Raw genomic sequence first — 80,958 nt, 5'->3', positions numbered from 1 at the left:
CGTAAGGGCCGTGATGATTTGACGTCATCCCCACCTTCCTCGCGGTTTGCACCGGCAGTCTCGCTAGAGTCCTCAGCTTTACCTGCTAGCAACTAACGATAAGGGTTGCGCTCGTTATAGGACTTAACCTGACACCTCACGGCACGAGCTGACGACAACCATGCAGCACCTTGTAAAGTGTCCGAAGAAAAAGGTATCTCTACCCCTGTCACTCTACATTTAAGCCCTGGTAAGGTTCCTCGCGTATCATCGAATTAAACCACATGCTCCACCGCTTGTGCGGGCCCCCGTCAATTCCTTTGAGTTTCAATCTTGCGATCGTACTCCCCAGGTGGGACACTTATCACTTTCGCTTAGTCACTGAGCCTAAACCCAACAACTAGTGTCCATCGTTTACGGCGTGGACTACCAGGGTATCTAATCCTGTTCGCTCCCCACGCTTTCGTCCATGAGCGTCAGTATATACGTAGTAGACTGCCTTCGCAATCGGTATTCTAAGTAATATCTATGCATTTCACCGCTACACTACTTATTCTATCTACTTCCGTATAACTCAAGTCAACCAGTATCAAAGGCAGTTCCATAGTTAAGCTATGGGATTTCACCTCTGACTTAATTGACCGCCTGCGGACCCTTTAAACCCAATGATTCCGGATAACGCTTGCACCCTCCGTATTACCGCGGCTGCTGGCACGGAGTTAGCCGGTGCTTATTCTTACGGTACCGTCAAATAACTACACGTAGCTACGTTTCTTCCCGTATAAAAGCAGTTTACAACCCATAGGGCAGTCTTCCTGCACGCGGCATGGCTGGTTCAGAGTTGCCTCCATTGACCAATATTCCTCACTGCTGCCTCCCGTAGGAGTCTGGTCCGTGTCTCAGTACCAGTGTGGGGGATAATCCTCTCAGACCCCCCTACCTATCGTTGCCATGGTAAGCCGTTACCTTACCATCTAGCTAATAGGACGCATAGTCATCTTGTACCGATAAATCTTTAATAAAAAAGTGATGCCACTTCTCTATACCATGGAGTATTAATCTTCATTTCTAAAGGCTATCCTCCTGTACAAGGCAGATTCTATACGCGTTACGCACCCGTTCGCCGGTCGCCATCTTCCCGAAAGAAATGCTGCCCCTCGACTTGCATGTGTTAAGCCTGCCGCTAGCGTTCATCCTGAGCCAGGATCAAACTCTTCATTGTATAATCTTTAATATTATAAATGTTAAGTTCCAAAAGAATTTACGAAAATCTAATCTCTTAAACTTTCTGTGGTAATTCTACTCTTTAATTACGCTGTCAATTTCAATATTTTTCAATGAACTTGGCTCGTCGCTAATAACAAACTTAAATTTGTATCTTTAACTAAACCTTTTGTAGAAATACTAGAATCGAACTAGTGGCATATCGCCTTCCAAAATTTCTCTATCTATATCGCTCCCTAAAAGCGGATGCAAATATATAAACTATTTTTATTCTGACAAAAACTTTTTTAAGTTTTTTTCTCGTTTATACTACCGCACTATTTTAATGAACTCAGTCCCTAAAAAAACAGGATTGCAAAGATACTTACTTTATGAACTACTATGCAAGAAAATGCTAAACTTTTTTTATTCTTTTTCTATACCCTATTCCTATGAACTGTCGCTAACTTCTATGCATACCGCTTTTCCGTTTGCGGGTGCAAATATAGAACCCTTTTCCTTATCAACAATGAGTTTTTTTACCTTTTTTAAAACCTTTTTTGTAACTGTTTATATATAAAGATGTTGACTGTTGGCTATTTGTAATGAAATAATGATGTAATGATGTAATGATGTAATGAGGAAATGAGGAAATGAGGAAATGTAGGAATGATTAATAATTATAACTATTTCTAACAACTGCTTACTGATAATTGTTCTCTGATTACCATCATGAGATAACCACGTCGCTATCACTCCTCGTTATCACGGTTTGTTTGATTACTGAAAACTAGAAATTGCTCATCGATAATTGTTAAATGAATTCTTGGCTCTTGGCTGTTGGCTATTTGCAATGAGATAATGTAGTAATGTAGCAATGTAGTAATAACTAATTATTGTTGCTTCTCGATTCTTGGATGTTGGCTTACTTCTGTAACTGGATTTTCTCTGCTATAGTATAAGAAATTGATTTATAGAAATCGTCAGTTATTATGACACTATTACCGTATTTAATTTTTCATACAGTTATTGCCAGCATTAAAATCAAGTAGTTTGGTGTAAATCTAAGGCGGTATTGATTATTTTTGTCTCTGTGGGTTTATTCTTATTTTTTAATCTAGACAGTATTAGCTCTACCGATTTTTTGCCTATTTCTTCTGCATGCTGATTGATTGTAGAGAGTTTGGGGTACGAATACTCAGATAATATTCCTTGACTAAAACTAATGATAGACACATCTTTTGGGATGTTTAAAGATAACGTTCTTGCTAAATTTAAAGCTATAATTCCAGCTAATTCATCTAATGCAAAAATGGCGTCTACTTTTTCAGTTTTTAAAAACTGAAAAAAAACTTCTTCAAATTCTTTTTCATCTTCAAACTCGAGTATTGTTACATTTGATGAGGCTTCTTGTACTCCTTTTCTTCTCAATCTTCCTACGCTCAAATTTTTTATCAAAGAAACAGCTACAATATTTTTTTTACCCAAATTTGTTAGGTAGGTTATTGTTTTTTTTGCTGAATCAAAATCATTGATAATTACTCTATCAGATGCTACTTTATCTGAATACCTATCAAATAAAACAAATGGAATTTCTTTGGCATGCAAATCGGTAATGTGTTCGTAATCGTTTACTTTTTCTGTTTCTTCAGAAGGTGCTAATAATATTCCGTCTACACTTCCATTTGAAAAGAATGAAATTCCTTCTCTTTCAGAATCTAGTGTTTCGTTTGATATAGAAATAATTATTTTATAGTTATTTTTTTTTGCTTCTTGCTCAATTCCTGAGAGAATTTTTGTGTAAAAATGGTTGAATATATTAGGTATGATAACGCCTAATGTTTGGGTAGATCTAGTACGTAAATTAACAGCTACGTTATTAGGACGATAATTGTATTTTTTTGCAAGTGCTAATATTTTTTCTTTTGTTTCCTCACTTATTTCAAAGCTATCATTCAATGCTTTTGAAACTGTAGATATAGATACTCCTAATTCTTTAGCTAGTTGTTTTAACGTTACCATTTTAAAATTTTAGTTTTTCATTTTTATCCCAAATACCCCAGTATGCTCCTACATCTCCTTCGGAACTTACTTTCCAAGATTCATCGAATGATGAAAAGTAGAACATTTTTATATCTTCTTCTTTCGACCATCTTTGAATATTGATAAAATATTTTAGCGCATTTTCATAAGATGGATATGCTCCATATAAATTACTCCCTTGGGTGGGCCACCCTGTTTCTGTAACAATTACTTCTTTACCATTTCCTGCTTCTTTTGCTCTTCTATACATATCTTTGATATATAATAATGAGTAATCTTGGTCACAGCCTTCCCAAAAAGGGTAACAATTGGCTAAAATAACATCGCAAGCTTCCGTTATTTTTGGCCTGTCAACGAACTCATAATAGGCATCGACATACCCCACAGGAACATCAGTAATCACTTTTTTTACATCGTAGATATATTGTAAAAGTTCATCTTCTGTTAAATCTCCTCTATACATTACTTCATTTCCTACTGCAGCTACATCGATAAGATTGTTCTTATACAAGTCTAACAATCCGTCTATTTCCTCCTTATTCTTCTTTTTGTCATCTCCTAACCACGCTCCTACTAAAGTTTTTAATCCGTATTCTTTAGCTATCTTCGGAATCAGCTCATTACCTTCTGTACAAGAAAAAGAACGAATCCATCGGGTATATGGTTTAATTACTTCAATTCTATGACGGATTTGTTTTTCTGTTAATTTATCTCCTGGTTTCTGGCCTTCAATATAAGGACTAAAACACAAACCATGAATACCTAACTGCAAAAAATCTCTAAACGTTTTTTGTAAGCCCTTAACAGACTTATCTGTAAAGTCTAGTTCGGCTAATGCTAAAAATTTTTCCTTTCTTTTGGACATATTACTTTGTTTTTCTTGCTTCTAACTCTTTTCTAATTTCATTTGCTCTTGTTTCATCAATACTATAGCTCTTCATAACATACATGGCTACTAAGGTTCCAAGAATAGGTAGTCCTGAAAAAAACATACGTAATCCCTCAACCGCTCCTTCTGGTTGTATTTCGGCACCCGATGAAAAACCAACTATTGACATAATGGTTCCGCTTAAACCTCCTGCTATGGCGAACCCGAATTTTACCATCCACCAATAAATGGCTCCGAATACTCCCTCTCTTCTTTTACCATGCTCTAATTCATCTAAGTCAATAACATCTGCTGTCATAGACATCATGAGTGTAAATAAACTTCCGATTCCAAAAGAAAAAAATGGCAATGCAAATAAAAACATATACGGTTTGCCTGGAATGAATAGAAACCAGAGAAGTATGTATCCTACTATCGATATTCCTTGAGATACTAGAAAAGCTTTTTTCTTGCCTATTATTTTTGACATTTTTGTAACTATAGGAATTACTAAAAAAGTGGTTGCCAAGGCACCAATACTACCGAATAAAGTAGGCCAAATTCCTGCTGCTCCTGCATCTCCGCTGAACAGATAATATACAATAATGAAAAATGTAAAACTGGCAACTGTATTAAATGCATTGAAAATTAAAAAGGTAGCAATACATAGTTTTCTAAATGGTTTTGACGTAAATGCTTCTTTAAATCCTTTGATAATCTCTTTTAAACTTCCTCCTATATTTTCAAAAGTTAAAGGAGAATAGTTTTTATCTAAGGTAGATTCTCCCTTGATAAAAATTGCCGGCACCATCGCAAATAACATACAAATAACTCCAACCCATATTGCTAATTCTCTTACTGCTACATCTGCCGACTCAAACCAATTATTATCGTACATAATCACCCAAAACCATGGTGCTATTACCCATGCCCATTGTCCTATCCATTGAGCTACTGCCATAATATTGGTACGTTCATGAAAATCGTCGCTCATTTCATAGCCCATGGCTACATAGGGGACACTGAAAATGGTTAATCCTAGATAAAAGATAATAGACCAAAATAAAAAGTATGCAAAGTTATAATCGATTGAATTTTCTCTATGTAACTGCCACATAATTATGAAAGAAATTCCCATAAGTATCGCACCAAGAAACACATATTGTCTACGTCTTCCCCACTTCGATTTTGTATTATCTGATATAAACCCCATTATCGGATCGGTAATAGAGTCAAAAACTCTTGGTGCGAGCGATACGATTCCCCACATCCATCCTGGAAACCCTAGGTCTTGTACCAATACCACTATAAATATGCTTATAGCCGCTGGAAACATTTGATTTGCTAACATTCCCACTCCGAAGGCTATTTTAATTGAATATGGTACTTTATTATTTGACATACGGTATTTTTTAATGGATTATGATGGTTTGTATTGCTTGTGCATCTATTGTTAGTTCTACTTTTTCTTGTTTTAGTTTTAATGTAAAGTTCTTGGCTTGTTTTTCTTGATTAAAAACGACAACTGCAATGGTATTATCTGGGTTTTTTGCTGCTGTAACCATTAAGCTTTTATCTGGATTCTTGATTTCTATACGTTTTGCATTGGGGCGTATGTACTTGCTAAAATGTGCTAAAGTGTAGTATATGGGTGTAAAATACACTTCGTCTGTTTCTGGTTTTACAATTACCGGTGCTACACACCAGTTTTTAACCCAGTTAGGGCCTCCTTGTGTATCTAAAACCATGTTCCAATCTACCCAACCGTCTACCCAATTGTTTAAACAGCCTATAATATCTCTAGCATAACGATATACTGGTACGTATTTAGGATGCCAACTTTTTTGGTGTTCTGGTGCCCAGTCCCATCCCCAATCGGTAGCTTCTTTACTCCAGTACCACGCATCATCTTGCCACTTTGGTACCTCGGCATCTACACAGGCTTCTGTTTGTATTAAATACTTATCGGGGGCTTTGTTATGTGCATATTGCAAGGCTTCAGGAAAATAATTAACTGTACTTTCGTACCAGTGAATTGCTGTACCTGCATAGTATTTTGAGGTTGCTTGATTTTTATACATTTCATCTACCCATTCTTTTAAGCCTTCTCTGTTTTGGTCATATCCTAATATATGCACATTTTTAAAGCCTTCTGTTTCTAGCTTAGGTCCTAAATGCTGTTGTACGAAATTGGTCATTTCTTGGGGTGAAAAAAGCATACTTTCCCAATTATTTCCATTTCCATGTGGTTCGTTGACCACGGTTACTGCCCATATATCGATTCCTTCTTTTTGATAGGCTTCTAAATATTTAGAAAAAAACAAGGCATAACTCTCATAATACTTTGGCAGTAGCTTTCCTCCTACATACGCATTGTTATCTTTCATCCATGGCGGAGCAGTCCATGGAGATGCTATGATTTTAAACCCTTCATTAGAAATTACCATAGCATCTTTTATCATGGGTACTAAATCTTCTGTATCTTCTTCTATACTAAAGTGCTCTAGCTCAACATCATTTGCTACCGGAGCGTATGTATAGTTGTTTAATGAAAAATCGCACGAACTTATATGTGTTCTAGTTAATGAATAATTAGCTCCATCACTTCCAAAGTATGCCTGTAAGATTTTATCTCTGTTTTTTTTGCTCAGTTTGTTTAAAAGATAGGCTGAGGATTCTGTAAAAGAGCCCCCAAATCCGGTAATAGTTTGGTATTCTTTTTCAGGTATCACTGTTATTTCTACAGCATCTTTTGCTGTATTAAAATCTAAAACTCTGGTAAGTTTATTTCCTTTAGCAGAAGTTTCATAAACTTCTACTTCTAGTTTATTTTCTTTCTTACATGAGTTTAGCATGATAACGAGTATTATACAACCTATTTTTTTTAACATCTTTTAGTATTCTTCCTTTGTGTCGGTGTAAAATTTTGTAACTACCTCAAACACTTTTTTCTTATTTCTATCAATATCAACAATACCCCAGTATTCTTCATTAGGAGTTCCGTCGTAAGGTACACCGCTACTGTTGGGTGCCCAACCTCCAATATCTTGAGTGTCTAAGCTTCCAGCTTTCCACCATCCGTCGGTAAATGAAAATAAGGCTACTCCTGCACAAATTGTTGAATTTTCAAACACATCGTTTAATATGTTTCTAGTCGCATCGGCTTGTGCTTTTTGGTTTTCTCCTTGAATGTATCCTTGTTTTTCAATGGTCATATAACTATCGGCACCTGCTTCTGATAAGTACATAGGTTTGTTACTTATTTTCTTCCATTCTTCAAAAATACTTGCTGGTTTATCCCAACGGTATACATTCATTCCCCATACATCAATATTTGGCACCATTGCTAGAGTTGTTGCGTTGGGTAATTCTCCATGTGCTGTTGCAACGGGATGGTTACTATCGTACTTGTGAATTGTATCTACAGCTTCTTTTAATGCAGAGTACCAATTGTTTATGTTGTTACCAAACCATTCGGGATGGTAATTGTATTCGTTTCCTAATTCCCACATCAGAATAGCTTTATGATGGCGATACTTTTTTATGTACTGTAGATAGCTTCCTGATTTTATATCGTAAACACCTCCTTGGTCGTAACCAAAGCCTATAATTACTTTTAATTGATTTTTTGCTAGAAAGTCTAAAACTTCAACTTCTTTTATGGGTTCATACACTCGTATGGTATTGATGCCTGCCTCTTTCATTAGCAGGACGTCTTCTTTTAAGTTTGAAAAACTTCTTTTGTTAGAACTTCCTTTAGGAACTGGATGATAACAAACTCCTTTGATTGTATAAGGTTTCAAATTGACTAAGATTTGTCTTTCTGAAACGCTTATCGTATTCTCTTTAGTTTTTTGACAACCTAAAAGTATTATTGTTAATAAAAGTGTGTATGTTAAAACAGCTAATCTCATGTTAATGATTTACTAAAGAAGGCAATACCGAGTTTATTAAGGCTTGCTTATCTCCATTAAATGTTTTTGTAATTTTATTTCCATCCCTACGGAGTCCTTCAAACTTATGTTCGTCTACCAAGTGCCAAAGGGCATATTTTGCTTTTCCATCAACTGTAAACAGTCCAAAATGATTTTCAGAGCCTGCCGGATTTTGAGCATTTTTCCATGGTTCGTCAAAGGCTTCAAAGTAAAAGCATGATAATTGCTCCTTTTCAGTCCAATCACGCATGTGTTTGTAATACATTCCTTGTTTTAATTCGTCGGTTGCATTCGCTCCTTTAGGTCCGTAAAATTCATTAGATGTACTTGCCCAGCCTGTTTCACCAATATGAATTGGTTTGTGTATTCCTAAACGCTCCATGTAGTTCTTTACACCCTGATACTGCGATTGTGCGTACGCTAGCGATCGTTGCATGGCTTTTTCTATATCTTCTAAATTCGAAAGTGTATGCTCGTTGTGCTCACCTTTCCAAAATTTAGGATTGTAATGCGTATCGTGCATTGGGTAGGTGTGCATTGAAATATAATCTACAGCGGCGATTAATTTGTTTAAATCATCGGTATGGTATTCGTTACTTCCCCCACCCCATGATGCAAAATTATCGCTAGTGGTAATCCATAAATCTTTATTTAGTTTTCCTTCTTTTTTCAAGTTTTGAAGGTGATTTACCCACTTTAAGATTATATTAGGTTGTACATAGTATTCGGTTGCCCATTTTACCATGGCTTCATTACCCACTGCTACTATTTTTACGATGTTTGGATATAAATTAGCCAACCTAACGGCTTCTTTAATTTCCACTTCGTTTCTTTCACTTTCCTTATGGTGATCTAAAGGCAACTCTGTCCATGCATTTTTACAATCTATCCATGCGCCTAGCATTACATACATTTCAAAATTTTTGTCTTCTTTTTGAAGCTCATTTATTGCTTTTAAAAGGTTTTCTGAATGATCTAAGTGAACATTGTAGGTTCTTACAATTCTGATTCCCATGGCACTGAGAATCTTCATGTCTGTTTTTAACTCTTCAATCGTTGGTTGTATGTCTCTAGTTTTGTTGCGATAACCTCCATAACAAATAGCGGGATAGTTGGAGTTTCCTAATATATCTTTAGCAGTCACGTTGTTCGTATTTATAGTTGAAACACTTTTCTTTTCTTTTACTTCTCCACAAGAAATCAAGAAAACCAGTATCCATAAAATGTTTAAGCCTGATTTCATATAATTCTATTTTAACTTATCTTCTTTTATGAAAACATGTAACTTAGCTATGTTAGCTGTTCTATTAAAAATTTCTTCACTTATTTCTTTAGTAAGTTCTAATCCTTTAAGTGTTTCCTTATTTCCGTTACTGTAATGAACTTCTATACTTTCAGCTTCTGAAATGGTATAGATAACGGGTACTTGACAATAGGTAAAGAATAGTGTGTTTTCGGGTAAATTGAGTTTTACTTCTTCTCCCTTTACGGAAACATAGTGTATGTTTTTAGATTCTGAAATAAACTCATTTCTTCTTAGCAAGCAAGGGTTAAAATATAATTTCCCTTCAGACACAAAGACTCCTAATTCTCCAAAACGACTTAAAACATCTTCTTTTACCTGTCCTGTCATTCCAGGTTGCTGTGCTCCTTTTCCTGCTGGTGTGTGCGAATAAGGGTCGGTTGGAAAAGCTCCGTATAATGTTGGTGGCTTATGAACACCTATTCCTTCATTTATTTCGTAATAGTGCTCTAATAACCTACCTACTGTTTCTGCACTTTCTTTCGCTTCAATTGCTTTTAAACAGCATTCTTGAACTGCTAATTGCAGCTTCGAAACCATGTGCCAATAAATTGAGCCTAAACCTTCATAACCATAAAATGTTCCTGAGCGACCTGTAAAAGCCTTATGGTTAAATACTTCTTCAAAGATTTGAAGTATTTCACTTTTTTCATTTTCAGAAATATTGATAGACAGATTGTCAATAGCAAGAGCTAAATCGTCTGCATTTTTAAAATTTCCGTTAAAATGATATCCTCCTAGTACATCTTTTTCTACAATAGAAGTACCATCTATATCTACGAGCGATTGTACTATTTTTGATGCTTCTACGGCTTGTTTCGGTATAGAATTTTTTTCTACAAAGCCTTTAAGTTCTTTATTTGGATACAGTAAATAACTGTATTGGTCTTCTCTAAAAAGCTTACTTTCTTTCATTGCATCTAATACACGTAGTACTTCTGACGAATTTAGATAGCCCGAACTCAACACTGCTACTTGTCCTTCCAACATCTCATCTAAATAAGAAATGGCTATTTCTTTATCGTTCGTAAGCGTCATTAAATTATATGCATGATACAAACTATCTGAGCGCTTATTCGCCTCTATCGAATGTTCTAGATAGGCTAAAGAAGTGCTTACAAAGTCTTTTAATGATTGAATTGATAGTGCTTCTTTTCTTCCTGAAAACGAATGTTGATAAATGTGTAATCGGTAGTTGCTTGCCGACTGACCTAAGTCATCTAATACTTGCTTTCTTTGCGCATTGGTAAAACTACCTGAAAGTAATTCTTTATGATTTTCTAAGGCTTCTAAAACATCACTGTAGAATGTCATTAACTCTTTAGAAATTTCAACCTTTGTTACTTCTGAATGGGCAAATACCTCATTAAAAAAGCTTAAAAAACGTCTTAAATAGTATAAGGTTACCATAGAAACCCCGTTACCAACTAAGGCATTATTAGCATCGTTCCATTCGGGTCTTTGGGTATTCATCCAAATACCTCCTTCTGGAATAAAGTTGGCTATTTTAGCAAGGGTTGTTGCCAAAATCTTCTCAATAAAATTTACTTTGATAATAAATCTATTCTCATCTCTTAAAAGTGCTCCGTCTGAACCTAGTTCATCACGTTCTTGTCTAATTCTGGCATCGGCACTTTCATCGAATACGATGGTATCTTTAGGGTTTTTCAACAACTCTTCATATGCCTTTATTTTATAAGGCACATTTGCATATACAAATAGTTCTTTATTAAAGAAACTTTCTAGTTTTTTAGGTTCGAATTTTTCTGTAAATTCTAAGAACTTTAATAGGTATATGATTTGGTGGTCTCCCCAATAACCAATATAACTCCAAGGGTTATCTGGCTCAATGGTTTCCCAATCGAAACCATCTTTGGTTACTCTGTAAGGGTTGTATCCGTCGAAAGTTGTTGCATTTAAAAATTTATGCAGCATACTTTCTATAAAAGCAGGATATGAGTGGGCTAGCGCCTCCCAATTTTGAAAAATATCTCTCCAGTTCCCTTCATAATCTAGTTTTTTAGAACCGTCTTCATTTCGTGTATTTATAGAAAATTTATTCCAAGGGCGACTTGGGTCTCCATGACGACGACTGAACTTTAAAGGCATATACTCTAAACACAAGCGTCTAAAGTTTTTATCGTCTGTTTCATAGGCTAATTCTTGTAATGTGAATAACGAAAACTGCGGTGTTAGTTTTTCTAAGACTGCTTCATTATTTCTTGCTACTTTTTTATTTGCCTTGTTTATATATGTGGTAAAATCTCGTTTTTCAATGGTATAATTATCGTCAAAAATACCTCCTCTCATAATATTGAACAGGGTATTTGAAAAATGACGTATATCTCTTAATCTGTCTGCAGAGTATTGTATACCGTCTGCAGATGCGTTTAGTTTTACTAATTGTTGTGTACCGAAATGAACATCGGCAATTACTTTTTCTAATAAGTTCTCTTTCTTTTGAATGTCTTCTGATAGCTTTATTACTTGTGAGTGGTTTTTGTTTACATCTGCTATGAGGTACCACTCTTTAGAGTTTTGTGAGGCTATATTTATATTCGCACTGATAAAATAAGCTCCTTTTTCTGCCTTTACATCAGTTTCTTCTGTTAGGTCTAGATTTCTTCTAAAGTTTTTTAACTGTTTAGAAGATAATAAATAGGTGGGGTTTTCGATACCAAGTGACCAAACAACGTTGGCTTTTAGTGCTTCACTTGGTTCTGCTTTATCAACAATAATGGCACTCAGTGCAAAAATACCTACGCCTGATTTTTTATGTAATTCACTGCGTTTATAGGCATCGACTAAATTACTACTTGCATTTTGTAGGTTGCTTCCAACGCCATAGGGTAAAATATTTTGAATTCCATCTAATATGGTGATGTTTACTAAATCGGTTCCAGTATGAACAATTTTACTTTTTCTTACAAAACCGTAGGTATCACTCGAACTCCATTGGTAGCTATAGGTAAGTTCTAAATCGTGATTAATTTCTTCAAACAATACTTTATTTCCGTAACTATTTTTATACAAATTACGGGTAATGTTGTATTTACCTTCAAATCGTTCTGAAAAGGGTTCCCATACGGTTACTTGGCCTGCTTTTCGAACTTGAAATATGGTTTTGCTTCCAGTGATATCGGCACTTTCAACTATTTTATCATCTGTGTAATATGGAAATAAAGAGTACTCTGCATTTTGGCGTCCTGCAGTTAATCCTCCATTACTAGAAATGAACATCCAATGATTAGAAGCACTTACAATGCTCATAAAAAATGGTCTCATTTCATCTACATTCGATATTTTATAATACAATTCTCCCTCTATATGGACTTGTGTTCCCTTTACTTCTTTGCTTGTAGAAGAAGTTTTTTCATTTTCGATATATATTCTTTCTGTGCTATTCATTAGTAAAATTAAAACAGTTTTTTTACTGATTTCTAGTAAAAATTCAGATTATTTATAGAAGGGTAAGAAAAAGAGGTGAATTAATTCAAACATAGTTGTCATAAATTAATCACCCCTTTATAATTAATTTTTATTGATATACTTTTACGTAATCTATTTCCATTGTTGCTTCTGTAAATCCAGCATCAATAGTACCTCCTAAAGTGCCTCCCATGGCAACATTTAAGATTAAAAAGAAATCTTGATTAAAAGGTAAATCGGCATTATTATCTAACTCATAATACAATTCATCGTCTAAGTACATTTTAACAGATTCCTCTGTCCACTCTAGGGTATACAAGTGAAACTCTGAGCTGGCATTTGTTATGGTTGTTGTTTTTCCATAGTCTGCCTTAATATTGTTTGTTGTGTCGTACCAATGACTTGTTGCCAAAACGGTGTTTTTATCGTCTCCTTTTTGCTCCATGATGTCTATTTCACCACAATTAGGCCAACCAACTGTCGAAAAGTTTGCTCCTAACATCCATATCGCTGGCCAAGTACCTTGCGCCTCTGGAAGTTTGGCTCTTACTTCAACTCTACCGTAAGTAAACTCATACAAGCCTTCAGATTTTATTCTTGCTGAAGTATACCCACCACTACCATCTGCTTTTGCAGTAATAATTAGGTTTCCTCCTTCAACTTTTACATTTTCGGCATTATCAGTATAGGTTTGTGCTTCATTATTACCCCAACCTCCTGCACCTAGATCGTAGGTCCAGTTAGCAGCATTAGGCGCACCATCTGTATTAAAATCATCTTCCCATACTAAATCATTGTAGGTATAGTTAGGACCTTTCACTGGTTTTGAAGAGGTAAATTTATGATACCAAGCAAAGCCTCCTCCTTTTTCTATGATTCTTACAATGAGTTCATCGTTCGTTACAGAAATAATGTCATACTTGCTAGTACCTACATACCAACCCATAAAACCTCCGTCAGAAATTTCAAAACTAGTGCCTCGATAAGGATTATCGTTATAACTACCTTCAGTAGCAGCTTTTGATGTTGATGGTCCAAAAGAAACGTCTTTTACTCCAAACATGGTCGTTGCCACCGATTCATCATGACATTGGTCTCCTGCCACTCCTAAAACTCCTGCATAGGTACCTGGTATAAAAGCAGGACCTTGCGTTTGCTCAAAAGTGATTCCATCTTCTGTTCTGGTAAAAACAAATTCGTTATCATACATACAACTTTTCTCTTCGTCCCATGCTTTTATGTTATTCCACCAAGCTTCATAAGCAAACTCACCATTGCCATAATCATCGGTAACAGGACCGAGACCTACATGCAAGTCTTTATTTGCTTGCCAATACCATTTTTTACTGTCTCCTGCTATCGTACCTGCAAGGAAATCTAAAGCCTCATCATCAGAAAAAGAGCTAAAAACTTCAACTTCAACAGTTTTACTCGATTCCACTCCAGCAGCACCAATCGCTCTAACAACAGCTGTGTATTTATGAACTCCTGTTTTGGAGTAAACATGAGATACACTTCCCGAAGGCAAGCTTTCTTTACCTCCATCTCCAAAATTAATAGTATAGCTCAATGCATTTTCAGCCGATACTGAAAACATTACTACTCCACTACCATCTCCATAAGGATTTGCATCATCTTGTCCAACTATTCCAACTTGTACATTGACGTTAGTAGGAGCTATTATTTCTCCAAACTCATAGTCATTACTTTGGCACTGATTGAACAGAAACACCAAAGACAATGCTAGTATCGTTAATGTTATTTTATTTTTTATGTTCTTCATGGTCGTATTTTAAAATTGTGAAATATCATCTATGTATATCGTATAATCTGCAGAACCATCACCTTGTGTTCCGTTATCCATGATTAAAACCAAATTGTAGAAATCTATAGAAGTGCTGATTCCAGAAAAATCGAATGTTAACTCTTCCCATGCATTGGCAGTGGTAGTTGTTGCTGTAACTTCTGCAGATGCAGTTACGTCTGGCCAAGGCACATCGTCTTCAAATTTTAATAGTAAATTTAATCCTGCTCTAGGTGACCATATTTTTAGTTTTACCTTAGTTTGTCCTACAAAAGAGAATGGTTCCGGAACCGTAATTTTTGAACCTGCCCAAGGTTGCCCTGCTCCTTTTACCATTTTTGCCACCATTTCTGATGTATTACCATTTGTATCTGGGTTGGCAATTACAGAAATATCACCTCCATCAAAACTACTTAACGTAAACTCAGGTTCAAAGTCGAACATTGGACTAGTTGTGATGTCATCTACATAAATAGTATAGTTTTCTGTGCCATCTCCTTGAGTACCATTATCCATAATAAGTACTAGGTTGTAAAAGTCAATCGAACTACTGATTCCTGTAAAATCAAATGTTAACTCTTCCCATGCGTTGGCAGTGGTAGTTGTTGCTGTAACTTCAGCAGAAGCGGTTACATCTGGCCAAGGCACATCATCTTCAAATTTCATGAGTACGTTTAACCCTGCTCTTGGTGACCATACTTTCGCTTTTACAGTTGTTCCATTTGCAAAAGAGAATGGTTGGGTAATCGTAATCTTCGATCCTGCCCAAGGTTGTCCTGCTCCTTTTACCATTTTTGCAACCATTGTTGAGTTATTTCCATTGGTATCAGGATTGGCAACTACAGAGATATCGCCTCCATCAAAACTACTTAAAGAATACGGAGTTTCAAAATGTATAGGAGTTACGCTATTTGCCACGGCTGATTGTTTCCAGAAATAAATGTTATCAATAAATACGGTACCTGTTGCCCAAGGAATTCCTACAAATTTTAACTGGAAGATTTCATTTACGGTTAATCCTTGACTCACATAATCGGCAATAGGAATGTCTATACTCACCCAATTATCTTTTGTTAAATCACGGGTTACAGGTTTTTCTGTTGCAACAGGATCAGCACTATCTGTAATATTAATTAATGAAGTCTCTAATTGATCTACATCCGTTGTCCATACGTCTAGGTGTAAGTACTCCATAGAAGAGACATCTTGTCTACTTCCAAATTGAATTCCTTGGTAACTTAAATTCACGTATTGTAGCATTTTATCGCCATTTAAGTCATACTCTGCCCAAGAACTTCCTTGACTACCTTGATTCCAATTTGGAAATGTGTCTGTACCTGCAACATTGATGTAGGCACTAGAGTAAATTGAGATTACATCTGCTGCATTTCTCGATGGAGGTGCTGGAGCAGATTCTATTGGAGCCAATATTTCGGTAACCTCAAAAGTTTGCGTGTATTCTGTTGTTTGCGCAGCAGCACCTTTGGCTACGATTTTCACCTCGTAAACACCTGCTGTTGCATATTGGTAAGAAATAGGATCTCCTATGTTACCAGTTGCTACAGGTTGTGTTACACCTTCTTCTCCAGAATAAAACTCATACATGGTGGCGAAATCAGCTGTCGCAGTTATATTAACTTGTTTAGAAACCGCTTCATCGTTTCCAATAGTAACTTCTAAATTTTCTGGTGCTTTGAATGAAACTACCAATTCTTGAGTAGCTTCCGTCTTATCTCCTTTGATATTATAGGCTACTATTCTTACTTGATACGTTCCTTCTGCATAGACGTGTTCTGCACTCTCGCCTGCTTTCAATTCTGCAGGAGCACCCGTATCATCTCCAAAATAAACATTGAAACTGTTAGCACCTTCTGCAGATGGTGTTATCGTTACTAGCCCTGTATTGTCTTGAGTCACACCGTATGCGGCTACTACATTTCTAGGGGCTTCTATAGAATCTAGAAAATCGAAATTATCTTCATCTGTACAAGCACCAAAAATGAATAAAACAATAAGTGCCTTATAAATTATATTATATACTTTCATATTACTTATTTTTAATATCCTTCATTTTGTGACCAGTTACCTTGAGAGAATTGAATTTCTTCAATTGGTACTGGAAATAGTTCATTTTTACCTGTAGTGAAACCAGGAATCACTACTCCTCTTCCTGTTCTAACTAAATCGAAAAATCGATGTCCTTCTCCTACCAATTCTAACCTTCTTTCAGTTAAAATAGCATCCGTCAGCGCGGCTCCTGTAGAAGACACGTCGTGATCTTCGTCTCCAAAAGCACGTCTTCTAACTCTATTAATATAATCTAATGCTCTTGAATCGCTAATACCACCTCTATTCAAAGCTTCAGCTGCCATTAACAAGACATCCGCAAAACGAATAGATCTATAATTGTTAGGATTGGTTAAATTGGCATCACCTGTATTCAAATCTCCTTTTCTGGCAATGTATTTTCTATTGAAAAATCCTGTGTGCTCGTATCCTTCTGCGTACGTTGCTCCTGTATCATTTGCCCATGCAACGATATCTAAAATTGCAATATCTCTTCGTAAATCATCTTCATCAAATGCATCGTATGTTTCTTGTGTAGGTACATTGAAACTAAATCCAGATTCAAACAAAGGACCTGAATAATTTCTGATTCCATTGAATCCAACCGCTACATTACCTTCACTACATTGCAAACAATCAAAGCCAGCTCCTTCTACGTCGGTATATTGCACTTCAAAAACAGATTCTATCCCGTTTTCCCCTTCGTGTTCAAAAATGATAGAATAATCATCTACCAAATCATACGGCCCGTTGTTAATAAGATCTTCCAATACATTTGCCGCCTGTGTAAACTTGTCTTGATACAAATAAGCTTTACCCAATAGAGCTTGTGCAGCACCTTTCGTGGCTCTACCCAACTGTGGCGCTGTGTAGGAAAGATTGTTAACAGCAAACATTAAATCTTCCTCTATGGTCTTGTACACCTCTGACACTGGAGAGCGAGGTATTATTTTTTCGTCTCCACGAACAAAGCGCTCATCTCCTTTTAAAGGGATAGCACCAAACCATTTTACCAATTCAAAATGATAATAAGCTCTTAAGAATCGTGCTTCTGCAATAATTACATTTTTACCTTCAAAATCTGTTTTATCTTTGAACTCTAAAATGTAATTTGCTCTGTTTACCCCTGCAAACATCCAGTTCCAAATATCTCGTAAGTTACTATTTACTGGATTATGAATCATGTCGTCTACTTGTTGAAACCCGAGTACATCGGTAGCACTCTCACCCCCACACAACGTATTATCTGAAGCTATTTCACCTAGCATTGCATTCACATAGGTAGCTTGCAATAAATCGTACGCTCCAATCAATGCGTTGTAATATTCTTGTTCTGAATTAAAGTAAGTTTCAGAATCAATGTTATATTCTTCAACCTCATCTAAAAACTCATCAGAACAACTGTAAAATCCGATACTTACTAATAATAGCGTAAATACTGATGTTATTATTTTTTTATATTCTTTCATGTTCTCTTATTTTAAAATGCAACATTTAACCCAAGTAAATACTGACGTGATACAGGGTATATTCCGTAATCTATACCTAAACCTATAGGATTTACTGTACCATCTGGATTTCGTGTACCACCTGTTGCAGCTGGGTCAAAACCTTTGTAGTTGGTTAAGGTAAAAGCATTGTTTACCGTGGTATATAATCGTACTTTTGATATTTTTAGTTTTTCTAATACCTCTGATGGTAAAGTATATCCTATTTGAATATTTTGCAGTCTTAAGAAAGAAGCATCTTCTACAAAGAAACTAGAGAACAACCTGTTATTAGTGGCTCCTGTAGTTACTCTTGGAACTGTATTACTAGTTCCAGGACCTGTCCATCTATCCAAATTATAGGCCAATTTATTTACATTAGGTTGGTCTCTCTCATAATTACGAACCATGTCTTTATTTAATTCCGAATACATGTAACTCGAAAAGTCCCAGTTCTTATAGTTAAAACTCAAATTTAATCCCATAATGAATTCAGCTTGGGGATTACCTATTTTAGTTCTATCGTCAAAGTTAATAACTCCATCTCCATTCACGTCAACATACTTGATATCTCCTGGTACAGCTTCGTTTCCTAACAAACCTGTTTGGGATGGTGAATTGTTTACCTCCTCTACGGTTTGGAAGATACCATCAGTTTGTAATCCATAAAAATATCCAATTGGTTCCCCTACTTTCATCCTAGAAGGAGCTAATTGGCCTACACCAAAAGCACCGCCTTCTAAAATTATACCTCCATTAATTTTTGTTACTTCTCCATTAATCTTGGTCAGATTGTAGTTAATAGCGTAATTAAAATCATCACCAACGCTGTTGTTGAACTTCAATCCTAATTCAAAACCTTTCACTCTAGACGTCCCTGCATTAATTATAGGGTTTCCAGAACCTGGTGCGTAAGTTCCTACAATACCAGAAACGGGTATACCTGAAATTAACAAATCATTTCTGTCTTCTATAAAATAATCTGCAACCAATTCTAATTTGTTGTCCAAAAATTTTGCATCTAGACCGATATCTAATTTTTCTGCTCTTTCCCAACGTGCGTCAGGATTGGGCAATCTACCTATTGCTACTCCATTAACGATTGAATTATCAAAAACATAAGTTCCTTCTCCATTTAACTCTGCTCGATATAAGTTGTCTCCAACGAAATTACCCAAAAATCCGTAACTGGCTCTTAGTTTTAAAAAGTCAACAAATCCATTATCACTCATAAATTCTTCATCAGAAATCTTCCATCCTGCTGTTACAGAAGGGAAATAATCTACTCTATTATCTGCATTAAAATCTGATGCAGCATCTCTACGAATCATGGCCGAGATTAGGTATTTACTTTTATAGTCATACTCTACTCTACCAAAATAAGACAATAAACGATTGTCAAAACGATAAGAGTCATTTGTACGTGCATTTAAAATTCCAGTAGTTAAACTGATATCTGCAAAATCCCATGAGTTGTTGGGTACATCATAACCTGTTGCGTAAAGCCCCTCTCCAATTTGTTTTTGAACACTCGTACCTAGGGTAAGGGAAAGATTATGGGTTTCATCAAACGTATTTTTATAGTTAATAAATGTTTCCCATGTATAATTGCTAAAGTTTTGTCTAGACTGATTTACCTCGCTTCTGTCTCGATTAAAAACCTTTCCAGGACCGTAGTTAACTACAGGAAAAAAACCTTTGAATCTATTATTAAATGTTTTATATCCAAGTCTTGATGTTACTTTCAAATTTTCTGATGGAATGAAATCCAAACTTAAACTTCCTTCTAAACCAGTACCAAGATCTGAATTGTAAGTATCCTTAATTTGAGATAAAGGATTGATTACTTCATTCCCTAGGAAACCAGATAAATCCTCTTGCTCTAGCGAAAAAGTTGGAGCATAGTTTAAAGCATTGAATAATACAGAACCTAAACCATTTTCATTAATAGATTTTCTATCAGTTGTAAAGTAATTCGTAGTCGAAGTTATCTTAAATTTATCACTCAAATCTACCCCTAATGTTAACCTAACATTGTTTCTTTCATAGGTTGATTTCTCTGGAGCAATAATACCGTCTTGCGATAGGTGTGAAGCTCCTAAGAAATAGGTAATATTTTCTGATCCACCAGAAATTCCTAAGTTATGGTTAATCATAAAAGCAGATGAAAAAAGTTCATCTTGCCAATCAGTATTAGTAGTTACATCATTGATATTAGGATAAGGCAAATCCTGTCCGTTTGCGGCATAGCTTTCGTTGAGCAATAAAGCGTATTCAATAGCATTGAGATTGTCTAATTTTTTGCTTGTTTGTTGAACACCTGTAAAGACATCATACGTAACTTTGGTTTTAGTGTTCTTCTTACCTGACTTTGTTTTAATAATTACTACTCCGTTCGCTCCTTGAATACCATAAATAGCTGCTTGCGCATCTTTAAGTACTGATATAGATTCTATATCATTTGGGTTTATAGAGTTAAAATCAGCATTCGGTAAGCCATCAACTACAATTAAAGGTCCGTTCTTTCCATTAGAACTAATACCCCTAATCACAATATCAAATCCAGCACCTGGTGATCCAGATGGCGTGTTAACGGTTACTCCCGAGGTGGTTCCTTGTAATGCCAAACTTGCATCTACTGGTTTTAACTTGTCAATTGTCTTGGCACCAACTAAAGATACAGCACCTGTAACATCTTTTCTAGATTTGCTTCCATAACCAATTACCACTACTTCATCTAATTGGCTTAAACTTTCTTCTAAAACAACATTAATTACCTCACTACTTGCTTTTAGTTCTTGTGTTTTAAACCCAATAAAACTATAAACTAAAGTAGCATTTGTATCTACATTATTGAGTGTGTAATTACCGTTGAAATCTGTCTGAGTACCCTTTTCTTCACCCTTAATTAATATATTAACTCCTGGTAAAGGACTTCCTGTTGTCTTGTCTGTAACCAAACCGCTAACTGTTATGGATTGCGCTAGCATTGTAATCGGAAAAAACAACAAAATAAAGAGTTTGATTTGTCTTATCATAAATTGAGTTTTTATTTTTCATAAAATTACTACTCTTTTTTTACGAAATAATCAAATACCCCCGCTACAAATAATATACATGGTAATTATATTGCTAAGAACTCAATAAAACCTACAACTGAGAGCTTGAATAAAATGGAGTTTAATACACGGTTTTTAAGAGTTGTAGTGCTTATGTATAGGTGTATATTGCATTTTGTAGTGCTACTAGATCTCTAAAATATAGTCTATGAGGTTAACTTCATGGTCTAAATCCATTTTTTTACGCAAACGATATCGTTTTACTTCAACACTTTTAGGAGATATATTTAATAAAGGAGCAATTTCTTTAGACGATAAATTTAATCTTAAATAAGAGCATAATCTTAAATCATTAGGAGATAAGTTATCGTGTAGTTCTTTGAGTCTTTTTAAAAACTCACTATCTGCATTATTAAATGCTTCTTGGAAAAATTCCCAATCATCATTGTTTTTTAAATTCTTATCTATAAGATCTACTACAGGTTTCAACTTTTTATCATTTACAGTTTCAACCTCTTTTTTTATTGTAGTTAATAGTTCGTTCTTTTTAACTACATTCATAAGTGAACTAGCTAGTTCTTTACTCTTATCTTTAAATTCTTGTCGAAGTTTTTCATTTCTAATTCTAATAATTTCCTTCTCATTCTCTACTTGCGCCAATTTTAATTCTTTTTGGGTTTCTTCTACAATTCTTTTTTGTTGTTTTTTGTAATATCTTCTATAAATAATATGCATCATTACAGAAAATATTAGGATACTCGTAATATAAACTACAATCATTAAATTACTCAAATACCAAGGCTTTTCGATTTCAAAAGAGTATCTAGCCTCATTTACTGATAACTTCTTTCCTACCCTAGCTCTTAACAAAAAGGTGTAGTCACCAGCGGGTAAATTCTCATACGCTTTTGAATAATTTGTTGACCACTTGCTCCATTTTGAGTCTATACCTAATAATTTATATTGATACTCTGGCAACAAGTATTTATCAAATTCAGCTACATTAAATTCAAATTTGAAATTATTCTGCTTATTTCTAAAAACCTGATCTTGTTCTTTTTCTATTTTCTTTTCTTGTAATTTAATCGTATTCAAGTGTACTTTAAACTCTTTTTTAGGAAGCTTAGAAGTATCAATCACCATATATCCAGAGCTTAAACAAAGTAGATACTTTTCTTTCTCTATTTTCATTATATTTTCATAGCCAACAACATTGTTCCGTTTTGTGTATTTTAAGGGAATCTTGTAAATTTCAAATCCTTTAGAAAGTTTGGCTGGTGTAATTCTTACGATACTAGATTTGGTAAAAGCCCATAAATCTTCATTTACAACAACTAGCTTCCCCGATATAAAATCGTCTTTATAAATTGAGCTTAAAACACTATCTTTTTCAAATTGAGCCTTGTTATAATCATACTTGAAAATTCCTTTTTTTAGTGATAAGTAAAGTTTATCTTGGTACATTACCAAACTAGAATGCACGCCTTTGTTAACGGTATCTCTCTCTTCTTTAAGTACCTCCTTGAAATTTCGACTTACCTTTAGCTTATAAACACCTTTATATTCGTGATTTACAACAATTTGTTGATTATTTAAAATTTCAAATTGTCTAGATGAAATATTAAATCCTTCTATCTTATTTGAGATGCTCCACTCCTTTTTTGCTTTTTTAAGTAAGTACAAACCATCATAATTTCCTTGCAATACAAGAGAGTCGTTGATTTTTTTAAAATCCCATGCTCCTTCTATTTTAGAAATCTTTTTAGCAACTTCATCTTCAATTAAAAATGTTCCAGAATTGTGTCCACAAAAAAGAGTATTATGAATAACTTTTAAGTTCCAAACTTGTCCTTTGGTTCCTTTAATTAAAAGGAATTCATCGTTTGTGTCTAATTTTTTAAAAAACAATCCTTGATTGGTACCTAAATATAATTTACCATTGTGGATAACAGAAGTATAAATACTACCTAAATTCCCCTTAAAATCGTTGTAAATTGTAAATGGAGACTCTTCGTTTATTAAACTAATCCCATTATCTAAGCCTAACCAAATATTCTCGTCTGCATCTTCAAATAAAGAAAGTATCGTATTATTATGGAGTCCTTTTTCTCTATTTATTTGGTATGAAAAATCGCCATTTTTATCTAAAAGTATAAAACCGTTTGATATGGTTCCTAACGCATAATTTTTATTTTTTAACTGAATTGCATTATACACATTTATATTTTTATACTCAGAACTTAAAGCCGTTTTCCAAGCACTTACTTTTCCTTGTGATAAAATAAAGAATCCATTACGCTCTGTTAATATCAATGTAGCATTGTCTTTCTTAAACACATTTATTATTCTATCTTCCTTAAAAACAGGATCATCAGACACCAGCAACTCACCACCTTCATTTATTTTATAAAGTCCTTTATTGGCTTTTTGAAAGTAAATAGAATCATCGGTTTGGTATGTTTTGGTTATTAAATCGTTTGAATCTAGAATAATGAAGTCTTCAGATAGTATATCATATATATAAATTCTATTTAAAGACTGAAAAATAATTTTATTCTCAAGAGATAAAATATTCCAAAATTGCTCATCTTCAATTAATTTTTTTTCAATTTTTTTAGATAATGAGGTGTATTCAAGCTCTTCTAATTCATTCTTTTCCCAATAACCAAACTCCATATAAGAGCCTGTAAAAACCTTATCTTTTATCACCTTTACCGATCTTAGTATGGTTTCATTTGGAGAGTTATACAATTTCCAAGATGCTCCGTCAAAGGTTAAGAGCCCCTTGTTATTTGCTATGTAAATTGTTTTTTCTTTATCTTGAGAAATTGACCAGTTTTGTTTTTCTGCTTCATAAACTCTTGTAGAAAAATTAGTTACAGGAGGTAACTCTTGGGCAAAAATGTAAGAATGCCACAAAAAGCCAATATATAATATGATTTTTAATAGTAATTTCAATTGTTGTAAAAGTAGTATTGTTAACAAGGTACAAATTATACTTTTTTTATGAATGTATAAAATAAAATCTCAAAGCAACATTCAACATCAAAAATAGGGTATGAAATTGTTTTTACCAAAGTGATGCTTTTTTGTATAAATAAATACAGTAGCATTTTCATTTTGAGGTTTTATAGCTGATAAATTATAGTACTTTTACGCTATGGATTCACTTACACAAATTGTTCTTGGTGCAGCAGTTGGAGAAGCTGTTTTAGGAAAAAAAGTTGGTAACAAAGCGATGCTTTACGGTGCAATTGCTGGTACGATTCCTGATTTGGATGTTTTTATAGGCAAACTTTTTGATACTGTTACAGCACTCGAAATACACAGAGGTTTTACTCACTCTCTACTTTTCGCCATTCTTTTTGGGTGGATTTTTGGGTGGCTAATTTCTTTATATGAAAAAAGTGCCTCCGCTAAAGAATGGGCAAAGCTCTTATTTTGGGGCTTCTTAACTCATGCGCTTTTAGATGTGTATACTACTTGGGGAACTCAGTTATTTTGGCCTTTTGATACGCGATTGGCTTTCAAAAATATTTTTGTTATCGACCCTCTTTACACACTTCCGTTTTTAGTATTTCTGCTGCTAGCCCTATTTCAGCCTAAAGGATCTAAAAAAAGAAGAAAATATAATAATTTAGGACTCATCGTAAGCAGTTCTTATATGATACTAACGCTTATTGCGAAAGGTATTACGTATACAGAATTTACTCGTGCTTTGGAAGAACAAGGTATCAGTTATAAAGAAATAGAAACGAAGCCTACCCCTTTGAACACCGTTTTATGGTCGGCAAATGTAGAAACAGCAGATGCCTATTTGATAGGGTACTATTCTTTTTTTGATACCCAACCAATTGAATTTTACTCCTACACTAAGAACCACCACTTATTAGGAGAGTATGATGATGATGTTTTAGTAAATAGACTTATAAAAATAACCAAAGGCTGGTATACCATTACAGAAAAAAACGACTGTTTATATTTGAATGATTTACGCTTTGGATTGTTAAGTGTAGCACCTAATTTTCAACAATTTGCTTTCAGCTTTCAAATACAAGAAAAACAAGGAAAAACGGTGATAACTGAAGTGCCAAAAAATCGTGAAAATGCCAAACAACTACTCAAAGATCTTTGGAAAAGAATGCAAGGAAACTAATTGTTGCATTACTCTTTTTTACTTAGTTTATGAAACATTTCAGCAAAGGCTATTTCTATAAAGATAGCTACTTCCATGTTTGTTTTACCTTCTTCTAACATATCTAAAATAGTATTCAAATAGGTTTCTTTAAAATTATAAAAATCTCCATTTTCTCTATATAAATCGTTCTTTTGAAGGTTTTCTAACTGCCTTAACATATACTGATTAGCTATGTAGGCTGATTCTCTTTTCCTTAAAAACAATTGTACTTCTTTGCTCTCTTTTTTAGTAGAATTGTTATATATAGATAGTGCTTTTTTATACTTCTGTTCTACTGACCACTCTAAGGATTTTGCATCTCTATATAGGCTTTTTAATCCCTTAAATGCTAACTCATAATACGTATTTATATAATCTTGATTTTTATATAAATGATCTAAATACTCAATCGCTTTTTTCTTATACTTATTTTTAGATTTTAGTTCTGCATCTTTTAACTCTTGTTCTAATATCAAAAGCTTCTTCTCTATCACAGCTACTTTTTTAATTTCTTTAAACTTTTTGGCTTTTCCAATAATTAATACTTCTGGAGTAATTTCATTCGGATTCCCTGTAAAGGTATACTCTTTATAGGTAAAACTAAATTTTTTCTTGTTTTTTTCTATTTCATTTTTCCTTTTAGCTGAAAGGTCAAAAGCGTAGTTGTAGCCAAACGTTATAGTTATATCTTGAGTGTTTTTAAAATCATTTGCTCTGAATAACTGAATAGCACTCAAGTTAAAATTATGTTTTTCTTTATATACATAATTCCCTGTTAATCTAATGTTTGTTGCACTTGTCTTATTCTCTTTACTATTATTTTGATTATAAGAAGTACTCAAAGTGGTATTCAGTTTATCCTTTAAAAATTTTTTATTAACCGCCAATGTTGGTCCCCATGTGTAAGAATCTTCTCTTCCTATGGTGTTGTAAGTTGTATTTATAGCAGAAGTTATATTGAGTTTTCTTTGTGGTAACCCCAGTGTATAAGAAGTATTAAAATTATGAAATGTTGAACCATTTCCTATACGTACTATTCCATTTTCTGCGTTTGCCACTGTAGCCAACGAATAATTTGTGTTCAAATTTTGTCTTCTTGTTTTACTGTTTTCTAAAATATAACTTAGATTAACATTGGCATTTTGGGATAATTGCCTGTAATTGAAACGCTCTGCTTGGTTGTCTAACAAATTATCGTCATTGATAATCTCAAATTGATCTAACCTATTATTCGTAAATGTAGAAAAGTTAGAGTAGCTGCCCGTTATGTTTACTTTTTTACTCATCGCAAACGTGGCATTTACACTTCCTACGGTTCTGCTCGTATTTGTTTCTTTTTGGTTTGCTAAATCATCGCGTTGGTATCCTATATTAAATCCTAAGTTTATTTTATTATTAAATAAAATGGTGTTTCCATTTAGAGTTATGTTCTCAAAATCATTATTAAAAAAATAGGCTCCTAATGTTTGATATCCAGGGTCAATACGTTCATACCCAACCCCAAATCGATAGTTATCGAAGCTGTATTCCATTTCGGTTTTAAATGCTTTGTAATGCTCTGTTGAGGCTCTGTTATTAAACAGTAAACCTGCAACGCCACTACTATGATTCACTATTTCTGCTCTTAAATCTTGGGTTATGGCAGTTGAAGCATACTCTCCTTTAAAACGAAGCCCATCCATTACCGTTACAGCTCCAGATATACTTAACACTAAATTTTCTTTGGGCAACACCCTTTTTTCTTCTGGTACTGCGCTAATTGAGTTGATGTTGTCTTTTGCATAAAAACCTATCAACTCTAGATTATACTTTTCTTTTTTAAACCCTATTCTTGCACCATATCCCATACGTTTAAAAGCGGGTTGTGTTCTGGCATCTTCAGTATCTTCTGTAGCTTTTAGTAGTTGTCCGTACATCGCTGAAAAGGTAAGACTTCCTTTTGGGGTTAACTCTATACCTCCTCCAGTAAATTGATGTCCTGCCAAGGTATACGGAGAAAAACTCATACTCACATCTCCTAAATGAGCTTGTACCCATCGATATTTAGGATGTAAACTCAAACGATTAAAACTAAATGGTAATTGATATTCTAAGTCGCCTCCTTGATTGGAAAAACTATAGCTTATAGGTATTGAAAATTCGTAAGCACTAAAATTTAAACTTCCTTGCAAAAAGTAGGTAAAGGGGTCTCTTGCATTGTTTTGATTGGATGAATAAAATACAGCATTGGCGGCAATAGCACCACTTACTTTAAAGGGGGTTCCTCTTCCTATATTTTCAAAATCTAGCTGCTGTGCAACTATATTTGACACAAAAAATATAGCTAGACTTAGCACTATTGCTCTTAGCTTTTCTATCTTCATTATTATCATTAATATTACTTTTTCTTTTTCATCACTGTTTGGCAAAACATCCTTGAGAATCTTTCACTCTGATTTTGTATGCTCCTTTATTTAAATTATTTATTCTTGTGGTGCTTGCATTCGCAAATTGAAACCAAGTGTCATTATCTTCATTGTTCCCTGTATATTGTATCCAATCAACTCCATTGAAAATTTGTAATTCTCCATTTTTAGTTAGTTGATATAAAAAGGTTCTATTTGTTTCTCCTGTAGCACTTACGTCTATATATCCATCATTTATTGCGAAACAGTTTTGGTCTGCTATTGCCGTGATTTTGAAATCGACTTTAGTTGTTTCTTCCATTTTCACAGTACGCGATGTTAATGACGTCCATACTTGTTCTCCCATATCTCTATTAAGTGTTTGGTATTTTACTTGGTACATACCTTTATCTAATTCTTCGGGAATTGTATATGTATAATTTCCATTTGTATAGATTAAATTTTCGGTTGAAAAACTTTTATAAAAATTATATGTATTTAAATTATTTTCTCTTTCAATATAAAGTGCAATTAACATTTTTTCTTGGTTATGTAATTGTCGCTCAAAATTTAGGGTAATGCCTCCATCTGAACTATAATTACAAGTTGTTTTTTTTACTGTATGCGAAACAATTTTGGGTGGATTATCAATTAAGTAATAACTCACTATTGTAGAATAATAATCTGAATTACATGTTTCTATCATAAATTGTATTGTTTTTCCTATATAATCTCCTTGTAAAAAGTCTTGGGGTCTCTTCTGTAATATCGGTCCATCTGAAACTGGCACTGTTATTGGAATTCCCAATACAGTTGTTTGTCTAGTTGAAACATACTTCCAAGGGTCAGTTCCTAATTTATATCGCCATATATAGGTTTTATTTAAAAAACCAGATGTAGCACTTGTCAAAAAAAATTGATCTGGAGCTATATTGTTATCTGAAGATCCTGTCAAGTTAATTATGGGGTAAATATTATAACTAAAACTAACAGGAGTCATCCTTGGTGAATAGCTTTCGCTAAATGCTCCTTCAATACAATCGGAACTGAATAGTATCTCCTTTGTTGCTTTTGCATCTGTTCCTGTTCTAAAATTTACAAATACGTAACAGGTAATTTTTATCGGTCTACTATAGGCTGTAAATGGAGCAATACTGTAATTTACTTCATTATCTCCTCGATTTCTTATGGGACGATAATACAACGTTTTTTTGGTACCGTTTGCATAATGTATTTGTATATTAATATTGGAACTTGTATTATTTTTAACTCCCTTATTAATTCTATAATTCAAATTGAAAAACTCAACTCTATACTTTGCCTGAGCTAAAGTATTTATTGAGTATAGAATTATAGTCATTATTATTAGTTTCTTTACTTCTTTTTTCACACTTTATATTTTATTTCTTATTCTTTGTTTCATCTTCCTACTCTCACTAGAACGAACGTGACAGTCGAACTCCCTCCGATGGAGCAAGCGTCGCGATTGTGTTTTTATATAGTTTTATTCCTTTCATATATCTCTAAAACTGTTTAATCATCTTGGTAATTTCTCGTATTGCTATATTTCATACCTTTCCTTTGCTGAAAGAAAATCAAACTATCAATTATTATATCTTTATACTCATTTCTTGTGAATACATCTAACCAATTTACTACTACAAAGCTTACAAAATATAAGCATTTTGAATTATGAAATTTATAGTTTCTACTAATTTTTTTCCTTTTCATCGAAACCACACGAACGGATTCGGGCAGCAGCGGGGGCTATAAAATATACTCGTATTAAGCCTATTGCCCTATATTTTGTTGACATTCTTACTTCTTCATTTGTCATGATTTTTCGTTTTTTAAGAATTTATTATTACTTAATCGTTATTGGTACGGATTATAAATCCACGCTATCGGGCAGCACCACTTACTTTAAAGGGCTTCCTCTTCCTATATTTTCGAAATCTAGCTGCTGTGCAACTATATTCGACACAAAAAATATAGCTAGACTTAGCACTATTGCTCTTAGCTTTTCTATCTTCATAATACTCATTGATACTACTTTTTCTTTTTTATCACTGTTTAGCGAAACATCCTTGTGAATCTTTCACTTTTATCTTGTATGCTCCTTTATTTAAATTATTTATTCTTGTGGTGCTTGCATTCGCAAATTGAAACCAAGTGTCATTATCTTCATTGTTCCCTGTATATTGTATCCAATCAACTCCATTGAAAATTTGTAATTCTCCATTTTTAGTTAGTTGATATAAGAAAGTTCTATTCGGTTCTCCTGTAGCACTCACCTCTATATATCCATCATTTATTGCGAAACAGTTTTGGTCTGCTGAGCTTGTGATGTTGAAATTGACAGGTGTAGCAGCCGTGATGGTAAAAGGATTTGAAAACTCAAGGCTATTCCATGTACTGTCTGTTTGATCTATTCCTCCTGTACCCGTATGTGTTTGATATTTTACTCTGTAACTTCCTGCGTCTAAAGGTTTATTCCATGTATAGCTATAGACTCCCGAATTATTGGTTAACGTTGATGTAAATTCTTGATCATATATTAAATTATCATCTGTTCCATCGTATAAAGTCATTACCAATTCTTCAGATTCTATCTTTCTATCAAAATTTAAAGTCAAGGTGCCATCTGCTTTATAATTACAGCTTGTACTTTGAGTTACTACGGGTTCTTGGAGTTGAGGGGAGCAGCTAATCATTGCATAGGATCGGACTTCTGTATATTTACCTGTACAATATTTTTGCATTCTAAAATTTATTGTTTTATTAAGGTAGTCTGAAGTTTTATTTCCAAATATATCAATAGGTTCAAAAGTAATGGTATGCTTTCCTTGAAATTGAGCTGGGAAATTCGTCCATTTATCAATCGCTGTGCTTAAAAAATCATAATATTGCCAAACATACACTTCGGGTAAAAAACCATCTTGGTCTACATTTAATGTAATAACACAGGGATTTCCAGGAGGTTTTGGATTAATTTCTGTATACGGTTCAATATCCACTTTTACGGTATTGCTAAAAGTTGACACATACGTAGTTTTAGAATCACAATGGTTATAATTAACATTTACCGTATTTCCTTCATCTAAAATTACATTACCAGCAATAGTTCTTGCATATATGTTATCTGAAATAATATTGGGTAAAAAATCTATAATCGCCACTGCGTTTATTTTGCTATCTATAAGATTATTACAATGCGCTGAAGCTAAGAGAAAGCTTTGATTTGTATTGGTATTTCGCAAAAATATGCGATGGTATGAAATTTCAATTGGATCGGGGTTACAAGGCTCTGCCTGTGCCGTAGCAGAATAGGTAATTTTATATTTTTGAGAATATCCATAAAAAGATCCCAAAAACAAAATGATACATAACACTATTTTTTTTCATTCATGATCGTTTCACTCTTAATTCTTTATCGCTGGTGCAAGCGTCTGAATTGTGCTTTTATATAGTTTTATTCCTTTCATATATCTCTAAAACTGCTTAATCAACTTGGTAATTTCTCGTATTGCTATATTTCATACCTTTCCTTTGCAGAAAGAAAATCAAACTATCAATTATCATATCTTTATACTCATTTCTTGTGAATACATCTAACCAATTTACTACTACAAAGCTTACAAAATATAAGCCTCCTGGATTATGAAATTTATAGTTTCTACTCATTTTTTGCCTTTTCTTTTAATTCTTACTTATCGAAACCACACGAAAGGATTCGTGCGGCAGCGGGGCACGGATTGCAAATCCGCGCTAGCGGGAATTTACGACCACAATTTTTTTAGTTTAGACCAAATGCTATTCATATTACTTTTTTGTGCTTTAGCAATATTCCAGCCGTTATTTTTATACGTTTTTTGTAACTGCTTTAAAGTCTCTTCTGATTCTAACGTATATTCTATATACTCTTGCGCTCTTCCTAAAGGTATAACAAGCTCTGGAGCAGTAACCACTATTTTATTCCATGGCTTCCAATATTCTTTTAACTCTCCATGTGTTAGTGCATAATGTGTTAAGATTGCTTCAATAAAATACTCTTGTAGCTCTAATGGAAGAATACGTTTTTCTCCTTGTAAGAATAGCTCTATTTTGTAATATACTTTTTTAGTTTCCATATTAATTATGAACGTAAATAAACCACTATCCCAAGATTTTTCATGGTCACAAACCGCTCCTTCTTCATCATATATGGGTGTACGTAAATTATTGGCTATTTCATAATCATAAATCTGCGTACGCATATCCTCATAAACATAATTTGAAAATAGTAATGCACTTTCTTGTTTACTCTTCTTTATTCTTTCTTCATTCATTCTATATTCAACAGTGAAATCTTCTCTAGTTATATATAGAAAGACTTCATTGAAATCTCTTTCTTTTTTTCCTTGCAAATAATCACCAAAAATACTATGTAAAATAGGCCCTGTCTCAAAAACGTCTGTAACAAATACAAACTCTTGTTGATCAAAATAATATCTAACAGAATCACTGCAAACCCTTCCGTTAAAAACTATTTGACATAAAATTTCATCCCATTGTTTATCTTTTAATTCTTTTTTAATATAATCTATTAAAACCGTGTAGTTATTTTTACTTAAGCTCATCTTAAAAAGGATTATCTATTTCTCTAAATTCTTCTTGTAAACTAACTGGTGTTCCGTTTTGAGATATTTTAACACGAAACATCGTTGGTCTACCAGGTCTGTTAACATCTCCGAAAACAGGGAGTACTTCAAATTTAAACGTATCTCCAGAGTTCGCATCTTTTAAACTTTTTAAATATTCTTCCATTTTTCTCCAGGTTCCAGGATCTAATTTTTGGTTATAATTTCTATTCTGTGGAAAATAATTTATCTGCTCAACAGGTCCTCCACTTTCAGCACTAATCATATGACCTCCATCATCTGGTGGTGAACCAGTATTTCCATCTTTTATATTTTTCGCCTTTTGTTGAGAATTTTCATAACGTCTGGTTGGAACATCATATCTAACATTATTATCGGTTATTTTATGAACTCTTCCTAAGGCATCTGTTTCGAAAATAAAACGACCATTATCTACCTCATATCTAAAACCTTTCATTAAAGGTGGATCTACATCTAGTAAATAATTAATTTTTCTTGTATTTGCAGCATCTCCAGGACCACCAGTGGCTTTCATAAATAATTTACCATCTTGCTTTTTGGCAAATTCTGCCCATACTTTAGGGTTTCCGTCAATATCTTCTACAAACATAATGGCCTCTCCTACTTTTTCAATCTTCCAATTAGCTGGCACTCTACTTTTCTCTAACATTATAATAAACTCATCAAATCTAGATTGCCCCAGTACAGCTAATAAATCTGCTTTAGTTGCTTTAGACAGCTCTTTTACATAGTTTTTAAATAATGTTACAGACTCACCTGAACCTGTTGCTGTAGCTATGTTAAAATCATCTACTACACCATCTGTTTTTGCTACTTTCCAGTTATTTGTCTCTATCACTCCATTTTCATAAATTTTTACATCACCTGTAGAATGTATGATATCTCTACCTAAAGATTGACTAATTTCAATTGCAGAGTTACTATCATTACATGAAAGCAAACGGATAGTTTTCGTTGGGTCAGCATCTTTTAATTTATCTGCTAATTGAACCGCTTCAATGGTTTCCTCTACACCATTTAAAATTATAGTAAATTTCCCTGGCTCTTTAACAGAAGCGTGTATAACTATATCTAAATATTTACCTGACTTGTTAGTTATAAGTGATTTATTTAAAATTTTAATTTCTGTCTCAACTAAGTTTACAACATCATCAGATATTCTATTGAAATCTAATATTTCTCCGTTAGAAGAAACACTAAACAGCATTCTTCTTAAGCTTGAGTATATCTTTTTTATTTTTTCTGAAGGTACACCGCTTTCAACAAGGTTATCATACTTAATAGCGATATCTGCTATTTTATTTCTTAATGTTTTTATGTATGCTACTCTATCGGTCTCCTTCAGTGCTTTAATAGCTTTAGCTAACTTGGTTAAGTCTAAGTCTAGCTTTACATTTTCTAAGTTTTTAGCATTTTTAACAAAACTCCTAAAAGCATCTGTCCCTGATTCTAAAGTCTTAGTTGCACTTATTCTTAATTTTGCTAGTCCTTTTGGTATAGTTGCTACGGCAGCCGGTAGATTTGCTAATCCCCAAGCCATGTTAGCTATCTCGAGACCATCTACAAAGTCATCCCCAAAAATTTTCTTCATTTCATCTCCTTGAATGGCGATTAATGCATCTGTTGATGCGAAGAAAATTTCGGCTCCAAGAACCGCTAAAGAAGCTCCTCCCGTTCCTACCGCTGCTGCGGCTGATGCTACCACTACTACTACATCTCCTCCTACACGTAATACAGTACTTAACTGCTGTGAATCGATATAACCATCCATCCACGCTAAATAGAATGCTGGAATAGCTAATATATCTCCTTTATTATAGGTTAGTGTTTCACTTACTTTTACATCTTCTAAAAGCTCAATAAAAACATAATCAAAAGGTTTGAAAGTCCTTGCTAAAATATCCTTATTCTTACCGTCTGAATCCTTTATATTAATAGTAACACTAATTAATTTATTGGCTGTTATCGCTTCAGCTTCTAATTTGTAATCATTTAACCCATCAGTTCCATTAAAAAACGAAGCTCTTGTCATTGGCACATAATTCCCATTTATTATATCAATACCATCTACTTTAGAACTCAGGTACTTCTGCTTTTCGTCTTTATAGTCAATTAAATCATCAGGAAAAACACTTTCTGCCAATTCTCCTGCCATTATAAAGTTCTTGCCAAATAAAGTAACAAAGTTTTCAAAACGTTTATTATCGCCATCAATCGCAGCCCACCAATCGCGACTTTTAAGTACCTCCCAAATTTTAAAGAATAACTCATATTCATCCTTCTTAAATTCTTCAATAAATTCTCTCGCTTGGCTGCTTGACATATCACTAAACATAGCCGAAATTATATCTTCTTGATCTGAAGAGAACCAGAACCAGTTCCATGTTTTACCTTTAGAAATGGCATGATTAATTATGTCTATTCTATCTTGAACTTTACCTTCAGTCGCTTCTGAAATTAATTTTGAATATGTTTCTGATAATTTAAATAGATAGTCTGTTGAACCGCTAAGTGCTTCAGCACATTTAATAAATAATTCATGTTTATTATGAGATAACTTACCATAAATAAAGTCTTTATCTTCTTGGGTACTTATACCATTTAAAATTCCTACTAAAAGTTCTCCAAATGAGTTTTCTTCACTTGAAAAAGCATCTGGGTTGTCAAGTAACCAGTTAACCAGCACTATTTTATCAGTTATCTTACCCTCTTCATCTATAAGCTTAGAAAAACCTTCTATTGTTCTTTTTAAAAGTTCTTCTGCCTTATTATGAGGAGGATGCTCACCTACTGATTTAATAAATTGTAAAAACTTTTCGAAATTATTTTCTGATAAATAGGTGTAAAACTTCTGTTTATCGCTTGGAAACTTAGTGAATAGGAATGATTTAAAAATTTTATTCCAATACCCATTGCCAACAAATTCAGTATTACTTAAGTTAATGTTTTCAAATAAGTATATAACATCCTGTGATGTCCCTTTTTCTGCTATTAATGTTATTAAAGTTTGATAAGTATCATTCCATAGTTTGCTAGTATACCTTTGCTTACGTAGACTATTATGGTAATCTTTAAATAATTTGAAATTATTCTCTTGAAGAGATGTAAAATAATACTCTCTTTCTGCCACTTTTATATCCTTGTTAAAAATTTGGTTGATGTTATCTTCCGACACTAAATGAGCTGATTTAGGATCATTCATTGGGTCATCAGCTTGAAATTGGATTAATAACTTTATTAAATCAACTCTTACATCTACTGTACTACTATTATTATGCATGAATAGTAGAACCTCTAGGAAGTTTTTAAGACTATCTTTTCCAAACCAATAGAATGAAGAATCTTCAATTCTATTTAATAAATTAGCGTAAATTTTATTATTGTTTTCTTTAAGTACGTTAAAGAATTTTTCATAATTAGAAGACTTTATTACAGCCATCAATCTTAAAATAGCTATCTCTTTCTCTTCTTTTATCTCTTCTGAAACGGCTAGTATTCTAAATATTTTGATAATTTCTTCGTCTGCGAATAACCTTAAAGAACTTAAACAATTACTATTTATAGCATCAACTATTTCATTTTCAGTTGCTGAATTATTTGAAAAAACAATCTTTATTTTGTCAAATCCTTCTTGTACTGTTTTTGCATTAGCACAAGGAGAGCTAGCATCATTTTTTAATATGTCAGCTAATAAATTTGCAGCTTTACATGAAGGGTCAAGTTTATTATAAGAATATAATTTCCATTTAGGATTTTGCTTTTTAACTTCTTCATTTATCTTATTTATAACATCAGCTACAGAATTGAATGAATCTTTTTCCCATTGAATTTCAGTAACATTATATGTGCAATTATCGCGAGAAACTTTGATTTTTGCTAAACCTTTATTTGTTATTTTTATATTATAAGGAATCGTTTTTCCTTCATTGCTAACATAACTAACTTTATTACCGTTAACTTGTGCGTAATAAATATCAAATACTTCTTCATTATCTCTATTGGGATACACTTTATATCCATACCTTAAGTAGGGATACTTTTTGTCAATTATTCCTACTACTTTTATTTTACTCTCATCATATTCAACTAGTGTTATAATGTTACCTAAGAAATCAATTCCATCATTCGCTCTATCCTCCCCAGCCTCATCTCCTTGAAACCAATAGAGTTGAATACCTGGTGCGTGCAGTTTTTGCCAATCCATATGGCTAAAAGCGGTACCTGTACCATAACTCATTAAATAATGGTTTTCATTTCGGGCTTCTTCGGCATTGTATTGGTCGAACGGATGTTTGAGTCCGAAAATACCATGCCCTAGTTCGTGTGCTGCGATACGTCCTGCATCTTGTTGAGTAAATACAAAACCAAACTGACGTTTTAACGGCATAAAACCGTTTAAGGCTTTAGATAAGGTAACTTTTTTATCATCTAAAAAGAACATATAGTAACGTTCTTTTTCAACATTCATATCAGGTATGTTCTTAAATGCTGATATAATCGCTTTTTCCCCTTCCGTATAGTTTGACAGCATATCGCTATCGCCTACGTCTAAATTACCTAAACCAAGATTGATACTTTCTGTATTAATATTGAAGTGTATACCCGCTTTGTTGTATATCTCGTTAATTCTTTCTTTGATATTTGTTAACGGAGCATCGTCTACAGAAACTAAAGTTAGATTAATGGTTTGCTGCTGTGTGTGCCATACGTTTAGCTTTCCTGCTATGGTATATTTTTCTGTCGAATCTTTGGGTTTTACCGTTGCTAAAATCTCTTCTTTAGCAAATTCGAATCGTCTTTGTAACGCTAATGTAGCTTCATTACCCGACCAAGTGGTCGTCACAGCCGTTCCTTCTTTGGTTTTAAAAACAATATCGTTTTTTGTCTTTCCGTTGCTAAATTTTACCGTAGCTTTTACACTATCTGTTGTATGTTCTGGTAAATCACTTAATAGTTTATATAATACCGAATATTCACCATCATCATGCTTTTTGATAAACTCATATTCGTTTTTATACGTATCAGATTTAATATCCTCTTGATAGAAATCTGTTCCATAATACCCAGACGGATTAAACGTTACTTCGACATCTTTAGAGGATATCTGTGTTACCTTTCCTGAATTTGAAATTCCCTCGGTAGTATCTTTTGACGGTGCCCCTCCTTCGGCAGCTTTACCTTTGGTAACTTTGCCATTTTCATGTACCGTCCATTGATCTCCATTTTTATCGGTTATGGTAACTGGTTTTTGAGTTTGAATTGGAATAGGGTCTCCTTCCTCGGGTATAATTAAAATATTTCCATTTTCATCAACAGTAACGTCTTTTATATCGGTATTGGTAGCATCAAAGTTTTCAATCGCTCCATTATCTCCAACAATATCATTAATCACCTCATCGGCGTCAAATATATTTTTCCAATCGGGGTCGTAATCGGTTACCACCACCCCATCGGTAAGTTCATAACTACTATTTACTTGAACATTTTTAAATACTACTTTAATCCGTGTATATTTACCTATATTAATTGATCCGCTGGATGCAATGTTGACAGCATCGATAATCTCTTTTAAATTTTCTAAAAAAGGGAGGGTAATATATCCCCAACCACTAAACGTACCGTTACTACCTGTTACTTCACGAGTGGTTACGGGAAAGTCTCCTGCAGTAAAAGTTTCATTAATGCCTAATTTTGGTAAGGGTTCTTTGTTGGTAATATTAATTTGAGGTGTTAATCCACAGTTGTAATACGCCGCTTCGTCATTACTTGGGGTGGTAAATTCTTGAATATTAGAATAGGCAAATCCTGATAATTGAGTACACTCTCCTCCTACACGGAATTCATACACCGTGTCGGGCTCTAGATTACGGATTTTCCCTTCATTGGTGAAGCTATTGACTTCAAACCAATCGTCGTCGCTAAACCCTTTTTTCCGGTACTGAATTCTGTAACGTAAATGTTCTGAGCTTTGCCAGTTCACTTGAACTGACTCTGCTGTTAAGGCTTGTGAAATAACGAAACTAGGGGTTTGACAATTTTCTATGTATTTAAACCAAAAGATTTCACTTTTTCCGTCGTTTTTAAACACCGAGGTCTCATTTATACCATCGCTTACAAAAGCTCGTACTTGCCATCCGTAAATTTTACCTGAAAGTAGTTGTGGAGCTTCAGGACCTACTAATAATGTTGTGTTATAAATATTAGTTTGATAAAAAGGAACGGATGCTAAAAAGTTTGCTTGTGGGTTTTGTATATCCCACAGTTCTTTTAGCGTAAACTCATATTGTACATTGTTTGCATTGCTATGGCGAGGTGTCCATGTAAATAATATGTTTTGTGGGTTCGTAGCATTTACTATATTGTCTCTAAATGGTAGGTTTAAAATTGGCGGATCGTTTTGTAACAAGTAGGCTGTTGTGCAGCTTTTGGCTGATACTCTTCTATTGGTAAAATAATCGTATACTTCAAAACAGAAATTATATCCTCCATTTGGTAATGGCAAATTATATTGCTCTGGTGTAATTCCTGCTAAATTATTTAATTGAAAATACGGTTGTAGGTCTACATTTGATAATCGTAGATTTATTCCTCCATCAAGATATATTGGCGTTTCTCCTATTATCACATCACGAGTGGTTATAGAAAGCCCCTGACCCTCTATATACATTTTTAATCGTACCCTACGTCCTATTTCATTTACATCGGTTAATAAAATATTTACATATAGTTTTTCACTAGTCGTCGTTGCATAGTCAGATATTTTTAAGCTATAAGGAGGTATTAACTGTGGCGTAACTTGTACGGGGTAAGTTTGAGAGTGTAGTACTGCACATACAAATACAGCTAACAATATTGCTATTCTTTTGAATGTATTCCTGTTTTTTGAATTACTTTTCATATACTTTTTCTTATTTCGTTTCCTTTTGAACCTTTATATCTACAATGATGTATGAATTAACCCCATCTTTTACAAACTGTCTTATTTTGATTGCTCCTTTTCTACTATCTGATGTTTTAAAAGGTATAATTCTTGGTACTATGGTATTATCAAATTCTTTCAATCCTTCATCGGTTTCATCTATTGTTAACTCCACCAATACTTCATCGTTTGTCATGCTATTAAAATCTGTAACTGACAATAAGGTACCACAGCTACATGATTCTTGTTTGTTGATGAGCTGGGTTGTTTGGGCATTCGGAATGGTTGAAAAAGCGAGGCTTGTAGCTTGATGTGGACTTACAAATTTATTGTATGAAAACGATTCATTTAATCCGAAGAACACGATATCTATTTTACCCCCTGTCTCATCATCGACTTCATTATCTGTATATACTTTTCTTGTTTTTGTTGAAAAGAAAGCACCTATGAAATTCTGTTTATGTGCTGTATTAATTCCTAACTTTATGTTCTCAAAACTTCTTAAATTAGTGTTCTCATATACTGTTATTGTTTTAGAAACTATTTTTTCTTCTTTTCCGTTAGATGCTCTCAACTGTATTGTATGTGTGCCTGGCGTTTGAATTTCAATTTCTGGATTTTCTTCTAGACTACTTGTTATAGTTGCCCCATTAAAAGTCCAACTATAATCGGTCGCACTTACACTTTTATTGGTAAAACTTACGTTGACAGGAACTTGGTAATCATCGTCTTCAAAAGCAACTGAATATTCAAAATCGGCAGTTAGATAAGGGGCTACTTCTATGATTTTCTCTTGCGTGTAGTTTTCTTCTCCATTACTCACTTTTAACCGAATGGTATGCTTTCCTGGAGTTGCGAAGGTTACATTTTGTGGATGCTGTTCTGTTGATGTTTCTGGATTTCCTCCTTGGAAAAACCATTGAAAAGAAGTGGCTCCTTGGGTTTTATTGTTTAACTTTACTTCTACTGGTGAAAAATTATTTTCTACTATTTCAGCATTGAAATCAATAAGAACGGTTGGTTTTACTGTTATTTCTTGAGTTTTTGTATCTATGCTTCCATCTCTGTTGGATGCTTCTAAAGTAATTGTATAGCTTCCTTCTTGGTTGTAGGTAATAATTCCAGGATTTCTATTGGATGAACTATTGGGTTCACCACCTTCAAAAGTCCAAGAATAGGTATCTGCTCCTTCAGTATCGTTAACAATTTTCACTTTAACGGGTACTGTGTAATCTTGATTTACTATCTCTGTACTAAAGTCAACGACTACGGGTAGCGCTACTTCTTCTACACATGCGTATATTGTGAAAGATACTAGTATGAAAAATATAATTTTCTTCATTATTCAATAATTACTTTTTGAATTCTTTTTGCTTTTGGTGTTTCTAACAATAATACATATACCCCGGCAGAGACATTCATATCATAGGGTATTTCGTATTCTTTTTTACCTTTTAATAACTTATCTGCTATTACTGAGTTTGCTCCTAAACTAAATAAACGTAAAGAAATTTCGGCTTCTTTTTCTAATTCTATATCAACCTTAAACTGACCTTTATTTGGATTTGAATACACCATAAATTCTTTTATGAATGGTTTCTTAGCGTCTCCAACGTCTGTTAAGTTTCTTGCTTTTAAAACAGTTACTGTTTTTGTTGTCACTTTTTTACAATTACCCTCTGTTGAAATTAGAGATATGTCGTAATCTCCTGGTGCAGGGAAACGTAAGACTAACCCTTCGTCTGTTTGTTGAACTATAGTAACATTAGAAGGAATTTCCCATGTTACTTTTTCACTTATTGGGTTAGATACATTGATTAATACTACATCTTCACCCACAAAGGCTTGTGAAGTTATTAGTATTTGGGCATCAATGACTACATCAGATTTATATATCGTGATTTCTCTTGATATTTTACATCCATCAACTGTTGTTATTGTGATAGTATAAACTCCTTCTTCTGACAATAATACCACGCTTTCGTTACTTGTAAAACCATTGGTTGATGTCCATGAATACGAAGTGATAGCGTCCATTGTAACATCGTACTCTATAGTTTCTCCATAACATAAAGTTACTTCATTCGGAATAATTTCAAAAATAATTTCTTCTGCATTTTGAATCGAAATATCTTTGGTGATTTGACAGCCTTTTTGGTCTGTAACTGTAGCAGTATAAGTCCCTGCACATAGTTCTCTTATGATACTTCCTGTTTGTCCTGTATTCCAATTAATTTGATATGGTTTTACTCCTCCTTCAATAGTTAATTCTATTTCTCCTGAACAACTATCATAACAGATAACGTCTTTAATGTTTTCTTTAATGGTTAAAGGACTTGAATTTTGAAGGCTTATATTTTCTGATGTTTGGCAACCATTAGCATCAGTTATTAATACAAAATAACTTCCTAAAGAAATATTATTTATAACTGCTGTATTATGACCTGAACTCCACTCATAATTATATGGAGGTGTTCCTCCCACTACATTGGCTGTTATAGTCCAATCGTTATTCAAGCCGCAGCCTGTTGCACTTTCTTGTAAAAAAACTTGTAATACTTGAGGTTCTGAAATAATTAGTTCGGCACTTTGAGCGGTATTATTATTTGCGTCTGTTATTACGACATAATAGCTTCCTATACCAATGTTAGTTAAGGAGTTTGCAGTAGATAATACTGTTGTATTTTCCACTTCATACCACTTGTATTGATACGGTGGCACACCTCCTGAAACTGTAGACTTTATACTTGCACTTGCATATCCTTTACATAGTACAATATTATCTTGATTTAATGTTACTTCCAACTCATTTGGCTGAGTTATAGTATAATCTTTACTTAAACTACAGTTTTGTGCATCTGTAATTGTTAATGTATATGTTCCGCTTACTACATTTAATAAATCTTCGGTTGTTGTTACTATTGTTCCTGATTCGTTCTTCCATTCATAAACATAGGCTTCTGTTCCTCCTGTTACTGTAACATCTATTTGTCCGTTTGACAATCCAAAACCACTTACATTCGTAACTACTTCTTCAATAGTTAAAGCTTCTGGTTGTGTTAATTCAAATGTGAACGTCTTTTCTAGTCCTGCTTCTTTTAACAAACAACCATTTCCGTCTTTTATCTGAATGCTATATGTTCCTATTGATAATCCTTCTAAAATTATATTTGAAGAGGTACTTATCCATCCTCCATATATACCATTATCTTTTTTAAGTTGGTACTCGTAATTTCCTACTCCTCCGTTTATTTCTATAGATATTTCTCCATCATTGCTCTCAAAACAACTCAAATTTGTATGTGATGCTGTTGCTGTAATTAATGTAGGTTGCGTTATTTCATAAACACTGCTGGTTGCTTCATTAAAATTAATATCTACCACCTTTACATAATACGAACCAACTGGCAAATTGTTTAGAATTTCTGAGTTTCCTATAACAGTTCCTGTTGTTGCATTGTACCATGTATAGGTATTTCCTCCTGCTCCTCCTGTACTTGTTAATTCTAAAACTCCTGTAGCTTCTCCGTTACAATAAATTTCTTCTACCTGTGTAATTGAAATCGTTAAAAGGTCAGGTTGAGTTATCGTATAATCTTTACTTAAACTACAGCTTTGTGCATCTGTAATTGTTAATGTATATGTTCCGCTTACTACATTTAATAAATCTTCGGTTGTTGTTACTACTGTTCCTGATTCGTTCTTCCATTCATAAACATAGGCTTCTGTTCCTCCTGTTACTGTAACATCTATTTGTCCGTTTGACAATCCAAAACCACTTACATTCGTAACTACTTCTTCAATAGTTAAAGCTTCTGGTTGTGTTAATTCAAATGTGAACGTCTTTTCTAGTCCTGCTTCTTTCAACAAACAACCGTTTCCGTCTTTTATCTGAATGCTATATGTTCCTATTGATAATCCTTCTAAAATTATATTTGAAGAGGTACTTATCCATCCTCCATATATACCATTATCTTTTTTAAGTTGGTACTCGTAATTTCCTACTCCTCCGTTTATTTCTATAGATATTTTTCCATCATTGCTCTCAAAACAACTCAAATTTGTATGTGATGCTGTTGCTGTAATTAATGTAGGTTGCGTTATTTCATAAACACTGCTGGTTGCTTCAACACCATTTGCATCTACCACCTTTACATAATACGAACCAGCTGGCAAATTGTTTAGAATTTCTGAGTTTCCTATAACAGTTCCTGTTGTTGCATTGTACCATGTATAGGTATTTCCTCCTACTCCTCCTGTACTTGTTAATTCTAAAACTCCTGTAGCTTCTCCATGACAATTAATCGTTGCTACTTGCGAAATTGAAATAATCAAAGGCTTTGGCTCTCCTAAAACAAAGATATCTGTCAATGCACAGCCTTTACTATCGATAACTTGAAACATGTAATCTCCTGCAGGTATATTAGAAACTGTTTTTGTTGTACTCTTCTCTACTCCGTTATTATCTGTCCATTTGAATATGTATGGAGGTGATCCTCCTAAAACGTCTAAAGAAATTGAGCCATCACTGTTCCCTGCTCCTGAGGGTTGACTGTAAACAATATTTGCTATTCTATATTCTGCTGGTTCACGTATCGTTATGGTTCGTTCTATTGCTGGACTCGGACAATTATTATCATCCGTAATCTTTACAATATACACTCCTGCAAACTGATTCTCTAATTTTGGAACAACCGTATTTGCTATAGGACTCGTAGGATTACTCGATTTAAACCATGCATATTTATAAGAACCTGTGCCTCCTGTTACTACTAATTCTATAGCTCCTGTTTGACCTCCTTTACATGATACATCGGTAATAACAGTCTTGGAATCATCTAAAACTACTTCGGTTGGATTTACTAAAGTTTCCTGTGCTTCTTTCTTATTCCCGTTAGAATCGGTTACTTCTAATTTATAGGTCCCAAAACCTACTGTTAAAGTTGGGGTTGTTCCTATTACTGTAGGTAAATCAGTTACATTATACCATTGATAAGTATAATCTGATCCTGATGATAAAAATCCTCCTGATACCGTAGAACTTATTGTTCCCTCTCCATTATAACACGTAATTTCTGAGTCTATCGATAAGGAAACTCCTAAAGCTGCTGGTTCTTGTACCGTATATGATGCTTGTGTTATACAGTTTTTTGAATCTATAACCGTCATCTCATATACAATGCCTGAAATAGATCCGGCTAATCCTGTTGCTGGATTTGTTGTCTTTAAAACAGTCGCATTGCCTTTTTCCCGTAACTCATAACGATAAGGTGCTGTCCCTCCTGACACTACTACCGATATTTCTCCGTTGCTTACTCCAAAGGTTGTCGCATCTGTTGCTATTCCTGAATCTATTTTTAAATCTAATAAAGGCTCATTTATCGTTATGGTTCGTTCTATTGCTGGACTCGGACAATTATTATCATCCGTAATCTTTACAATATACACTCCTGCAAACTGATTCTCTAATTTTGGAACAATCGTATTTGCTATAGGACTCGTAGGATTACTCGATTTAAACCATGCATATTTATAAGAACCTGTGCCTCCTGTTACTACTAATTCTATAGCTCCTGTTTGATCTCCTTTACATGATACATCGGTAATAACAGTCTTGGAATCATCTAAAACTACTTCGGTTGGATTTACTAAAGTTTCCTGTGCTTCTTTCTTATTCCCGTTAGAATCGGTTACTTCCAATTTATAGGTCCCAAAACCTGCTGTTAAAGTTGGGGTTGTTCCTATTACTGTAGCTAAATCAGTTACATTATACCATTGATAAGTATAATCTGATCCTGATGATAAAAATCCTCCTGATACCGTAGAACTTATTGTTCCCTCTCCATTATAACACGTAATTTCTGAGTCTATCGATAAGGAAACTCCTAAAGCTGCTGGTTCTTGTACCGTATATGATGCTTGTGTTATACAGTTTTTTGAATCTATAACCGTCATCTCATATACAATGCCTGAAATAGATCCGGCTAATCCTGTTGCTGGATTTGTTGTCTTTAAAACAGTCGCATTGCCTTTTTCCCGTAACTCATAACGATAAGGTGCTGTCCCTCCTGACACTACTACCGATATTTCTCCGTTACTTACTCCAAAGGTTGTCGCATCTGTTGCTATTCCTGAATCTATTTTTAAATCTAATAAAGGCTCATTTATCGTTATGGTTCGTTCTATTGCTGGACTCGGACAATTATTATCATCCGTAATCTTTACAATATACACTCCTGCAAACTGATTCTCTAATTTTGGAACAACCGTATTTGCTATAGGACTCGTAGGATTACTCGATTTAAACCATGCATATTTATAAGAACCTGTGCCTCCTGTTACTACTATTTCTATAGCTCCTGTTTGACCTCCTTTACATGATACATCGGTAATAACAGTCTTGGAATCATCTAAAACTACTTCGGTTGGATTTACTAAAGTTTCCTGTGCTTCTTTCTTATTCCCGTTAGAATCGGTTACTTCCAATTTATAGGTCCCAAAACCTGCTGTTAAAGTTGGGGTTGTTCCTATTACTGTAGCTAAATCAGTTACATTATACCATTGATAAGTATAATCTGATCCTGATGATAAAAATCCTCCTGATACCGTAGAACTTATTGTTCCCTCTCCATTATAACACGCAATTTCTGAGTCTATCGATAAGGAAACTCCTATAGCTGCTGGTTCTTGTACCGTATATGATGCTTGTGTTATACAGTTTTTTGAATCTATAACCGTCATCTCATATACAATGCCTGAAATAGATCCGGCTAATCCTGTTGCTGGATTTGTTGTCTTTAAAACAGTCGCATTGCCTTTTTCCCGTAACTCATAACGATAAGGTGCTGTCCCTCCTGACACTACTACCGATATTTCTCCGTTACTTACTCCAAAGGTTGTCGCATCTGTTGCTATTCCTGAATCTATTTTTAAATCTAATAAAGGCTCATTTATCGTTATGGTTCGTTCTATTGCTGGACTCGGACAATTATTATCATCCGTAATCTTTACAATATACACTCCTGCAAACTGATTCTCTAATTTTGGAACAACCGTATTTGCTATAGGACTCGTGGGATTACTCGATTTAAACCATGCATATTTATAAGAACCTGTGCCTCCTGTTACTACTAATTCTATAGCTCCTGTTTGACCTCCTTTACATGATACATCGGTAATAACAGTCTTGGAATCATCTAAAACTACTTCAGTTGGATTTACTAAAGTGATTGTTTCAGAATATTTTGTTATACCATTTCCACCATTATCTTTTATTTCTACCCCATATCTTCCAGCACTTAGCCCTTGTACTGTTAAGTTTGTTTCTCCTGAAAGAAAAGACTTTGAATTATCTGACAACACTTCATACCAGTGGTAAGTATATTCTTTCACCCCCCCAGTTACAGTTGCATTTATTTTACCATCAGAATCGTTGTTACAGAATAAAATACCGTCTGTTGGTACTTCAACATTAATAATTAGTTCTTCTGGTTCAAAAATTGTATAAAAAAACTCTTCCGTACATCCTTTAGCATCAGTAACTAACACCTTATAATCTCCTCCTTTTATATTAGGAATCGTAGCGTTATTAATATTTAGGTTATTTCCTAATCCGTCAAACCATTGGTATGAATAAGGAATTGTTCCTCCAGAAACTTGTACTGTAATGCTTCCGTCAGGAGTTAAGCCTAAGGCATCAATATCATTAGAATTTGCAGTAGCGTCTTGATGTGAATTATACTCTACAGAAAGAAATTCCATTGGTTCAGTAACTGTATATGTTCTTTTTAAAACACAGTTATTTGAATCTGTTACTGTAACAGTATAGGAACCTGCTGAAAGACCTGATACATCTCTAGTAGTCTCATCATTTGACCAAACATAGGAATAGGATGTTGTTCCTCCGCTTACATTCAATACTATTGCTCCATCGCCACCCCCTTTACAAGAAACATTTTTAATGGTCTCTCCTATTGATAACGATGATATTGGTTGTGAAATAGTGATTGTTCCAGAATCTTTTGTTTCTACTATATTGCTATTATATATGACTGATACATTTGCCTTATATTCTCCTGCAGGTAAATTATTTATCACTGAAGTAGTACCTGTTATTAAATTCCAAACACCTCCTGTTTTTTTATACCATTTATAAGTATAGGTAGAACTTGCTCCTCCAACAACACTTGCCGATACACTTCCTGTTTGTGCCCCAAAACATTTTACATCAGTTTTTGATAATTGGATATCTAATGGTTCAGGGTCAGTTAATGTTATTGAAAAATTATCAGGACCAGGACATCCTTTTGCATCTGTTACAACAACCTTGTAAATTCCTTCTCCTAAATTAGACGTGTTTTGTGTAGTGGTAAAGGGAGTTGTATTTCCATTTTTAAACCATTCGTAACTATAGGGGGCGGTACCTCCTGTAACAGAAATATTGATAAATCCATCACTTGCACTTGCAAAAGTAGGATTGCCATCGCTTACTTTTTGTATACTGAGAGCCTGCGTAGGTTCAGAAATTGCTTTTATTATAATATTAGATTCACATTTATTATCATCAACTACTTTTAGGGTATATCCTTGAGCTCTCAAGCCACTAACTATTTTGGTACTACTAAAAGTTCCTGCTTGTGGATTATTATCTATCAGTAATGTGTATGGAGGAGTTCCTCCACTCATTGATACGGTAATAGTTCCATCATTTCCTCCTTTACAAGATACATTGTTAAATGATGTTACTGTAGGTGTTACTAGTGCAGTAGGTTCTGATAAATTTAAAGTTGCTGTTTTAGTAACGTTATACTTATCTTTAACTTCTATTTTATAATTTCCTGCCAATAAATCTACAAAATCAGTTTGACTTTCGGTATATTTTGAATACGCAACGTATTGTGTTTTTAGTGCTGTAGCACTTCCATCTTTATAAATATTAACAGTATATGTACCATTACTTGGAGACAATCCCCCTTTCACAAATGCAGTTATTGTACCTCTTTGCCCATTACATAATATTGCTTGACTATCACCTCTTATGGTTAAAGGTTCTGGATTCGATAATGTGATGCTTTTAATGATTCGATTACATTCATTTCCTGTGGTAGCGTATTTGCTATCTCTAAGTTCTACTTTGTAAGTTCCATAACCTAAATTTGAGATTACTGTTGGTCCTGAAATTGCGGTTCCTCCTGAGTTAACGAGTACATTATTCTTATATAGAAAGTACACATAGTTTGACCATCCCCCAGAGGGTTGTATCTGAATTGCTCCTGTATTGGTATTGTATTCTTGAACCTCCTGACTCTGAGTCAATTCTAAATCTAAGGCAGCAGTAGGTCCCATTATATCAAATTGAATATATTTTGTGCCGTCGGCATCGTACCCTACTGTTCCTTTATCCTGTGCTGCTACGTGTACTGAAAACAGCAACAATATAGTAATAACTATAATGTTATATTTTCTTCCATGTATTTTTCTTCTTACTTTCATAGTATTATTCTTTATTTAGCCAAGCATTCATTGTTGTCTCTTACTCTTATTTTTATAATTCCTGAAGATAATCCTCCTATGATAACTGCTTTTACTGTTGCATCTACTAGGTCAAAAGGAATCCAATTCCCATCTCCATTTAATTCGTATTCATAGCCTCTTCCTGTTCCCCCATTGGTATTATACAATTGAATTTTGCCATCGTTCGTATTAAAACAAGACCTATCGTTTAATTTTTGAGCACTAAAAGTGACGTTTGTAGGTTTTGAAATGGTAAAATTGGGTGTCTTCACTAATTTGTCCCAAGAGGAACCGTCGTCTGGGTCTTGAGGAGTCGGAATTGCTAGATTCTTATTTTGAGTTTGATACAAAAAGTAATACTCATCAACATCTAACAAGTTTGGCCATTTATATATATAGTTACTAGCATCTAAACTTGTTAATGCCCCTAACATAGATTCCTGCCCTATTAACACTCCATCTTTGTTATATAAAGTGACTACTAAACGCTCCTCTATATCTAAATCTCTGTTAAGTTTTAAGGAAATTTGTCCATCTTTATCATATGAACAAGTCGTATTTATTTGCTCATGATAACCATTGAATTCGGGAGAGCAGCCAATAACAGTATAGGTTTTAGGAGCCACAAATTCATTACTTGTTACATAACCTGTTTGAAAATGAATGCTTCTTCTAGGGTCATTTATATCTAGTGTATTTATATCAATACTTTTATTTGCATAAAGTTCTCCTATGTTTACATTAAGGGTAGCTGTAGCACTTGCTAAATCTTCCCACAAACCATTACCTATTTTGTATTGCCAATCATAACCTCCACGTAATTCTATCACATCTAAAGGACATAAAGGTTCACTATTACTAGGACCAACAAGGTGTATAGGATATACTGTTTGTTGAAAACTACATCCTCCAAAGCTTAGAGTCCCTCTAACATTAAAATCTTCTTTTAAAACTATTTCTTCTCTTGTATATTCACAATCTGGGTAATTTGCTAGTTTAACAGCGTAATTATAAACTTTTATCATTGACTGATTGAAATTATCAGGTAAGTACTTAAAATCAAAATACACATTACCTAAAGTGCTAGGAGAAGCAAAATAGCTATGATCACCAACTGCCCCAAGATTAGTACTTATAGAAACACTTCCGTTGTTAGCATGCAAATAATCTACTATTGTTGTTTTTACTAAATACGCATATTCTGGATTTTGCCCAGAGGTAGTTCGTGTTAAGAAAACTAAAACTATAAATAATGTTATTTTTTTTACCTTGCTACACATTTTTCGCTGTCTCTAACTCTTATTTTGTAAACTCCTTTTCCTAATCCATTTATTATTGTAGAATTTCCAGTAAATGAAATCCAAGAATTATTATTTATTTGATATTCAAAGGTTCTTCCTGTTTCCCCTGTCACATCAAAAAGTTCCATCTTACCATCGTTTACTTTAAAGCAGTTTTCATCGTTGAGTTTTTTTGCTTTGAATTCTACTTTGGTTGCTGTAGGTATTGTAAATGAGTTTGATACATTTAAACTTGCCCAACTCGGGTCTGTTTCTGGTATTCCTCCATTTCCTATTAATGTTTGAAATTTTATTAGATATGGTATATCTGGTAACAAACCTCCTTGCCACGTATAACTATAGGCACCATTATTATTAAGTAATATGGTAGTCTCTTCTTGTGTTAAAAAGCTATAACCATTGGGGTTAGTATTGTCTTCTTTGTATAAAGAAACTATCATTTTTTCATTTGTAATCAAATCCCTATTTACTATCATTGTGAAGCTTCCATCGCTACTATAATTACATAAGGTTGGTATAAGTGTAGGAGGATCATACACCAATTCAGGTGAACATTCAATTAACTGTATAGTGTAGGTACTGAAAGAGTAAATAACATCATTGGTAAAAGGTGCAGTAAACTTAAACCGTAATTGTAAGTTACCGTTAAATTGACTTCTCCAACCTGTTCCAAAAATATCTAACAAACTCACATTTAAAGGGTACCTATTTTGATAACTTGGAATCGGTTTCCAACCCGTAGTACTGTAATACTCCCATACCAAACCTGTTACATCATGGTTTACTCCATCTGAATACTGAGAAAACAGGGGTTGTCGCTCACATCTTCTATCTACTGGAGAAGTTATTTTTGGTAACAAAACAGCATGATAGTTTATAGGAAAACAAGCATCAGACCCACATTCTATAGGATCAGGTCCATTGTATGAGTTATAATAAGAGTCATAATGATTAAATGTTTTTTCATACTCAATACCGCTACATACCTCAGAATATTGTCCACATGGTCCGTTACATCCATATGGATCTGGATCATCATTATAACCTTCCTGATAATCTATCTTTATGTAAACTGAATTGTTATTAATAACATAACCTCCAGTACCATAATTATAAGAATACCCACTATTGTAATCACCTAGCCTTCCATCACAATCTCCTGCACCATCTGAACCCGTATTATTTACTGGTAACTTCACCAAAACATACAACTCCGATTGAGAGAATCCCGTATAGTAAATTAACAAGAAAGTAAATAATAGTATTCTTCTTTTCATAACTAATTTAATATTTTACCTCTATTTTTTTTATTTCTCCTAAGCTACCATCAACAAATACTGGGCGAAATATGTAGTTGTATATATTATTAGGTTTTATATCCTCATCTACTATTCTATTGGTAGTTGGTAACACATTCTTCAATAAAGATTTTTTTTCATCTTGTTTTCCTTTGTAAATCATAATTTCTACAATTGCTTCTTTATTTACTGTTTTCCAAAATAATTCTATAAATCCATTTGTTTTGTCTACATAACTATTCAACCCCTTAATACCTTTAATCAGATTAAATCTTGGTACTTCAATAGTGGTATGTTTTGTATTTGTTGAAGATAAATTACTTTCGTCTACAGCTTTTATTAGGTATTGATATGCGGTACTTCCTTCTACATTGGTATCCTTCCAGTTCGTATATTCAATATGCAAAGTATCTTTTGGTAACGTAGCAATTAGATTCCATTGAATACTATCTCTTACACGTCTGTAAACCTCATGCTTTGCCATATCATTACTTTGACTATTAGCCCAAGTTAGGTCTACCGTTTCCTTTTCAACATTGTAAGATGTTATTACAGGTGGTGCTGGCGGTATAAAATCTGGTTTCTTCAATACTAAAACATCTGAGTATTTAGACATATTGTATCTTTTATCTACTGCTACTATTTTATAATACACTTTGTTATTTAAACTTTTTACTGAAACACTATCATAAAAAGTAGTGGCTATGTGTGGACTTACCGTAATTTGTGAAAACTCTTCCTTTGCATTGTTTCCTTTAAAAACTCGATAGCCTAACATATCAGGTTCACTATTCTTTTTCCATTGTAAAGTAACTACTCCCAAACTGTCTACTTTTCCTTCTAATCCTATTGGTTTTACTGGTGGAATTGAATCTACCGGCTGTACGAGTACAGGATAAGATGTTCTACTATTTCCTTCTTTTCCTATGGCAGTAATTGTAAAGTAGTTCGTAGCATCTAATTTATTGTATTGAATTTTTCTTGTATTTTTTGATATGTCTTTAACAACAGTACTGTATGAATCATTAGCTTTATTACTTTTATTCAGTTCAAAACCTGTAATAAAATCGAGTCCTTCCTCTAAAAATTCCCACTCTAAAACCACACTCTTATTATTATTTACAACCTTTTTACTTGAAATTTTAGGCACGTAGGGCAATACTTTCAATCCTTTTCCTGAAATAACTTCCGATGGTGGACTTAACTCTCCAAACGGAGTTCTTCCTTTTACTCTGTAGTAGTACGTTTTGTTATTCTGAATAGAGTCTGTGTAATAAATTCTTTTAGTATCAACTCTACCGCCACTATTCAATGTAGTATATGGTAACTTGTTAAGTTGATTGAAAGTCTTACCATCTTCAGAGCGCTCTATAAAATAGCTGTTAAATTCGTTTTTATGAATTGCATAATTCCAATTTAACATTACTCTTTCATCATCAAAAATAGCAGCTAAATCTAGTGGCTTTGGTAATTCTTGATAATCTTGAAGTCCAACAAAGACTCCTCCATCTTTAATTTTCATTTCTTCTTTCGGCACTAAAGAAAAAACTTTATAAACATATTTTTCTGTAGATTTCACTTGTAAGTCTTCAAACCCTAAACCAGCTAGCTTTGCTACTTCAAAATCTTGATCGGCTACATATAATGCCCAAGTAAATCGCTGTTCTTGTTCTTGAGACATATTGATAATTCCTTGTAAAGGACCTACTCCTTCTACATTAAAACTTTCTCCAAATAATGATTGTGCCATAATAGCGGCATTGTTATTCTTCTCTATTATGTCAATCCATTTTTGGGGTTCTGCTGGTTTAAAAACACCTAAGTCTTTTTCTATCGGTTTTGATAATGTTTGCTCGCTAATACTAATGGTATATCTTTTTAAATTGTATCCATACTTTGCCAATTTTCTAAACGACATTGGGGTTGTAGCACCCCAACGCAACATTATTTTCTGAGTACTATGCGGTCTTGCCAATACCCTTACTTCATTCTTTTCATTTTCTCTTTGTTGCGAAAAAGCGACCAAGGTTGATAGCGTAAAAATTAGCAATACTATATTTATTTTTTTTCAAATCGCATTAAAAAGGATTTTTATATTTGAATACTGCACTGGTTCCTAACACACCACCTGGCATTACATATTGCATTTTAACTTTATATCTTCCTGACCATATTGCAGGAAATACTCCATTAATTATATAATTGTACTTCTGTATTTGTGATGCATATTCAGTGGGGTTATTTAAATACTTATTCACTACTTTGTATTGTATATCTATAAAGTCTCTCTTATAATGATATGGTAAATTATATCGATAAGGAATTCGTTTATCTAATAATGAGAATGTAGGATTATTTCTTAAATAAGGCACATACCAAGTTAAGATATCAATTCCTTTTTTAGGAGGTATACCTAAAACTTTTACATCTCTATTAACTGTAAATTCTGCTTCTAAAGGATACTTTTCATAAAGCAACTGATAAATTCTATCTTCATAATAATTATCGTCAAGAATTGCTTCTACTTCAATTAAAGGTTGTTCCCCAGAATATTTACCTCCTTCTAGTTCAATTCTATCAAATCTCTCTGACTCTCTAACGTCTGTTTGAATAGCATGTACATCAGAATATATCGGCTCTAAGTAGTGCTTCACTACCCTTTTATTTTCTATTTTTCTCGCGAACGTATTATATTCACTTATGGAAAAATCATAGGATAATAATTCAGTTGTTGCTTGGTCATTAACAATATTCTGTACCTCTTTATTTTTAACCTCTACTGTATTTCCTTCGTAACCAGTATCTTGTTTTGTATAAGAAACCGTATTTTCTGAATCTTCTTCAGCTTCAGGTGAACTTATGAATGTAAGAGTATATTTCTTTTGATTATTAAATTCGCCAAGCTTAAAATTAACCTGTCTGTTTCCTATACTGTATGAAACCGAATTTGTAAAAACATGTCCTTCTACGTTGCTGTATGTTACTTTCTGCTCCCAATTTGTTTCAGGTGCAAACAAATAAGGTTGCCCTCTTTTTAGTTTTACATAACCTGCTGTACTCTCATTTTGATAGAAATATTTTTGGTTTATTACAGGATAGCTATATAGTATATTCTCAATCGGTATGTAGTCTGGTGCTACACCTGTAGTAAAAGTTCTTTCTTCTATCTCTTGTGCTTTCTTACCATCATGCATCAATGTTACCCAAGTTCCCGACTTGAGTTCTTGAAAACTAACTGCTACTTTTACTTGAATACTTTTTTGAGGTGGTAATACATCAAATGAAATAAAATTTACCACATCTTGCGACTCATTCCACTCTAATTCTCCTTCAATTGTTTTTCCTTCACTTTTTACAGTAAATTCATCTAACAAGATTCTGTAGGTTTTAACTCCTTTATCGTCTTCTAATTCAAAAGGTTTATTAATTTTCATATTGAATGCTGATTGCGGTGCTGTAAATACATCTATCTCGGTAGCACCATCATTGGGGGTTACTCCTGAAATTATTTTCATCCCTCCTAATGGGGCTCCTCCAATTATCTCACATTCTTCACCGAGCTCAATTTTAAACCTGAAACGCCCTTTTATCATACCTCCTAACACACTAAAATGTCCTCCAACATAACCTCTAAACCAGCTAGGATTTGGTAATTTTGCCTGTAATAAAACTGCTGCCCCAGCTTTAACTATAGGTATTTTTGCCTTGTAAAACCATAAATTAACTCGTATACCAAGCTCTCCTTCTAAATACGCATAAGCTTGTCCGTTTGCATACCATCCATCTATACCAATTTGTCCACTCCCCTTACATGCCGTTTCTCCATAATCTTTAATCATAATATCAAAACCTAACCCAGCTCTAAATCGGGCATAAAACATTAAAAAGTTCATGTTTCCTGTATCAAGACTAAAATCCATACCGATAGCAAAACCTTTACCATCGCCCAATGCATTCAAATCTCTCATGTAGTCCAAGCTATTAAGGCTTACTCCTAAAATATCTGCAACTGCTTGTGGAGGTGGTGGACTTCCAGGTAACTTGTCTCCAATCATTAAGTAAGTGGTTGCTTTTACACTAAATCCTCCTATCCCTACTCTAAGTCCTATACGATCTTTTGGAGTTCCCATGTGCAAATACCATCCTTCTGGACCTGTATGAAAAACAGCCCAACCAGCTCTTCCTCTATCTCCAACACCACTAAAAAAGTTTCCTGGTGTATTTACATATACTTCCATTTCACTATGAAAAGAGTTATTTACAAAATCCATTTCCATAGAAAAATGAGCATCAATTCCTGCATCAAAAGTTAATCCATCTTGTGGAAAAGATACTTTACTATATTCTACTAGATTTGTTTCTTTCAAATCTTTTATTAATTGATTATCGCCTAAATCATTAATTTTATTTTCTAGTTTTGTGAGTTTTTCTTTAAACTTATCTCCAAACTTAACATCAATCCCCTTCATTATATGAGCTTCACCAAAGAAAAATATTCTGTTCAAACCTCCATGGTTATTGAAAGCCATTTCAAAACCTACTTTTCCGTTAAAAGCACTTTCATTTGCCAAAGCAAAACCTAACATAGCTCTAAAGCCTAAACCAGAATTGGCATCTGGTGTATAATCCATTCCAGAGGGTGGTTTTGGAGTTATCACGGGTATTGGATTTCCTTTATCATCTAACTCTCCTTGATATACTAATTTTGGTGGATTAGATGTCTTTTTCATATGATAGTAAGCACCACCTCCAAAGCCATTAATTTCAACAGGATGTATCTTTGGCTTAACTCTCATAGCCGATAAATCTGCATAGGCATCTACATACCAATACCTCACGTCAGTTTTTCCGAACCAAGCTGTCGCTTTAACGTTGATACTGTTAAAGTCGGCTTCTAACTCTCCGTAAAAACCATTTCCATAAACAGGATCATTATCTTTGACATCAACAAGTCCTTTAAACTTAACACTTCCTAAATCAGCAGTAACATCAATTTTATGGATTTTAACATTTTCATATTTCCAACTATGAATCTTTTCTTCTTCTTGAAATTTTCCAATAATTTCTAATTTAGTTTTCCCAGAAAACCCTTTTCCCATTAAGTTAACATCAAGATCAAAACCTAACGACGCCTTTTGGTCGTTAGTGGTTACATTGATATCTGATATTGTAACGGGAAAATTTGAAAAGCTAAAAGCTTTTCCTTCGTAGCCCATATAATCAACTAATATTAAGGGGTTTTCTGTTTGTAGCTGTAAATTTTCAAAAGTAATTCCTTTAAAATTAATCAGTTTACTTGTTGCACTACCGCCTCCTTTAATTGTTAAACTACCATACAAATTGGCTTTAGGCCTAAACTTTCCTTCCTTAACTTTAAGCGTTACACTTGAATTTGATTTTAAATGTGCCTCTGCCATAAAAACCGGAAAGTTTAATCCTTCTTTGGCTATGGGGTCTAAGGCTAAAGTATATTCATCATTTCCAACATCTATTATAGCTGTGTATTTGATGGCTTTTCTTATTCCTTTTGCAAGTTCGGTTTGATTAATTATATCTTCTTTGGTAACTTTTCCTGAAGTAGGCAAAGCTACGTGACCACCAAAACCACCTCCTGTTATTTTATTTGCTGTAAAAGATGCATGTAAATCCGATACAGAAATTGGCCAACCTGAAGCTATTCCTTCTTCAATTGAAAAAAGATTTTCTATAGCAAAACTACCCGTTATTCCTTCTCCATCAATTAAAAATTTTTCAGCTGAAATACTAAGTCTATTTTCTTCATTCCTTTTCATAAACTCTTCAGGCAAAGTCACTTTTATTTTTTCTATAAAAACTCCTCGCCATAACTCTTCATTTCCTGGTATTAAGTACTTTTCTTTATAGCTTTTTGGAAAATTAACATTCTCTGAATTTCTGAGATCGCTAAAATCAAAAACAGCCGTCTTAACCTCAAAGATTAGTCCCCCTTTACCTCTACCTGCTGTGGTGTTTTTGTCCTTAATTTGAAATGGATGACTCAAGTTTATTTCTGCCATGATATCATTCCAATCTGACACTACTGTTTTGAAAGAACCTTTAACTCTTGTTTTTGTATCTTGAATAACCGTATAATTGGAGTCTAAGGGCTCTAACAACTCTCTAGAAAACAAAACGTCTGCAGCAACTCCTATCTCCTTGATTCCTGAACAATCTATGGTAACGTATGTTTTATTTTCAACAATTCCTGTTTTCATATTAAAACCGCCTTTTAACTCTAATAAGGCATTATTTCCTTGTATAGGAATCGCTACATCGCCAAATAATGAAATATTCGTGTCTCCATAAATTCCACCACTGTGTGATATCTTAACATTATCTGCTCCAAAAAAAAGTTCTGTTTGTTTTCCATTGGCTCCTATTTGTCCTACAGTCAATTTAGCAAATAAAGTTACTTCAGTATAATCAGGAAAAAATTTCGCCTTGCTAACTCCCAAAATAGCTGTATAATTTCCTATTTTCTTTTTTACCCCAACGGGTAAGCTTATCATATCATCAGAACCTAGGATATCAACATAACTTCCTGTCTTTTGTATAGTTTCAAAAACTGACTTTGCTTTGGCCTTAATACTGTCTATTATAGGATTGGAATACTTGTTCTTGAGATACTCAAAATCGAATTCTCCTTTAGTTTTTGAAGAAAATGTTACGGAAGTCGGATATCCATTTTTTCCAGTAATAGTATCTTTAAAAATTGGATTTGAAGAAAAAACGAATTGACAAAAAAGAAAAATAAAGAAAAAAGTAATTTTTTTCATACGCAATATTAGGAGATTAGAGTAACTTACACTCTACAAACATATATAGTAATATCCTGTTTTCCAAAAGTAAATACTGTTTTTTTTTACATTTTCTTAACACTTATCTATTTTCTAAACTTCACAGTTTTTTCAGTAACTTTATAAAAAATTAAGATTAGCACTAAAAACCATGAGCAACAAAACCAAAAAGGAAACTAAGAAACAAGCTGCTGCCCAACCTCCCTATAAACTAATGAGTCTAAGAACAGGCAAACTCAAAGATTGGTCTGCTGGGATTCCTGCTGTAGCGAAAAGTATTGAAAACTTGCTCAAACAAAAAACATTGGTGAGAGGTGGAAAAGCCTTGTTTAAAATGAATCAATTTGACGGTTTTGACTGCCCGAGTTGTGCATGGCCCGATCCTGATGACGAGCGCTCTCCTATTGCTGAATATTGTGAAAACGGAGCCAAAGCCTTGGCAGAAGAAGCTACTAAGAAAAAAATAACACCGCTCTTTTTCAAAGAAAATTCTGTATACGAACTTTCACAGCTCAGCGATTATGAAATAGGGCACCTAGGAAGAATCTCAGAGCCGATGTACTTACCTAAAAACGGTACACATTATCAACCTATTCGTTGGGAAGATGCGTTTACAAAAATTGCCGAGCATCTTAATAAACTCGAATCACCAGATGAAGCCGCTTTTTATACTTCAGGAAGAACAAGTAACGAAGCTTCATTTGTGTATCAACTTTTTGTCCGTGAATTTGGCACAAATAACCTTCCCGATTGTGCTAACATGTGCCATGAAACCTCAGGTTTTACCCTTTCTTCCATTACAGGTACTGGAAAAGGTTCGGTAACTTTAAATGATTTTTATGATACCGATATCGTTATTATTATCGGACAAAATCCAGGCACAAATTCTCCACGTATGTTAAGCGCACTAAAAAAGGGCAAAGATAATGGTGCTAAGGTCATTGCCATCAATCCACTTCCCGAAGCTGGTTTGCTTGGTTTTAGAGACCCACAATCAATAAAGGGTGTTCTTGGAAAAGGAACAGATATTGCCGATTTGTATCTTCCTGTGAGTATTAACGGCGATTTGGCGTTGTTAAAAGCAATTGAGCTATTATTATTGAATTTCGAAAAGGAGCATCCGGGCAAGGTTTTCGATCAAGACTTTATTAAAAATAAAACGACAGGATATGAAGAGTTTATCAAGGAAATAGAAGATTATAATTTCGATGAGCTGGCAAGTGCTTCAGGTATTTCTGGAGAAATCATACAGGAGGCTGCGGAAATGTTGGCTTATAAAAATCGTATTATCGTTTGCTGGGGTATGGGCGTTACTCAACAACCAAATGGTGTCGAAATTTTAAGAGAAATTCTCAATTTATTGTTTCTAAAAGGAAGTATAGGGAAACCTGGTGCAGGTTCGTGTCCTGTTAGAGGTCATAGTAATGTTCAAGGTAACAGAACCATGCTTATTAACAGCCGTCCTTCAAAAGCACAATTAGACAAGTTGGAAGAAGTATACGGTTTTAACCCACCCAGAGAACATGGCCATGATGTGGTAGATACCGTGAAAGCAATGCACCAAGGAAAGGTGAAAGTACATTTTAGTATGGGAGGAAATTTCTTGTCGGCAACGCCCGATACTAATTATACCGCCCATGCCATGAGACAACTTGATTTATCTGTTTGTGTATCGACCAAACTTAATCGCACTCATTTAATTCACGGTAAAGAAGCGCTTATTCTACCTACCATTTCTCGAAGTGAGAAAGATATTGTTAACGGAGAATTGCAATTTATAACCACCGAAAATGCTATGGGAGTTATAGAATCGTCAAAGGGAATGTTGGAACCTGTTTCTAAACATCTCATCAATGAAACACATATTGTTTGTCGTATGGCAAAAGCCACCCTAGGCACTAAAAGTGTTATTGATTGGGATCGTTATATGAATAGCTATGATGCGATAAGAGATGCTATTGAAAAATGTATTCCTGGTTTTGACAACTACAATCAGCGTATACGAGAAAAAGGGCGATTTTACCTACCCAACAGTGTTCGTGAAGGAAACTTTCAAACAAAAAAATACGGGAATCGCGTTCCGTTTTCAATAACATCATTACCTGAAAACAGTTTGGCAGCAGATGAATATTTAATGGCAACCGTAAGAACCCACGATCAATTCAATACTACCATTTATGGACTCGATGATCGCTATCGTGGTGTTTACAACGAACGAAGAGTCATTTTCATGAATAAAAAGGACATCGAAAAGGGTGGATTTGCCTCAGGTGATAAAGTAGATATTTATAATTATGATGATAATATAGAGCGCATTGCTCCTCTATTTATTATTGTAGAATACCCGATTCCCGAAAAAAACACGGTCACTTATTTTCCAGAGGCTAATGTATTGGTTTCGATTCACAATACAGTTAGAGGTAGTAACATGCCTGCTTCAAAACACGTTAAAATTAAAATCAAGAAACACAATCCTGATAATTTATAATATGGTAGACGGAACTTTTCAAAAAAAGTCCAACCTATAAGGAAGTTTACTCGTATCGTTTTAATTTATTTTCTAGTTGCTGAATGGTTGTATGCATGGCATCCATTCTATCCAGCATGTTGTTAATTACGTCGATACCCTGCATATTCACCTCTAAATCGTAATGTAACCTAATTATTTTCTCTAAAACAGGCAACTGCTCGGTATATACATATTTGTTCGAATCTTTCACTACAAACTCTAGTAACTGAAAAGATTCAACACTTTCAATAAATTGTTCATCTAAATGGTGATGCACCATAACTTTTTGGATGCTTATTAATTCTTTATCGCTCATGCCTATTTCAATTTAGATAGTTTTGTAAATAAATTGCGTTGCTCATCCGTCAAATTGGTAGGTATAATTACGTTGTAGGTAACATATAGATCACCAAACTGACCTTCTTTTTTATATTTTGGAAATCCTTTTTCTTTCAATCGCACCTTCGTTCCGTTTTGAGTGCCTGCTTTTACTTTCAATTTAACTTTATCAACAAACGTATCAATCACCACTTCTCCACCTAATACAGCAGTGTATAAATCAATGTTTTGTTCGGTATATAAATTTGCCCCATCACGTTTAAAGTTATCATCAGGCACAAGGTCGAAAGTAATGTACAAATCTCCTTTAGGTCCTCCGTTTACCCCTTCACTACCATAGCCTTTAATTTTAATGGTTTGTCCGTTTTCGACGCCAGCAGGAATGGTAATTCGTATGTTTTTACCATTAACGGTTAATACTTGCTTTTGTGAAGTGTACACATCTCTTAAATTCAATTGCAACGTGGCATTGAAATCTTGTCCTCTAAATTGCGTTGAGCGTCTTCTTGAACTTCTTCTGCCTCCAAATGCTGTGTTAAAAAAGTCAGAAAAATCAGTTCCGTCAAAACCTGACGAGGAGTATTGCTGATTAAAACCTCCGTTACCAAATCCGCTTTGATAGCCTTGTTGTTTTTTTGCCTCTTCATAAGCCTCAGCATGTTGCCAGTTTTTTCCGTAGGCATCGTATTTTTTACGATTTTCAGAATTACTCAATACTTCATTCGCTTCATTTATTTGTTGAAACTTCTTCTTTGCTTCTTCGTCATTCGGATTGGTGTCAGGATGGTACTTTCTTGCTAACTTCCGATACGCTTTTTTTATTTCAGCTGCTGTAGCTTTTTTATCTATTCCTAAAACTTTATAATAATCTATAAATTCCATATCAATTAAATTCTCACTATTCAATTGACTCCGTCAAGACAAATCCAACAGATATCCAACGAAGTCGTTATGCTTATTTCGACGCAAGCCTCAGAAATTCAAATCCTTGACTATCAACCTAGGATTTAAATTTACAAAATATTATGAAACAAAACCACCCCTAAACTCCTACATTATTTTTAACCCAAATCATTGTAAAGGTTAAACCAATTCAACAGTTAGAACTTCCTATTTTTCAGAGTCTGTTGCTTTTCTATTTTTATCAATACTTATATTAAAACCAACTAAAATACGCTACCTGTTAAATAGTATTTTCGACAATGCTCCAAATATTCATTTACCATTTTATCGGTGATATTACACCTGTACTTCTATATCCTAAAACTATTGACCAAAAGTACCTACCAAAATAACACTTCTTCAATTCTGGAATTTTTCTTGAAGCTTTCGTGGACTACGACCTTTTAACTTTTTTACTATAGTACTGATGTTCTGGAAACACCGATACTCTAAGTGCACATGAACATAAGCGTTGCTGACAAATCCTTTTTCAGTATATTAATCCTTTCCACATCGCAAATTTGTATCAGAATTTTTCGGCAATCCTTCTGAATATCTCCTTGTAAAACTGAATAACGGTATTTCGTACTCCAAACTATGTGAACGGTTAAACGAGAAACCGTGTGTCCATTTACCCTTTGTTCTGACATAAAAACAAAGGTAAGTATTTTTAGAAGCTAAAGCGAAATGCACTAAAGTGCATAGTTTTAACTATTTTTGAGACCAATAAAAAACTAACAGCGACCTATGAGTACCGAATCATTATGTCAAAAGTCATTAGCAGAACTGCCAACACATTAGTTAACCTTTACGGGGAATGTTCTCAAATTAAGTTAGGTTTTCTGTTTTTTCTTTTTAGCTGCTGGAAATAGTACATTGTTCAGGATTAAACGGTAGCCCGGAGAGGTAGGATGCAAGTCTAACTCTGTTTTTGGGTCTCCTACCCGATGTTGATAATCTTCAGGATCATGCCCTCCGTAAAAAGTAAACATTCCTTTTCCTTTGGTTCCGTGAATGTAACGTCCTTCTCTATTGGTTTTATTTTCTCCTAAAACAATAATGGTAGGTTTTATCATATTGGGGTCAAAAGACGTCGTTTGTCCCATAAAACCTTTGACTAACACCGTATGATTCTGCGTTAACATGGTGGGAACTTGGTCCCATTTTGCTGAAAACTCTTTAAGCACGAAGTAATCTACCTCTTTTTGAATACGGCGCTTACGGGTCATGTCAATTGAAGAAAACTCATAAGTAGTAGGATTTCGAATCAGTTCAAAATCTTTAAATGCAAAGGTTTTATTGAAGTCTATTTTCGACTGATAATTGGGCTCTGAAGCATCACCATCAAACATGCCTTCACAAATATCTACGCCATCGGCAGCGAGTGCAATATCAAAACTATCGGTGGCTGAGCACATGGCAAACATAAAACCACCTCCTACTACATAATCGCGTATTTTTTTAGCTACAGCACCTTTTTCCTCTGAAACCTTTGTATATCCGAGTTTTTGGGCGAGTGCTTCCGCATCTTTTTTCTGTTGAATATACCAAGGAGCGGTTCTAAAAGCACCGTAAAAGCGTCCGTATTGCCCTGTAAAGTCTTCGTGATGTAAATGCAACCACTCGTATAACAACAGTTTGTCATTCAATACTTCTTCATCGTATACCACGTCAAACGGAATTTCAGCATAGGTTAACACCATGGTCACCGCATCGTCCCAAGGCATTTTATCTTTCGGAGAATACACCGCTATTTTAGGTGCCTTCTCTAAGGTTACCGCTTCTTGATTTTTTGAAGGCGATGAAATTTCTTCTAAGATTAATGCTGATTTTGCATCTGAAATAATTTGATACGATACGCCTCTTATTTTACACTCATTTTCAACAGCTTGATTGTTTTCTATCAAAAAAGCACCGCCGTCATAATTCAACAACCATTTGGCTTTTAAACCATTCTGCAAGGCATAATACACAATGCCATAGGCTTTTAAATGATTTTTTTGATTTTCATTACTCATAGGTACATACACAAACGATGCCCACAGTGTATTTGAAAAAAGGAAAAATGTTAGTATGTATATAAATTGTTTCATTTGAAAAACTAAAATACACAATTACTTTTTAGCAATTGTGTATTCAATATTATTTTAATACTTATCGACACTATTTTTCTTCGGTCCATTTTTTAAGCTTAGCTTCTAGCTTTTTAAAACCGAAATAAGATAAAAACATTCCAACTGGCATAGCCACGAGTGTTCTAAAAAATTCTTTAGGGTTTCTTTTATAGTCCTCTCTATATCCAAAGATAAAAATAGCCATATATACTGAAATTGCTAAAACTACAAAAAATGTTGTCACTTACTAGTTTTTAAAACGGAACATCATCATCACTCGGTCCAAAAGCATCTTCTGGTGAAGCAAAATTACTTGACGATACTTCATCATTGAATCCTGAGTTCATACTCGACTGGAACTCACTGCTAAAGCCTTCTTCTAAATCTGAGAATTTTGCTAAATGTCCTGTAAATTTCAAACGGATGTTATCCAATCCACCGTTACGATGTTTTGCCACGATAAACTCTCCTTGTCCTTCACATGGTGAATGATCGTCGTCGTCCCATTCCGTCATTCCGTAGTATTCCGGACGGTAAATAAACGATACAATATCGGCATCTTGCTCAATCGCTCCCGATTCACGAAGGTCGGATAGTAACGGACGTTTACTTCCTCCACGAGTTTCCACCGCACGCGATAACTGAGAAAGTGCAATTACGGGTACATTCAATTCTTTACCCAATGCTTTTAAGTTACGTGAAATCGTCGAAATTTCTTGTTCACGGTTTCCTCCTGCTCCACCAGCGGTCATTAACTGCAAGTAATCAATTACTAAAATTTTAACACCGTGTTGCGACACCAAACGACGTGCTTTGGCACGTAAATCGAAAATAGACAATGCAGGGGTATCATCAATAAAAATAGGAGCATCAGACAATTTTTTAACTTTTACGTTTAGTTGCTCCCATTCGTGTGGTTCTAGATTTCCTTTACGTAGTTTTTCAGAAGTCAATCCTGTTTCCGAAGAAATCATACGTGTAATTAACTGTACCGACGACATCTCTAAGGAGAATAAAGCTACAGGGTGTCCGAAATCAATTGCCATATTTTTCGCCATCGAAATTACGAATGCCGTTTTACCCATACCCGGACGTGCTGCAATAATAATTAAATCGGTAGGCTGCCAACCTGACGTTAGAGCGTCTAATTTGGTAAATCCAGTTGCCAATCCACTCATCCCTTCTTTGGTAGAAATTTCCTGGATTTTATTAATTGATTGTTGTACTAATGAATCGGCTCTTTCGGCTCCTTTTTTAAGATTTCCTTGAGTAACCTCAAACAATTTGGCTTCGGCATCGTCTAACAAATCAAAAACATCCACCGTTTCATCGTAGGCATTTTCAATAATTTCAGAAGAAATAGTAATGAGTTTACGTTGTATAAATTTTTCTAGAATAATTCTAGAGTGAAATTCAATATGTGCTGAAGAAGCTACTTTTTGGGTTAAGCCAATTAAGTAAAAATCTCCTCCTGCTAAATCTAATTTTCCGTTTTTCTTGAGTTGGTTCGATACCGAAAGTAAATCGATGGGCTCGGAGTTTTGAAACAGGCTGTAAATTGCTTCATAAATCTCTTGATGCCTTCTATCGTAGAAAGCTTCAGGGTGTAAAATATCAATGACTTCATCAATCCCTTTTTTGTCAATCATCATTGCCCCCAAAACGGCCTCTTCTAATTCTAAAGCCTGTGGTGGTAACTTCCCTTTTTCCAAGCTAATAATTCTAGCTTTATCTATTTTTGTTCCTTTTAGAGATTGGGTTCTTTCCATAAGAGCAAATGTAATTTTTTAAGATGATATTTATAGTGATACTCTCTAAATTTCTTTATGCACAAATTTTGTAAACAAAATTGTTATTAACTTGTTGATAACGTTATATCTTTCTTATTTTTGGGGACATGCAGCGACCCAAAACAACTATTTTTATTGCGTTATTATTGCCAATTCAAGTGATTTTAGTGCAATTTTTAAGCCAAAAACCTCATTGGATTGAATTTTATTACAGTACTGGAATATACCCGAAAGTTTCACGTTTCTTCCGAATTATTTTGGGCTGGTTTCCCTTTTCTGTAGGCGATGTTCTCGGATTGATTCTTTTGTTTTTTTTAGTAAAATCTATGTTTGTTCTATTTAAAAAAAGGTTTCAAAACTTCTTTCCTAAACTTGTGAAATTTATCGCCATTCTGTCTATTGGTTACTTTTGTTTTTATGCTTTTTGGTCGTTGAATTATTTTAGAGAGCCTTTAGCTAAAAATCTTGACTTGGAACAGTCTGAATATACCACCGAAGAGCTTGTTGCTACCACCAAAAAAATTGTAGCCGAATTGAATAAAATCCATTTACAAATTACGAAAAACGATACTGTAGCTGTCATCGTTCCCTATTCTCGAAGTGAGATTTATAAGTTGGCTCCTAACGGATTTAAAGAGCTCTCGAAAACATATCCACAACTGACTTATCAAACTTCATCGATTAAAAGTTCGTTGATAAGCTTATTTCAATCGTATAGCGGAACCTCAGGATATTTGAATCCTATCACAGGAGAGGCACAAGTAAATTATATGATTCCTAAAACAGGATATCCTGCTACAACTTGTCATGAAATGGCGCACCAAATTGGTTGGGCAGCTGAAAATGACGCCAATTTTGTAGGTTTTTTAGCTTCTACTGCTCATAAAGACGTGTATTTTAACTATTCAGGATATCGAATGGCATATAATTATTGCATTAGTCAGGTATACAAAAGAGACAAAGAAGTAGGTAAAGAAATTGCAAAAACTGTAAACAAAGGGGTTTATAAAGATTACAAGGCAACGTATGCATTTTGGAAACACTATGAAAACCCTGTTGAACCCTATTTTAAAAAAGGATACAATTCGTATTTAAAAGCGAACAACCAATCTAAAGGAATTCAATCCTATAGTTATGTGGTTGATTTGCTAATTGCTTATTTTAAAAAAACGAACACAGAAATTTAGGGTGTTTCAATTGATAAAATACGTTTGAAATGGCTATTTTTGAGACTTTAAAAATACTACGATGAACAAACAACATATAATCGACCGATTTATAAAGTATGTAACGATTGATACGGAAAGTGACCCTAACAATCCTGCTTTTCCAAGTACTGAAAAGCAATGGGATTTAGCCAAGGTTCTTGAAAAAGAACTGAAAGAAATAGGCATGGAAGAGGTAGAACTTGACGAGAACTGCTATTTAATGGCTACGTTACCTAGTAACTTAGACTATGAAGTTCCTACTATTGGCTTTGTGGCGCATATCGATACGAGTCCAGATTTTACTGGAGCTAATGTAAAACCTCAAATTCATGAGAATTACAACGGAAAAGATATTGTTTTAAACGAAGAAGAAAACATCGTTTTATCTCCTGACTATTTTGAAGACTTATTACAATACAAAGGGCAAACCATTATTACTACCGATGGTACTACGCTCTTAGGTGCCGATGATAAAGCTGGAGTTACTGAGATTGTTTCTGCCATGGAATACTTAATTCAACACCCTGAAATAAAGCATGGAAAAATTCGTATTTGCTTTACCCCCGATGAAGAAGTAGGGAAAGGCGCCCACCTATTCGATGTAGAAAAATTTGGAGCTGAATGGGCGTATACGATGGACGGAAGCCAAATTGGGGAGTTAGAATATGAAAACTTTAATGCCGCTAGTGCTACCGTTACAATTAACGGTAAAATTGTACACCCTGGGTATGCAAAAGGTAAAATGATTAACTCTATGCTTATTGCTAGTGAATTTATTAATGCACTGCCTGAAGATGAAGTTCCTGAAAAAACTACAGGTTATGAAGGTTTTTTCCACTTACACCACATGGAAGGTAAAGTGGAGCAAACAACGCTCAACTATATTATTAGAGATCATGATATGGAGCAGTTTAACCATCGTAAAAAGGCAATGTTAGATTTAGCGGAAGTTTTAAATGCAAAACGCGGACAAAAATTAGTTTCTGTTGAAATTAAAGATCAGTATTTTAACATGAAAGAAAAGGTAACTCCTGTAATGCATATTGTTGATATTGCCGAAGACGTAATGAAAGATATGGGAATTACCCCTATAATTAAGCCGATTCGTGGCGGTACTGATGGGTCTCAACTATCGTACAAAGGATTGCCATGCCCCAATATTTTTGCGGGCGGACATAATTTTCATGGTCGTTATGAGTACGTTCCTGCTGAAAGTATTGTAAAGGCTAGTGAGGTAATTGTAGGAATTGCCGAAGAAGTTGCTACAAAATTCAATTCTTAAAAACTACAGTTGACATAAAACATAAAAACTCTAGCGGCTGACCGCTAGAGTTTTTTTAATGATATTTTATCCCCTTAAAATATCCTTTTGTTCAAAATAAATCCCCTAAAATTTACTTCGTTGCAAATATGATTCTTTTTTAAATAGATTAGTACAGGAAAACCCCCTTTTAAGAAGATGCAAAACACTTAATTTCACAAAAAAAGCACAATTTGTAAATTTCTTTTATTTTATTTTTTCTAATCATTTACCTATATACTTTTGTGAGCTAAATTTATAGTAAATGAATAGACAAGATCTTTTAAAGTTAGCGGGCAAGTATCAGTCACCTTTGTATGTTTACGACACAGAAAAAATTATTGCTCAGTACAAAAAAATAACAACTGCGTTTTCTAAAGTAAAAAATGTAAAAATTAATTACGCAGTTAAAGCACTATCGAATATTAATATCTTAAAGGTTTTTAATACGTTAAATAGTGGTTTAGATACTGTTTCTATTCAAGAAGTTAAATTGGGTTTGCTGGCTGGTTTTGAGCCACAAAAAATTATATATACTCCTAACGGTGTTTCTTTACAAGAAATAGAAGAAGTTGCTAAACTAGGGGTTCAAATTAACATTGACAACCTATCTATTTTAGAATTATTCGGACAAAAACATCCTACCATTCCTGTTTGTATCCGTATCAATCCGCATGTAATGGCAGGTGGTAACAGTAAAATATCGGTAGGTCATATCGATTCTAAATTTGGAATTTCTATTCACCAAGTGCCTCATATAAAAAGAGTCGTTGAAAATACGGGAATGCACATTAACGGAATTCACATGCATACAGGTTCTGATATTTTAGACATCGATACTTTTTTGAGAGCTACTGAAATTTTATTTGATACAGCGAAACAATTTGAAGATATTGATTTCATTGATTTTGGAAGTGGATTTAAGGTGCCTTACAAAAAAGATGATATTTCAACAGACATTGTTGAATTAGGAGAAAAATTATCGACTCGATTTAATGAATTTTGTAAAGATTACGGTAAAGAAGTCACTTTAATGTTCGAGCCTGGAAAATTTTTAGTGAGTGAAGCTGGCTATTTCTTAGCCAAAGTAAATGTAATTAAACAAACAACTTCTACAGTTTTTGCAGGTATCGACAGCGGTTTAAACCACCTCATACGTCCTATGTTTTACAATTCGTATCACTATATAGAAAACTTGTCAAACCCAAAAGGTCGAGAACGATTCTATAGCATTGTTGGGTATATTTGTGAGACCGACACTTTTGGCTCGAATCGAAGAATTAATGAAATTTCTGAGGATGATATTTTGTGTTTCCACAACGCAGGAGCTTACTGTTTTTCTATGGCTTCGAATTACAATTCGAGATTCAAACCTGCAGAGGTGATGATTTACAAAGGAAAAGACTATTTGATTAGAAAAAGAGAAACGATGGAAGATATTCTTAAAAATCAAGAAAATATTACTTTAGAGTAATTTCAATAGCAACTGGTATTACCTATACTAAAAAACCACCTAGTTTTAGGTGGTTTTTTTAGGAGATTAGAAAAAGGGTTCAACTCAAAAAAGCAAAACCCTCAATAAATAAATTGACACACTTTATGGTATAGTGTCGATAATATTTAAATTAATTTCTTAGCATTCTTAACTTTTTGCTTGGTAAGTGCTATATCGATTACTTCGCTCATATCAGTTACATAATGGAATTTGAGTCCTTTTAAGTAACTTTCTTTTATTTCTTCTATATCTCTTTTATTATCTGCACATAAGATAATTTCTTTGATATTGGCTCGCTTAGCAGCCAGTATTTTTTCTTTGATACCTCCTACTGGCAATACCTTACCTCGTAATGTTATTTCACCTGTCATGGCTAGCTTACTTTTTACTTTACGTTGTGTAAATACTGAAACCAGTGAAGTCAGCATGGTAATCCCTGCACTTGGTCCGTCTTTCGGCGTAGCTCCTTCGGGTACGTGGATATGTACATCGTATTTATCTAGTATCTCAGGATTGATTCCAAACTCTTCAGCATTCGACTTTATATACTTAATTGCGATGGTTGCAGACTCTTTCATTACCGTACCTAAATTACCAGTAATTGAAAGATTTCCTTTTCCTTTTGATAAAATAGATTCAATAAATAAAATATCTCCTCCAACACTTGTCCAAGCCAAACCTGTAACAACTCCTGCAGAGTCATTGTTTTCATATTTACCACGCTCTAAACGAGCAGGTCCTAAAATAGTTTCAATGTCTTCGTTTGTTAACACAACATTGTATTCTTCTTCCATTGCAATTGATTTTGCAGCGTAACGAACTACTTTAGCCACTTGCTTTTCCAATCCTCGTACTCCAGATTCTCGTGTATACCCTTCTACTATTTTTTCTATTTGTTTTTTACCAACAGTAAGATGCTCTTTTGACAGTCCGTGCTCTTTTAACTGCTTTGGAAACAAGTATTTTTTAGCTATCTCTATCTTTTCTTCAATAGTGTATCCTGTAACATTGATAATTTCCATACGATCACGCAATGCCCAAGGAATCTGACTAAGATTATTCGCTGTGGCTATAAACAACACTTTAGAAAGGTCGTATCCAACCTCTAAATAATTATCGTAAAATGCTGTATTTTGTTCTGGATCTAATACCTCTAACATGGCAGAAGAAGGATCTCCTTGGTGGCTTTGCCCCAATTTATCAATTTCATCTAATACAAACACTGGATTTGAAGTACCTGCTTTTTTAATATTTTGAATTAAACGCCCTGGCATTGCTCCAATATAGGTTTTACGATGTCCACGAATTTCAGCTTCATCTCGCAAACCTCCTAAAGACATGCGCACATACTTACGCCCCAAAGCTTCTGCTACCGACTTACCCAACGATGTTTTACCAACCCCTGGAGGTCCGTACAAACAAATAATGGGCGACTTCATATCTCCACGTAATTTTAAAACAGCTAAGTGTTCTATAATTCGATCTTTTACTTTCTCTAAACCAAAATGGTCTCTGTCTAATATTTTTTGAGCTCTTTTTAAGTCAAACTTATCTTTAGAGTAGGCTCCCCACGGTAACTCTAACATCAACTCGAGGTAGTTGCGTTGTACTCCATATTCAGCCATTTGAGGATTCATACGTTTTAAACGATTTAATTCTTTTTCAAACGTCTCTCCTACCTCTTTGCTCCATTTTTTGTCTTTTGCTTTCGCTCGCATCTCATCTAATTCTTGATCGTGAGACACGCCACCTAATTCATCTTGAATTGTTTTTAATTGCTGATGCAAGTAATATTCACGCTGTTGCTTGTCTAAATCGGAACGTGTTTTAGACTGAATATCGTTACGCAATTGCAACTTTTGTAATTCCTTGTCTAGGTTTTTTAGAGTTAACAGTGCACGCTCTTTTAAGTTGTCTTTTTCTAACAACACTTGCTTTTGCGATACACTTAATTCCATATTTGATGAAATAAAGTTCACCAAAAATGAGTTTGATTGAATATTTTTTATTGCAAAAGATGCCTCTGAAGGTAACATAGGGTTTTCTTTAATTACCTCTAATGCGAGTTCTTTTATCGAATCGATAATAGCGTCAAACTCCTTTTGGTCATCAATCTCCCGCTCATCAACAGCTTCCTTTACACGCGCTTTTAAATACGGTTCTTCTTTGGTAATTTCTTCTATTTCAAAACGTTTCTTACCTTGGATAATTACCGTGGTATTACCGTCTGGCATTTTTAGGACTCTTAGTATTTGAGCCACCACTCCAGTATGAAAGATATCCTCAGTTCCAGGGTCTTCAACTTCGCTATTTTTTTGCGCTACAACTCCAACAACTTTATCTCCTTTGTTCGCATCTTTTATTAGCTGAATAGATTTATCTCTACCCGCCGTAATCGGAATAACTACTCCCGGAAATAATACGGTATTACGCAGAGGAAGAATTGGTAACTCTTCTGGAATACTTTCTCTATTTATTAACTCTTCGTCTTCTGGAGTAAGTAATGGAATTAACTCAGAATCCTCATTAAAAACGTCTTCAAGCGACAAACTGTCTAAATGTAATATTTTTGATTTGCTCATATCTTATTTATTATGTCATAGTGGCACTTTTAAGCATTTTATAAAAAATAAAAACCACCAAAAAAAACACAAACAACTGATAAACAAGGGGTATATATATTTATCAATGGTTTTTGCTTTATTTATTACTCAATTCTTATGCCAACAAAAGCTATAAATAACTTAATTTGTAACTTATTTTGCTTGTGGTCGTCGTATATATAATTATTTATAATAAAAACTAACCAAAAAATGAAAGTCAAATTTTTAATACTCTCACTTATACTTTTACTTGCTAGTTGTACTTCTGAAACTAACCCTACAAAATTTGTAGAGAAAGTTGCAGGGCGTTATTATTTTAATGCTGATGAAATTATAGAAGTTACCTTCAATAAAGACCTTAAATTGCTCATTAAATGGCGTAATCAAAATTTAGAACCTTTAAAGGTGAACGATTCTTCTTTTTATGTGCGAGAACTCAATGAAAAACTTATTTTTAATACTACTAAAAATGAGATAGTATTAGCTGAAAAGCGAGAGCATAAAGGCAAAAAATATATCTTTAAAAAACTAAAAAAAGGAGAAAAAACTCCCAGTGAATACTTGGCGGAAGGTAATTTTGAAGCCGCTTTAAAAGGCTATAAAGCTATTAAAGAAAAAGATAGTTTGAGTCCTGTAATTCGAGAAAGGAATTTAAATAGGTTAGGATATCACTATCTTAAAAAAGAGGAACTTAAAAAAGCAATTACTATCTTTAAAATTAATATTGAATTATACCCAAATAGCTCCAATACTTACGACAGTGCTGGAGATGCTTATGTTTACATGAAAGATACCATAAAAGCTATTGAGTATTATAAAAAAGCGCTCGCAATTAATGCTGAAAACAGCAGTGCCAAACGAAACTTAGAAAAGCTAACTTCAAAGAGTACAGAATAATGGAAGAGTTAAAATATCCAATTGGAAAACCTCAAATTCCCATAGAAATTTCTCCTGAACTGATTAATGACTGGATTTGTATTATAGAAGCGTTTCCAGAAAAACTACACAAACTTGTTTCTAATTTATCTGAAGAGCAACTAGATACACCCTATAGAAAAGAAGGTTGGACCATTAGACAAGTTATACATCATTGTGCCGACAGCCACCATAATTCCTATACTCGGTTTAAATGGACGCTAACAGAAGACAAACCTGTTATAAAAGCCTATTTTGAAGATCGTTGGGCGGCACTTTTCGACTCTAAAAAAGCTCCTATACAACTTTCATTAAATACGTTAAAAGCCTTGCATGCAAAATGGGTGTACTTCTTAAAAGGCTTAACTGAAAATGATTTACGTAAATCATTTATCCATCCAGATGGCCATGAAGAAGTAAGTTTAAAAGAAAATATTGGTATTTATGCATGGCACTGCGAACATCATTACGCTCATATTGAACAACTTTTAGTAAGAAATAATTGGAGATGATGCACCATCAGCAGAAAGAATTGAACGTTATAACTGCTTTTATTGAGGAAATAGGGATTGATATTATATACACAGCATTAAACGAACCTTGTTTTTTACCTGGTTTAAAATTGTATAGAGGACGTATTTTAGTTGATAAAAGCAAACTACAATATCCTGGAGATTTATTACATGAAGCTGGTCATATCGCAGTTACTTTGGAAGCACAAAGACCACTTATTGGCACTCCTGAAATGCCTGAAGATTGGCCCAGTGCTGGTGATGAAATTGTAACTATTTTGTGGTCGTATGCTGCCTTACAAAAACTAAACTTAGCCCCTGAAGTAGTATTTCATGAAAACGGTTATAAAAACCAATCAAAATGGTTGATTGAGCAGTTTGAAAGTAAAAATTATATTGGACTTCCGTTATTAACATGGATGGGACTCTGCCATGAAAGCAACAATGAAGATTCTTCTGTTCCCGCTTTTCCTAAAATGATAAAATGGTTGCGTTAGTTTTACAATAAAATCAACAGAGCAATCCCAACAAAAACTACAATCTGTGCCCATTTTAAGTATATTCCTACTTTATCGTGTTGTTTGATGTAATCAGAAATTTTTCCTGCTAAGATAGCAAAGGAAGAAAAAATTAGAAACGATGTTAGAATAAACAACCCTCCTAATACATAAAATTGGATAACGGTTGGTAAGGTATCAGAAAATAAGAATTGGGGAAAAAAAGCTAAAAAGAAAACGGTTACTTTCGGGTTTAGTACATTCATCCAAAAACCCGTTTTAAATAATTGTAAGGTTGATTTTTTCTGAACATTCTCAGTTGAAAACGCAATGTTCGCATCACTTTTATATACTTGATACGCCAAATACAGTAAATATCCTGCTCCAAATAGTTTAATAACAAAAAATAAATTCGGGTTTTGTTTGATAATTTCCGAAACTCCAAAGGCTACCAAAGTAGTATGAATAATGCATCCTGTCATTAAACCAGCAACGGTAGCTAATCCGTATTTTTTACCATTTACAATGCTTTGGGTAAGTACAAAAATATTATCGGGTCCTGGTGAAATCGCTAAAGTCGCCGTAGCCAATACAAAAGAGATAAGGGTTTCTAGCATTGAACTATTATTTTTATAATTTTAAAATATGCTTCGTTCTTTTCAATTGTTTGTTGAAAAGATCTTCTGTTACTTCATGGGTATAAAAAGGAACTATTTTAGCTAGTTTTTCTTGTACTTTATCAGATTGTACTATGTTTGGAAATGCTTTTTCTAAAACCGATAGCATTATAGCGGTAGCTGTTGATGCTCCTGGTGAAGCTCCCAATAAACAAGTAATACTTCCATTTTTGCTACTTACTACCTCTGTACCAAACTGAAGTTTTCCTGTCTCATAATCATCTTTTTTTATTATTTGCACTCTTTGTCCTGCTTTCATTACTTCCCAGTCTTCACTTTTTGCTTCCTTCATAAAAGTACGTAGTGAATTCATTCTATCTTCTTTGTCCATCAATACTTGTTCTATCAAATATTTTGTAAGAGGAAGGTTTTGCCAAAAAGCTCCTAACATGGGAGAGATATTGTCTATTTGAATCGATTTTAATAAGTCTAGATTAGAGCCTTCTTTTAAAAATTTAGGACTAAAACCCGCAAAAGGACCAAACATTAATTGTTTTTTACCGTCAATGTACCGAGTGTCTAAGTGAGGTGTAGACATGGGTGGTTCTCCTGAACCTGCTTTACTGTATACTTTTGCTTCATGTTGATTGATTAATTTTTCGTTGTTACATACGAGCCATTCTCCACTCACTGGAAAACCTCCATACCCTTCTTTTTCATCAATTTCTACTTTTTGTAACAACAATAAACTTCCTCCTCCTGCTCCTATAAAAACGTGTTCAGCATCAATGGCATACTCCTCTTCCGTTTGGGTATCTTTCAACTTCACAGTCCAATCTATTTCAGGGTCTGGATCAACGTCTAATACTTCAAAATTACAGTGTACTGGCGTATTGTATTGCTCTTTTAAAACCTTAAACATCGCTTTTGTTAGCACCTCGTAGTTTACTTCAGTTCCTCTGCCCACTTTAGAGGCTGCCATAATTTCATTTTCCTCTCTGTTATTTGCAATTAAAGGAAACCATTGGCTCATCTTTTTTTGATCTCTAGTAAACTCTATAGAGTTAAACATATAGTGCTTTTTCAAAGCATGATATCTTTTTTCTAAATAATCGCTATTTTCCTTATCTGTTACCCAACTGTAATGGGTTACTGGATGTACAAATTCTTTGGGGTTATTCAATAGGTTTTCTTCAACTAAATATGCCCAAAATTGTTTTGAAATTTCAAACTGTTTGCTAATTTTTATCCCTTTTTCAATAGCGATGGTTCCGTCTTCTTTTTCAGGATAATAATTCAACTCACACAAAGCGGCATGCCCTGTGCCAGCATTGTTCCATGCAGATGAACTTTCTTTAGCAACCTCATTTAGTTTTTCTACAATTAAAATATCCAATTCAGGATGTATTAATTTAGCCAATAGTGCTAGGTTAGCACTCATGATACCTCCTCCGACACAAACTAAATCGTATTTTTTCTTGAAACTCATTCCTTAATTAACTTTTTATAAATGGTTTTACAATATACTTAATAAAGGTAAAAGCGATAGGTTGATGTAAGAAAATTGATAGAATGCTTTAGTATTGTTTTGATAAAATAGCTTTATTGATTCTCTTTACCAAGCTAGGTCCTTCGTAAATAAATCCTGTATAAATCTGCACTAGGTCTGCCCCTGCTTCTAGCTTTTCTAAGGCATCTTTTTCAGAGTGAATACCTCCTACTCCAATAATTGGAAATGCTTTGTTAGAATTCTTTGCTAAGTATTGAATAACTTTCGTGCTTTTGTCTTTTACTGGCTGTCCGCTTACTCCTCCGTTTCCGATTTCTTGTAAACGCTCTTTAGAAGCTTTTAAGTTATCTCTATTTACCGATGTGTTTGATGCGATGACTCCGTCAATTTTTGTTTCTGCCACCAATTGAATGATTTCGTCTAATTGTTGGTTGTTTAAGTCTGGAGCTATTTTTAATAAGATAGGTTTGCTTCGACTACGCTCAGCAACCAATGAATCTCGACTACGATCTTCCGATAATTCTGTATCTATTTTTTGAACTTCGGTAATCAATTCCTTCAAATAATCGACATCTTCTAGCTTGGCATGACTCGATACATTCGGACAGCTTACATTCAGTACAAAATAATCTACATACGGGTATAGTCCTTTGAAACAGGCTATGTAGTCTTCGGTATAATTCTCAGGAGCTGTTAAGGTATTCTTACCTATATTTCCTCCTATTATTATTTTTCCTTTGTTCTTTTTTAATTGTTCGATGGCTGCTTCTAATCCTTCATTATTAAATCCCATTCGGTTAATAATTCCTTTATCATCTTGTAAGCGGAACAAACGCTTTTTTGGGTTTCCTACTTGACCCTTTGGGGTTACCGTACCAATTTCAACAAAACCAAAGCCAAAATTTGCCAGTTCATTATACAGCACTGCATTTTTATCAAATCCTGCTGCTAATCCTACAGGGTTTTTAAATGTTAACCCGAATAAATTGCGCTCTAATTTTGTATCGTTTACTTGATACATGCCTCTAAAAATAGCGGGGATTCCCGGTATTTTCGATAAAAACTTTACTAATGAAAAGGTAAAATGATGAATTTTTTCTGGATCAAACAAAAAGAAAATCGGGCGAATAATTGATTTATACATTAGTTATTTTAGTTTGTCTTATGGGTTAACTATAAAAAAAGCTCCAAAAATGGAGCTTCTGAATTATCGTAATACAGCATCTAAATTCTTTTCGAATGTTTGCTGTAATTTCTGCATTATTTTATCTATTTGTTTATCTGCCAAAGTTTTGTTTTCATCTTGAATAACAAAGCTTACCGCATACGACTTTTTACCTTCTGGCAATTTGTCGCCTTCATATACATCAAACAAATCTACTTCTTTCAATAATTTTCTTTCTGACTGAAATGCCAAGTTATAAATTTCTTTGAATTCAACTTTATTATCTAATAACAAGGCTAAATCACGCTTTACAGCTGGAAATTTAGGTAAATCTGCTACTTTTATTTTTTTCTTGCCTACTAAATCTAGAATATTCTGCCAATTAAAGTCAGCAAACAATACTTCTTGTTTTATTGAAAACTCTTTTAAGATGGCTCTTTTCACCACTCCCAATTCAACCAACTTTGTTTTTCCTAAGCTTAGGGTAATTCCTTCTGAAAACACATCCGATTTTGTTGGAGTAGTTTTTAAAGTATCAATTCCTAAACGGCTTAATAAGGTTGTTACAATTCCTTTAAGGTAAAAGAAGTCTGATGTTTGTGTAGCTACCTTCCAACTATCTTGTGTTCTCGTACCTGTGACAAACAAAGTTAAATGCTTGTCTTCTTGGTATCCGCTTTCATATTTATGATAGGTTTTACCGAACTCATAAAACTTTAGTGAATTGTTTTTTCTGTTGATATTGTATGCAACCGACTCTAAACCACTAAACAATAACGATTGACGCATTACTTTTAAGTCGTTACTTAACGGATTTAGCATTTCTACGTTAAAATCGGCATTTAAGTTATCAGACAGCTCAATATAATCACCCTTCGTTAACGAATTCGCCATAGTTTCATTAAATCCTAACGATGTTAACTGATTGGCTACAATGTTTTCAATTTTTACTTCCTTATCATCATCAAAGGAAATAGAGGTATTTAACTTATGAGAAAATTCTATGTTATTATATCCGTAAACACGTAAAATTTCTTCTATGATATCCGCTTCACGCTGAACGTCTACTCGGTATGAAGGTACTACTAAACCTAAGCCTGCATCGGTAACACTGTTAATTTTAATTTCTAGTGAAGCTAAGATTTTTTTAATAGTTTCTTTAGGTATTTCTTGACCTATTAACCTGTACGCATTCTCGAAAGATAAGAATACTTCAAAATCTTCAACTTTTGCTGGGTAGAAATCTAGAATATCAGAAGACATTTTTCCTCCTGCATACTCTTCGATTAATAAAGCAGCACGTTTTAACGCATATTTTGTAGTATTGATATCGATTCCTCTTTCAAAACGGAAAGAAGCGTCGGTATTTAGTGCGTGACGTTTGGCTGTTTTTCGTATTGATACTGGATTGAAATAGGCGCTTTCTAAGAAAATAGAGGTTGTATGCTCAGTAACTCCCGATTTTGCTCCTCCAAACACTCCGCCTATACATAACGGGTTTTCATCGGCATCACAAATCATAATATCTTCAGAAGATAATTCTCTTTCTACCTCATCTAAGGTTGTAAACTTCGTTCCTTCTTCTAAGGTTTTTACCACTACTTTACCTCCTCTAATTTTTGAAGCATCAAAAGCGTGTAAGGGTTGTCCTAACTCGTGTAACACGTAGTTCGTAATATCCACAATATTATTCTTTGGAGTTAACCCTATGGCTTTCAATCTATTTTGAATCCATTCTGGAGATTCCTTTACTTCAACATCGGTAATAGTAATCCCACAATAGCGCGGTACTAAATCTTTATTTTCTACTACAATATCAATTTTATGAGTGCGTTCATCAACATGAAAATTTGAAACCGATGGAGAAATCAATTCCATACTAGTTCCTTGCTGAATTAACCCTGCGCGTAAGTCACGTGCAACACCATAATGACTCATAGCATCTGTTCGGTTTGGTGTTAAACCAATTTCAAAAACATAATCTGTTTCGATATTAAAAACTTCTGAACACGGAGTACCTGGGACTAAAGTTTCGTCTAAAATCATAATACCGTCATGGCTTTGTCCTAAACCTAACTCGTCTTCGGCACAAATCATTCCATGACTCTCCTCTCCTCGAATCTTTCCCTTTTTAATTTTAAAACCTTCCCCTTTTTCATCATACAACATCGTACCAATAGTAGCTACAGGAACTTTTTGCCCTGCTGCAACATTAGGAGCACCACATACAATTTGTACAGGGCTGCCATTTCCTAAATTAACAGTAGTAACCTTTAACTTATCTGCATTGGGGTGCTTTTCGCAAGTTATAACTTCTCCTACAACAACGCCTTTCAAACTCCCTTTTATACTTTCTATTTTTTCAATTCCCTCTACTTCAAGACCTAAATCTGTTAACAATTCTCCTGTTTTCTCTGCCTCCCAGTCTATCTGTAAAAATTGTTGTAACCAATTGTATGATATCTTCATAATCAATCTCTAATTTTAGCCTGCAAATTTACATAAAATAAAGGAAATACTAGAAACTTGTTAACTACAAAAGACAGCTTGCTGATTATTAACATTTTGGTAACATTGGAAAATTATATTTTTTATTGATTTGTGTCGAGTTAACAAAATCTTAACATTTCAAAAATATTTCATGAAACAAAAACTACTCTTGATTTTATTGATAGCTTCTCTATCAGTTTTTTCACAAGTCCCTTCGTATTACAATGATGTAAACTTAAATTTGTCAGGTACCTCATTGAAAAATGAATTAGCTACCAAAATCATTAGCACACATACAACCAACCTATCGTACACTCCTGGTGTTTGGGATGCTTTAAAACAAACCGATTTAGACCCAACCGACCCTAGTAAAGTGCTATTAATTTATGGTTATAGTGATACTGACGGAAATTATGTTACCGACAGAACTAGAGATAAAAATGCAAATGGAGGTACAGCAGGTACCCAATGGAACAGAGAACACGTATATCCAAAATCTTTAGGAAATCCTAATTTAGGAACTTCTGGTCCTGGAGCCGATGCGCATCATATTAGACCCGCAGACATCTCTTTTAACTCTCAAAGAAGTAGTAAAAAGTTTGCCAACGGCTCTGGTAATGCTGGTGATGTAGCAGGTGGATGGTATCCAGGCGATGAATGGAAAGGTGATGTCGCACGTATGATGATGTACATGTACTTGCGTTATG

At 34.1% G+C, this 80,958-nt stretch carries 44 protein-coding genes, 1 rRNA gene and 1 pseudogene (2 of these 46 cut by a window edge); 9 read left to right on the top strand and 37 right to left on the bottom strand.

The window, feature by feature from the left end:
* The 13 genes from P8625_RS02465 to P8625_RS02405 all read right to left on the bottom strand — a co-directional run.
* Window positions 1-1,201, bottom strand: a 16S ribosomal RNA gene (locus P8625_RS02465) (it extends 318 nt beyond the left edge of the window).
* A gap of 1,025 nt (window positions 1,202-2,226) precedes the next feature.
* Window positions 2,227-3,204 (bottom strand): LacI family DNA-binding transcriptional regulator, encoded by a 978-nt coding sequence (locus P8625_RS02460; protein ID WP_279651923.1) that lies wholly within the window; start codon window positions 3,202-3,204, stop codon window positions 2,227-2,229.
* Between the two features lies 1 nt (window position 3,205).
* Window positions 3,206-4,090, bottom strand: coding sequence for a glycoside hydrolase family 17 protein (locus P8625_RS02455; protein WP_279651922.1), 885 nt, complete (start codon window positions 4,088-4,090; stop codon window positions 3,206-3,208).
* A 1-nt stretch (window position 4,091) separates the two neighbouring features.
* Window positions 4,092-5,495: an MFS transporter gene (locus P8625_RS02450; RefSeq protein ID WP_279651921.1), complete on the bottom strand. Its 1,404-nt coding sequence runs from the start codon at window positions 5,493-5,495 to the stop codon at window positions 4,092-4,094.
* A 10-nt stretch (window positions 5,496-5,505) separates the two neighbouring features.
* Window positions 5,506-6,984: a glycoside hydrolase family 30 protein gene (locus P8625_RS02445; protein WP_279651920.1), complete on the bottom strand. Its 1,479-nt coding sequence runs from the start codon at window positions 6,982-6,984 to the stop codon at window positions 5,506-5,508.
* A 3-nt stretch (window positions 6,985-6,987) separates the two neighbouring features.
* Window positions 6,988-8,007: a glycoside hydrolase 5 family protein gene (locus tag P8625_RS02440; protein WP_279651919.1), complete on the bottom strand. Its 1,020-nt coding sequence runs from the start codon at window positions 8,005-8,007 to the stop codon at window positions 6,988-6,990.
* A 1-nt stretch (window position 8,008) separates the two neighbouring features.
* Window positions 8,009-9,271 carry a glycosyl hydrolase family 17 protein gene (locus tag P8625_RS02435; RefSeq protein ID WP_279651918.1) on the bottom strand — a complete coding sequence of 421 codons (1,263 nt, stop codon included), beginning with the start codon at window positions 9,269-9,271 and terminating at the stop codon, window positions 8,009-8,011.
* Window positions 9,272-9,277: 6 nt separating this feature from the next.
* Window positions 9,278-12,739: a hypothetical protein gene (locus P8625_RS02430; protein ID WP_279651917.1), complete on the bottom strand. Its 3,462-nt coding sequence runs from the start codon at window positions 12,737-12,739 to the stop codon at window positions 9,278-9,280.
* A gap of 130 nt (window positions 12,740-12,869) precedes the next feature.
* On the bottom strand, window positions 12,870-14,543 hold the full coding sequence (locus P8625_RS02425; RefSeq protein WP_279651916.1) for a family 16 glycosylhydrolase: 1,674 nt from the start codon (window positions 14,541-14,543) through the stop codon (window positions 12,870-12,872).
* 9 nt (window positions 14,544-14,552) lie between these two features.
* Window positions 14,553-16,610: a hypothetical protein gene (locus P8625_RS02420; protein ID WP_279651915.1), complete on the bottom strand. Its 2,058-nt coding sequence runs from the start codon at window positions 16,608-16,610 to the stop codon at window positions 14,553-14,555.
* An 11-nt stretch (window positions 16,611-16,621) separates the two neighbouring features.
* On the bottom strand, window positions 16,622-18,100 hold the full coding sequence (locus P8625_RS02415) for a RagB/SusD family nutrient uptake outer membrane protein (protein ID WP_279651914.1): 1,479 nt from the start codon (window positions 18,098-18,100) through the stop codon (window positions 16,622-16,624).
* 11 nt (window positions 18,101-18,111) lie between these two features.
* A complete protein-coding gene (locus P8625_RS02410) occupies window positions 18,112-21,156 on the bottom strand; it encodes a SusC/RagA family TonB-linked outer membrane protein (RefSeq protein WP_279651913.1) in 3,045 nt (1,014 codons plus the stop codon).
* Between the two features lie 207 nt (window positions 21,157-21,363).
* Window positions 21,364-24,135, bottom strand: coding sequence for a helix-turn-helix and ligand-binding sensor domain-containing protein (locus P8625_RS02405; RefSeq protein ID WP_279651912.1), 2,772 nt, complete (start codon window positions 24,133-24,135; stop codon window positions 21,364-21,366).
* A 202-nt stretch (window positions 24,136-24,337) separates the two neighbouring features.
* Between P8625_RS02405 and P8625_RS02400 the strand changes: the two genes are divergently transcribed.
* Entirely contained in the window at window positions 24,338-25,333 is a 996-nt protein-coding gene (locus P8625_RS02400; RefSeq protein WP_279651911.1) for a metal-dependent hydrolase, read from the top strand.
* 8 nt (window positions 25,334-25,341) lie between these two features.
* Here the strand turns inward: P8625_RS02400 and P8625_RS02395 are convergent, their stop codons facing one another.
* The 13 genes from P8625_RS02395 to P8625_RS02335 all read right to left on the bottom strand — a co-directional run bounded on the left by P8625_RS02395 (window position 25,342) and on the right by P8625_RS02335 (window position 58,224).
* Window positions 25,342-27,666 carry a hypothetical protein gene (locus P8625_RS02395; protein WP_279651910.1) on the bottom strand — a complete coding sequence of 775 codons (2,325 nt, stop codon included), beginning with the start codon at window positions 27,664-27,666 and terminating at the stop codon, window positions 25,342-25,344.
* An 82-nt stretch (window positions 27,667-27,748) separates the two neighbouring features.
* On the bottom strand, window positions 27,749-29,098 hold the full coding sequence (locus P8625_RS02390; protein WP_279651909.1) for a hypothetical protein: 1,350 nt from the start codon (window positions 29,096-29,098) through the stop codon (window positions 27,749-27,751).
* Window positions 29,099-29,449: 351 nt separating this feature from the next.
* Window positions 29,450-29,575 (bottom strand): hypothetical protein, encoded by a 126-nt coding sequence (locus P8625_RS02385; protein ID WP_279651908.1) that lies wholly within the window; start codon window positions 29,573-29,575, stop codon window positions 29,450-29,452.
* A 229-nt stretch (window positions 29,576-29,804) separates the two neighbouring features.
* A complete protein-coding gene (locus tag P8625_RS02380) occupies window positions 29,805-31,109 on the bottom strand; it encodes a hypothetical protein (RefSeq protein WP_279651907.1) in 1,305 nt (434 codons plus the stop codon).
* Window positions 31,110-31,239: 130 nt separating this feature from the next.
* Window positions 31,240-31,422 (bottom strand): hypothetical protein, encoded by a 183-nt coding sequence (locus P8625_RS02375; protein WP_279651906.1) that lies wholly within the window; start codon window positions 31,420-31,422, stop codon window positions 31,240-31,242.
* 95 nt (window positions 31,423-31,517) lie between these two features.
* A complete protein-coding gene (locus P8625_RS02370) occupies window positions 31,518-32,357 on the bottom strand; it encodes a hypothetical protein (protein ID WP_279651905.1) in 840 nt (279 codons plus the stop codon).
* Between the two features lies 1 nt (window position 32,358).
* Entirely contained in the window at window positions 32,359-39,297 is a 6,939-nt protein-coding gene (locus P8625_RS02365) for a DNA/RNA non-specific endonuclease (protein WP_279651904.1), read from the bottom strand.
* A gap of 10 nt (window positions 39,298-39,307) precedes the next feature.
* A complete protein-coding gene (locus tag P8625_RS02360; RefSeq protein ID WP_279651903.1) occupies window positions 39,308-40,660 on the bottom strand; it encodes a PKD domain-containing protein in 1,353 nt (450 codons plus the stop codon).
* Window positions 40,660-48,810, bottom strand: coding sequence for a hypothetical protein (locus P8625_RS02355; protein WP_279651902.1), 8,151 nt, complete (start codon window positions 48,808-48,810; stop codon window positions 40,660-40,662). Before P8625_RS02355 ends, P8625_RS02360 begins: the two co-directional genes overlap by 1 nt.
* An 11-nt stretch (window positions 48,811-48,821) precedes the next feature.
* A complete protein-coding gene (locus P8625_RS02350; RefSeq protein ID WP_279651901.1) occupies window positions 48,822-50,111 on the bottom strand; it encodes a hypothetical protein in 1,290 nt (429 codons plus the stop codon).
* Entirely contained in the window at window positions 50,096-51,409 is a 1,314-nt protein-coding gene (locus tag P8625_RS02345) for a hypothetical protein (RefSeq protein WP_279651900.1), read from the bottom strand. The genes P8625_RS02350 and P8625_RS02345 overlap by 16 nt, the downstream gene beginning before the upstream one ends.
* A gap of 7 nt (window positions 51,410-51,416) precedes the next feature.
* Complete coding sequence (locus P8625_RS02340; protein WP_279651899.1) at window positions 51,417-53,480, bottom strand: fibronectin type III domain-containing protein; 2,064 nt, start codon at window positions 53,478-53,480, stop codon at window positions 51,417-51,419.
* A gap of 28 nt (window positions 53,481-53,508) precedes the next feature.
* A complete protein-coding gene (locus tag P8625_RS02335) occupies window positions 53,509-58,224 on the bottom strand; it encodes a hypothetical protein (RefSeq protein WP_279651898.1) in 4,716 nt (1,571 codons plus the stop codon).
* 172 nt (window positions 58,225-58,396) lie between these two features.
* Here P8625_RS02335 and P8625_RS02330 point away from each other — a divergent pair, with 172 nt between their 5' ends.
* Window positions 58,397-60,733 carry an FdhF/YdeP family oxidoreductase gene (locus P8625_RS02330; RefSeq protein WP_279651897.1) on the top strand — a complete coding sequence of 779 codons (2,337 nt, stop codon included), beginning with the start codon at window positions 58,397-58,399 and terminating at the stop codon, window positions 60,731-60,733.
* Between the two features lie 46 nt (window positions 60,734-60,779).
* On the opposite strand, the gene P8625_RS02325 is transcribed toward P8625_RS02330, so the two are convergent.
* The 6 genes and pseudogenes from P8625_RS02325 to dnaB all read right to left on the bottom strand — a co-directional run bounded on the left by P8625_RS02325 (window position 60,780) and on the right by dnaB (window position 65,918).
* Window positions 60,780-61,070, bottom strand: coding sequence for a chaperone modulator CbpM (locus tag P8625_RS02325; RefSeq protein WP_279651896.1), 291 nt, complete (start codon window positions 61,068-61,070; stop codon window positions 60,780-60,782).
* A 2-nt stretch (window positions 61,071-61,072) separates the two neighbouring features.
* On the bottom strand, window positions 61,073-61,975 hold the full coding sequence (locus tag P8625_RS02320; RefSeq protein WP_279651895.1) for a J domain-containing protein: 903 nt from the start codon (window positions 61,973-61,975) through the stop codon (window positions 61,073-61,075).
* Window positions 61,976-62,259: 284 nt separating this feature from the next.
* Window positions 62,260-62,685, bottom strand: a pseudogene (tnpA, locus tag P8625_RS02315) (IS200/IS605 family transposase).
* Between the two features lie 183 nt (window positions 62,686-62,868).
* A complete protein-coding gene (locus P8625_RS02310; protein WP_407704767.1) occupies window positions 62,869-64,053 on the bottom strand; it encodes an asparagine synthetase B in 1,185 nt (394 codons plus the stop codon).
* 145 nt (window positions 64,054-64,198) lie between these two features.
* Window positions 64,199-64,393: a hypothetical protein gene (locus P8625_RS02305; protein WP_279651893.1), complete on the bottom strand. Its 195-nt coding sequence runs from the start codon at window positions 64,391-64,393 to the stop codon at window positions 64,199-64,201.
* Between the two features lie 10 nt (window positions 64,394-64,403).
* Window positions 64,404-65,918: a replicative DNA helicase gene (gene dnaB, locus P8625_RS02300; protein WP_279651892.1), complete on the bottom strand. Its 1,515-nt coding sequence runs from the start codon at window positions 65,916-65,918 to the stop codon at window positions 64,404-64,406.
* 128 nt (window positions 65,919-66,046) lie between these two features.
* On the opposite strand from dnaB, the gene P8625_RS02295 reads away from it, so the two are divergent.
* The 3 genes from P8625_RS02295 (at window position 66,047) to lysA (ending at window position 69,921) form a co-directional block, all read left to right on the top strand.
* Window positions 66,047-67,126, top strand: a complete 1,080-nt coding sequence (locus P8625_RS02295; RefSeq protein WP_279651891.1) for a DUF3810 domain-containing protein — start codon at window positions 66,047-66,049, stop codon at window positions 67,124-67,126.
* Window positions 67,127-67,187: 61 nt separating this feature from the next.
* Window positions 67,188-68,429: a peptidase T gene (pepT, locus tag P8625_RS02290; protein ID WP_279651890.1), complete on the top strand. Its 1,242-nt coding sequence runs from the start codon at window positions 67,188-67,190 to the stop codon at window positions 68,427-68,429.
* A 283-nt stretch (window positions 68,430-68,712) separates the two neighbouring features.
* The gene (gene lysA / locus P8625_RS02285; RefSeq protein ID WP_279651889.1) at window positions 68,713-69,921 is read left to right on the top strand and encodes a diaminopimelate decarboxylase; all 1,209 of its coding nucleotides are present in this window, start codon (window positions 68,713-68,715) and stop codon (window positions 69,919-69,921) included.
* A gap of 146 nt (window positions 69,922-70,067) precedes the next feature.
* Here lysA and lon read toward each other — a convergent pair whose 3' ends face one another.
* On the bottom strand, window positions 70,068-72,524 hold the full coding sequence (lon, locus tag P8625_RS02280; protein WP_279651888.1) for an endopeptidase La: 2,457 nt from the start codon (window positions 72,522-72,524) through the stop codon (window positions 70,068-70,070).
* A 231-nt stretch (window positions 72,525-72,755) separates the two neighbouring features.
* On the opposite strand from lon, the gene P8625_RS02275 reads away from it, so the two are divergent.
* The 3 genes from P8625_RS02275 to P8625_RS02265 are packed head-to-tail and all read left to right on the top strand — an operon-like array spanning window position 72,756 to window position 74,469.
* Window positions 72,756-73,442 (top strand): tetratricopeptide repeat protein, encoded by a 687-nt coding sequence (locus P8625_RS02275; RefSeq protein WP_279651887.1) that lies wholly within the window; start codon window positions 72,756-72,758, stop codon window positions 73,440-73,442.
* Window positions 73,442-73,972, top strand: a complete 531-nt coding sequence (locus tag P8625_RS02270) for a YfiT family bacillithiol transferase (RefSeq protein ID WP_279651886.1) — start codon at window positions 73,442-73,444, stop codon at window positions 73,970-73,972. The genes P8625_RS02275 and P8625_RS02270 overlap by 1 nt, the downstream gene beginning before the upstream one ends.
* A complete protein-coding gene (locus P8625_RS02265) occupies window positions 73,969-74,469 on the top strand; it encodes a hypothetical protein (protein WP_279651885.1) in 501 nt (166 codons plus the stop codon). The genes P8625_RS02270 and P8625_RS02265 overlap by 4 nt, the downstream gene beginning before the upstream one ends.
* Window positions 74,470-74,471: 2 nt before the next feature.
* Here the strand turns inward: P8625_RS02265 and P8625_RS02260 are convergent, their stop codons facing one another.
* The 4 genes from P8625_RS02260 to pheT form a co-directional block, all read right to left on the bottom strand.
* Window positions 74,472-75,086, bottom strand: coding sequence for a LysE family translocator (locus tag P8625_RS02260; RefSeq protein ID WP_279651884.1), 615 nt, complete (start codon window positions 75,084-75,086; stop codon window positions 74,472-74,474).
* A gap of 13 nt (window positions 75,087-75,099) precedes the next feature.
* The gene (gene mqo, locus P8625_RS02255; RefSeq protein WP_279651883.1) at window positions 75,100-76,575 is read right to left on the bottom strand and encodes a malate dehydrogenase (quinone); all 1,476 of its coding nucleotides are present in this window, start codon (window positions 76,573-76,575) and stop codon (window positions 75,100-75,102) included.
* A gap of 88 nt (window positions 76,576-76,663) precedes the next feature.
* Complete coding sequence (locus P8625_RS02250; RefSeq protein ID WP_279651882.1) at window positions 76,664-77,740, bottom strand: quinone-dependent dihydroorotate dehydrogenase; 1,077 nt, start codon at window positions 77,738-77,740, stop codon at window positions 76,664-76,666.
* A gap of 63 nt (window positions 77,741-77,803) precedes the next feature.
* Window positions 77,804-80,230, bottom strand: coding sequence for a phenylalanine--tRNA ligase subunit beta (gene pheT, locus P8625_RS02245; RefSeq protein WP_279651881.1), 2,427 nt, complete (start codon window positions 80,228-80,230; stop codon window positions 77,804-77,806).
* A 172-nt stretch (window positions 80,231-80,402) separates the two neighbouring features.
* Here pheT and P8625_RS02240 point away from each other — a divergent pair, with 172 nt between their 5' ends.
* A protein-coding gene (locus P8625_RS02240; RefSeq protein WP_279651880.1) for an endonuclease crosses the window boundary here: on the top strand, window positions 80,403-80,958 show its 5' end (the start). The gene runs 2,075 nt beyond the window's last position; only the first 556 of its 2,631 coding nucleotides appear in the window; its start codon is at window positions 80,403-80,405; its stop codon lies off the right edge, out of view.

This window comes from Tenacibaculum tangerinum, assembly GCF_029853675.1.
Classification (GTDB): Bacteria; Bacteroidota; Bacteroidia; order Flavobacteriales; family Flavobacteriaceae; genus Polaribacter; species Polaribacter tangerinum_A.
Note: the sequence above shows the minus strand (reverse complement) of the source record. Positions and strands in the feature narration are given on the sequence as shown.

Coding starts and splice junctions, on each gene's coding strand:
- P8625_RS02455 (WP_279651922.1), bottom strand. CDS start 4,090: ATGTCCAAAAGAAAGGAAAAATTTTTAGCATTAGCCGAACTAGACTTT.
- P8625_RS02370 (WP_279651905.1), bottom strand. CDS start 32,357: ATGAGCTTAAGTAAAAATAACTACACGGTTTTAATAGATTATATTAAA.
- P8625_RS02450 (WP_279651921.1), bottom strand. CDS start 5,495: ATGTCAAATAATAAAGTACCATATTCAATTAAAATAGCCTTCGGAGTG.
- P8625_RS02415 (WP_279651914.1), bottom strand. CDS start 18,100: ATGAAAGAATATAAAAAAATAATAACATCAGTATTTACGCTATTATTA.
- P8625_RS02390 (WP_279651909.1), bottom strand. CDS start 29,098: ATGACTATAATTCTATACTCAATAAATACTTTAGCTCAGGCAAAGTAT.
- P8625_RS02375 (WP_279651906.1), bottom strand. CDS start 31,422: ATGAGTAGAAACTATAAATTTCATAATCCAGGAGGCTTATATTTTGTA.
- P8625_RS02265 (WP_279651885.1), top strand. CDS start 73,969: ATGATGCACCATCAGCAGAAAGAATTGAACGTTATAACTGCTTTTATT.
- P8625_RS02460 (WP_279651923.1), bottom strand. CDS start 3,204: ATGGTAACGTTAAAACAACTAGCTAAAGAATTAGGAGTATCTATATCT.
- mqo (WP_279651883.1), bottom strand. CDS start 76,575: ATGAGTTTCAAGAAAAAATACGATTTAGTTTGTGTCGGAGGAGGTATC.
- P8625_RS02260 (WP_279651884.1), bottom strand. CDS start 75,086: ATGCTAGAAACCCTTATCTCTTTTGTATTGGCTACGGCGACTTTAGCG.
- P8625_RS02325 (WP_279651896.1), bottom strand. CDS start 61,070: ATGAGCGATAAAGAATTAATAAGCATCCAAAAAGTTATGGTGCATCAC.
- P8625_RS02250 (WP_279651882.1), bottom strand. CDS start 77,740: ATGTATAAATCAATTATTCGCCCGATTTTCTTTTTGTTTGATCCAGAA.
- P8625_RS02365 (WP_279651904.1), bottom strand. CDS start 39,297: ATGAAAAGTAATTCAAAAAACAGGAATACATTCAAAAGAATAGCAATA.
- P8625_RS02355 (WP_279651902.1), bottom strand. CDS start 48,810: ATGAAAGTAAGAAGAAAAATACATGGAAGAAAATATAACATTATAGTT.
- P8625_RS02275 (WP_279651887.1), top strand. CDS start 72,756: ATGAAAGTCAAATTTTTAATACTCTCACTTATACTTTTACTTGCTAGT.
- pepT (WP_279651890.1), top strand. CDS start 67,188: ATGAACAAACAACATATAATCGACCGATTTATAAAGTATGTAACGATT.
- lysA (WP_279651889.1), top strand. CDS start 68,713: ATGAATAGACAAGATCTTTTAAAGTTAGCGGGCAAGTATCAGTCACCT.
- P8625_RS02350 (WP_279651901.1), bottom strand. CDS start 50,111: ATGTGTAGCAAGGTAAAAAAAATAACATTATTTATAGTTTTAGTTTTC.
- pheT (WP_279651881.1), bottom strand. CDS start 80,230: ATGAAGATATCATACAATTGGTTACAACAATTTTTACAGATAGACTGG.
- P8625_RS02270 (WP_279651886.1), top strand. CDS start 73,442: ATGGAAGAGTTAAAATATCCAATTGGAAAACCTCAAATTCCCATAGAA.
- P8625_RS02360 (WP_279651903.1), bottom strand. CDS start 40,660: ATGAAGAAAATTATATTTTTCATACTAGTATCTTTCACAATATACGCA.
- P8625_RS02320 (WP_279651895.1), bottom strand. CDS start 61,975: ATGGAATTTATAGATTATTATAAAGTTTTAGGAATAGATAAAAAAGCT.
- P8625_RS02330 (WP_279651897.1), top strand. CDS start 58,397: ATGAGCAACAAAACCAAAAAGGAAACTAAGAAACAAGCTGCTGCCCAA.
- P8625_RS02310 (WP_407704767.1), bottom strand. CDS start 64,053: ATGAGTAATGAAAATCAAAAAAATCATTTAAAAGCCTATGGCATTGTG.
- P8625_RS02410 (WP_279651913.1), bottom strand. CDS start 21,156: ATGATAAGACAAATCAAACTCTTTATTTTGTTGTTTTTTCCGATTACA.
- P8625_RS02335 (WP_279651898.1), bottom strand. CDS start 58,224: ATGAAAAAAATTACTTTTTTCTTTATTTTTCTTTTTTGTCAATTCGTT.
- P8625_RS02295 (WP_279651891.1), top strand. CDS start 66,047: ATGCAGCGACCCAAAACAACTATTTTTATTGCGTTATTATTGCCAATT.
- P8625_RS02440 (WP_279651919.1), bottom strand. CDS start 8,007: ATGAGATTAGCTGTTTTAACATACACACTTTTATTAACAATAATACTT.
- lon (WP_279651888.1), bottom strand. CDS start 72,524: ATGAGCAAATCAAAAATATTACATTTAGACAGTTTGTCGCTTGAAGAC.
- P8625_RS02430 (WP_279651917.1), bottom strand. CDS start 12,739: ATGAATAGCACAGAAAGAATATATATCGAAAATGAAAAAACTTCTTCT.
- P8625_RS02420 (WP_279651915.1), bottom strand. CDS start 16,610: ATGAAAGTATATAATATAATTTATAAGGCACTTATTGTTTTATTCATT.
- P8625_RS02385 (WP_279651908.1), bottom strand. CDS start 29,575: ATGACAAATGAAGAAGTAAGAATGTCAACAAAATATAGGGCAATAGGC.
- P8625_RS02445 (WP_279651920.1), bottom strand. CDS start 6,984: ATGTTAAAAAAAATAGGTTGTATAATACTCGTTATCATGCTAAACTCA.
- dnaB (WP_279651892.1), bottom strand. CDS start 65,918: ATGGAAAGAACCCAATCTCTAAAAGGAACAAAAATAGATAAAGCTAGA.
- P8625_RS02400 (WP_279651911.1), top strand. CDS start 24,338: ATGGATTCACTTACACAAATTGTTCTTGGTGCAGCAGTTGGAGAAGCT.
- P8625_RS02425 (WP_279651916.1), bottom strand. CDS start 14,543: ATGAAGAACATAAAAAATAAAATAACATTAACGATACTAGCATTGTCT.
- P8625_RS02345 (WP_279651900.1), bottom strand. CDS start 51,409: ATGAAAAGAAGAATACTATTATTTACTTTCTTGTTAATTTACTATACG.
- P8625_RS02435 (WP_279651918.1), bottom strand. CDS start 9,271: ATGAAATCAGGCTTAAACATTTTATGGATACTGGTTTTCTTGATTTCT.